Here is a 115,343-nt window from a genome sequence, read left to right on the forward strand (position 1 = left end):
AAAATCTCGTAAACACTAAATCAATCTCTCAATCTTTTCAGTGCCTTACCGATTAGCCAATCTCTCAATCAACCAATCTCAGGGGCGAAGCTCTCTGCCGCTAGCAGCGCCGCCGCCCTCGTTGTTGGCCTCATATAGACCCCACTAACCAAAACTGTCAACACGACAAAACACCTTTTATGGAATTTTTATAACAAAAAACACAAATTCACAGCCAAACACCCAAATTTACACCAACCAGCATACACCCAACCCCACAATTACAACCAAAACACCTCAAAACTCGCACCACATATATCAAAATAACACCCCAACGCCTTGTTCCGACTCGTAAATTCAGAATCAAGCTTTGAAAGCGCGATTCTCTACCTTACTCATTGCGCGAACCCTGATCGTTTTCTCCATATACCCAGCGCAATTGCGCTCTTCTCACCTCCTTTATATGTCACGCAGGAGCAACCGCACTTGTGACCTCTATATAGAGCGTAATTTTCGCAAGATTTTATCCCTTGATCACAAACACGCCCTAATCCGACGATAGGCAGACAAACGGCGAAATGAACAGTTCAGCGGCAAGAGTCTTTTCACAGCGAATAATCGTGGAATGATTTCACATAATTCATTTGTCAGCCGAGTTTACATTGACTAAGCCGACACGGGCAGGCAAAACTTTGCTCTCACCTGAAGCAATGCATATTTTGCAGAGTTTTCCGCCACCATTCAGGCGCGGACATATATAATAAGGAATGGTACTGCACGGCATGAATCAGCAGATCGTGACCAACACCAGTGAACCCGGAGATGAGCCGCCGCTCATCACCGACGGAAGGCGTGGCCCTCCGGACCGGCGTGAGGTTTCTGCACGATGGCTTGCAGGCACCTTCCTGACAGGTATCACTGCTTCCTTATTGATTGGCATTGCGCTATTTGCAGCTCTCGATGGACGTCAGCAATTAGCAACGCCGCCTGAACTTGCCACAAAATCTGAAATGCCCTCGAAAAATGATGCTCAGGACAGCACCAAGGGCAAGCGTGTTATCGCTACGATTACTAAACAAAAGAGCCGCGACCGTCGCCGCATGGATGTATCCACCATGCAAAAAGTCGGTGAGCGCGAGGTAATCCGCACCAAACCTTTTGAATATGTGAGGATGGCTTTGGCTGCCGATCATCCGGCAAGCCGCCAATATCCGGCATTTGATGCTATGGCTGTTTTCTCTGATGGTGCTAAGCCTCAGGTGCAGCCAGCGGATACCGCACAGATCTACGGCGCTAAGGTTGAGAGTGAAATCAGTCTGCGCACCATTGATTTTCCCATGACTGCTACAAATTATGATTCCGAATCTGATCTCAGCAGTGATGAAGTTGAAAAAGTTGTCCGCAGCACAGGTCAGTTACTGACGGATGGTGATGTGCAGATCGCATCGCTGCATTATGTTGATCCGCTGCGTTTTGGTAGCAGTGACTCTTCTTATACACTGACCCAACCGCTTGGCGTGCGTATCACGCAAGAGAATGTCAGTATTAGCAATCGTCTAATGGAAGATGAGACCAATAGCGGCTTTTCTGAAGATATTATCCCGTTCCGCTCCGATTCAAAAATCATCGATGCGCTTAATAAGAGCGGCTATGAAGGGGAAGATGCTGATAATATCGCAGAAGCACTCGCAAAACTGATGAACTCTCCGCGGCTGAAAGCCGGTAGCGTATTACGCGTAGGCGTTATGTCATCTGAAGCCGAAGATCATATTGTTCGCGTTACACTTTATAGCGGTACAACCCATATTGTCACGGTCGCTCTTGATGACCAAAAGCAATATGTCCCGTCTGATGAACCGGAAATGACGCCGCTGTTGCAGACCGCCTTTGACGATTCTGCGCCACCGCCAAGCATTCGCGGTGAGCTGCCGTCCGTTTATGATGCGGTTTATAAAGCAGCTCTTGCTTATGGTATGACCAATGATATGGCGCGTCAGTTGGTAAAAATGCTGGCAAATGATGTTGACCTTCAGTCCAAGATTACGCGTTCTGATACGATTGAAGCCTTTTTCTCCCTGCCGGAAGATTCTGACAGTGCCAATGAAGAATCGCAATTGCTCTATGTCAGCGCCAATATGGGCGGAGCAACACGAAAATTCTATCGCTATCAGTCGCCGGAAGGTGGCATTGAGTTCTATGATGAGAATGGCCGCAGCGCACAACAATTCCTGATCAGAAAACCGGTTCCGAATGGTGTGTTCGGCTCTCCGTTTGGAGGACGCCGCCACCCTATTCTTGGCTATGTTCGTATGCATACCGGTGTTGACTGGCGTGCGCCGCGCGGCTCCCCTATTCTCGCAGCCGGTAATGGTGTTGTTGAAAAAGCCGGTTGGGCGAATGGTTATGGCAATCAAACCATTATCCGTCACGGCAATGGCTATCAAACCAGCTATAACCACCAGAACGCAATTGCTTCCGGCATTACACCCGGCACACGTGTTCGTCAGGGACAGCTGATCGGTTATGTCGGCTCCACCGGTCTCTCGACCGGTCCGCATCTGCATTATGAAGTCATCGTCAATGGCGCAAAAGTAGATCCGATGCGTATCCGTATGCCACAAAGCCAGTCCTTGGGCGGAAAGCAGCTGGAAGTCTTTATGCGAGAGCGTAACCGTATTGATCAGCTTCTTGATGGCAAAGGTGATGTGCCTGCCAAAGTTGCCAATACATCTCAGGCGAAAAGCTAATAAAAAAAGCGGCTATTTTAGCCGCTTTTTTAGAGCATAATTTAAAAGCGTTAGCGCGACTTTGATATGTGCCAAATTTGGCACAAGGCACTCTAATCTGTAAACTCGACGGTTACACCCGCTTTCACCAGTTTGGCCAGTTCTTCCGCATCCCAATTGGCGAGGCGGATACAGCCATGACTGGCGGTTTTACCAATACGGGACGGATCGGGGGTCCCGTGAATACCATAAGTTGGTTTGGACAAAGCAATCCACACAGTACCCACTGGTCCGTTAGGCCCCGGCGGCACAATCAGCACCTTGTCATTATTACCCTGCTTGAAATTGATCTTCGGATTATAGGTATAATTCGGATTGGTTGCGATCCGCTCAACGGTCACAAGACCGGATGGCGAAGGATTATCCGCCGAACCGATGGTCGAAGGATAGGCCACAACCAGTTTGCCGGTTGCATCATAGCCACGCACTTGTTTCCGCGCTTTATCCGCAATAATTTTAGCAACAGGCGACCGTTTCTGCTTACCCAGATTAGGCACACGGATTACCTCGCCCGGCTGACGAAAACTGATACCAGGATTGATTTCCTGCAGATAAGTTTCATCAATATGGAATTTTTCGCCCAACATTTCACGCGGTGAAACATAGGCCATTTCCGGCAGTTTCGCTTTCTCGGCATAATCATTCGGCACCGAGGCCAGATAAAAACGCCCGATGTCCGAGTTGGTAAGCGTATATTCCGTGAAAGCAGGTCCGCCTGTTGATTCCAGCAGCATATTATTTTGCGCTTCGTCCGCAGGATTCAGGGTCGTGCCCGTCATTTCAAGATAGGCAGCGGCAGCTTTATCGACGTTACCACCAGCTTTACCGTCAATCACACCCGGTGATGTGCCGATACGATCCAGCAAAATCTGATAAGATGCCATTTTGGTTTTGGCGCCCTGCCCTTTTGGCATGATAACCGATGGCGTCGGTGTTCCCTGTATGCCGCCGGAACCCGTAGATTGGCCATAAGGGTCTTCGATTGCAGGTCGATAATCATTATTATCCGGTGAAGGTGCAGTGCCGACATCCGGCAATGTTGAGCGATCAATCGCAGCATTGTTCACGCCCGAACCTCGCGGTGCTGCGGGAAAATAATCCACACCTGCATTATCCGGCACATTGGCGAAGCCATCATAGGGCGCACCACCATCGACAGGGCCATTCAATGTCCAGTTGTCATTATTATTCGGCTGCTGTGGCGGGCGTTGCGGATATCCGCCCGGTTGCTCCTGAATACGCAGAATTTTACCCTGATGATCCATAGTCACCTGCCGCCCTGAAGCGTCAATATAGACCCGCACAGTATTATCCTGAAAAATCACTTCTCCCGGATCATAAAGCTGCGCCATCAAAACCGGCTGTTCGTCACCTGATCCGGCAGCATAAGCAGGCGCAATTGTCAGACTTGTCAGCGCTGTGACCGGCAGCCCGAGATAAGTCTTCCAAAACATTCCCCGCATTTTATGCATACCACACCTTTAAAAATCCAAATCACTGTCGCTTCAGCCGGTTCCCCGACCAGACATGCTCTAATCTCAGATCAGGCCATTTTTATGGTTAATAACTTAACTACACATGAAGAAGATACCGTCACAAAGATATTTTTTCATGCAATGAAAAGGCGGCGCTGTCTTTCGACAACGCCGCCTTGTTTCAAATGCGTACGACTGATTTATTTCAGAAATCAGTTATTTAGCATTAGAGCGCCGTGCGCCCTCTTGGGTGAACAAAGCTTGCTCTAACATTTATATTTACAGCATAATTTTACCTTAAACTGGCTCAAGTTTAAGGAATTAAGCTGTAGCTGGAAAATTCAGCTTTATTGCTTTGGCTGAAAGACCAGACGATCTGATCCGGCAGAAATATCCACCACCGAGCCATCAAGGATTTCACCGCCGAGAATTTTCTCAGCAAGCGGATCCTGTACCTGTTTCTGGATCACCCGTTTCAGAGGACGGGCACCATAAGCAGGATCATAGCCCTTATCAGCAAGCCAGTTACGGGCATCGCTTTCAACTTCCAGCGTGATCTTGCGATCAGTCAGCAGATTTTGCAGTCTGCCCAGCTGAATATCGACAATCGCACCCATTTCCGAACGACGCAGACGATGGAACAGAATGATCTCATCCACACGGTTGAGAAATTCCGGACGGAACGATGAACGCACAACGCCCATCACTTCTTCACGAACACTGTCCACATCCTGATCTTCATTCAGTGCAACCAGATATTCCGCACCAAGATTGGACGTCATAATAATCAGCGTATTGCGGAAATCCACAGTACGCCCCTGACCATCGGTCAGACGACCATCATCCAGCACCTGCAACAGCACGTTAAAGACATCCGGATGCGCCTTCTCAATCTCGTCGAACAGGATCACCTGATACGGACGACGACGCACAGCTTCTGTCAGCACACCACCTTCTTCATAACCGACATAGCCCGGAGGGGCACCGATCAGACGGGAAACCGAGTGTTTCTCCATGAATTCGGACATATCAATCCGCACCATGGCTGTTTCATCGGAAAACAGGAATGTGGCCAAAGCTTTGGTCAGTTCTGTTTTACCAACACCAGTCGGGCCTAAGAAGATGAACGAGCCGATCGGACGGTTCGGATCCTGAAGACCGGCACGGGCACGACGCACCGCACGCGATACTGCCTGCACTGCTTCACCCTGACCGATCACCCGTTTACCGAGTTCGTCTTCCATACGAAGCAGTTTTTCCCGTTCGCCTTCCAGCATCCGGTCAACCGGAATACCGGTCCAGCGGGAAATGATCTGCGCAATATGATCCGGCGACACAGTTTCTTCCAGCATTGTGCCGGTATTTTCCTGTGCTTCCGCATCGCTCAGCTGTTTTTCCAGCTGCGGGATCGTACCATAGGCCAGCTCACCGGCTTTCTGGAACTCACCATTACGCTGGGCAGTTGCCAAAGCATTGCGCGCATCTTCAAGCTGCTTTTTCAGATCTGCTGCATGGCCGAGTTTCTGCTTTTCTGCCTGCCATTTGGCAGTCAGCTCAGCGGATTCTTCTTCCAGATCAGTCAGTTCTTTTTCAAGACGCTGCAAGCGATCTTTCGATGCCGTATCAGTTTCCAGCTTCAGTGCTTCACGCTCGATTTTGAGCTGCATCACACGACGATCCATCTCATCCAGCTCTTCCGGTTTGGAATCCACCTGCATACGCAAACGCGCAGCCGCTTCATCCACAAGGTCAATCGCCTTATCCGGCAGGAAACGATCTGTAATGTAACGGTTCGACAAGCTTGCTGCCGAGACCAAAGCCGAGTCCGAAATACGCACTTTATGATGCTGCTCGTATTTTTCCTTCAAACCGCGCAGGATCGAGATTGTATCTTCAATAGTCGGTTCATTGACGAATACCGGCTGGAAACGACGGGCAAGCGCCGCATCTTTTTCAACATATTTACGGTATTCTTCCAATGTTGTTGCGCCAACACAATGCAACTCACCACGCGCAAGCGCAGGCTTGAGCAGGTTGGACGCATCCATCGCACCATCAGATTTACCGGCACCAACCAAGGTGTGCATTTCGTCGATGAACAAGATGATTTCGCCTGCTGCGGATTCCACCTCAGTCAGCACGGATTTCAGCCGTTCTTCAAACTCACCGCGATATTTCGCACCGGCAATCAGCGCACCCATATCAAGCGCCATCAATCGCTTGTCTTTCAGCGATTCAGGCACATCACCATTGATGATGCGCAGTGCCAGACCTTCAGCGATCGCAGTTTTACCCACGCCCGGCTCACCGATCAGCACCGGATTATTTTTGGTACGGCGTGACAGAACCTGAATGGTACGGCGGATTTCATCATCACGGCCGATCACAGGATCCAGCTTGCCGGAGCGTGCATCTTCTGTCAGATCACGGGCATATTTTTTCAACGCTTCGAAATTGGCTTCAGCAGAAGCACTGTCGGCAGTCCGGCCTTTACGCATCTGATTAATCACCTCATTCAGAGCCTTCGGCGTTACCCCCGCCTTGGACAGAATTTCATAAGTTTTGGCGCTTTTTTCCATCGTGAAAGCAGTAAGCAAACGCTCAACCGTGACATAGCTGTCACCGGCTTTGGTCGCCAGTTCTTCTGCAGTGGTCAGAATTTTTGCAAGCGGCTGCGCCAGATAAAGCTGCCCGTTACCACCGGTTACTTTCGGCAGTGCAGCAAGGGCGCTTTGAAGTGCGAGTTTAATATCAGGTATGCGACCGCCAGCCCGTTCGATCAGACCGGAGGCCAGACCTTCTTCATCATCCACCAAGACTTTAAGCAGATGTTCAGGGGCAAATTGCTGATTATCCGAATTTAACGCAAAGCTCTGCGCAGACTGGATAAAACCCTGTACGCGTTCGCTGTATTTCTCAATATTCATAATGTCTCCTTTTCGCCTCCCGACCCGTTATGGCATCGGAAGATCGTGGGTGACGGCTCCCCCTTAAAGGCAGGAACCTTGTAAAACAGATTTTGGATGAAGGAACTGAATGCTCCGGCACCCTGTCTGAAATTGATATGGGGCGATAGCCCTGTACCTGCAAGGGGTTGAAACAAATACCTGAAAATTATTATTTCATACCAAAACCCTTTGAGTATGGCTCATGGGGTTTTGGTTAAGCCCGAGTGGCGATTGAACTGTTTCAAGGCTTGGATAGCGTTAGCATCTTAAGCCGCCTTGGTCTCAGCAGAGACAGGCTACCGCCTGCACATAAAAAAACCGGCGGTAAACCGCCGGTTTTTAAATCAAACAAAGTGCAACAGATTACTCAGTTTCAGCCAAAGCTGTATCCTGATCCTGCGTTTCCGCATCTGCTTTCGGTGCGCGGGTCGTGCGGCGCGGACGCAATACACGACGGGTACGCGGTGCTGCTTCTTCATCAGTCGAAACAGTATCGACAGCTGCATCCTGCTTCACATCCGCTACCGGAGCAGCATCGCTTTCCTTCACAACCGGTGCTGCGGCACGCGGGCGGCGACGCACAACTGGCGCTTCCGCAACTTCGCTCACAGCAGCAACAACAGGCTCCGCATAGGTTGACGTTACAACCGGTTTTGCTGCCGGCTGATTGTCCGGCTGTACTGCAGGCTGTTCATAAGGAACCTGCGGTGCAGCAACAGCAACTTCCTGCCCCTGCTCAGCGCCATATTCAGGGCGCTGATGACGGCGCGGACGCTGCATACGACCCTGCCTGTCATTGTTACGGTCATTATTACGATCGTTGCGGTCGTTACGATCATTACGATCATTACGGTCGCCACGGTCCTGACGATTATTCTGCTGACGGTTATTGCGACCGGAAGAACGGGAATTTTCTTCGCCATACATCACTTCAGCAGGTGTGCCTTCGATAACAGGCTGCGGGCCGCTGCCGTCATAGACTTCCTGATGCGACACGGACTGGCCGGAATGACCCTGCTCCATTGTATCGTCATCATCATAGTCATCATCAAAGCCTTCATCCCGCTGTACCGGCACAGGGTTTTGAGCCTGCGCTGCCAGAATGATACGGTTATAATGCTCTGCGTGCTGCAAATAATTCTCTGCAATAACCCGGTCGCCGGTTGCCTGTGCATCGCGAGCCAGAGTTGTATATTTTTCGGCAATATGCTGCGCATTGCCCCTGATTTTTACATCAGGTCCGTTACTTTCGTAATTACGGGAAAGAGGATTAGGGCCCTTACGGTTATTATTCCCCCGTCCACGCATGCGCCTGTTCTGCTGTGCTGGCCTCATACTCATCTCTTTTCAGATTAGGGGCGAAGAAATCATTTCAGCTGAAAGAGCTGATGGACTTCATAACGACAATAACAAAAAGTGCGCCCCGCACTTTCAGCATATAATTTTGTTTAAGTTTTGTGCTGCCGTGTCAGCAACTCCGCAAAGGAGGTCGGTTAAAAAACCACCGGACAGCAGCTGATTAAGATGTGTGAATCGCTCTTATAATTTCGTACCAACCGATACGTTTTCATCAAGATACAATTTCAAACATATAACTTCAGGCTGACAACTCTGTCCGACATACTAGCGCATAAGTCTTTAAATCGCTACCGGTTCAAAGATTAAATTATGCGTTCGTCCGAATTGTTACTGCATCTTTCATCCATCATCGAGGAGACACGAAGCAGCAGCGGTGACAGGAAATTAGACATGTTTGCCGTAAATTCCAAGTCTTTTTTGATCATATTAAACATTAAAGTCAACGCTGAAATGACAATGCGCGTTTATGACCACCCAAATCTTCTGCATCACCGGTCAGTTTGAAACCATGCTCCGCAAAAATCGTCTCAATATCCGGTGCTTGCCCTGCTCCGATTTCAACCGCAATCATACCATTATCGTGCAGATAATCCGCACCTTTTGCCGCCAGGGAGCGATAAAAATTCAAGCCATCTTCACCGCCATCCAAGGCGCGGCGCGGGTCAAAATCCTTAACACCTTTGTCCAGTTCAAGCACAATTTTGGCCGGAATATAGGGCGGATTTGAGACAATCAGGTCATATTTTCCACGTACAGCATCAAACCAGTCGCTCTGTAAGACAGCGAGACGCGAAGAAACACCTGCGGCTTTTGCATTGACCCGTGCTGCTTGCAGCGCACCTGCCGCAATATCAACGGCCACACCACGCGCCTCATGAACCTCATGCAATAATGTGATAGCAATAGCACCGGTACCCGTGCCCATATCAATAAAATCGGTAAAAGATTTCTGAGCGACTTGCTGCTGCAAAAATGGCAAAACCAGCCCGATCAGCGCTTCCGTATCGGGGCGCGGTTCCAATGTATCGGCATTCAATTTGAAATTAAGGCCATAAAATTCACGCTCACCAATGATTCGATGCACCGGCTCACCGTTCAGTCTGCGCTGAACCGCAGCAAATACATCTTCCAGCACAGAATGCGAAACAGTGGCGTCTGCACGGATTACGATATCCGTCAGTGTAAAACCGGTATAATGCTGCACCAGCAGACGGGCATCGAGTTCAGCACTGTCAATCTCGGCGTGGCGTAATTCAAGCCGCACATGCGCCAGAAGCTGATTGAGCGTGTTAATCGTGTTTTCCTGATTTGTCATGGCAACTCAGTTATCACCCAATTCCGCCAGCAATGCGGACTGATGATCAGAAATCAGCGCATCTACCAATTCGTCCAGCTCACCCATCATCACCCGGTCAAGCTTATAAAGCGTGAGATTGATACGATGATCGGTTACCCGTCCCTGCGGAAAATTATAGGTGCGGATACGCTCGGATCGGTCACCGGACCCCACCTGACTACGGCGTGCCTCGGAGCGTTCACTCTCTGCACGCTGACGCTCCATATCATAAAGACGGGCACGCAAAATCTGCATGGCTCGCGCCCGGTTCTGGTGCTGCGATTTTTCCGCCTGCACCACCATAATCCCTGTCGGAATATGGGTAATACGCACGGCAGAGTCTGTGGTATTCACGTGCTGACCACCGGCACCTGACGCACGCATTGTATCAATGCGGATATCTTCATTACGGATTTCAATATCAATTTCTTCCGCTTCCGGCAGCACAGCAACCGTTGCGGCCGACGTATGAATACGCCCGCTGCCTTCTGTTTCCGGCACACGCTGCACGCGATGCACACCGGATTCAAACTTCAGCTTGGAAAACACGCCTTTGCCGGAAATTGTTGCGATAATTTCCTTGAAGCCGCCCGCATCACCTTCGCTCGTTGAAACAACTTCAACCCGCCAGCCTTTGTCGGCAGCATAGCGCTCATACATACGAAAAAGATCACCACCGAACAAAGCGGCTTCAGAACCACCGGTACCGGCACGAATTTCCAAAATAGCATTTTTCTCGTCGGCAGCATCTTTTGGCAGCAGCAAAATCTGCACTTCTGCTTCGAGCGCTTCAACCTTGTCTTTTATTTCCGGAATTTCCATTTCCGCCAATGCACGCATTTCCGCATCACCGGAGGCGTCATCACGCATCGAGATCAAATCTCTCAGTTCTTGCTGTGCAGCCTGCAATTCACGAATCTTCAACGCCACATCTTCCAGCGATGAATATTCCGAAGCAAGTTTAACATAGGTTTCCGGCGAAGGATTATTGGCCATTTGTGCTTCAAGCATCATAAAATGCTTGAGTAACTGATCCATTCTGTCCTGCGGCAGCGCAACCATGCGGTAATCCTAATTTTTAAAATAAACGAGCCTGAAACCACATACAGGTTTAGCAATACGTATCGGCTTGCACCCATAAAGCATTTCGCAATCAAACGGAAACATTTGATTGCGAAATTTTAGAGCATAATTCCTCAAACTTGAATCAGTTTAAGGAAAAATTATGCTCTAATTTTAAAGTGTTAGAACGCCGTGTGCCAAGTCTGGCACACGGCGTTCTAACGTATAAAAAACGGGGTTTTACAGCGGAATCTGCTGCTCATTGGCAAAGCGCACCAGATTTTCACGGATTGAGCCATTGGCATCCGGCCTGTGCACCAGTTCCGCCAGTATTGCATTGAGTGCAGCGGCATCCAGTGACAACAACATATTCTTCACCGGACCGATAGCTGCCGCAGACATTGAGATCGAGCGGAAGCCCAATCCGATCAGCATCATCGCTGTTAATGGCTTACCGGCCATTTCACCACATAATGTCACCGGTTTATTATGACGTTTTCCGGCTTCTGCAATTTGTAGCAACACCCGCAAAAATGCCGGAGACAACTGGTCAAAACGATCAGCGATCTGTGCATTGCCGCGGTCAACCGCCATGATGAATTGGAACAGATCATTTGATCCGACGGAGGCAAAATCCACTTCATTCATCAATTCATCCAACTGCCAAAGCAGCGACGGCACTTCGATCATCGCGCCGATTTTCAGATTGCATGGCGGCTGGTAATCAAAACGGGTCAGATAATTTACTTCCCGCTCAATGATCTCACGGGTCGCCCGCACCTCGGCGACTTCCGTCACCATCGGCAACATAATCCGTAACTCCCGTCCGCCAGCAGCCTTGAGCAGTGCCCGCAACTGCGTGCGCATCAGGCCTGGCCGGTCAAGCGCTAAGCGGATTGCCCGCCAGCCCATCGCCGGATTTTCCTCATGCGCGTTGGAGCGGAAATAAGGCAGCACCTTATCGCCGCCAATATCCAGCGTACGGAAGGTTACCGGCTTATCACCGGCAGCTTCCAGCACAGCGCGATAGAGTTTTTCCTGCTGGCCGGAGCGCGGGAATGTGGAGGCCACCATGAATTGCAGCTCTGTGCGAAACAGGCCGACACCATCGGCACCGGATTCTTTGAGCTGCGGCAGATCAACAATCAAGCCGCCATTCATCAGCAATGCAATAGACTTACCGTCTTTGGTAACCGCAGGCTTATCGCGCAATTCGCGGTACAGCGCCTGACGTTTGGCACGGAACCGCACCTTTTCCGCGTAAGCCGCTTCAACATCAGTCTGCGGGCGCAGATGAACGCGGCCATCCTCACCATCAATAATGATGGCATCATTATTTTCGGCCAGAGCCACCACGCCTTTGGCCTGCCCTACGACGGGAATACCCATAGCACGCGCGACAATCACCACATGACTGGTCGTCGCGCCGTCTTCCAGCACCAGACCGCGCACTCTTTCGCGCGGATAATCCAGCAATTCCGCAGCGCCCATGGAACGAGCGACAATGATGGAATCCTTGGCCATCATTTCCGCAGCGCTTTTCGGGTCATAGCCCATCAATTGGCGCATCAGACGATTGGCAAGATCATCAAAATCGCTGAGCCGTTCGCGCATATAAGGATCGCTCAGATGCATCATCCGTGCGCGCGTGTCACTCTGGACTTTTTCAACCGCAGCTTCTGCTGTCAGGCCATTGCGGATGGCTTCTTCCAAGCGCCGCATCCACCCACGATCATGGGCAAACATCCGGTAGGCTTCCAGCACATCACGGTGTTCGCCTTCCATCGCCACATCACGGCGCGACAACATATCGTCAATTGACAGACGCAGAAAACCCATCGCCTCATCCAGACGGGAAATCTCATGCTCAATATCTTCGTTGAAGAGATTGGTCACCACAATGCGCGGCTCATGCAGCACCACATGGCCAAGACCAACACCTTCATTATAGGCATGACCGTTGAAGCTGACAGAACGACCGTTAGTCAGCTCCACGCCCGGACGCGCTAAGCGGGTCAGATTGCCGGAGGCCACCATTTCCGCCAGCACCATCGCTGTGGTTTCCAGCGCTTCCAGCTCATCCTCGCGATAGGCACGCTTGGTACGGTTCTGCACAACCAGAACCCCCATTGTGCGTCCTGCGCGCAGCACCGGAACACCGAGGAAGGAATTATACACCTCTTCGCCGGTTTCCGGCAGATAGGTAAAAGCCGGATGGCTCTGTGCATCCGTCAGATTGAGCGGACGTGCTGTTGCAGCAATCGTACCGACAAGCCCCTGCCCCAGACGCAATTGCGCCAGATGCACAGCCTGCGGGTTCAGACCTTCGGTTGCATAGAGTTCAAGAATTTCATCGGAGCGCAGCACATAGAAAGAACAGACCTCCGCCACCATATTTTGCGCGATCTCGCGCACAATATGATCAAGGCGTTCCTGCGGTTCCAGCGCTTCTGCCATTAAGGCGCGAAGACGCTTGAGCAAAATCCGGGGTCCGGCTGTCAGCTCACGCATAGGGTCTCAATGCTCCTCCAGATGCCTCACGCCTAAGATCAAATCACGTCCGGCATTATTTTAGCTTTTATAATACAAGACCAGACAGATCACGAATCACACCGCTGTGTGCATAGCTCACTTTGATTTGCTTGTGAGCATTTTTCTCATAATCGTCTAGGGCGTATTCATCAAATCTTTCTGTTACCGACGCTCATAATGCTGTTTAAGTGTCCAAAATGGGGCGCAAACCAGCTTAATCATATTGATCAACAAAAAATATCTTAAACCATTTCCGGTTTATATTTTTACTACAGCCGGACGGTTTCACGAGTGTCACGCAGAATGAGCTATGCAATCAGTGCATAGCTTGGAGCTGATTTTCCGCGAAAACTCCCCATCGCAGAATTTTTAATCCCCCGACATCCCAGCCTTCATTCCATTCTAAACAAAAAAGGCAGCGCTGCGAAGCACTGCCTTTTCTGAAACTTTATAGATTCAGTTTTTTCAGTGCTTATCCAGCCCGTAAACAGAATGCAGGGTTCGTACCGCGAGTTCTGTGTAAGCGCTGTCAATCAGGATCGAGATCTTAATCTCGGATGTGGTGATTGCACGAATATTGATGCCTTTTTCGGCCAGCGCTTTAAACGCTGTAGCAGCAACACCTGCATGCGAGCGCATACCGGTGCCGATCACAGAGATTTTCGCAAGGCCGGTTTCGGACTGGATCGAGTCGCAGCCGATTTCAGCTTTCACCTTATCCAACGCATGAACCGCTTTATCCATATCACCCGAAGGAACGGTGAATGTCATATCGGTTTTTGAACCGTCTTCAGAAACATTCTGAACGATCATATCAACATTGATATGTTCTTCAGCCAGCGGGACAAAAATCGCCGCAGACACGCCCGGGCGGTCAGCCACGCGGCGTAATGAAATCTGAGCTTCGTCTCGGGCGAAAGCGATACCTGTTACGACCTGTTGTTCCACGATTTCATCCTCATCGCAAATCAGCGTTCCGGGAGGGTTAAGCGGATCACCCATGCCCGGCGCATGCGGATCTTCAAAACTTGAGCGTACAAATGTACGCACTTTATGCACCATAGCCAATTCAACAGAACGAACCTGCAGGACTTTGGCACCAAGAGACGCCATTTCCAGCATCTCTTCAAAAGAAATTTTTGCCATGCGGCGGGCTTTAGGTTCTACACGCGGGTCGGTGGTGTAAACCCCGTCCACATCCGTATAGATATCACAGCGATCCGCTTTAACCGCCGCAGCAATTGCTACTGCCGATGTATCAGAGCCGCCGCGACCCAGTGTCGAAATGCGGTTTTCCGGGCTGATACCCTGAAAACCGGCAATAACCGCGACCTGACCTTCACCGAAACGCTTGATCAGGAAAGAACCGTCAATATCGGTAATACGGGCAGCGCCATGCGTCATGTCGGTCTTGATCGGGATCTGCCAACCCTGCCATGAACGTGCATTCACGCCCATCGACTGCAGCACAATCGCCAGAAGACCGGCTGTAACCTGCTCGCCGGAGGCAACAATCGCATCATATTCGCGTGCATCATGCATCGGAGATGCTTCACGCGTCCAGCCTACCAGTTCATTGGTTTTACCGGCCATAGCCGAAACCACAACTGCAACTTCATTTCCGGAATCGACTTCACGTTTAACGTGACGCGCCACATTCCGGATCCGGTCAATATCGGCCACAGAAGTGCCGCCGAACTTCATCACAATGCGCGCCATTATGTCGACATATCCTGAATGAAAATGAGAACCAACGGGAACCTGCCAACGTACTGAGAGGTACACCCAACAAGTAAGTGATGCTGACATACCGAAATTATGATCACTTCGCAAGCACATCCGGTTAAAAGATGCTTGACTTTCGTCTATGAACAGACAAGTCCATGGATGGCAAATGGAGATAGCTATGTCCGACACGTCCAAACAGACAGATACAAGTGCTCATTCGGGCTCACAGCAGCCACAGGAAGCCGTATCCGGCCGCACGACGATTGATCCTGCTGAAGTTGCGCATTTCTCGCGCATTGCCAGCGAGTGGTGGAATCCGCAGGGCAAATTCCGCCCACTCCATAAATTCAATCCGACTCGTTTAGAATATCTCAAAGAGCAGATTTGCAAACATTACAACCGTGACCCGCTGACGGCCAAACCGCTGGAAGGCCTGCGCATTCTCGATATCGGTTGCGGCGGCGGCCTGCTGTGTGAACCGATGGCACGCCTTGGTGCGACAGTTATCGGCGCCGATGCCTCAACCACCAATATTGAAGTTGCCAAAATCCACGCCACCGAGATGGGCATTGAGATTGATTATCGTGCGACCACCGCAGAAGCGCTGGCTGATGCAGGTGAGCAATTTGATATCGTGCTAAATATGGAAGTGGTTGAGCATGTGTCTGACGTTGACCTGTTCATGTCGGCCACGGCAAAAATGGTTAAGCCTCAGGGACTGATGTTTGTCGCCACCATCAACCGCACGCTTAAAGCATGGGGACTGGCGATTATCGGCGCAGAATATGTGCTGCGCTGGCTGCCAAAAGGCACCCATCAATATGAAAAACTGGTACGTCCTGAAGAGCTGGAAAAACCGTTACAGGCTGCCGGTCTGACCGTGCTGGAAAAAACCGGCGTCAGCTATAATCCGCTGAATGATACATGGAACCGCTCACGCGATCTCGACGTGAATTATATGGTTCTGGCAAAACGACAGTAAGCGTCGTTACTGATCTGCCTTATGCAGATCAGTTATAATCTTCAGGCAAATGCGGAAGCGGCATAATTTCAACGCCGTCTTCCACCAATGACGTAATTTCATCCCGCGTGGCTTCACCATAGATGCCGCGCTCTTGCGTTTCACCGTGATGAATTTTACGCGCCTCCTCGGCAAAGCGATCACCGACATAATCGGCATTTTCCTTCACTTTACGGCTGATCTCGCGCATCTCATCCAGCAATTTACGTTGGGCTTCGCCCATTGTCGCAGCAATCTTCTCTTTAGCACGGCCTGTCGAAACAGAAGGTGCCATCAGCGCCTTGCCAACTTTCGGTGAATGACAAACAGGGCATTGCACCAGACCGCGAGCGGTCTGGTTTTCGAAGTCCTCATTATTGCGAAACCAGCCCTCAAATTCATGGGACTGGTCACAGTGCAGAGAAAACCGCATCATGCCTTGTCTGCTCCGCCTCCGATGGTTTCCAGTTTAAATTCCCGCGCATTTTTCAGGTTCGGGATTTTGTTGCGCGCAGCCGCACTGTCTGCCACATCAATTTCGGCATAAATTACAGCCGGATTATCATGATCGGCTTCTGCCAGAATTTTCCCCCAAGGCGATACGATAATTGTATGGCCATAGGTTTCACGATTACCGTTATGCAAACCGCCCTGCGCCGCAGAGATCAGAAACGCACCATTTTCAATCGCCCGTGCCCGCTGCAAAATATGCCAATGCGCTTCACCGGTCTGACGGGTGAAAGCAGCAGGTGCTGAGATCACATTGGCACCCGCCAGTGCCTGCGCCTGAAACAGCTGCGGGAAACGGATGTCATAGCAGATCGCCAATCCGAGCTTCATAAACGGCAATTCCGCGACCACTGCGCGATCACCGGCAGAAATCGTGTCGGATTCACGCCAGCTCTCGCCATTATCCAGATCCACATCAAACATATGAATCTTGTCATAAGTGGTGATTTTCGAGCCATCCGGCGCGAAAACAAAAGCGCGATTGGCAATCAGTCCATTATCCAGCTTAATCGGCGTTGAACCAATATGGAGATAAATGCCGTGGCGTTTTGCAAGTAGCCCTGCCGCCTTTACCACAGAATCGTCCTGTTCCGCATGAAGGCTGGCACGGTAAAGCGCACGGTCATTCTGAATAATGCCGGTATTTTCAGGTGTCTGCACATATTGCGCACCTTCAGCGGCAGCCTCACCCACCATACGCTCAAGCGCTGTAATATTGGCAGACATATCGCCGTCTGAACGCATCTGCACAGCTGCAACTTTAACCATCGACATTATTCTCCCCTTTATGCCTTATAGATCAGTCTGCTTTACCGGTTTCAAGCAGCGTAACCAGCTTTCCTGCACGTTCCAGCGCATAAAGATCATCACAACCACCGACATGCACATCACCGATAAAAACCTGCGGGAATGTTGTACCACCGGAGCGTGTCATCATTTCTTCGCGATATTTCGGATCAACACTCGCATTGAACTCCGTGTAGCCGGGCGCACGTTCGTCAAGCAGCTTTTTCGCACGAACACAGTAGCCACAGCCGTCACGGGTATAAATTTCAACATTCATCTTCAAGAGTCTCCTGATTTTGTTACCTCTATATAACCATGCCTGCACCATCATCCAAGCACCGGCGTTCGCTTTGTTGTCATAGAGAAAGCATAATTATCTCATCCCATCAGGCAGCACCCGCCCAAAAGTCAGCACATCCACGCTACCAGCCCCTGCTTTGCGCAAAGCCCGGCATGCGGCCTTAACCGTTGCGCCGGTGGTATAAACATCATCAATCAGCAATACAGTGCGCCCACGTACTCTGCTTCGATATTTCTCAGAAACATGAAACGCCCCCGCCACATTGCGCAACCGTTCGGACTGGCTGAGTTCTGCCTGCTGGCGTGTATCTTTAATGCGTTGCAATGCAGACGGATCATAGGTCTTGCCGCTGAGCTTCGCCAAAGCCCGCGCCAGTTCTGCAGCCTGATTATAACGGCGCTTCCACAGGCGTTTGCGATGCAACGGCACCGGAATGATCACATCACAATCGCGCAGCAATTCCTGCCCTGCCCGTTGCATCCAGCCTGCCATCCACGGCGCCAAATCAAGCCGGTCATAATATTTCAGTGAAATACCGGCATGACGTGCCGAGCCGTCATGACAGGCAACTGAACGCAGGCGCCGGAAAGGCGGCGGATCGGCAATCGCCTCGCCAGACAAAAAATGCGCACCAAAATCATGGGTAAAGGGCGTGCCCATCACCGGACAAAGTGGTGCTTCCAAAAAACACACCGCACCCCAGCAAGCTCCGCACAATGTGCCGTTTTGTGAAACAGGACTGTCGCATCCTTCACAAAGGGCTGGAAAGATCCGGTCCGGCAGCGCTTTCAAACCAGCGCCTGCATAGCTCAGCAACCACGCCCAATGTCCCCGCCTCACAACAGTTTCATGAGAAAGCGGTAATTCCCCCATTGCATTCGCCCCCGATTGAACGCATTTACAGCACCATGCCAGATGCATCACTCCAGTCCAGAGAAATCTCTGATTTTGAGCGGTGCCGATAGCGGGATGCGAGAAAATGTCAGCAACAGAGACCTCACCAAACACCATCTTCGACAATGCATTGCTGCAAATGCGCCTGAAGCGGGCAATGCGCCGCAATATCAGTGGTGCGGATTTCTTGCTGGAACGCGCTGTGCAGGATTTGGAAGACCGGCTCTCAACTGTTGAACGCCAATTTACCCGTGCTGTTATCCTCAATCCCTATACATCCTCTCTGAGCCTCTCTTTGCAACAGTCCGGCAAAGCAGAAGTGATTGAGACGGTTGAATATCAATCACAGGACAGCACAGAATATCTGCCGCTTGAACCACAGAGTGCGGATTTGATTATCTCATTGCTGTCGCTGCAATTTACCAATGACACACCGGGTCTGATGATGCAGATCAAACAGGCGCTGAAACCTGACGGCTTGTTTCTCGGTTGTATGGTGGGTGCGGGGACGCTCGGCGAATTGCGTGAATCGCTGTTGCAGGCGGAATCTGAACTCACCGGCGGGGTCAGCCCGCGCGTGGCACCTTTTGCAGATGTGCGCGATGGCGGTGCTCTGTTGCAGCGAGCCGGTTATGCCCTGCCTGTCACCGACATTGAGAATGTCACTGTGCGTTATGACAATATGTTGGCATTGATGGCAGATATTCGCGCTATGGGCATGAGCAACAGCCTGACCGGTCGCTCCCGCAAACCGGTTAGCCGCCGCCTCTTTATGCGGGCTGCGGAAATCTATGCAGAACGCTTCAGCGATCCAGACGGGCGTATCCGTGCGACATTCTCATTCATCTGGATGTCCGGCTGGGCGCCTCATGCCTCACAGCAGCAACCCCTGAAACCAGGATCGGCCAAAGCTTCCCTTGCGGAAGCTCTGCTTGAAACGGAAAAGAAATCAAAAGATTAGAGCGCCGTGTGCCAGACTTGGCACACAAAGGTCGCTCTAACACTTTAAAATTAGAGCATAATTTCACCTTAAACTGATCCAATTTTTAAGAATTATGCTCTAATCAGCAATCACCCTGCTGGGTGCCGTCACGGCCAATCACGCATACTGATTCCGGCGAGGATTGCAGCAGGCTTTTGCGCTCAATATAGGATTTGTCAGTTGCGCCGCGCTGAATAGAGCCGGTAGACATCATATCCACGCCTGCCGGAAATAATGATTGTGCAGTCTGCTTATTGGCTTTTTGACTTAGCACCGGCACGATAACAAGCGTCAGCGCCACAACGGCAGAGCCGAACAGCAGGATGCAGCGAACAAATCCGCTTTTTGCAACCGACTGAAAGCCAGCTTTTGCATCTTCATCATCTTTAAAAAAGTCTGTCAGAAATTCCGACTGATACTCACTGCGGTTACTACTCATCGTCATACTCCGGCGCGATAAAGCTACCATGCGCTATGACGGTGAATCATCCATTAACGTGAACGTAAAAATTGCCCGAAAAATACAAAAACTGCCCGTATCTATAAAGCTTCTGTCCGGATTTTACAGAAGATCCATCAGGAAAGGGATCAGTGGCTCATCGGCAGGCGGCATCGGATAAGAGCGCAGATCTTGAGGGCGCACCCATTTCAGTGCCTGCCCTTCCATCGAGCGGGCAATCCCCTCATAGCGACGACAGATATAAAGCGGCATCAGCAGATGAAATTTTTCATAAGCATAGCTGGCAAAGGTCAGCGGTGCGAGGCAGGCATGTTTGGTGATGATGCCCAGTTCTTCCTGCAATTCACGGATCAGCGCATCTTCCGGCGTTTCGCCGCTTTCAACCTTGCCGCCCGGAAACTCCCAAAGACCGGCCAGATTTTTGCCTTCAGGCCGTTGTGCCAGCAAAATACGGCCATCCGCATCAATCAGCGCACAGGCTGCTACCAGCACAATCTTTTTGCCTTCAGTCATCAAACTCTACCTATCTGCAATAATAAATATAATCATAGACAGTGGAGAAACCTAATCCCTGATACAAAGCCCGTGCTGCATGATTGGCTGTTTCCACCTGCAACCAGAACCAGTGATCTCCGCGGGATAAGGCCTGCGCCATCTCATTCAGTACCAGCGCTTTTGCAAAACCGCGGCGTCTGAACGTTTCACCAATACACAAATCCAGCAAACCGGTATAGCCGTTCTCGCTCACACACAGCAGTGTTGCCGCAGGTTCAGCACCGGAAAATCCGGCAATGACATATTTCTGAGGCTGAATTGAGCTTAATACTTTGGCCAACCCTTCGATCTGCGGTTCAGGCCGGTTATGAAACGCACCAGATATCCGGCTATAGCCGATCTCCTGATCGTCGCGAAAATGCACCAGCAGCAACGGCAGTCGTGGCTGCGGAGCTTTCAAAAAGGCATTATCGCGCAAATCACAGGTCATGACCGATGATCCGCCCGCGGTCGTATAACCGCGCGCGCTCAGATAATCAGCCAAGGCAGGTGGTGCGAGCGGTGTCAGCCGGAAAACCGGCTGTTTGCCTTGCGCTGTAAACAGCGCTTCACAGGCTTCCACCCGCTGCACCAGATCCGCATCATCGGACGAATTCAATAAATTGACGGAATTGCCACGTTTTGAAGGATAATAGGGCGTCAGTTGAACAGCCCAGTCACCGAAATGCGTGACCTGCGCTGCGGGCCATGCGCGAAAACCAAGCTCTTCAAACTGACGAATTTCAGACATCACGACCGGTAATCACCGTTAATAGCCACATATTCCTTGGTCAGGTCACAGGTCCAGACAGTCGCCGTTCCTTCCCCCATCCCAAGTTCAACCGTGATGAGGATATCCTCACCCTTCATATAGTCAGAAGCAGCAGCTTCCGAATAATCAGGATCGCGTTCGCCATCGACCGCTACACGAATACCGCCAAAGCTGATCGCCAGACGATCACGGTCGGCAGGTTCACCCGCCTTACCAACGGCCATCACCACGCGCCCCCAATTGGCATCTTCACCGGCAGCAGCGGTTTTTACCAGCGGAGAATTGGCAATCGACAGGCCAATGCGCTTGGCAGATACATCGGAAACCGCACCTTTAACGGTGATTTCCAGCATTTTGCGCGCGCCTTCACCATCACGCACCACTTGCAGTGCCAGATTCTTCAAAAGCTTGCGCAAACCACGGTCAAATTCCACCAGACGCTCATCATTCAATGCAGTGACTGCAACCGCACCGCGCTCAGCGGCTGTACCGGTGGCAAACAACATCAGCGTATCGGAAGTGGACGTGTCACTGTCTACGGTCACCGCATTGAAGCTGGAATCCACCGCTTTGGACAACATGGCTTGCAGCACATCAGAAGCAATCGGTGCATCCGTCACAACAAAGGACAGCATTGTCGCCATGTCAGGCGCAATCATACCCGCACCTTTGGCAATACCGTTAATCGTGACCGGAACGCTGCCGAGCAACACAGTTTCCGTTGCCACTTTCGGATAAGTATCCGTGGTCATGATCGCTTTGGCTGCTTCCAGCCAGCCATCATTATCAGCACGCGCGTTCATATCGCCGAACAGATGCGAAAACTTACCGGCATCCAGCGGTTCACCGATCACACCAGTTGAAGCGAGAAAGATTTCATGGGATTCACAGCCCAGCGCTTCGCAAGCAGCTTTGGCTGTCGCTTCTGTGGTTTCGCGCCCCTTTTTACCAGTAAAAGCATTGGCATTACCGGAATTCACGATCACAGCTTTGGCTGTGCCGTGCTTCAGACTCTCACGGCAAAAATCCACCGGCGCTGACGGGCATTTAGAGCGGGTAAAAACACCGGCAACCGATGCAGGCTGGTCAAACACCATCATCAGCACATCTGTCCGGTTTTTATATTTAATCCCCGTTTCGGCTGTGGCCATTCGCACACCGGTAATCACCGGCATGGCAGGATAATGTTTTGGTGCGAGCGGAGAAACTGTCGAAGACATGCGTGCCTCAAAAAAATAAAAGCATTTCCGGTAAAACTGGCCGATAAAACCGGGATGAGTTTTACATCAGGAAAATGTGGCTGAATACGAACGGGCTTAACCCGATATAAAACAGCGCATCACAGCGTTTGTTGAAATGCAATCCGCACCACAAATCACCCGCCATTTCACCTCAGGTCGCAGTCAATAAATGATGGTTAGGCTTAAAATGCAATCACCTGCCCGAAATAATCAGGGCAGGTGATCAATTTTATCAATCTATATAGTAAACTAGCCAAATTGGCATTGCTGACTTTACAAAATGAGAAGTCTTATTCCGCTGTTTTTGCGGCTGCATCCTGTGCGTCAGCGGCTTCTTTCATCGCTTTGGCAACAGCTTCGTCTTCATAAGTGATTTTCGAACCGTCACGCAGCTTCTTGACCATTTCGATATATTTTTCGCGAATGAGGATCGAACGAACCTGTTCTTTCACTTCATCAAATGCAGGTGGCTGCTGCTGGCGCTTATCTTCCAGCTTGATGATGTGATAGCCGAACTGCGATTTAACAGGCTCTTTAGTGTATCCGCCGACTTCCAATGCGAAAGCCGCTTTTTCAAATTCAGGCACCATCATGCCTTCGCCGAAATAGCCGAGATCACCGCCCTGCGAAGCAGAACCGTCAGTCGAGCTTTCCTTGGCCAGATCTTCAAACTTAGCGCCGCCTTCAAGCTTTTTGATAATCGCCTTGGCTTCGTCTTCAGTTTTTACGAGAATATGACGCGCACGCACTTCGTTCTTCGCAGGCATTGCTGCGATTTCCTTGTCGTAACGACCACGAACTTCTGCATCCGAAATCTTGTCGACGATTGCAGTCTGGAAATATTCATTATGCAGCGCGCGGTCTTTCAGGAACTCAATGCGCTGTTTGAAATCTGCACTATCGTCCAGCTTGTCGGTTTTAGCGGCTGCAGCCAGAACTTTGATATCAACCAGAGCGGCGAGTGCAGCAAGACGACGCTGATCATCCGGCAAACGGGAGAATTGCGGGTCCAGATCGCTTGACGCCTGATCAACTTCACCCTGTGTCAGCTTAACGCCGTTCACAGTGGCAAGAACTTTTGTCGGGTCAGCTTTTTCCGCCGGTTTCGCTGCTTCAGTCTTTGCAGCGGCGTCCTGTGCATAGGCACCGGTTGCAGCAGTAGACAAAAGCAAGCCGGTTGCCAGTTGAATCAGGACTTTACGGGTACGGGTCATCAGTGATTTCTCCTTCGGGGACGAAGTACCGTCCCAAGAATAAGGCAGAATTTTGCTGCTTCAGTGTATATGTGATAAAGCAGAAGCGTTTTAAGGCGATATGGCAATTTTCTGCACAGTATATCTATCTCAGCAGCAATAACTCTCTTTATTATGCATATATAATCGCATTGCAAAGACCTATCGCTGTCGTCAAATCATTGACATCGCCGCCCTCCCCTCTTATCTGTCCATCGGCTTTGCGTCCATAGAGCTGCCAGAGAGAAATTACGCGAAATGTCTTTTCGACAGCGTGTTTTCTTGCCATAAGTCTCGCATAAACAAATAAAGCCGATGTCAGAGCGCCGCTCAGGCGGCGACAATTGGCTGAAGATTTAAGAAAGGACCAGCAATGGTCAGCTTTGGCGGTCTCGCCCGTATGGTTTTCGGCTCATCCAATGAGCGTCGTATCAAAGGTCTTCGTCCTCGCGCAGCAGCGATCACTGCGCTTGAGAAACAATATGAAGCGCTGAGCGATGCCCAACTGCAGGCGAAAACGGATGAGTTCCGCGCCCTGCTCAAAAACGGCAAGACGCTGGATGACATTCTTCCTGATGCTTTCGCCACTGTGCGTGAAGCCGCAAAACGTGCTCTCGGCATGCGCCCGTTTGATGTGCAGCTGATCGGTGGCATGGTGCTGCATGACCGCTCCATCGCGGAAATGCGCACCGGTGAAGGTAAAACCCTGATGGCAACCCTGCCGGTTTACCTCAACGCGATCGAAGGTAAGGGCGTGCATGTCGTTACCGTCAACGACTATCTCGCCACCCGTGACGCGCAGACCATGGGCGTGTTGTATAACTATCTCGGCCTGACTGTGGGTGTGATTGCGCATGGCCTTGATGACGACCAGCGCCGTGAGGCCTATGCCTGCGATATCACCTACGCAACCAATAACGAACTCGGCTTCGATTATCTGCGCGATAATATGAAATATGAACGCGCCCAGATGGTGCAGCGTGAACATAACTACGCCATCGTCGATGAAGTTGATTCGATCCTTATTGACGAAGCCCGTACACCGCTGATCATTTCCGGCCCGCTGGAAGACCGCTCAGACTTCTATTCGCTGATCGATACCTTCATTCCGCAATTGCTGCCGGAAGACTACGAAGTTGATGAAAAGCAGAAGACCGCGATCTTCACCGAAGTCGGCACTGAAAAAATCGAAAAACTGCTTGAAGCTGCCGGTCATCTGAAAGGTGAAAGCCTTTACGATATTGAGAATGTGGCAGTTGTTCACCACCTCAACAATGCCCTGCGCGCCCATAAGCTGTTCCAGCTCGACAAGGATTACATCGTTCGCAATGATGAACTGGTCATCATCGACGAGTTCACCGGTCGTATGATGCCGGGTCGCCGTTATTCGGAAGGTCTGCATCAGGCACTGGAAGCCAAAGAAAAGGTCACGATCCAGCCTGAAAACCAGACACTGGCCTCGATCACATTCCAGAACTATTTCCGTATGTATAAAAAACTGGCCGGTATGACTGGTACTGCGGCAACGGAAGCGGAAGAATTCGGCAATATTTATGGTCTTGATGTTGCAATCATTCCGACCAACCTGCCGGTTGCCCGTATTGATGCGGATGATGAAGTTTACCGCACCGTTGATGAAAAATATAAAGCGATCATCCGCGATATCCGTGAAGCCCATGAAAAGGGCCAGCCGGTACTGGTTGGTACCACATCGATCGAAAAATCCGAGCTGCTTGCAGAACGTCTGAAAAAAGACGGCGTAAAAGATATTCAGGTTCTGAATGCCCGTTATCACGAGCAGGAAGCCTATATCGTGGCGCAGGCCGGTGTACCGGGTGCAATTACGATTGCGACCAATATGGCCGGTCGCGGTACCGATATTCAGCTCGGCGGTAACTTGGAAATGCGTACACAGGTCGAGCTGGCTGACGTGCCTGCCGGTCCTGAGCGCGATGCCAAAATTAAAGAACTGAAAGCCGATATCGCCAAAAAGAAAGAACAGGCACTGGCTGCCGGTGGTCTTTATGTTCTGGCGACTGAACGTCATGAAAGCCGCCGTATCGACAATCAGCTGCGCGGTCGTTCCGGCCGTCAGGGCGATCCGGGCAAATCGAAGTTCTTCCTGTCTTTGCAGGATGATCTGATGCGCATTTTTGGCTCTGACCGTATGGACAGTATGCTCCAAAAACTCGGTCTCAAAGAAGACGAAGCTATTGTGCATCCGTGGATCAACAAAGCGCTGGAAAAGGCTCAGAAAAAAGTCGAAGCCCGCAACTTTGAAATCCGCAAAAACCTGCTCAAATATGACGATGTGATGAATGATCAGCGTAAGGTGATCTTCGACCAGCGTCTGGAAATGATGGATGCTGAAGATCTGACCGAGACGGTCGATGAAATGCGCCATGAAGTGATCGAGGATATGGTACGTGCCCATATTCCTGAAAATGCCTATGCTGAACAGTGGCGCGTTCCGGAGCTCAAAGAAGAGGTTCTAAAAGTCCTCAATCTTGATCTGCCGGTCGATCTCTGGGCTGCTGAAGAAGGCATTGCTGAAGAACAGATCGAAGAGCGCATCAAGGAAGCAGCAGATAAAGCCGCAGCAGACCGCGCAGAGCGTTTTGGTCCGCAGATCATGGCCTATGTGCAGAAATCCGTTATTCTGCAGTCACTGGACAATCTGTGGCGTGAGCATCTGGTCAACCTCGACCATTTGCGTTCCGTGGTTGGCTTCCGTGGTTATGCCCAGCGCGATCCGCTGAACGAATATAAGACCGAAGGCTTTGAGCTGTTTCAGGCAATGCTTTCCAACCTGCGTGAAGTTGTGACATCGCAGCTGATGCGCGTCGAAATCATGCGTGAAGAACCACAGCCGGAACTGCCGGAAATGCATGCGCATCATATTGATGGCACAACCGGTGAGGATGAGTTCAGCGAAGGCCCTCGTCTGGTAGACAGCGATCGTTTTGTTGATCCTGCCGACCGCAATCCGGCTGATCCGTCCACATGGGGTCGTATTGCCCGTAATGAAGCCTGTCCTTGCGGCTCCGGCAAGAAGTTCAAACATTGCCACGGCGCTTTTGCTTAAGCGATAAGACCAACGAATAGAAAACACCGCCTGTTCATCACAGGCGGTGTTTTCTTTTGTGGCAAGCACATAGACTGACTTTTAAACTATTCTGTGCGACAGTATCTGCATAGTAAAGCATTTCCGGAAAACACATTGCCTGCAAAATTTCAGATCACATCACTGGCTGAAAAAATGCTGCCTGCAAGGCTTGCAGCGCAATTGCGCCCGTTTCTGTTGCGCGCTGAGGGCTTATTCTCCGGTGATGATGAGCAGGCACAAGCCAAACGCTCATCCCTGATTGCCTTTGCAATCCGCATTGCCGGTGCGGCTTTGGCCTTGCTCTCTCAAGTGGTGCTTGCGCGTCTTATGGGCAGCTTTGAGTTTGGTATCTATGTCCTTGTCTGGACGGTTACGCTAATACTGGGTGATCTTGCCTGCTTTGGTTTTCACACCACAATCATCCGCTATGTACCGCAATATCTGCAAAAACATCAGACTGATGACGCGCGTGGTATTCTGCGCACCGGTCCCGTCTTTGCCCTCATCAGTGCCAGTATTATTACGCTGATTGCGATACTGGTGCTTAATAGTCTGAGCACAGAATTCGAACCCTATTACTGGCCGGCCTTCCTGATTGGTGTTCTTTGTATTCCGGCCATTGCGCTGGGCAATATTTCAGACGGCACTGCGCGCTCGCAAGGCTGGATTCTATCGGCTCTCAGCCCCGGCTATGTTTTGCGGCCGCTGATGATGCTGCTGATCTTTGTTCTTCTCCTGCTCACCGGATGGGAAGCACAGGCCACAACGGCACTGATTGCCGCTTTTTCCGGTACAAGCCTCACAGTGATCGGGCAGCAAATCTTTTTGCGCAATCGTATCTCCAGAGTTCTGCCCAAAGGCGCCTCACACTACCATCTTCGGGAATGGATACGGGTTTCCCTGCCGATCTTCCTCATCGAAGGCTTCTTCTTTCTGCTCATCAATATTGATGTGCTAATGGTTGGCCGAATGATGGAACCGGATAGTGTGGCACTGTATTTTGCTGTCACCAAAGTGCTGGCGCTGGCGCATTTCGTTTATTTTGCAGTCAAATCCAGTGTCGCTCAGCGCTATTCTCAATTGCTGCATAGCGGTGATACGCAAGCCTTTCAGGATTTTGCACGCAATTCCGCCCGCTGGACATTCTGGCCAACCCTCTTACTGGGATTGCTGCTGCTTGCAGGTGGCTGGCCGCTGCTGGCGCTGTTCGGCCATGAATTCACGCAAGGCTATCCGCTGTTGTTCATTCTGATTTTCGGCGTGATTGCCCGTGCCAGTGTTGGCCCTTGTGAGAGTTTGCTCTCCATGTCCGGCAATCAGAATATCTGCGCCCTGCTGTATGCCTTGGCTCTGGTTGTAAATGTCAGTCTCAATCTGACGCTGATCCCGCTGCTGGGCTTGAGCGGAGCGGCGATTGCAACGGTATGTGCAATGGCAACGGAAGCCGCCACGCTTTCTTATGCAGTGCGTAAATATTTGGGGATCACAATGTTCGTCTTTTGCCCATCAGCCAAAGCGTCAGGATAAGGATCGTCCATGCTGCATCTTTATCGCAAAGCGGAAGCCATAGACTATCTGAAAACCTTGCAACTTGCCCCACCGGCAGAGCAAAACATCTTCAATCATCCCGATTTCCTGCGCCCTGCACTGGAGCATTTTGCGACAGAGACCTGCGGGCTGATCGTAACAGATAGAGCCTCACCTGACTTCCTGATGCCCTTTCAGATCACTAGAGCGGGTCTGGGCTTGCGTAAAACGATTTATAGCTGGAGCAATCTATATGCCACGCAGGGCACGCCGCTCATTAATGCTCATACCCTGCCGCAAACTCTCGAGACCGTGCTCAGTGAACTATTGAGACACGGATTACCGGATACGCTGCTTTTGCCCGATATCAATCTTGGCGCTCCTTTTGCACAAGCACTGAATGATCTGGCGCAGCGTAAAAAACTGCCCTTACAGATTATCCGTCAACAGGCGCGTCCGGTACTCCTGAATGGAACAGATGCTGAAACCTATCTCACCAATGCGATCGGTAAAAACCATCGACGCGAATATCGCAGGCTCTGGCGCCGTCTGTCTGAGACCGGCAAGTTAGAACATCAAATTGCAACGGACGAGGCTGCGATCATACCGGCGCTTGAAGACTTCCTGACATTAGAGGCCACGGGCTGGAAAGGTGCTGCCGGTACTGCTTTTCTGACCAGACATCAGGATGCAGAATTTGCCCGTCAGACTCTCCATGCTTTCGCACGCAAAAAGCTTGTGCAGATACACACATTGAAACTCGATGATAAAACCATCGCCAGTCTTGTCGTCTTTATCAGTGGTGATCAGGCATGGACATGGAAAACGACCTATGATGAAACGCTGAAGGCCTACTCTCCGGGCGTGCTGCTGATGATTGAAGTCCTAAAAAACCATCTGGATAACCCGTCACTGCGCCTCACAGACTCCTGTGCTATTCCCGATCATCCGGTTATGTCTCGCCTGTTTCATGAGCGCGAGAACTTCGGCACGATCATTCTGGGTCTGACAGAGCAAAGCCAGTCCTCTGTCAATCAGATCATCCGCCAGCTGAACCGCTATGACCGGTTACGTCTCATGATGCATAAACTCAAAAACCGCCTCAAACCGGCAACTCGTTAAAAGCCGTTCAGCGTGCCTGCACCCGTTGCCCGAGCCAGACGCTGATCAGCACGATCAGCATACCCGCCATTTGCAAACCATTGAGTTGCTGGTTGAGCAAAGCCCAGCCAAGAATAACGGCAGTCAGCGGGCTCAGAAAACCAAGAGATGCGGCAACGGAAGGTTCAAGGCGTGCCAGTCCGCGGAACCATAACAGATAGGTCAGCGCACCACCGATCAGGCCGAGATAGATAAAACCGAGCCAGTTTGTCAGGGTCAGCACCGGCAAAGCAGGTTCTGACCAGAAAGCTACCGGCACCAGCAATAACCCACCAGCTGTCAGCTGCCATGCGGTAAAAGTCAGCGGCGCAACCGGCGGCTGCCAGTAGCGGCTCAGCACTGTACCCGCAGCCATTGAAAATGCCCCCGCCAAGGCGGCCAGAATTCCCGTCTGATCCAGCACACCATTCGGCTTGAGAACCAGCAAGGCTACACCGACAATCCCTGTGAGCGCCGCAATCACCGCCATAGCACGCAAACGGGTACGCAGGACTGCACTGGCGAGAAAAACCACGATCAGCGGCTGTACAGCCCCCACAGTGGCAGCAACACCGCCTGGCAACCGGTAAGCGGCGACAAATAACATCGCCCAGAAGAAAGAGAAGTTCAGGGCACCGAGTATAAAGACCCGCAACCACCAGATTCCCTGCGGTAATTGCCGGACAAGGAGTAACAGCAATAATCCTGCAGGCAACGCACGCAGCATCGCCACAGTCATCGGATAGTCTGCAGGCAACATCTGTGTGGTTACAATATAGGTGCTGCCCCAGATCGCCGGTGCCAGCGCTGTCAGCAGCAAATCTGTGCGCATTGATGTCATGTCCTGTCTCCGTTCGCTTCATAATGCCGGTACAGGTCAACATAATTGCAAGAATAACAGATGATAATGCATGATATTTGCGCTAAATTGCCTACTAAAAGTTTATAATAGGATGTCTGTTTATGGATCAGCTCAGTGCATTACGCATGTTTCGCAAGACAGTTGAACTCGGCAGTTTTGCAGAAACCGCCCGCGCGACCGGATTGACAGCAGCGGCTGTCGGCAAAAGTATCAGCGAGCTCGAAGCGCATCTTAAAGTCAGGCTCTTCAACCGTACCACCAGACGCATGAGCCTCACTGAGGCAGGCACGTTATATTTTGAGCAAATCACGCCGGTGCTGAACCAGCTTGAAGATGCTGATCGCTCATTAACACCGCATCATAATCAGCCATCCGGCCTATTGCGCGTCACCGCACCTCTGACCATGACAATCATCAGCCTGTCACGTTTTATTCCGGAATTTCTGGAGCGCTATCCTGAAATTACGCTCGATCTCAATCTTGATGACCGGCAGATCGATATTGTGCGCGACGGTTATGATATCGCCATTAAGGGCAGCGATAGTTTGAAGAACTCAAGCCTTATCAGCCGCAGAGTGAGCGCATTGCATCACGTACTCTGCGCTGCACCGTCTTATTTTGAGGAATATGGCAAACCGCAGAAACCGGCTGATCTGCGTCATCACAACTGTATCCGCTACAGCCTGTCCGACCATGTCCATGAATGGGAGTTTCGCAAAGGGGAGCGAACAGAGCGTGTGTCGGTCACTGGCCGCTATCTCGTTTCGTCAAGCTTAGCTGTCAGAGATGCACTCTGTGCCGGTTTCGGACTGAGCCTGATACCAGTCAGCTATGTGGAACAGGATATTGCTGCAGGCAGGTTAGCGACAGCACTGGATGACTGGCAACAGATGGAAACCGGTGTCTACGCCTTCTACCCTTCCCGCCAATATCTCGCGCCAAAGGTTAGAGTCTTTCTGGATTTTTTAAGCGAGAAATTACAGCCTTAGAGCATTTCACAGTCAAGTTGGATAAACTTGACGTCGGGATAATGCGACAAACTAAAGAACCTAGAGCGAGCACTGCGATTCAACATAAACGTAAACCGCTCTAGATCGCACATGTTGCCAATCTAATTCATTCAACCAACGGCTCGACCGGTCCCCAGCGCTGCGATGTAAACTTGTTAATATACAGCCCCCAAAGTGCTGTTTTCAGCCGCAAGAAAGGCCGGATAATTTCTCTGACAACCTTCTTCCAGACTGGCAGGCTTTGATGCTCTTTTGCCCGCTCACCGCTTAATGTGCTTTCAAGACCGGCCTGATCACAGATCACAGGACTAACCTGATAAAGCTTCATTTCCTTGAAGAAGCCACAAGCCGGTGTGAATAAGAGATGATCCACCGGTGCCGCTGCATCATTCATACGCGCCAACAGCGATGCCGCATATTTTGCAGAAACAATATAACCGGCAGATAAAATATTCTGGCTGCGAAGCCTCGCAATTGAATATTGACCCGCAACAACCGTCACAGGTTTATCCGTTAATACCTTACGGCCATGGGTTTCCAACTTAATCAGATCCGCGTCAGATGGAATCCATGTATCCGATTGAAAGAATTGTTTCGCATTGCCGGAAAATCTCACATCATCTTCAAAAACAGCCGCATATTGCTCACCACTTTGAACAATTTGCTCCAGACATTTGCGATGACTAAGAAAACAACCAAGCTCACTACGCGTTAAAGGCTCTTTCCAACCAGGATTACGCTTAATGCGAGCCACCTCATCATCATTCAATGTTTTACCGTCAACAGCAGCAACACGTTCAAATGCCAAACCAGCCTTCTCAAACTGCTGGTACATACGTTGCAAACGATCTTGTGAACGATCCAGATTAATGAGATAGGCTTTCAATTTTTTACCTGCCCTAAAGAATAATATTTATTCACTAAGTGATGTTTTATACCGTTCAAGAGGGAATATTCGTCCAACATGAACTGGCAACAAAAAAGCATACAACGGCAAGATAAAAGTGGTGCGGGTGGTCGGAATCGAACCGACACTCCTTTCGGAACTGGATTTTGAATCCAGCGCGTCTACCAGTTCCACCACACCCGCACATTTGCAGGCACTTCGTTTCGAAGCGCTGCTCTGGTGCGCCGAAATATAGTGAGAACCACCCTGCCGTCAACTGGGAAATCTCATTTGTTCCAATATTATTTCACCAAAATTCATTCAGACATAAAAACGGGCTGAAGAAGGCATCCGTTTGCACAGCCTCAAACATTGAGAACAATGCCATTGCGCATTGCCCTGCACAGGTTTTCGCTTTACATACGGCAGCAAAATTTCATGTGGCCTACGCCTGCGCTTTCATTACTGATAACCGACAGAGATCCCCATGCTGCGTAAACTCTATGACTGGACCATTTCCCTTGCAGCCCGCAAATCCGCGGCTGCTTGGCTGGCCGTCATCGCTTTTCTTGAAAGCTCGGTCTTTCTGATTCCAGCTGACGTTTTATTCGTGCCAATGGGTATCGCCCGTCCGAAAAAAGTCTGGCATTACGCAATAATTGCCACTGTCATGTCGGTGCTAGGCGGCATTCTCGGCTGGTATATCGGTCATTACGCCTATGAAACCGTTGCAAAACCGGTGCTGCATTTTTACGGCAAGCTCGATACTTTTGAAGCCATGCGCGGCAGCACCAGCGCGGATATGATTCTGCTGCTGCTTATCACGTCCGGCCTGTCTCATCTGCCGCCAATGAAGGTTGTCACAATCTTGTCCGGTGCTGCAGGCGTTAATATCTGGCTGTTTATCCTTTCGGCTATTATCACTCGTGGCGCGCGGTTTTTCCTGCTGGCATGGCTGCTGCAGCGCTTTGGCGAGCCGATCCGCAACTTCATTGAAAAGCGCCTCGGTTTAATCGCGGCGACCGTTGCTGTTATTTTGATTCTGCTATTTATGGTCGTCAAATATCTTCACGCATAAGAAACCACCAAACCAGCCATGTTTATGCCACATGAACATGGCTGTGCTGATTTCAAACTGATTTTTTCAAGCAAGGATTTTCCCGTGTCTCCAGCCGGTATGTCGTCTCAAATCCGCACGCAACACACATTTGTTTCAGCATTTCTCGCGGTTAGCATGGCTGGTGTCGTTGGAACAGCACTGGCATTTCAGTATATTGGCGGTTATCTGCCGTGCAAACTATGCCTTGAAGAACGTATTCCTTATTATATCGGTGTTCCGCTGATGCTCATCAGCGCCCTTTTGGCTGCGCTCGGCAAGTCGGAAAAACTCACCCGTCTTTTCCTGTTTGTCGCCGGATTGCTGATGGCCTATGGCCTTATTCTTTCCGTCTATCATTCAGGCGTGGAATGGAAGTTCTGGGCGGGTCCTGCCGATTGCGCTACAGGCGCTGTTTCCATCACCACCAGCGCAGGCAATCTGCTCGGCGATATGAATGCCGTGAAACCTGCGGCCTGTGATGTGGCTGCCGGTCGTTTTCTCGGCATTTCCTTTGCCGGTTGGAACGGCGTTGCATCGCTGATTTTGGCCATTATCGCTTTTTACGGCGCTTCGCTGAAAACCCGTAAGTAAGACAATAAAAAAGAACCGGAGCTGTTATTTACGGCTCCAGTTCCACATCCCAATACAAATAATCCATCCAGCTTTCATGCAAATGGTTTGGCGGAAACCGCCTGCCATTCTTATGCAGATCAAAAACGCTTGGCATATAAGGTTTTTGTCGCGGCCACATTTGCGCTTTCGCAGGCATCATACCGCCCTTGCGCAAATTACAAGGTGAACAGGCTGCAACCACATTCTCCCATGTCGTCTCCCCGCCACTGCACCGCGGCACCACATGATCGAAGGTCAGCTCATGATGGGCACCACAATACTGACATTCAAAGCGATCACGCAGAAATAAATTAAAGCGGGTGAAGGCCGGATAGGTCGGCGGCGCTATATAGGTTTTCAGGCTGATAACACTTGGCAGCCGCATGGAAAAACTCGGAGAACTGACCTCCGCATCATATTCCGCAACAATATTCACACGGTTGAGAAATACAGCCTTAATCGCGTCCTGCCACGACCACAGTGACAAAGGATAATAGCTGAGCGGACGAAAATCCGCATTCAGTACCAATGCCGGCAATTTGCCGGCAATTGCGGCAATATTCAAGAAACACCTCCTTTGAACACCCTGCAATCACAGTCAATGCGGTTGCAGGATGCAGCTTCAAGAGAAAGAGGATCAGTCCGGTTCACCCTGCCCGGTCCCCTGCATGTATTCTGTTGCGTCTCTGCCAGTGGATAAAATGAGGCGCTTCATTCTTCCATATCCTGACAAATGGATCGGAGCAAACAATGCTTTACCGGTCACAATATGTAAGCAGGACATGTCAGTATTGTGAAGCCAGACTGTTTATCAGTCAATTTCTATTCATGCGCTAAATTGTGAATCCGGCAATAAAATCAGCCTGCCAATTTCGAAACATTAAAATTGCCCGCCGCAAAATGTGAGGAATGCGGATTGTCCGGCATTTTATACAAATAGTCGCTTTAATTATTGTCTACAATTATGTAAACACAAATTGACAGCTTTGACAAAACAAAGCCGTAACTGTGCTTGTCCTTTGCTCCGCGTTCAGATTAAGCTGCAAGGAACAAGCCGGTTGACACCGAAATCAGACAGGGAGCCGAGTGATGAGTGGTCGTATTGAACATGCGGGTTTGCAGGTTGATCAGGAACTGAGCAGTTTTCTTGAAAAAGAAGTCCTGCCGGATACCGGTATTACAGCAGCGAATTTCTGGAACGGCCTCGCCGCTATGGTCAAAGAGCTTGCACCGCGCAACAAGGCTTTGCTTGCCAAGCGTGATGACCTGCAGGCCAAACTCGATGCATGGTACAAAGCTAACCGCAATTACTCGATGGCCGATTATCAGGCTTATTTGCGCGAAATCGGCTATCTGCTGCCGGAAGGGGAAGATTTTCAGATATCAACGGCCAATGTTGATACTGAAATTACCAGCCTTGCAGGCCCGCAGCTCGTTGTTCCGGTGATGAATGCCCGTTATGCCCTGAATGCTGCCAATGCGCGCTGGGGCTCGCTCTATGATGCGCTTTATGGCACCGATGCGATCAGTGAAGACAATGGCGCAGAAAAAGGCAAAGCCTATAATCCGGTTCGCGGTGAAAAAGTCATCGCCTGGGCTAAAGCATTCCTTGATGAGGCAACACCGCTGACAGAAGGTAGCTGGAATGAAGTCACCGGTTTCAAAATTGCCGGTGGCCAGCTCGTGCTCTCCCTCAGCAATGGCAAATCCTTCAGCCTGAAAGACAGCCAGAGCTTTGCAGGCTATCAGGGTGATGCATCTGCCCCTACCCTTATCCTTCTGAAAAACAACGGTCTGCATATCGAAATCCGTTGTGATGCAAGCCATGTTATCGGTAAAACTGATCCGGCACATATTGCCGACATCACTCTGGAATCCGCCCTCAGCACCATTGAGGACTGCGAAGATTCTGTTGCTGCCGTTGACGCAGCCGATAAGGTTCTGGCCTATCGCAATATTCTCGGCCTGTTCAAAGGTACCCTGTCAGAGAGTTTTGACAAGGGGGGCAAAACAGTAACCCGCAAACTCAATGCTGACCGCAGCTATACCGCACCGGATGGCTCTGCCCTCACCCTGCCTGGCCGCTCAATTCTGCTGATCCGCAATGTCGGTCACCTGATGACCAATCCGGCTATTCTGGACAGTAAAGGCAATGAGATTCCGGAAGGTATTCTTGATGCGGCTTTCACCGCTGTTATTGCCCTGCACGATATCGGCACACAGGACGGCACGCTCAAAGGCACACATCTCAACTCGCGCACCGGCTCGGTTTATATTGTTAAGCCGAAAATGCATGGTCCGGAAGAAGTTGCTTTTGCCTCTGATGTTTTCGCCCGCGCTGAAGCATTGGCCGGCTTGAAAACCAATACCCTGAAAATGGGTATTATGGATGAAGAACGCCGTATGACGGTGAACCTCAAAGAAGCCATCCGCGCAGCTAAAGAACGTGTCTTCTTCATCAATACCGGCTTCCTTGATCGCACCGGTGATGAAATTCATACCTCGATGGAAGCAGGCCCTGTTATCCGTAAAGGCGATATGAAACAGGCTGCATGGATTGCTGCCTATGAAAACTGGAACGTGGATACCGGCCTTGCCTGCGGCCTGACCGGCCATGCGCAGATCGGTAAAGGCATGTGGGCAATGCCGGATTTGATGGCGGCAATGCTGGAGCAGAAAATCGCCCATCCGAAAGCCGGTGCCAATACCGCATGGGTGCCTTCACCAACAGCTGCAACACTTCATGCTACCCATTATCACAAGATCGATGTGGCTGCAGTTCAGAACCAGCTCAAGTCGCGCACAAAAGCCAAGCTTGAAGATATTCTGACGGTTCCTGTCGCCCGTGATACCAATTGGGCGCCTTCAGACGTACAGGCAGAGATCGATAATAACGCGCAGGGTATTCTGGGCTATGTGGTGCGCTGGATTGATCAGGGCGTTGGCTGTTCCAAAGTACCGGACATCAACAATGTCGGCCTGATGGAAGATCGCGCAACCCTGCGTATCTCCGCCCAGCATATCGCTAACTGGCTGCATCATGGCATTGTCAGCGAAGCGCAGGTGATGGAAACCATGAAACGCATGGCCGCTGTCGTGGATGCCCAGAATGCGGATGATACAGCCTATTTGCCGATGGCAAAAGACTTCAATGCATCTATCGCATTTCAGGCTGCCTGTGAGCTGGTGTTTAAAGGTCGTGAACAACCAAACGGTTATACCGAGCCGGTACTCCATGCCCGCCGCTTGCAGTTTAAATCTACACAGAAATAAATTCTTGACGCTTTTCATAAGCAGCATAAAAGTGGCGGACAAGATTTTCTTATCCGCCATTTTTATATGAAAGCAGATCATGCTGACCATACAGCACGCCGACACGACCCATCTGCCTGCAATTCTTGATATTTATAATGATGCAATTGCCAATACGACGGCAGTTTTTATCAGCCAGCCAGTTGACCTGCAAAACCGTGCAGATTGGCTGCTGTCGCGCCAAAATTCCGGTTTTCCGGTATTAGTGCTGATCGAAGATGATCAGCTTCTCGGCTATGCCAGCTATGGCGCGTTCCGCGCTTTCGAATGTTATAAACATACGGCAGAATTATCCATCTATATCGCCGGTCATGCCCGCGGCAAAGGTGCCGGTGACCAATTGATGCGGGCTTTGCTGGAGCACGCCGCCGCCAATAATATTCATGTATTGCTTGGTGCGATTGAAGCGCAGAATACCGCATCTCTGCGCCTGCATGAAAAGCACGGTTTCACCCAAACAGGACTGCTCCCGCAGGTTGGGCGCAAGTTTGATCGCTGGCTTGATCTGGTGCTGATGCAACGTATTCTCACAAAATAAGCGGCTACTATATAGGTACAAATCACTTGATTTTAGAATTATTCTAAATTAATCAGTTTAGAGTAATTCTAAAAAGGAACACGCATGTTCTCCTCCCTCTTCTCTTCGTCCCGCCGGTCTTTTGATAGTCTCTCAGAGCAGGAAATGTTAGCGCTTGCCATTTCGTCCGAAGAGGATGATGCCCGCATCTATCTCAGCTATGCAGACGGCTTGCGCGAGGCCTACCCGCAATCGGCAAAAATCTTTGAGGCGATGGCAGAGGAAGAACATAATCACCGTGCACGGCTGATTGAACTGCACCGTCAACGCTTTGGTGAGACCATTCCGCTGATCCGCCGTGAACATGTGCGCGGTTATTACGAGCGCAAGCCTGACTGGCTGGTGCGCCCGCTCGGCATCGACAAAGTGCGCAATATGGCGGCGCAGATGGAAGAACAGGCGGCACGTTTCTATGAGCAAGCCGCCAAACGTGTTTCCGATGCGGCAACACGCAAATTGCTGGGCGATCTGGCGCTGGAAGAAAAACACCATGAGCAGCGTGCCCATAATCTGGAAGAAAAGCTGACACCGGATGACGTGCAGGATCAGGAACGCGCCGGTGAACGCAAACAGATGATCCTGACCTATATCCAGCCCGGTCTTGCAGGTCTGATGGATGGTTCAGTTTCCACACTGGCGCCAATTTTTGCTGCCGCCTTTGCCACACAGGATACCTGGCAGACATTTTTGGTTGGTATGTCGGCTTCTGTTGGTGCCGGTATTTCCATGGGTTTCACTGAGGCCGCACATGACGACGGCCATTTGTCTGGCCGCGGTTCGCCGGTCAAGCGCGGACTTGCCAGCGGTATCATGACCACCATTGGTGGTCTTGGCCACGCATTGCCTTACCTGATTACCGATTTTTGGACTGCGACCACGATCGCCGTAATCGTTGTTTTCATCGAACTCTGGGCGATTGCCTATATTCAGAACCGCTTCATGGAAACGCCGTTCATGCGTGCAGCGTTTCAGGTCGTGCTCGGCGGCGCACTGGTACTCGCAGCCGGTATTCTGATCGGTAATGCCTGATCGGTATCCACTTTTGGGAGATATGCTCTAGCCTGCCACAACCGCCAGCGTTGGGGCAGGTTTAACCACAGACCGATCATCCATAAATGGCTCGATGCAAATATGGTTTGGCTTGTCGATGGTCAAAAAACTATTGCGCGGCACTGCCATCCAGTTTTCAGCCACGCCATCCAATGGCTCGGACACAACACAAATCCCTGAGGCGGATGCCATTTTAGCTGTATAAAGCGTTGGCGCATAAATATCGCTGGCATAGCGCACGGAGAACAGCGATTGACCGTCAGAAAAGGCTGCGGTCAACCGGATAAACGGCGGCACTTTTGCAGCTTCTGCCGCTTCATAAATTGTTTCAACCGTGCGTGTCAGTGCATGACGCGGATCATCATCCAGCCCGAAATGCAGCATCAGCAAAAAGAATAATTCTGAATCCGTTGAACCGGATTTGTGGCTGTAGAGTGTATCCGGCAGCAGGCTTTCTAATGGTCGGCGCAACCGGTCAAAACTGCCGATCTGGCCGTTATGCATAAAGCTCCAGCGCTGATACACAAACGGATGGCAATTGGTGCGGCTGGTTTCCCCGCCTGTAGACGCACGCACATGGGCGAGGAACAGGCGTGAATTAATCTGGCGCGCAAGACTGCGCAAATTCTGGTCAGACCATGCGGGCAACAGATCACGATACAGACCCGGTTCCTGCCGTGTCCCGTACCATGCCACGCCAAAGCCGTCACCATTGGTCGCGGTTTTCGCTTCATGCGCATGATGGCTCTGCGCTATCAGCGAATGACAAGGCGAAGTGATAATATCCTCAAGATACAGATCTGATCCGAAATACGCAGCCCAGCTACACATGAACGACACTCTGACAGGTCAGTGAAAAATCATAACCGGCAGATCACAACTACCGCCCAGAAAGATGATCATCCGCCCGATATGGTTAATAATTAACTACTCTGTGCCGCGCTTATGCGTTTTTGCATAGAGCTTACCGACAATAGTGCTGGCAGTCTTTTCAAACAAAAATGGCAAAATTGCATGGATCAGCGCGGCAAATGCGGCCGCAAAAAGCATGAGTGAAAATTTGCCCGCAAAAGCCATATGCTGAAAATAAGTCTCATCCACCGATGCGGGATGGTCAGTGAACAAGCGAGTTACCTTGGTTTGCACGATATTTCCCCGTTATCATTTTTAAAATGCAGTTATCCGCACCTGATAAAAAGAATAACACCGCTTTTGGGGCACTTTATCTCAAAATATTCTTGATATTGGAAATTTAAGGGACAATTATCCCATTATGAGCCAGAATATAGATGAAATTGACCGCCGTATCCTTCAGGAACTGCAGAAAGATGCCACACTTTCTGTTGATGCACTCTCTTCACGCATAAATTTATCGCGCAATGCCTGCTGGCGGCGGGTAAAACGGCTTGAAGATGACGGTATCCTCAAAGCACGCGTAGCGCTTGTCGATGCCGATAAGCTCGGCCTTGGCCTCACTGTCTTCATGCTGGTGCGCACCAGCAATCACGATCCGAAATGGCTGGAGCAATTCCGTGCAGCGGTCACTTCCCTGACGGAGGTTGTCGGCGTCTATCGTATGAGCGGTGATCTTGATTATATTATCCGCGCCCGTATTGAAGATATGAAGGCCTATGACCGGCTTTATCAGAAGCTCATCACCCGTGTACCGCTTTCCGATGTCTCGGCTTCTTTTGTGATGGAAGAGATTAAAGACAGTACGGAAATTCCGCTATTTTGAGACTTGCATCACTCTAGAGCGTGTTGCGTTTAATCGTACTCACTGCGCTCGCTCTAGATTCTTTTAATTGTCGCATGTTCGCGGTAGCTCAAATGAATACATTTGAGCCAGACATGCTCTAGTGATTTTTCAGAATGATGATCTGAACAATTAAATTCCTTTGACGCAGACTGCTCTCTTTCAAAAAGCGTCCCAATATGTTTAGTGCTCATTTTAAATCATGTATTGCTGAAAAGGGTTTATTATGACTGCCAATTCCTCTTCATCGTCCCGCCGTCCGAAGCTCGGAATTGTGCGTCTTGAACATGCTGAAGGTCTGGATCTGCCAGCCTATGAAACCTCAGGTTCCGCAGGCATGGACTTGCGCGCAGCTGTGCCGGAAGACCGCCAGATCGTTCTGCTGCCAGGTCGCCGCACTCTGGTGCCAACCGGCCTGATTTTCGAACTGGAAGAAGGTTATGAAGCGCAGATTCGTCCGCGTTCCGGCCTTGCGTTTAAAAATGGTATCACCTGTCTCAACACACCGGGTACTATCGACAGCGATTACCGTGGTGAGGTCAAAGTACTGCTGATCAATCTCGGGGATGATGATTTCCGCATTGAGCGCGGCATGCGCATTGCACAGGCCGTTATTGCTCCGGTAACACAGGTTGACGTTGAAGAGCGCGATCAGGTCAGTGAAACGGTGCGCGGCGCCGGTGGCTTTGGTTCAACCGGCCAGAAATAAACACCTTAAAGCGCCGTGCGCCCTCTTGGGCGCATAAAGGTCGCTCTAACATTTTATATTTACAGCATAGAAAAAGCCCCGCATGAGCATCATGCGGGGCTTTTTACGTTCGAGTCATCAGTCGAATTTAATCGGCACCGTAATCGCCTTACGTGCCTCTGCAATAGCCGGTGGCGGTGCAGGAACCGGCGATGCTTTTTTCACCATTTCCACGACAGCCTGATCCATAACCGGATTACCGGAGTTTGCACGGGCAGAAAGCACATTCCCCGCCGGATCGATCACAAAGGTCAGATTAACAATACCCTTGTTATTCCGTCCGATAGCACGCTGGGCGGAGCGCTTCTTCCGATTAAGATGCGCATAGAGCTTCGACTGCCATTTTGCTGAACTTACACCGGCAGATGCCGAGCTCTGGCGATTAGCATTGGCTGCAACACGGGCAGAATTCTGCGCATTGATCTGCGGTGCAGAAGCAGCCTGTGTCTGTTCGGCTTTCTGTGTTTTCTTAGTCTTTTCCTTAGGTTTTGGCTTTTCCTTCGGTTTCTCAGGCTTTGGTTCTTTTTTTTCTACCTTTTTCGGTTGTTCAACCTTCTTTGGCAACACAACTTCAGGCTTTGGTGCTTCAGGCACTTCCGGTGTCACTTCTTCCACCGGCTCAGCTTCAGCCACTTCCTGCGGTTCCTCAACAGGTTCCTCAGGTGTTACTTCTTCGACCTGTTCAACCGGTTGTTCTGGCTCAACTTCAGCTTCATCAGGATTTTGCGAGGCCTCTGCAGAAGGTGCAACGGAATCTTCTTCCACTTCCGGCGCTTGCGGCACCGGATCAAGCTCCATCATAATCGCCGCCGGCGGCTCACCATCCGGTACTATTTCCGGAACAGCTGCATGCAGAGCATAAGCCCCTGCCGCATGTGCCATCAGAACGAACGCACCGGCTCCGAGCCAGCGCGTCATATCTTTCCAGGCACCGCCAGACGGTTCAACAGTTGATCCGTTTTTCATTCCCTTCACCGGCGGGTGATCGATCGGTAATTCCTTCACGTCTCACTCTCCTGTGCTTTGGCCTGCATTTTGATCTGCGGCAGGCGCAGTCACAGGGGTTGCTGTGCCATCAGGCGCACCAAGTGTCTCGAGACCAACAAGCGCAATCTTGAGATACCCTGCTTCACGCAGCAGGTTCATGACATTCATCAGCTCGCCATAACCGACCATCTTGTCAGCGCGCAAGAAAATGCGGGTATCTTTATTACCTTCGGACAGACGATCCAGCGAACCAGCCAATGCATCGCGTGGCACAGCATCATTACCAAGGCTGATGCTGAGATCATCCTTCAGGGTCAGATAAACCGGCTTATCAGGACGTGGCTGCGGTGTTGCACTGGCCGCAGGCAGATCAACATTAATATCAACGGTTGCCAGAGGCGCTGCCACCATGAAGATAATCAGAAGCACCAGCATCACGTCGATAAACGGCGTCACGTTGATTTCATGGCTTTCCTGCAGTTCGTCACCGGCATCTTCACGCAAACGGCTGCCCATATCGCTCACTCCGCTGCTTTCGTCACAGGTGCAGACTGCACCGGATTAACACGGGCGGCCTGTTTCTGCACAATGTCACGGGCTGCACGGATATCCAGATCACGGCTGACCAGTCGTTCAACACCAGCGCCGACATCGGCCAAAAGATGACGATAGGATGTGACCGAACGGGCGAAGATATTATAAATAATCACGGCAGGGATAGCGGCAACCAGACCAATCGCTGTCGCCAGCAGCGCTTCCGCAATACCCGGCGCCACAACAGCCAGATTGGTGGTCTGCGCTTCGGAGATACCGATAAAGGAATTCATAATCCCCCATACAGTACCGAACAAACCCACAAATGGTGCTACAGAACCAATGGTCGCGAGAATACCGGTGCCTTTAGCAAGACGACGACCGGCACCCGCTTCAATACGGCTGAGACGCGATGCAACGCGTTCTTTCAGGCCTTCACCGCCGACAAAAGCCGCAGCCGAGGTAGACTGCGAAACCTCTTCCTGTGCTGCACGAACAAGATGCGCACCAGGACCACGGGTCTTTTCCAGAGCCTGCACAGCAGTCGCCAGATTTTCAGCGTGAGACACTTCTTTCAGGGCGCGACGCGCACGGCTGCGTGCGCCAGCAATTTCAAGAGTTTTGGCCAGCCATACGGTCCATGTCGCCAGAGAGGCAATGGCCAGGCCGATCATTACAGACTTAACCACCCAGTCCGCAGCCATGAACATGCCCCAAGGGGAAAGATCATGCGGGATCTGCAAGCCGTTATCCGCAGTGCGTACCGGTGCCGCAGCTTCAGGCTGAACTGGATTATTCTGAGAGGCAGTACCTGTTGCTGTTGCCTGAGCTTCCGGTGCAGTCTGTACCGGCTGGGTAGCCGGAGTTACCTGCTCGCCCGTGTTCTGGCTCTGTGATACCGGCGCGGTCGCACCGGATGACGGCTGCGTCACTGCAGGTTCATTGCTGGCTGGTGTTGTTGCAGCCGGAGCAGCAGGTGCCGCAGGAGTTGTCGCAACGGGTGCTTGCTGCTGGGCTTGCGGAGCAGTTTGCTGTGGTTGAGCTTCCTGCGCCATAGCAGGTACTGCAGAACTCAGCATATTCCCGCCCGCCAGACAGGCAGTAAGAACAAATACTGACAATCCTGCCTTGAATGATGTTGCTGCCTTGGACACCGTCTTAACCACCGCTTAGACCTCACTGCATTTCATTATCAGGGACAGTCCGGCCTTTAAGATTCTCAGCCTGCGCAGGATTAACCTGCTCCGCGCGTACACGGTATTACTGAAACAACCCGGCAACTGCCTTTTCAGCACCTGCAATACAACCATCAAACATGACGCCGCAAGTCATGTTTTATAAAAACCCGTCATTCTGCTGTTATTTGCCCTAAATCGGGAACTTATTCACCAAAACAAAGGAATTATTTTATACGTAAAAACATTTTCCTGTGCCGGTAAGCCGCTTTTTCCGATCCGCAGCTTTGGTGAGTCGCTGCCTCGCCTCTGATTATAACGGCAATCGCCACTCCATAACATGACAATTTTATACAGGTTTGCATATCCGGCTCTGTATCGTCAAATATTAAGATACGGACAAGGAACAATCATAAACCTGTCGCATTAAAGCCCTATATGATGGTGCATACCATTATACACTTCTGACAATGTCATAATGATTACGGAGACAGTAGATGATGCACAAAGATATGCAGACCATTGAAGCTGCCGCCCGCACTGCAATGGCAGGCTCTTTTGAACCGGAACAGCAGGAAACCGCGGTTTTACGCACCGGTTTTTATGTGACCGCCGCATGCCTGTTTATTGCGGCTCTCATTCTGATGGTTGCCTGACACCCTATTTCACACAACATTGCCTTTTAGCGGCAGCCTGCGCGTAACGTACAGGCTGCCGTTTTAATTTTACCCTCAGTTCTACCTCATGAAAAACGCAATTAACCCTGATTGCCGATTGTAGCCTTGGCGGGCGACTGTTTTCCGGCATACCTCTGGCAATGAAACTGTGGAACCATTAGCTTAAAGACACGTTATATTTCTGAAACTAAACGACACCCGATAATTTGCTCATTCCACTTTCGGAGGCATCAATGGCTCGTGACACTAAAACCGTTAATGACGTTCAGGACGACAATACTGCAGAATTACAGGCGCAAATTGCCCAGCTTAAAGAAGATATTGCTGCCATTGCCGCAACACTGACAGATATGGGTTCGCGTAAGATCAATCAGGTCAGACAAGACGCATCAGATACCTATAATGATGTTTACGAACAGGGCGAAGATGCTCTGAATTCACTCAAAAGCAGTGCCTGCTCGGTTGAACAGCAAGTTACAGATTATGTGCAGGAACGTCCGGTGACATCGCTGGCACTGGCCGCGGCCTTCGGTTACCTCGTCGCCGCTTTGACACGGCGCTGATATGCTGAAACTCTTCACACCGGTCATCTCAGCCATTATTGGTAGCGAAGTGCAGGCCGCAACGCAGCGCGCCAAGCGCAGCGCCATTCTTTATACGATTATGGCGATTGCATTGCTCACAGCGACATTCTTCCTGCTGATGGCATTGTTTTTTGCACTGATGATGAAGTTCGGCCTGATTATCGCAGCTCTGATTATCACCGCCGGTTGCGTGGTCTTGGCTATCATAGCTTATATCATCAACGTCGTGATGGATAATGCAGAAAAGCGCAGACTTGAAGAACGACGCGCTGCCATTGACACCAATGCGGCTCTGACCGCTGCTGCTGTCGCCGCAGTGCCGACACTGCTCAAAAAACCGCTTCTGACTTTAGCATTACCGGTTGCCGGATTGCTTGCAGTTAGCCTGCTGTCAAAGGATAAAAAACCGGGCAGCACCCCGAAGAAGGATCAGGGTAGCTAAACACTGCCCGCCTCCCCTCCGCAGAGTTCAGCTCAGCCAAAACCCTAAGGAGACCATCAATGATCAGTTCAACAAAAGCACAGCTTGAAGACATCCTCAAAAATACGTCCCTGACCAAGCAAGACAAAACCGATGCGATTATGAAACTTCAGGAAGAGGCGCGCGATATTCAGCGTGCAGCCACTGAAGGTGGCATGGATCCCGATGACGGTCTGAATAAAGATTTACGGGAAGTTGAGCTTGCTCTGGAAAAGCTCGGCGCCAGCTCCGATGATACCGGCGCTGCTACATTATAAAGCTAAAAACACCATAAAGTTAAAAACACCGCGCCGATATTTCTGCGCGGTGTTTTTTCATCAGAGATCGATGAGGATCTGCCCCACATCTTCCGGCATCAGCACCTTCAGCGCAGCCGGATGGATTTGTATTTCCAGTGTAGCGGGCAACGGCAACAGTTCTCCGTCGACCGACATAAATTGATGCGTTTTATGCGTCACAGTTTTTAGCTGCACAGAGCGGGCATGGTCTTCCACGATCGCGAGATTACTACGCCATTTGCCCCGCAAAATATCCCAGAACAACCGGATCATTCCGCTCACCGGCAAGGGCTTCGCCAGATAAAACCCCAGCCGCCCTGTCTGTACATCAGGTGCAACCGGCAAAACGCCGTCGCCATAGGGATTATTGGAAATCGCCAGAGCGGAATACACGCCTTTGGTTGTGCGGCCGTCAATAACGGCCTCCGTCTTTACACGGGGCACATGCCTGATCAATTGCACCATAGCGCGAAAATTCGCCCAGATTTTACCGAGGCGGGAAGAATAATTATATTTCTCGCGAATACGGATAAGCAGCGGATGCAGGCCAATCGCCACCTGATGCACAAAAACCTGTCCGTTACAGGTACCGATATCAACCGCCTGAATGGTAGCGCGCGCCAAAGCGTGAATGCTGACACTGATATTCTGCGGCATATTCAGGGAACGTGCGAAGAGGTTCATTGTCCCTGCGGGCAAGACGCCTAATATTTTATCATTGCGCCATGCCAGTGCGGCCGCAGCAGAAATTGTGCCATCGCCGCCGCCAGCCAGCAAAACATCATAATCAGGATTTTGCGCGGCCGCTTCAAGAACACTAAGAATATGCTCGCCGTCAGTGACTTCGCAGTGCAACTCATGGCCTTCTGCGGTAAATGCAGCCTCCGTATCTGCGATAAACGCCGCGATATCCAGCGTGCGCAAAGTACCGCTTTCACCATTCAGCACTGCAATTATTTTCAAATAGCCTGTACTCCGGTTAAAAAGAGCGCATTGTCACCTGTGATGACGCATCGTCCGGGCCGTAATCAGAATTGCCTTTAATATCGAGCAATTCCTGCAAACGCACACGCGCACGGCTGACACGGCTCTTGATTGTCCCGACAGCGCATTCACAAATTTCGGCTGCCTCCTCATAGGAAAAGCCTGAAGCGCCAATCAGAATGATGGCTTCACGCTGATCATCAGGCAATTCATTCAATGCTTTGCGAAAATCCTGTAAATCAAGCGAACCATATTGGGACGGATGAACAGCCAGACGCTCTGTATAAAACCCGTCAGAATCCTGTATCTCACGGCCACGCTTACGCATCTGGCTGTAAAATTCATTACGCAAAATTGTAAACAGCCAGGCTTTGATATTGGTACCCATCTCAAAGCTGTCGCGTTTGCCCCAGGCTTTCATAATTGTATCCTGCACCAGATCATCAGCTTTGTCCTGTTGACCTGACAGCGACACGGCAAAGGCACGCAAACCCGGTAAGGCTGCAAGCATCAGCCGTTTAAATTCGTCTCTCTCCTCCGCCATTCTTCTTAATTCCTTGAATGAGAAGCAGATTTAAGTTCGGCTTGATCAAGTTTCTCTAACAGATCAAGAAAACGGTCAGGGATTGTCTCGTCCTGAATGCTGGAATAAAGCGCACGGAGTTTTGTTCCGATCTCCGAATTCGCTCCCAGTTCATCCCCCTTATTTGAACTGCCCGAATGCTGGCTGTTTTGCGCGTAATCTTCGCGCGAAAATGAGGTCATAGCGTTATCTTGATCCTGAAGAGGTTTATTTTTATTGGTCATCTCAGTCGTATTCCGGTTATTGCCCCTGATTTTCACAGGGGACTCAGATGAAAGCATTTTACCGGTTTGCAAAAATTCAGCCGATTGAGATGCCATATCCAAATCATAATGCGGGGGTGAATAAATAGTTCCCAAACGCAGGAACAATTTTTATAGTCAGCCGTTAAAACCATAAACAAGCTGTCTTACGACAGCCGATATAAATGGAGCACTCAATGTCATTGTCTACGCGTATTGCACCGCATCTGCCTTATCTCCGTCGTTTCTCACGTGCCGTGACCGGCTCGCAATCCGCAGGAGATGCATATGTTGCAGCAATCCTTGAAGCGCTCATTGATGACATTTCAGTCTTTCCCGACAGTTCATCTGATAAGATAGCGCTCTACAGGCTTTATTCCAGTATTTTCGACCGCACATCGATCGAATTACCGGATCATGATATGCAGCATCCGTGGGAAAAGCGTGCATCACAAAATCTGGCCATGCTGACACCACGCTCGCGTCAAGCCTTCCTTCTGGTTTCTGTTGAAGGTTTCAACGATAAAGAAGCAGCCGAAATCCTGCAGGAAGATGAAGCGGGCTTTTCAGCACTGCTTTCGGAGGCTTCAGAGCAGATTTCCCGTCACGTTGCCACCCGTATCATGATTATTGAAGATGAGCCGCTGATCGCCATGGATATTGAGCAGATGGTGGAAACGCTGGGGCATGAGGTTGTCGGTATTGCCCGCACGCATCAGGAAGCTCTGACGCTCTATAATGCAGAAAAACCGGCCATGGTTCTGGCAGACATTCAGCTTGCCGACGGTAGCTCCGGTATTGATGCGGTCAATGACATTCTGAAAACGGATGCTATTCCGGTGATCTTTATCACGGCTTTTCCGGAGCGCCTGCTCACAGGCGAGCGATCAGAGCCGACCTTCCTTGTCACCAAACCGTTTAATCCGGACATGGTCAAGGCGCTGATCAGTCAGGCGCTGTTTTTCGAGGAAAGTGCACCGGCACACGCATAAAAAGCCCAAAAACGAGCAATGACAGGAACTAAACCCGCCACGACACGTTTCTATAACATGCAATAACCTGAATATATCCGGTTTTGTTTATACAAAACATAGTCAGAAAATGAGGAGGTTATCATGTTGTATTATGCAGTTGTCTTTCTGATCGTGGCCATCATCGCCGGTGCACTTGGTTTTGGCGGAATTGCCGGTGCATCGGCTGGTATTGCGCAAATCCTGTTCTATATTTTCCTTGGCTTGCTGCTCTTGTCGCTGATTGCCGGTTTCATCAGGAAAGCGTAAATGAAACAAATTCAACTCAAAAAACCAATCGGGACGCCAGCGTTGCGTCCCGTCTCTGTCTTCTGGTATGCCGCAACAATCTGCAATTCAAGCCAGATATAGTGTACAGAAAGTCTATCTTATGGCTCCCACATCTTCCGTGTCAGGATATAGCAGTACCGGCCAGATCCGCTTACGCTCCCTGTTGCGAGCCATCAGAAACAGCAATGTTTCTGTTTTCTACCAAACCCCAAATCTGAATTACAGCTGGGCAGAAAACCTGCCTGATTTTTGGCATTTGCCATGGCGCCCCGACATCAGTGAAGCTGAGCTAATGCCGAAAGACATTGCCGCCCAACTGATGGCCGCCAAAAACCAGTTACTTGAGACCGGCGATGCCCAGCGGTTGGAAATTTCCTTTCCGGACAAGAAAAACCCGCGCTGGTACGAATTCTTTATCGATAGCGACAGGGATGAAGACGGAAAAATCATCGGCGTGGTCACAACAGCTGTCGAGATTAGCGAGCTGAAACACCGTGAGCAGGTTTTAAAAATTCTGCTACGGGAAGTCAGCCACCGCTCCAAAAACCTTCTCGCAATCATTCAAAGCATTGCCATGCAGACAGCCCGCTTTTCCGGCTCTGTTGACCAGTTTCTGCAAAAATTCCGCGGCCGCCTCCATTCGCTTTCGCATTCTCAGGATCTGGTCACCGATTCAAACTGGCATGGTGCAGATTTTCGCGAATTGTTGTTCTCTCAGCTGGAAAAATATATCCATCCTAAAGACCCGCGCCTCACCATCACCGGTCAGGATGCCTATCTGTTTCCGGGCGCGGCGCTGCATGTCGGGCTTGCTTTCCATGAACTCATCGTCAACTCCGCATCCTATGGTGCACTCGCCTGCGAGCATGGCAGTCTTACCATCTCCGCAGAGCTGGAACCGGATGGTGAAGGTGAGATGGATCTGATTATTCACTGGAAAGAGCAAACCTGCCCGCCGGACAGCCCAGACAGAACAGGCAGAACAGACCATCCGACTGATGTTCCGGCACTACAAAAACCTCAGCCTGATGCTTCGCGCTTCGGCAGCGCGGTTTTGCTACGCATTGTCCCGCAGGCGGTTAGCGGCACGGCCCATTATTCAATTAAGCCAGACAGCGTGGAATATTATCTGCGTATACCGCACCGGAACTTCGATTTTTAAAATATTTTTACTGGCGCTTGCTGTAGCGCATTCAATAAACTCAATCACTTCAGACAAAAAATAGCGCGCTCCGAAAACTGAATTCCAGGAGCGCGCAGACCATGGGATTAGGGGGCATAACCCACAGTATGTGAAAGGCTGAACTGTGAGGGGGCAGATTGTTAGCCTTTCACAATCACTACAACGCCTGTCTTTTGAAATGGTTTCACACAAAATCAGATTATTTAAAAATAAATTCTGATATATGAATTTTGTTATTTTTTAATCTTACGGCCATAAAGCTCAAAGCGGTGATGAATGATTTCATACCCCAGCGAGCGGGCGATTTCTTCTTGTAATTTCTCAATCATTTCAGAGTGAAACTCGATAACATCGCCGGTTTCCATATCAATCAGATGATCATGATGCTGATTGCCGGCCTGTTCGAAACGGGACGGGCCACCGTCAAAAGCGTGACGGTGAATAGCGCCCTGCTCTTCCAGCAATTTCATTGTCCGGTAGACGGTCGATAATGAAATACTGCTATCAACCTCAACTGCATGACGGAAAATTTCCAGAGCATCCGGATGCCCTTCCGTCTGAGACAGGATATCAAGAATGACGCGTCTGGGACGTGTAATCCGCACGCCCGCATCACGAAGCTGTTTTTCATAATCATTTTTCATTATTAAAATCCCCATAGAACCCGTTTTGTGCCTAAAACACAAAGACCAGGCGCAATCGTGGGTGAAACACGCCGGTACATATTACGCGTTTAAACGGTCTCATTTAACACCCGCAAATATGCGACCACTTAAGAACCCAGAGCATTTTCAATATCAATTGAATGCACCTTGGCAAAACTTCTGACACAGGTCAAACCATCGTCTGACTTTAAGAATCTTTGTTTCCGCAATTTATAAATGATTACCGGACAGGCAAAGCCCTGATCCAGCCAGACTCAAACGCTGTCAGAGTTTATCCAGTGCTACAGCATAATTCCTTAAACTTGAATCAATTTCAGGTAAAATTATGCTGTAAATATAAAGTGTTAGAGCGACCTTTGTGCGCCCAAGTGGGCGCACGGCGCTCTAATAGGCTTTAAACAAACAAAAGCTCCGCACCGGCCGCAACCGGATACGGAGCTTTTGATAAGAACGAAGACCTATTCCAGATTGCCGAGGCGCATACGTCCGACAAAGCGGGACTGGCGATAATCATAGATCATGATTTCAGTCCCGCCATCCGGCAGCAAAGTTTCCAGTGACACCAGATTGCCTGACAGGCTCTGCGACAGAAGACGTGTGCCCGGCGCCAGCTCCAGCTGGGATTCAACCATTGGCGGCAGCTGGGCAGCATTCTGTGCCTGCGCATCTGCCTTAGCTGCTTGTCCCGGAACATTCGCCCCAGGGCTTTGGCCCGGAATATTAGCCCCGGGGCTCTGCCCCGGAATATCTGATTGAGCTGTTTCGCTTTCTGCTGTATCCGGTGCCTGATTGATTTTATAAACGACGGCACTCAGCACCGCGATAAGACCTATCACCATAATGCCAATTGATATAATCAGCAGTCGAATCATTTTACGACGCACACGTTCCATAGCCGGATCGAGCGGTGGCTCCTGATAAGCTTGTGCAGCATATTGTTGCTGCTCCGGGTGCTCTTGATAATAATGATCCTGCATTAAGGTCTCCGATTATTGATATCGCGAGGCGTGATAACGAAGGGAAGAGACGATTGAAAGAGCTAATTGCCGACGCAAATGCCGCAGGAAAGCGGCTAGATCAGTGGCTTGCTTCTCAACTCACGCCTGATCTTTCACGAAATCGCATCCAATCACTCATAAGTGCCGGCCATGTACTGGTAGACAACCGGACTGTGAGCGAGCCTAAGCACAAATTGCGCGAAGGTTCAACGATTGTGCTACACATTCCCGAAGCCGAACCAGCTGATCCACAGCCGGAAGATATTCCGCTTGATCTCCTTTATGAAGATAATGACATAATTGTGGTCAACAAGCCTGCCGGACTGGTTGTTCACCCGGGAAATGGCAACTGGACCGGAACTTTGGTTAACGCTTTGATACACCATTGCGGCGACAGCCTCTCCGGTATCGGCGGCGTTAAGCGTCCGGGCATTGTCCATCGTCTGGATAAAGATACATCCGGCGTGCTGGTTATTGCCAAACACGACAAGGCGCACCAGAACCTGAGTGCGCAATTTGCCGATCACGGCCGCACCGGCTCTCTGGAGCGTGCCTATCTGGCTTTGGTCTGGGGCATGCCGGAGCGCCCAAACGCTACGATTGATGCTCATCTTGGCCGCTCACACCGTGATCGTACCAAACAGGCTGTAGTGCGTGAAGATCGCGAAGACGCCCGTTATGCCATCACGCATTATTCAATTGAAGAACGGTTTGGTGAAAACAGTGATGCAACTGCCCTTGCTTCACTGATTGAATGCCGGCTCGAGACCGGCCGCACCCATCAGATTCGTGTGCATATGGCGCATATCGGCCATCCGCTGATCGGCGACAATGATTATGGCGGCGCCTATAAAACCAAAGCCAACCGCCTGACCGATGATTTGAAAACAACTGTACAAAATTTTCAGCGGCAAGCTCTGCATGCCCGTTTGCTGGCTTTTGAGCATCCGATGACCGGTGAATTTATGGAATTCACCGCTGAAATGCCGGAAGATATGCAGAATCTCGTTGAAGCTTTCCGTTACGGCGGTCTGAAGGCAGATTAAAAGCCTGATGACAGCATAGCGCTTCATTAAATTACTGTAATAATCGGGAGCGGGACACATCCTTCTCCCGATTATTTTTTTCTTCTTCATTTTTCGCAAAATATTACATTTATTTTTCAATAAGTTAACATACCAGGCTTTCATTTTTATAATTCTGTAGTCAGATTGATAAAATTCTCGTGTTTTGTCACTTTGACCGTGTTTTCGCCTAAATTCTTACTATATACTCACTTTATGCGACGAACTGTCTGAATTGGTTATCATACAGACGCGGGTTCGCCTCAATGGGAACCTGTCACAAAAAGGAGGGTGCTCTATGGCCCGTGCAACTTTACCAGCTATCACCGCAGGTGATGGTGGTCTGACACGATATCTCGATGAAATCCGCCGTTTCCCGATGCTTCAGCCTCAGGAAGAATATATGCTTGCCAAACGCTATAGCGAGCATGCTGATCCGGAAGCCGCGCATAAACTTGTTACCAGTCACCTGCGTCTCGTGGCCAAAATTGCCATGGGCTATCGCGGCTATGGCCTGCCAATCGGTGAAGTTATCTCTGAGGGCAATGTCGGCCTGATGCAGGCCGTGAAACGCTTTGAACCGGAGCGGGGCTTCCGCCTCGCGACCTATGCAATGTGGTGGATCAAGGCCTCGATTCAGGAATATGTGCTGCGGTCGTGGAGCCTCGTTAAAATGGGCACCACCGCCAACCAGAAACGTTTGTTCTTTAATCTGCGTAAGGCCAAGAACAAGATTCAGGCACTGGATGACGGTGATCTGCGCCCCGATCAGGTCAAGGAAATCGCGACACGTCTGCGCGTATCAGAAGAAGAAGTCGTGTCCATGAACCGCCGCATGAGCGGTGATGCTTCGCTGAATGCGCCGATCCGTGCGTCGGAAGGTGAAAGCGGCGAATGGCAGGACTGGCTGGTTGACGACAGCGCCTCTCAGGAGCAGATGCTGATTGAAGAGGATGAACTCAACAGCCGCCGCACCATGCTTGAAAAGGCTATGTCCCAGCTCAATGACCGTGAGCGCCGTATTTTCGAAGCCCGCCGCTTAAGCGAAGACCCGATTACGCTGGAAGATCTTTCCACTGAATTCGGCATCAGCCGCGAGCGTGTACGCCAGATCGAAGTGCGTGCATTTGAAAAAGTTCAGGAGGCTGTTATGGCCTCTGCACAGGCTGCATAAACAATCCGGTAATCCGATAGAACAAAACCGCCCTGCGCATAATGCACAGGGCGGTTTTTTATTGAAATACAGGCAGGATTAATTTGCTGCCGGCGCTGTGCTGCCCCAGCCTTTGAGCACTTCATCAAAGACCTTATCGCCCGGCACACCTTTTTCAATGCTGAGCAAAGCGCGGCGGCCATTACGATAAGTAATCGGAATATCGATCCATTGCTGACGGCGCATCAATGTCAGGTTCATATCAACCGCTGTGCGGGCATCATTCAGCGCCACAAGGAAGAAGTTATCAGCAATCTTCATCGGAATAGCCGCCAGCGGATTACCGGCAGACTGTTCTGAATCCTTGAAGGTTACACGCTGAACATTCTCGATCACGCCGCCATCAAAATCTTCAGGCACCGTATAAATCATTTCAATCAAGTGACTGGCAGGAATCGACTGATCCGCATTCCGACGCATAGTCATACGCAGATTAATTTTCTTATCAGGGAAGCTGACATCGGCACGGATTGCCGGTTCATCAGGCACACCCTCTCCCGGTGAATCCTGAATGACAGACCAGACAACACTGCCCTTGATTGCAGCTGAAGTTTCTCCGCCACGCTGTTCTTCATAGAAGAAAGCCGGTTGGCCAACAGGAACGGCCTGTCCCTGCGTTGTTGCAGGACCAGAATTTGCACCATTGGTTGCCGGAGCATTTCCCGTAACCGGGGCATTGGATGTGCCCTCACCGATTGTCGGTGCATCAGAGGAGGCACCTTCATCCACTTCACTGCCGTCCGGCAGCAAGCGCTGTGTCAGCTTCTGCTCACCTTCAGGCTTGGGATCAGTGACAGGCGGCGTTGTATTTCCGCTATCACTGGATGCTGCCGGTGGTGTAGTTGCCGGTTGTGTATTTGCTGGCGGTGTCGTCGCTTCCGGTGTCGTTTCGCCGTCGCCGGTATCCTCACCTTCATCGGTGCCTTCACCAGTGTCTGTTGAGCCACCTGTCAGCGAGGAAACATAATCCTTAATCTGACTCTGATAGCTCCAGCCAGCATAACCGGCACCGCCAAGCAGCAATACGGCGATCAAACCAACGATCAGACCTTTCGAGCGACCGCTGCGTGGCTCTTCATCATAATCATGATTTTTGTAAGAGCCGCGCTCATCAAAGTCAGAACTCTCAGTGCGCTCACTTTGCCATTCATCCTGAGAGCCGCCATGCTGTGTCTCATCATAGGGTGCATCCGGCAAGACGGACGAATGCTCGTTTTGCTCTTCAACAACACCGGCTTCCTGCACAGCCTTGAGAAAATCTTCCAGCGGATCAGCAACCTGTTCCGGCTTGGCCGCTTCTTCGGCAGCACGTTCGGCTGCACGATATTCAGCCTCTGTTTCTTCAATCGCCGCTTCAAGAATCTGGCGCTGGCGCTGCGCTACAGCATCCGGCGCACTGGCAGCCGCAAGCTTCTGCTCGATCGTGGAGCGGGCCTTCGCATAGACACGCTGACGAAGCGCCTGATCAGGATTAGCCTGAGCATCAATTGTCTTTTTCAGTACCGCTGCAAAATCTGCCATACTCTTCCAAATCCGTTACTGGCGACTGAATCTGCCTCTCCGGGCGCTTGAGAGCAGCGCCATATCAGCCTATTCATGAGAAAATCAGATGAAATCTGAATGTTTTATTAAACATAACTCTTAACGAATGCAAAGTTTACTGTGGAATTCAACACCTTACAGACGGTAACAAACGATAAAATATCGTTAAAAAGTCCCGCAGCACCCTGAAAACGTCCCCGATCCAAGATGGAGCAGTCTGCCTTAGCAATCAAGGGGCTGTGAATGCAAAAAAGGCGGGATCGAAATCCCGCCTTTTAAAATCACGCTTATTCAGCAGATTTTAGTCCTGAAACGGATCGGTTACCAGAATAGTATCGTCACGCTCAGGGCTGGTGGAGAGCATGGAAACCGGCGTACCGATCAGCTCTTCAATATAACGAACATATTTTACAGCCTGTGCAGGCAGTTCATTCCACGAACGGGCACCGGCAGTTGTGTCTTTCCAGCCTTCCAGTGTTTCATAGATCGGCTTGACGCGTGCCTGTGCATCCATTGAGGCTGGCAGATAATCAATACGTTCGCCGTCCAGCTCGTAAGCCACGCAAACTTTGATCTCGTCCAGACCGTCGAGAACATCCAGCTTAGTCAGCGCAATACCAGTAATACCGGAAGTGCGCACAGTCTGCTTGACCAGAACCGCATCGAACCAGCCGCAACGACGGGAACGGCCGGTGTTAACACCAACTTCACGACCAACGGTCGAGAGGTGTTCACCGATTGCATCATCCAGCTCACAAGGGAACGGGCCTTCACCAACGCGGGTGGTATAAGCCTTGGTAATACCAAGCACATAACCGATTGCTGTCGGACCAAGACCCGAACCGGCAGCAGCCTGACCGGCAACAGTGTTCGACGAGGTCACAAACGGATAAGTACCGTGGTCATTATCGAGCAACGCGCCCTGCGCACCTTCGAACAGAATACGGGCACCGGCTTTGCGCTTGTCGTCGAGAATTTTCCAAACCTGATCCACATAAGGCAGGATCTGGTCGGCAACTTCTGTCAGTTCATTATGAATGCTGTCGACGGAAATTTCAGCCAGTCCCATACCGCGACGCAGCGCATTGTGATGGGTCAGCAGGCGTTCAATTTTCGGACGCAGACTTTCCGGCTCAGCCAAATCAATCACGCGGATGGCACGACGGCCAACCTTGTCTTCGTAAGCAGGGCCGATACCGCGTTTGGTGGTGCCGATCTTCAGACCAGCAGAACCATCTTCACGGATCGCATCCAGTTCACGGTGCAGAGACAGGATCAGAGGAGCATTTTCAGCAATGCGCAGAACTTCAGGGGTGACTTTAACACCCTGCGCGCGCAGCTTTTCTACTTCTGTCACAAAATGATGCGGATCAACGACAACACCATTACCGATAACGGAAAGTTTGCCGCGTACGAGGCCTGAAGGAAGCAGCGCAAGCTTGTAGCTTACACCATCAATCACCAGAGTATGACCGGCATTGTGGCCGCCCTGATAACGCACGATAACATCGGCGCGCTCTGACAACCAGTCAACGATCTTACCTTTACCTTCGTCGCCCCATTGCGAGCCGACGACGATCACATTAGCCATGAAGAAAACTCCTCAGTACAGAATGTACAGTGTGTTTGGAATTTGAATCGAGCCTGTGACACATGCCGCTTTAGGCCCGCTCTTTTTAAAACGCGTGCTTATACAAGCCCGTTTTTTTACAGAACGTGAGTTTCTATACAGCCTCGCTCAGAAAAGTGCGACTCCCGATTGCCGGAAATCGCACCTCATCCTGTAAAAACTGGCTTATTTTATCAGATTACGCATCATAAACCGCGCATCGTCGGAATAGCTGAGCAGTTTCTCACGCAAATGCGGCACATCTTGCACGCAGAATCCCTGCTTTTCCCAATAAGGCTGCGATCCGTTGACCGCGACGAGCGACAGTGAGTCGAAACCATGCGCCTCGGCGGTTGCCACCAAAATAGAAACAAGTTTGCGCGCAGCACCAAAAGCGCGCGCCTGCGGCAGCAGCGCTACGTCATGCATATAGAAAGTGTCAGCGGCTTCCGGTGCCTGCTGCAAAAGCGTATTCAGCGCCGGTGCGGAAAACCGCATCCACGGATGGCTGAAACTATAGCCGAGCAGTTGCTTATCGCCCTGCAGTACCAAAGCACCGGCAGAAAACACTTCAAGACGGTCTTTATAAATAGCTGCATCTTCCGGAAAATCCGGATGCACCACACAACTCATATCATAGACTTCCGCCAGATCTGACGGTTGCATCAAACGCCAGTCGGCGCTCAGCGGTATAATACTCTCAGACATATTCACTGCCTTTATACATTGCCTTTATACATTGGTAATTTACCACGTTGATATTCCGTCCGTTGATAAAGTGCATCCCGAAAAGCACAACACTTTCCGGGATGCATATTCATTTTAAATAAGCAGACGTAGCGACGCAATCAATCCGCAGCGACATCAAAGACCAGCGGGCGAGCCTGCACAATAGCCTCATTGGCACGCAGCACATCCAGAACCGCGTCCGGAATACGCTCATCTAGATAGAGCAGCGCAATCGCATCGCCGCCCATACGTTCGCGACCGAGCGAGAAATTCGCAATATTCACACCATGCTCACCGCAAACCGTACCCAACCAGCCGATCATGCCCGGCGTGTCGTTATTGGTGGTGTAAAGCATATGCTGGCCAACTTCCGCATCCAGATTAATACCCTTGATCTGGATGAAGCGCGGCTTGCCATCGGAGAAGCAGGTACCGGCGATTGAACGGGTGCGGGTCGTAGTACGCACAGTGATCTTGATATAGCCGTCAAAAACGCCGGATTTATCGCGCTTCACTTCCGAGACGATAATACCGCGCTCTTTCACCATCACCGGTGCCGATACCATGTTCACATCGGAGACCTGCGGACGGATCAGACCGGCAAGTGCGGCGCTCATCAATGCGCGGATATTCATGGCAGCAGTGGAACCGTCAAACAGGATTTCAACTTCTTGAATAGGTTCATCCGTCACCTGACCGATAAAGGCACCAAGCACTTCAGCCAGTTTTACAAATGGCTTCAAGCGTGGCGCTTCTTCGGCAGTGATGGATGGCATGTTGATCGCATTGCTCACAGCGCCCTTGATCAGATAATCAGCCATCTGCTCGGCAACCTGAATGGCAACATTTTCCTGCGCTTCCGAGGTCGATGCACCTAGATGCGGCGTGCAAACCACATTCGGCAGATTAAACAGCTCGGATTCTGTCGCTGGCTCAACTTCAAACACGTCAATACCGGCACCGGCAACTTTGCCGGATTTCAGCGCTGCAACCAGATCTTTCTCAACAATCAGACCGCCACGGGCACAATTGATAATGCGCACGCCGTCTTTCATCTTGGCAAGGTTTTCAGCATTGATGATATTGCGGGTCTTATCGGTCATCGGCGTATGCAGGCTAATGAAGTCAGCGCGGGCAAGCAGATCGTCCAGTTCGACTTTCTCAACGCCCAGCTCTTCCGCACGACCTTCCGAGAGGAACGGATCAAAAGCCACGACATGCATTTTCAGACCAATGGCACGGGTCGCAACAATCGAACCGATATTACCGCAACCGATCACGCCGAGTGTCTTGCCGGTGATTTCCACACCCATGAAGCGGTTCTTTTCCCACTTACCGGCGCGTGTTGACTGGTCAGCTTCCGGCAACTGACGGGCAACAGCAAACATCAGAGCAATAGCATGTTCCGCAGTGGTGATCGAATTACCGAAAGGCGTATTCATCACGATGATACCGCGGCGCGAAGCAGCCGGAATATCCACATTGTCCACGCCGATACCGGCACGGCCAATCACTTTAAGATTGGTCGCGGCGGCAATCAGTTTTTCAGTGGCTTTGGTTGCCGAGCGGATCGCCAAACCATCATACTGGCCGATCAATTCAAGCAGTTTGTCTTTGTCTTTGCCGAGGTCCGGCAGATAATCCACTTCAACGCCGCGATCTTTGAAGATCTGCACTGCGGTTGGCGATAATTTATCCGAAACGAGAACGCGAGGTGCCATAACGGCCTCCGTAATTGTGTGACAACAGAATATAAGGGTGGTATGCCGCAACCGTCCCAACACAGTTGCAGCTGGTACTCAGCATGATCCCGAAAAGTGGAAACCGGTTTTCGGATAAGATCATGCTCAAACAAAAAATTAGAGCGGGATTACTATTCAGCTAAAAGCATCACGCTCTAACAATTCTCATAGCCTTGCGGCCGTATAGATGATTTTAGGAAAGCTGCGCTTTTTGTGTCTGAAATGCCCAGTCGAGCCATGGCAGCAATGCCTGCAAGTCTGATGCTTCTACCGTTGCACCGGTCCAGATACGCAGACCCGACGGAGCATCACGATAGGCACCGATATCAAAGGCAACGCCTTCTTTTTCCAGCAAAGCCACAATCGCTTTCGCAAAAGCAGCCTGAGTATCTGCCGGCAAAGCTGCAACCTGTGCATCTTTGATCGACAAGCAAACGGAGGTGTTAGAGCGGGTTTCCGGCACCACGGCCAGATTGGCAAGCCAGTCACTCTTTTCAACGAAATCGTTGAGCACAGCAAAGTTGTTATTCGCACGTGCCATCAAACCCTGAAGACCACCAATTGACTGCGCCCATTTCAGCGCATCCAGATAATCCTCAACGCAGAGCATTGAAGGGGTATTGATGGTTTCGCCGGTGAAGATACCTTCAATCAGCTTGCCGCCTTTGGTCATGCGGAAGATTTTCGGCAGCGGCCATGCAGGCTTATAGCTTTCAAGGCGCTCAACGGCGCGCGGGGAAAGGATCAGCATACCATGTGCGCCCTCACCGCCGAGCACTTTCTGCCATGAGAAAGTAACGACATCGAGTTTGCTGTAATCCATATCCTGCGCAAAAGCAGAAGACGTTGCATCGCAAATGGTCAGACCTTTGCGATCTGCCGGAATGAAATCTGCATTCGGCACACGAACGCCGGATGTGGTGCCGTTCCATGTGAAGATCACATCACGGTCAAAATCCACTTGAGCGAAATCAACGATTTCACCATAAGGCGCATCAAATGTGCGGACATCTTTGATCTGAAGCTGTTTTACAACATCGGTGACCCAACCGGCACCGAAGCTTTCCCACGCGACCATATCAACGCCGCGCTCACCAAGCATGGACCACAAAGCCATTTCAACGGCACCGGTATCCGATGCCGGCACAATGCCGATGCGGTAATCTGCTGGAACTTGTAGAATTTCACGGGTCAGGTCAATCGCTTGTTTAAGCTTTGTCTTGCCAAGTTTAGCGCGGTGCGATCGTCCGAGCGGTGCATCTGCCAGCGCTTCCAATGTCCAACCTGGACGCTTGGTGCAAGGACCTGAAGAAAATTGTGCATTAGCCGGACGGATGCCTGGCTTTGGAAAAGTCGTCATTTTGTATCTACCCTTTCAGATAGCACGCTTCCCGTTGGGGAGAAGTGGCCCACTGACGAAGCTATATAAAAGCCTGCCTCCGCGCAAGTGGCTCAGAATTAAAACCGCCACAGAATTTATCATCTGCGACAAAATTACATCATAAGTATCAATCTTGACATTTAATTAGGCACCATACTATACGCTGCCATATGGATATTTTGGAAATGAAACATCATGCCCTTTTGGGTACCGAAACGCCGGAAAACAGCCATTATCAGAATATGCGCCTGTGCTTTGAACTGCTGAGCGCAGCGAAAATGATTGATCTGAGTTGCGCTCAACGGCTGGCACCTTATCAGCTCTCCGAGAGCCGTTTTGTGATCCTGTTTTTGTTACAAAGCGAGCCCGCGGGTCTGGCGCCGCATGTTTTAGCAGAACGCGCAGGCATTACCCGCGCCACTCTGACAGGTCTGCTCGACGGTTTGGAGCGTGATGGCTTCATCCTGAGGAATCACAGCCAGGCCGATCGCCGATCACTTCTGATCACTCTGACAGACAAAGGTTCGGAAACAGCTGCATCGCTGGTGAGCGATCATACACAATGGATTGCCTCACTCATGGCACCGCTGGATAGCCAAGAAAAAAAACTTCTCAGCACCTTGCTCGCCAAAATCTGGACCACGGCACAGAAAGATATCAATAATGGCAAAAACGCCCGTTAAATCTGTACGACGTATGAGCGACATCACACCGGAGCGGCTGGCCGAGCTGAATAACGGTGCTGCTGAAACCACTGTGCTGACCGAATGTCTGGCCATTGATTTTGCACTGCTGATGCGTATTGCCTTTCCCGATATACCGGTAGAGCTGCATCAACAACTCGATGGTTCCACAGCGGGCATAACTGCGCGCATGGCGCAGGCTGCAGAACTATTGCACATGCATGGCACGATTGGGCTAAGTGATTTGAACAGCCATCTGTCCGACACAATCCGTGGCTGGGCCTGTTATTTTATCGCTCAGCAACAGCATCTCTCCTTGACCGAGAAGCTGGAACTGATCCGCCCGCTTGCTGATGATCACCATTTTGGCGTACGCGAATGGGCGTGGCTGGCCATGCGCAGCGATTTAATTGCTCAACCAGAATTGAGTTTCAGCCTGCTCCTGCCTTGGACAAATGATCCGTCCTATAAAATCCGGCGTTATGCCTGCGAGGCTGTTCGTCCGCGCGGCGTATGGTGCGCTCATTTCAACTTGTTGAAAACGCAGCCTGAATTGGCGCTTCCTATTCTTGAGGCACTACGTAGCGATCCGGAAATCTATGTGCAGGATTCAGTTGCCAACTGGCTCAACGATACGTCCAAAACCACACCGGATTGGGTGCGCACACTTTGCGACCGCTGGCTTCAGGAAAGCCCCTCTCCGGCAACCATCCGCATATGCAAGCGTGCCTTGCGGACAATCAATAAATAATCCTCCCACGACATGAGACTGATATGACCCATTATCTTGCAGAATTATACAGCCCTAAAGCCACATGGATTGCTTTGCCAAAAGAAGAAAAACTGGCCTTCTTCGCCACCATTGGTGCGGGCATGGGTAGCCTGACTGAATTCGGCATTGAACCGCTGGCTTTCGGTGAAACTGATCCTTCACAGCTGCATCCGGCACAGCAACAGTTTTTCGCTATCTGGAAGTTCAGTGACAAAGCAGCCGTTACAATCTTGCTGGAAGCAATTGCGGCCACCGGCTGGCATGATTATTTCGACACGATCAATGCTGCAGGCGAAGCCACCGATATGAACACACATCTGGTTCAGCTGGCCGCTTGCTAAAAACAGAAATGCCGCGCTCGAATGACTGCGGCATTTTTATAATTATAAAAGCTGTTGCGATCACCAGGTTGTCATGCGGATACCGGCGCGAATCTGATGTGATTCCAGACCTTTATCCGAGAATGTGAAGGATGCAGCATCTGCTGCATCACCCGATGAGATACGTGCATAGCGGTAGCCAAGATCAAATTTGATATTCTCGGTCACATCAATCGCCGCACCAGCCATCAAAGCCCATTGCAGACGCGTCGTGTTTCGCCCGCCAAATGCATCATCATTCGTGTCCGGAATTTTATAGCCCACTTTATAGTCGACATTCGCCATACCCAGACCGGCACCGACATAAGGCGTCACACCGGAGAAATTGCCAATATCATAATAAGCATTGGCCATAACTTCCCAGACATCTGCCTCAACCGGCTCACCGCTTGCCTTCAGCTTGCGATAACCAGCTGTGATGTCACCACGGATATTATTGGTAAATTGATAACCGACACCACCGCTATAAGCGGCTGTTGCCTTCACTTCACCGCGCTCTGTACCAAGCCAGTCATAGCCTTTCAGTCGAAGTTTGGCATGACTTGACGGTACATAGGCAATATCACCGCGCAAATACCAACCGGAGCCGATTTCTACAGGCTTAAAGACATCCTGATCTGCAGGCGTCGCATACAAAACCTGATCGAGATCCGCAGCCTGAGCCATACCACCGGCAAATGTGAAAGCCGCAACGGTAAGTGCTGCGCTTTGCAACGACATGAATGAAGATTTTCTCATCATCAGCGTCCTGTAATTATATTCCACGCCCATCGGGCCGAAATCTATCAAGTAAAAATCAGTATGAAGTGTGCTGCACCCTTTCCGGCGCAGCACAGATATTTTATTTATAAACCGGTGTGGTCATATCGTTGTAAGCAACAGGCGCCGAGTAGCCACCAAACTGGTAGCGCAGACCGATACGTGCATCATGGATATCAAAGCTCTTATCGAAACCACGACCGAGATCTTTGGTGCCACCGAACATTTCACCGCTCTCAATACGGCGATAACGATAACCGGCATCCAGTTTCAGGCTCTGAGTCAGATCATAAGAAACACCAGCCATCAATGCCCATGTAAAGCGCCAGCTGGCCGAACCACTGTGAATAGTCGAGCCTGATTGATCAAATCCGGGAGCAATTGTATTGCTCAGATCACCCCATTTAATGCGCGTACCACCGATACCTGCACCGACATATGGCGTGAAACCATTGAAATTGCCGAGATCAACATAGGCATTTGCCAAAATCGACAGAGCTGACATTTTCGCAGTATCATTCGATGTACAAGCAAATGAACTGCCACCAGTTGTACAGTACCCACTTGTCGAACCACTAAATTTCGAGCGAGTCAGATAGTCAACTGTCAAATCAGTACGGAAATAATCCGTCACCTGATAACCGACACCACCACCAAGGAGGAATGAGCCTTTCAGCTTACCATCCAGCGAGTTTTCACCAAATGTCGTTGTCGAGCCACAGTTATTGTCACAGCCCTTATCAATCGTCGCATAATTTGCGCCTTTGAATTTTGCGCCGGAATAACCGACATCGCCGCGCAGATACCAGCCGCCGACAGGTGAAGGTGCAACCACAACCTCAGGAATGATCGGCTCAGGGATATCTACGATATCCGCAGCAAAGACCGAAGAAACAGAACCCGCAATTGCAAGGCCCGCAACACCGGCGATAAGCAAATTTTTGAATGTATTCATAGCATGTCCTATCGCAATTCCACGGCCTGTATCACCGGGACGACTATTCTGGATCACACCATAAATGCGAAAGGTTAAATGCTGCTTAACCTTGTTTATTCACGATATTTATTAACATTTACGCAGGTAATTATATAAAAAAGGGCGCTAAATTGCGCCCTGTTAAATTTCGCTTTTTTTAAATATTACCGGTCACTTAGCGGCAATTTTAATAGCCGTAATAATATCATCAACCGCAGTTTCAACCAGACGATCATCGTCACCTTCGGCCATCACGCGGATCAGCGGCTCTGTGCCGGACGGCCGGATCACAATGCGACCGCTGGCGCCGAGAGAGTTTTTGCCTTCTTCAATAGCCTGAATAACAGACTTATTCTCGAGCAGCTTTCCACCTGAAACACGCACATTTTTGAGAATCTGCGGCACTGGTTTGAATTTACGGCAAACCTCGCTCAGCGGACGTTGCTGTTCCTGCATCACCGCAAGAATTTGCAGTGCTGAAATCAAACCATCACCAGTTGTGCCGAATTCCGACAGAACGATATGACCAGACTGTTCGCCGCCAACATTGAAGCCGTTCTCACGCATATGCTCAACAACATAGCGATCGCCCACTTTTGTGCGTGCGAGCGTCAGCCCCTGATCGCTAAGAAAACGCTCAAGGCCGAGATTGGACATGATAGTGGCAACAATACCGCCGCCAATCAGGCGACCGCTCTTTGACCAACTTTCCGCAATCACCGCCATCAGCTGATCACCGTCAATGATCGTGCCGTTTTCATCCACCATCAGCACACGATCTGCATCACCATCAAGCGCAATACCCACATCGGCACGGGTTTCATGCACTTTACGGATCAGACCTTCCGGATGGGTCGAGCCACAATCCTCATTAATATTGGTGCCGTTCGGTGTATTATTAATGGTGATTACTTCCGCGCCCAGTTCCCACAGAGCAGCAGGCGCCACTTTATAGCCTGCACCATTGGCACAATCGACCACAATACGCAGACCATTAAGCGACAAATGACGCGGCATCGTACGCTTGGCAAATTCAATATAGCGGTAAATATCACCGTCAACGCGCTTGGCACGCCCGATTTCGCCATGGCTGCTCATATGCGCGCTCATGTCATCATCGATCAGTTTTTCGATCTGCAATTCCAGCGCATCTGACAATTTATAACCGTCAGGGCCAAAGAGCTTAATACCGTTATCATAGTAAGGATTATGCGAGGCGGAGATCATCACACCAATATCCGCACGCAAAGAGCGGCACAGCATGGCAACAGCCGGTGTAGGGATTGGCCCCAGCAGAAATACTTCCATTCCCATAGCGGTAAAACCGGCAACCAGCGCATTTTCCAGCATATAACCTGAACGGCGCGTATCTTTACCGATCACCACGCGCTGCCCCTGACCGCCGTCACGGAAAGACAAGCCGACAGCCATACCAACACGCATCGCAATATCCGGCGTCATCGGAAAAGAATTGGCCTTACCACGGATACCATCAGTACCAAAATATTTACGGGACATGTTCAAGCCTTTTCTTTACAGAACGCCTTTGCTCGCTGCTCTGAGTGTTACAAGCACAAACCGGCGTAAATTTGAAATTAGCAATGCAGCTTTTTAATATCTGTTGTCAAATATTCAGATAATGAAACTGATCGACTGGTAAACAAAACCGGTCTGAAAATTCAGAATTGTCATAAAAAAAACCGGACATCAAGTCCGGTTCTTTTCATTCATCAAGAGCAGAATAATTATGCCTGCGGTTCAGGTTTCATATCCTGACCGGCTTCCGGCTCAGCATCAGGCTTTTTGCGTGATGCACCGGCTTTTGGCACGCCCGATCCGCGCGAGGATGATGAATCATCACCTGTGTCACGGTTCGGTTTCTGACCATTGATCAATTGCTTGATCTCTTCACCGCTCAGCGTTTCATATTCCAGCAGGCCTTCTGCGATAGCGACCCATGCATCGTGCTTATCAGTCAAGATCTGACGCGCTTCCACATAGGCACGATCAATCAACTCACGAACTTCCGCATCAATCAGCTGTGCTGTTGCTTCAGACACGTTCTGCGTGCGCGAAACGGAATGACCAAGGAACACTTCTTCCTGATTTTCGCCATAGGCCACATAGCCGAGTTTTTCAGAGAAGCCCCAGCGGGTCACCATTGCGCGGGCAAGCTTTGTTGCCTGTTCAATATCGGAAGACGCGCCGGAAGTAATGTTTTCCTTACCGAATTTCAGTTCTTCGGCAATACGGCCACCCATCATGATTGCAAGGCGCGACACCATCCACTTATAGCTCATGGAATATTTGTCGCCTTCCGGCAGCTGCATCACCATACCCAGCGCACGACCACGCGGAATGATTGTTGCTTTATGCACCGGATCAGCAGCGGCAACATTCATCGCCACAATCGCATGACCGGATTCATGATAAGCGGTCAGTTCTTTTTCTGCCTGCGTCATCGCCGAAGAACGGCGTTCCGCACCCATCATGATCTTATCTTTAGCGTCTTCAAATTCCTGCATAGTAACAAGGCGCTTGTTACGACGGGCAGTCATCAGAGCTGCTTCATTGACGAGGTTCATCAGATCAGCACCAGAGAAACCAGGCGTACCACGAGCCAGAACTTTAAGATCCACATTGGGTGCAAGTGGTACATTACGCACATGCACTTTCAGAATCTGTTCACGGCCGCTTACATCCGGATTTGGCACAACGACCTGACGGTCGAAACGACCCGGACGCAGCAGAGCAGGATCAAGCACATCCGGACGGTTGGTTGCAGCAATCAGAATGATATTCTCATTGGCTTCAAAACCATCCATCTCAACCAGCAACTGGTTCAGCGTCTGTTCGCGCTCATCATTACCGCCGCCAAGACCGGCACCACGATGACGACCCACCGCATCAATTTCATCGATGAAGATAATGCAAGGTGCGTTTTTCTTAGCCTGTTCAAACATATCGCGAACGCGGCTGGCACCAACACCGACAAACATTTCAACGAAGTCAGAACCGGAGATCGTAAAGAACGGTACATTCGCTTCACCGGCAACAGAGCGCGCCAGAAGCGTTTTACCGGTTCCCGGAGGGCCAACGAGCAGAACACCACGCGGAATTTTACCGCCAAGACGCTGGAATTTCTGCGGATCACGCAGAAATTCTACGATTTCTTCCAGATCTTCTTTGGCTTCATCAACACCGGCTACGTCCTGAAAGGTCACACGGCCATGTGCTTCAGTCAGGAGCTTGGCCTTGGACTTGCCGAACCCCATCGCGCCACGCGAACCACCTTGCATCTGACGCATGAAGAAAATCCACACACCGAGAATCAGGATCATAGGCAGCCAGGACAGAAGAATACCGAACAGCGATCCCGAGCCATCGCTTTCAGGCTTTGCGGTAATCGCAACATTTTTTTCTTCAAGACGGCTAATCAGACTGGAATCTGAAGGGGAATAGGTCTGGAATGTCGCATTATTATCCGCGTAGTTACCAACAATGCGCGGACCGGTAATGGTGACGGATTTCACCCGACCGCCCGATACATCTTCGATAAACTGCGAATAAGGTATTTCACGAGACGACGCACGCTGCGCCGGACTCTGAAACAGGTTAAATAGTGCAACCAGCAGGAGAGCAATGATCGCCCAGAGGGCGAAGTTGCGATAATTTGGATTCATCTCGGGTCCAATCGATTACCATCGTCCTTCCGGTTCATGCGCCGTTTGGTGCGTTCCGGAAAAATATTCAAACCTAACATAGGTTCGATGCACGGCCTTGCCAAGGCAATGTAAAGCCTCATAAGTGATTCTTCTGCATTCTTTGCAGAATTTACCTGTAATTATGGTTGAAAGGCATGGTTAAAAGCGCTTTTACAACCGCCGCCACCTCAAAATCATAACCGGAAAGCACCCTGTCAAAGCAAGCCAGAGTACGTTTAACAGTTACAAGAGGCGCTTGTGGTACAAGATGTGATAAAACCGGCAGACCGATCACATCGCTATTGTGTAAAACCGCCGGTGCAGACAGCAAAGCAACCTTATCAAACAACAACTGATGCCCCCCGCCTGTCTCAACCGACCATTCGCGCAAATAAGCCGATAATTGCTTTTCACTCAAAGCAGCAATGGTGACAGGCTCAGCCCCTTCATTATGAATGTTGTAACGCCCGTCCCACAAAACCTGCTCCCCCTTTTGCAGGGTGATTACGGGCAAATTACGTCGTTCGCGCCGGATCATGATTCCTTTGCGAGATTTTTCAATCACACAATGATGCAGTGTTTTCCGTTGTTTACCCGTGAGCAGAGGTTGCGACAGCCAGAGTTTCAGAACGGCACAGTCTTTAATGGCAGGTAGAAAAACCTGCCCGCCAATCGCTGTCAGCAAATAACTCAGAGCTAAAGGGGCGATTGCCTGATCCTGATCACACCATCCGGCCGGCAAAAACAGACTATCTCCGGCAAATAGCCGGATGGTCTCAGCCTTATTATTGAGCAAAGCTGCCACACGCTGATTATCTGCACAGCGTTGAAACCCCGCTTGATGTGCAACAGCAAACAATGGTGCTTTGTCCAGTGATTTTGCCAATTGCCGGATGCGCGGGCGCTCATAAGCCTGATTATCATTGCTCGGATCATCGACCCAGCCGATTTTATTATCGCGTAAAAACTCGCGCAGCTCTTCCCGCCAGACGGATAAGAGCGGACGACACAACATAATGCTTTTGTGCAATAAAGTCCGGCGAGCCATAGCGGCAAGTCCCCGCCCCTCACCGGCAATGCCGGTAAACGCCCCTTCCCGCTCGCGCCGCATCAGATAGGTCTCAACCTGATCGTCAGCTGTATGGCCTGTCAGAATAATCGTAGCATTTGCTTGCTTCGCGGCTTGCACTAACAAATCATACCGCGCATTGCGTGCTGCCGATGCAATCCCGCTGGAAGGCTTGTCACCTGTCCAGCATAAAATCTGATGCGTAATACCCAATTGTTTGCAAAGTGCTGCAACATCTAGCGCTTCTGTCGCGGATTCAGCGCGCAGCTGATGATCCACTGTGACCGCGATCAGGTGGCAGGCGGGATAGTTTTTTTCCAGATAATTTTTGGCGAGTAATAACAGCGCCAGAGAATCGCTGCCACCAGATACGGCGACAATAATGGAGGCATTTTCCTGCCCCGCAAACACCTCATCAAAACCTGAAAATATCCGTGACCAGACATCAGCAGGCAAAGCATAGGCTGGTTCCAGCATTTGGGTGTCTATTGTACTCACATCCCTGCCCGGTATTACGCCCTCAGTAACACCCTGTTAAATTGACAATCAGCACAATCAGAGTGCCGTGCATCCTCTTTGGTGTACGGCGCTCTAACAATGATTCAGCTTGCGCTCTTCATCGGCGCGTTTCAAGATCGCCGGAGCAGCTGAGGGAAAACGACTGTTAATTTTTGCAAATGTCGCGCAGGCAACTTCACGGTCATTCAGCTTAGCCATTGCCATGCCGAGTTTCAGCATATTTTCAGCGCCGCGCTTAGAATCCGGATAGTCACGCTGCATATCAATGAAAACCGTGGCTGATTCCGCATAGCGTTCCTGACCGTAAAGAGCTTCACCCAGCCAGTAGCGTGCATCCGATGTCATCGGATCTGCCGGATAGCGATCGATATGCGCGCGGAACCCTGCCTCTGCAGAACGATAATCACCGGCCAGAATATACTGATAAGCCGCATTATACAGCTCATTCGGATTATCCGTCTGCGGCAGTGCCACCGGCTGTGCAGGCTCTTCAGTCAGACTACCGCCGATTACATTGCCACTGGCATCAAAACGGATCGAGCCGAGCGCACGCGGAGCCTGCGATGCGACAGTAATCTGTGTTTGCTGATCAGTAGCAACGGAATCGGCGTTGTCATTAGCAGCGGTTGCCTGCGAAGGCTGGCTACCAGCAACATCCTGCGCACGATTATCATTGTCAGCAGGCGCAGATGCGTTATGGCGCGGTTCTTTACCGGCACCATCGTCAGAAGCTACAGCGGCAGAATCTGCCGCTGCTGTATTGATTGATGCATCAGAACCGGCATCAGCTTTTTTCTTTTTTTCCAGCTCTTCAAAGCGGAAATCATTATCTTCCTGAACTTTGCGCATCTGCTCCTGCATCTGCAAAATCTGGAAGTTCATTTCTTCCAGCTTACCGGTCAGGTCACGAACCTGTTCCTGCAACTGGATCACCCGCTGATCATTGGCCTGCGCAAAAGCGGTCGTCCCGCCAAACACCATGCCAAAGAGCGGCAGCAAACTGACAGTCAGAGCCAGCCTCTTTATCGCTTTTTTCATTCGTAATACCTCATGCGCCCGAATTTTAATTCCCCGAAGCTTAATTTTAAGGGTCATCAGCACTCTCACAGATGCAGCTGAATATTGCACCGATTCAATCTTTATAATCTCAGTTGAAATGGTGCAATTGAGTGCGGCCAAATTTTGGCTTTTATGTTCAAACTGAAAAAAGCGACCCTAAGGCCGCTTTTCCCATAACTCTGTGTCTTTTTTATCGCGCAATTACTGCAATCACGCGAAACGACTGCTTTATTAGCTGCCAGCACCGTTCAGAACAGTCACAGCACGACGGTTCTGCGACCAGCAGGAAATATTGTCGCAAACTGCAACCGGACGTTCTTTACCATAGGAAACAGTACGCATCCGGTTAACCGGCACGCCGCGTGAAGCCAGATAATCACGGGCAGCAGCAGCACGACGCTGACCAAGTGCCAGGTTGTATTCGCGTGTACCGCGTTCATCCGAGTGGCCTTCAACGGTGATTGCGTAGTTCGGGTAACGAGCGAGCCACTGAGCCTGACGGGACAGGGTCTGCTGCGCATCAGCGCGGATCACGGAACTGTCGAGATCGAAGAATACGCGGTCACCGACATTCACGGTGAAATCCTGAGCTGAACCGGCAACAGCGCCGTTAGCGCCCATGCCGCCATTCAAACCAAGATCACCTGCATTGTTCGGCAGGTTTTTCTTGTTGGCGCAACCGGCAACGGCAAGCGACAGGAACAGGGCAACAGCAAACGGGCTGCGGGCAATCGACTGGGAACGGCGCATGGCCCGTACTCCTTAAGAATAATGCGTTTACATGATGTATGACTAACCAGATGATTAATCATATTGAGGTTAAAAACCACTCAAACAACATGGTTAATTGTTACTTAAACGGCGAAAAAACTCAAGTTTTCTCTGTCAAAAATTCATCTCGGCACGAACAGGTCAAAGGCAGAAATTATCTCAGACAAGAGCATTTACCGGCAAATGAGAAAGCATTGCGGCAGAAACACGGCTTTAATCACAAAAAGCTTATTTGACACTACCACATGCCCTTAGAAAATAAGCTCTGTGTCTTATTCAGCACACAGAGCTTATATGAACCTTAATTCAGCAATGGCGACCATGCCGGATCAGAAGCCGAGTTCGGCGTCTGAATCTGACGTTCATTACGACCGGTCAGATCAATCGTAAACAAACGGGCACCGGCAGAGCTTTCACGGAAGAACATCAAGACACGGCCGTTTGGTGCCCATGTCGGACCTTCATTATGGAAGCCGCTTGTCAGCAGACGCTCACCAGAACCATCGGTCTTCATCACACCGATCGAGAACTGACCGCCGGACTGTTTGGTGAAGGCAATCAGATCACCGCGCGGTGACCAGACCGGTGTGGAATAGCTGCCGTTACCGAAAGAAATACGCTGCGGATTGGAACCATCGGCACCCATCACATAAATCTGCTGACGACCACCACGATCGGATTCAAATACGATCTTGGAACCATCCGGCGAATAGGAGGCCGAGGTATCAATCGCCTGACTGCTGGTCAGACGGGTTGTGGTACGCGAACGCAAATCCATGGTGTAAATATTGGCGCTACCGTCATCCTGCAGCAGGCTCATCACCACTTTCTGACCATCCGGTGAGAAGCGCGGCGCAATTGTCATGCCCGGGAAGTTACCGACCAGTTCCTGCTGGCCTGTTTCCAGCTGCAGCAGATAAACGCGCGGACGGTCACCGGCAAAAGACATATAGGTGATTTCCTGACGGCTTGGTGAGAAGCGTGGTGTCAGCACCAGATCTTTACCATTCGACAGATAACGCACATTCGCGCCGTCCTGATCCATAATGGCCAGACGCTTAACGCGTTTCTGCGCACTGCCGGATTCATCAACAAACACGATACGGGTATCGAAATAACCTTTTTCACCGGTCAGGCGCTCATAAATCGCATCAGCGATAATATGGGCAACGCGGCGTTTGTTTTCCGGTGTTGTGAAAAACTGCTGACCGGCAAGCTGCTGACCGGCAAATGTATCCCACAGACGGAATTCCGCTTTGAGGCGACCATCCGGCTGCTTGGTAATACGACCGGTAACCAGTGCCTGCGCATTGATGACTTTCCAGTCTTCAAAACGTGGCGCTACATCCGGATTGCTGATTTTCTCAATGAATGCTTTTTTGTCGATCGGCGCAAAAAGGCCGGAACGCTCAAGATCCGCAGCGATGATTGAAGTAATTTCCGCACCCAGCTGATCACCGGACAGGAAGTCCGTCAAAGCAATCGGCAGCGGGTCAACATTACCCTTGTTAATATTTACTTCCACGACGGCGCGGGCAGGCAGCACCGCAACTGTGCTTACGACTGCAACGGTCGCAAGTACTGAAAATAAGGTTTTAAACAGTGTCTTCATGATGGCGTGGACCTCGTTTGTCCTGATCATTTTTTGGTTCTGTGAGTCATCTCACATGTTTTCGTTTCGTGAGAAAACACTCACGGTATTTTCTGAAAACCGGCACTTTTTAGCGCCGGCTCTAGAGCGGTTCCCGTTAATAATTAAACGCTGGAACCACTTTATCTCTTTGTTTTTACCCACATCTTACTGCGAAAACCGTTTCACACTTTTCGGGATGCGCTCTCGTCAGTTTAGAACATTTCACTCGGGTCAAAATTCACAATGACCGTCGACCATGTATCGTATTTATCACGTGGCAGATTGTAAGGTGCTGCGCGCATCACCGCACGTCGCGCACTGTCTGCTGCTGCACGGCCAATCACAGAATCGCCGCCCGTATAAGTAACTTCCGGCGCACCGTTGATCGAACCGTCTTCATTGAGCTGCATCTTAACAACAATCCGCAGATCTGAGGCATCAGCCACACCGGAAGGAATACTCCATTTGTCACTGATCTGACCCTTGAGCGCATCCATTTCCGTCTGGCTGAGCTTAGTTCCGCCGGTGGTTTTCTTCGCGCCAAAGGCTTCTTTGTCGGTTGAGCGCTTGGCACCACCACCCGCAGCTTTCTCACGGTTCAAAAGCGCTGCAACCTCATCGGCCTTCGCATCTTTATCTTTCGAAGTGTTCTGCGCGGCTGTGCTCGGCTTATCCGGCTTCTTCTCGTCTTTTTTCTTATCCTCAGCCTTCGCTGTTTCCACAGGCTTTGGTTTCGGCTTGGCTTCAGGCGCCGGTACACGATCCGGCAGCTTCACTTCCTGCTCAGGCTGCTGCTCAATGGCTTCGGCAACCGGATCAGGCTTCACTTCAGCCTTCGGCTCCGGCGTTGGCTCCACTTTTGGCTCCGGTGGTTTCACTGGCTCCGGCGGCTTGACCGGCTCAGGCTTTGGCTCCGGTTTGCTTTCCTGTACCGGCTCCGGCTTTTCTGCCGGTTTTTCCGCAGGCTTTGCCGCTTCAGCTGTCTCAACCGGCTTCGGTTTTTCATTCGGCATCGGCGGTGTCTTCAGATCAAGTTCGCTGTCGCCGGCATTTTCAGCCTGTTCAACCGTTTTCGGTTTCGTGGTTGGTTTCGGTGCGGCTTTCTCAGCCTTAGGTGCTTTCTTATCGCCCTGCTGTGCCTGTGCAATATCTTCGATCGGCACAATATCAACAGGGAAAGATTCTGTATCGGTCATGTCAAAGGGTTTCGGCGAGGAAAAGGACACCAGTCCCCAGCCGATAATAACCACATGGATGAGTGTTGAGGTAGTCAGACCTGCCTTCATGATGGCGTCAGCTATCCTGCTCCTGGAGGGTCACAAGACCGATATTCTTAAAACCGGCAGCAGAAATACGTGACATGACTTTCATCACAGTGCCGTAATCCGCATTTTTATCGCCACGCACAAAGACGCGCTCTTCATAACCGGTTTTAGCAATGGCTTCGAGTTTCGGCACCACTTCCGCAATATCAATTTCGGTTTCCTGCAGATAGACCTGCCCCTTATCATTCACAGAAACAGTGATCGGTTGGGTATCGGCATTGAGTGCTTTGGCCTGCGTATCCGGCAGATCAATCGGCACACCGGAGGTGAGCAATGGTGCGGAGACCATGAAGATAATCAGCAGAACCAGCATCACGTCCACGAAAGGCGTGATGTTGATTTCACTCATCGGAGCTTTTTTGCCGCCGCGTCTGCGACGACCGCCTCCGCCCTGACTTCCTAATGACATACCCATCTTTAGAACCTTCCGGCCTTCATCTTATGACCTGATAACCGGCCTGAATTGTTAACGCCTGCTGTGAACGAAACCGGATAAATTATCCGCGCGGCGTCAGCTTCTCATCAATTTGTCGCGACAGTATGGCCGAAAACTCGTCGGCAAAACCTTCCATGCGCGAAGTGATTTTTCCGGCATCAGAGGTCAGCTTGTTATAGGCAATAACAGCCGGAATAGCGGCCAGAAGACCAATCGCAGTGGCCAGCAGCGCTTCCGCAATACCCGGCGCCACAACGGCAAGACTGGTATTTTTGGAAGCCGCAATCGCCATAAAGGAGGTCATAATACCGACAACCGTACCAAACAGACCGATAAATGGTGCCGAAGTACCAATCGTCGCCAAAAAGCCGAGGCGGGATTCCAGCTTGTCGTTTTCACGTGCCAGAGCCACATCCATGGCTTTTTCAATACGCATCTGCAACGCAATCGGAGAACGTGCGCCTTTTTCAAAAGACTTTTTCCACTCGCGCATGGCTGCCATAAAAATAGCGCTCATGCCGGTAGTACGGCGTTCACCAAGATTGCGATAGAGTTCTTCCAGAGACTGGCCGGACCAGAACACCTGCTCAAAACGATCAATGGCACTTGTCGCACGGCGATAGGCCAGTGTTTTGTCTACGATGATTGCCCATGTCCAGATTGAGGCTGCCAGCAAACCCAGCATGACCAGTTTGACAACCCAGTTAGCCTGCATGAACAGTCCCCAGAGACTGACATCACTTGTGTGTGCTGCAATGGGTAGAGCTTCCATTTGTCACCTGTCCTCGAATCCAAACGCCCGGCTCATGACCGGGCGGCAAAAGCAAAACGGAACCTTGCGCTTCCCGCGCAGCCGTTTTGATCTGTTGTTACCTTGAGCGGTCCGGATGCATTGTTGCGTGCACGGCCCGCCGAATTGCTTTGTGCCGTATCTGCTGCTGCCGGACACATTAACTGTGCATGACCGGTCACAATGCTTTTTACGGTTAATTTTGGTGAAAGGAAGGCGACAGGCAGATTCATGCCGTCACCACTCCATCTTGCCCTAAAGATGAACTATTATGGTTAAAGATAAGTTAGGATTCGCCGTAATTGCCCGTAAATTCTTAGTGCGTCAATCATATTTATGGACGCAAAAGGCACTATTTCAGGCGGATCGCGTCTAAACGGGTATCCCCGTTATCATGAACACTGTTCAGGCAACAAACAGGTCTTTCCACTCTCTGGGCATCCGTCTGGGACGCCCCTGCTTATTGATCAGGGCAGCTTCGACCCGCGCTTCAATCAGCACATCACCATTTTGTCGTTTCATACGCTGTTTCATGGTCACCCGCGCACCGGAGGCTTCTGTGACTGAAGTTTCAATCACCAGCATATCGTCGATACGAGCAGGCAAACGAAAATCGATCTCCATGCGCCGCACGATCCAGACAATCGGCTCGCCCAGTTGTCCGTCTTCCAGCGCGGTGTGATGCACCCCTTTCAAGCGCAGGAAATCGGTGCGGCCACGCTCCAGAAATTCCAGATAACGGGCGTGATACACCACACCGGAAAAATCGGTATCGGCATAATAAACCCGTGCCAGCAAGCGATGGCCTTCTGTCGTCAAAGTGCCATTGATTACCTCAGCCTCATTTGCGCTCAACACATCGGACATCAGACTTCATCCTCAAACAGCGTGATCTGGCGTGCAGCCAGATCTGTCGGCGCGGCCAGCCCCAGATGCTGCCATGCAATAGATGTCAGAACACGTCCGCGTGGTGTTCGCTGCAAAAAGCCCTGCTGAATGAGATAAGGCTCAATAATATCTTCAATCGCATCGCGCGGTTCTGATAGTCCGGCCGCAATGGTTTCAATGCCAACAGGCCCGCCGCCAAAATTACGGGCAATCATATTGAGATAACGACGATCCAACTGATCAAGTCCGATCGTATCCACTTCTAAGCGGATCAGCGCTTCGTCAGCGATTTTCGCATCAACAACATCCGCTTTTGCCACCAGCGCGAAGTCGCGCACACGGCGCAGCAAGCGTCCGGCAATACGTGGCGTACCACGGGCACGGCGCGCAACCTCGCGGGCACCATCTTCCGAAATATTCAACTGCATCAATCGTGCACCACGACGCACAATATATTCCAGCTCATCGACCGTATAAAAATTCAGCCGCACCGGAATACCAAAACGGTCACGCAAAGGAGTCGTCAAAAGACCAAGGCGTGTGGTGGCCGCAACCAGCGTAAACCGTGCAAGATCAATTTTAACGGAACGTGCTGCAGGCCCCTCACCGATAATCAGATCAAGCTGAAAATCTTCCATCGCCGGATAGAGGATTTCTTCCACAGCAGGACTCAGACGATGAATTTCATCGATAAACAGCACATCACGGTCTTCAAGATTGGTGAGCAATGCGGCCAGATCACCGGCTTTGGCAATCACCGGCCCTGAGGTCGAGCGAAAATTGACGCCGAGCTCCTTGGACATAATCTGTGCGAGGGTGGTTTTACCCAGCCCTGGAGGGCCGACAAACAACACATGATCCAGCGCTTCCCCACGGGTTTTCGCCGCTTCAATAAAGACCTTCAGATTGGCGCGTGCCGCCGCCTGACCGACAAAGTCATCCAGACTTTGCGGACGCAAAGCCACGTCCGCATCTTCCCCGCGCTTTTGCGCAGAAATCAGACGATCTTCATCACTCATCGCTCACACCCGCATTTCAATTATTTCAGGGCGCGATCTTATCGCGCCAGTTCTTTCAGACCAAGCCGGATCAGTTTGGCAGAATCCGCATCCTCACCAGCCTCACGCAATGCACTTGCCACCGCATTAGCCGCCTGATCGCGTGAATAGCCAAGATTGCTCAAAGCGGAAACCGCATCACTGACAGCGGTAGAGGCAACGCCCTCACCGATTTCCTGTTTCAGCCCGATATTAGCGCCCGCATCACCCGCAAAGGCAGGCGCTTTATTCTTCAGCTCGGTAACAATACGTTCCGCAACTTTTTTGCCAACCCCGGGTGCGCGTGACACCATCGCAATATCGCGCAATGCAATGGCATTTGCGAGTTCTGACGGTGTTAATGTTCCCAGCACCGCCAGTGCCACTTTGGCGCCCACACCCTGTACATTCTGCAACAGGCGAAACCATTCACGTTCCAGCGCGGTGCCGAAACCATAGAGCCGCAGCACATCCTCACGGACATAGGTTTCAATCAGCAAAATTGCCGCTTCACCCTGTGACGGCAAATTGCCCAGAGTTCGTGCAGAACAAAAAGCCACATAGCCGACACCATGCACGTCAAGAATGACATGATCGTCAGCGATTTCATCGACAACACCTTTCAGCTTCCCGATCATGATATGGCTGCAATCCTTCCGCTCTTTTTCAATTCTGCCAGATTATACAGGCTGTGCCGGTTATGGGCATGACAAATCGCGATGGCCAAAGCATCTGCCGCATCGCTGGTGTCAAAACTCGCACGCGGCATCAGCACTTTAACCATCATATGAATCTGCTGTTTTTCGCCATGACCAACGCCGATGACCGATTTCTTCACCGCATTTGGCGCATATTCAGCGACACGCAATCCGGCCTGCGCCGGTACCAGCAGCGCAATACCACGCGCCTGCCCCAGTTTCAGGGTCGCTGTCGCATCTTTATTGACGAAGGTATGTTCGACCGCGGCTTCATCCGGCATCATCTGATGCAGAACGGCGGTTAACCCCTCATGCAATTGACATAAACGGGAAGCCAGATCCAGCTTATCATTAGATGTCACAGTACCTGCACCGACAAAATGCAGGGAGTTGCCGACAGACTCAATCACGCCCCAACCAGTGCGGCGTAATCCCGGATCAATACCAATAATGCGAATCGTCTGTTTCATGTGCTGACCTTACCTTGTGTAAGGTGCACTCAACAATCAAAATGTGAACAAAATGGAAACATTGAGAAAAAAGGCGGTCTTATCCGCCTTAATAATTTAGTTGCCGCCAAAAGCTGTGCGCAGCAGAACAATCTGGTCGGAGACCGCATTGCCTTTGCATTCCATCAATTCGCGGATTTGCTTGTGATAGCTGTCGCCATCCATGCAGCGCACGCGATCCTGCAAATGCAAGGAGCGGGCAATCATATCGCGGAAAGCTTCCGGCAGTTCCTGCCAGCCATTGGCGCTTTCACCGGCAGACAGGGTTTCCAGACTAACTTTGGCTTTTTCACGCGCGACCATATCCCGTGACATATCGCCGGAACGGCTGGCACGCAGCAGCAGCAACCAGGATGCAATATGCATCAGCCTTGAAGTCAGACGCATGGATTCCGCCGCATAAAGTGTTGCAGCCTGATGCGACAGCGAACGCGCAGCGTCTTTACCCTCTTCATCCAGATAGGCAGCGGCTTCTTCAACCAAAGCCATACCTTCACTGTAGAGCGGTTTGAAGCTGTCTGAAAAGACCATACGCTCCGACAGGCGGATCATATTATCTCTGCCCGTATTTTCGCTACGATGTGTCTGTTCCATCATCTTGTTCTGCTCACTGGCAAATGCGGTTTTGAAACCGGCATCTGAAATTTCTGACAAGCATTCCCTATTGCAGTGGTTCCGCTGTTTCTTACGCTTTTTTCACGAAAAACCGGCGAATCCCTTACCATTCAGGCTGCACTTGACTTGTTTGCATCACAAAGCGTGACCGGAAAACACCGTCAGGCCATAGCCTATCCAAGCAAAATGCACGCTCATACACGCTCGCGCAACAATATGGTTAAAGAAAGATGAATTATGATTTTGTGCTTGCCAGCACGAATAATGCCTTAAATCCAAATAAATACAGCATCTTCAATGCGTTAAACAGAATCGACCTGTATCTCGCGCAATCCCTTTGAAATATCCGCAATTACACAACAACCGTTTTATCCACAAAGCGCAGATGCCTCATCCAGCATAATTCCTTAAACTTGAATCAATTTCAGGTAAAATTATGCTATAAATATAAAGTGTTCGAGCGACCTTTGTGCGCCAAAGTAGGCGCACGGCGCTCTAGCCCTAAACATAAAAAAAGAGCCGCAAAAGCGGCTCTCAGAAGTTTAACAGGGAGGCGTCATACAGAGGGACCAAGTCCACTCGGTAAGAGTCCGGCAAAACCGGATATGCTTATATTCTTTCGTTAACTTTAATATTTGGTTAATGCGCAGTCACTGAATAGGGTTTAACCGGTATCGGACGCGATTTACCGCGCCCTTCCAACGGGCGCATATCCGGCGGCGTAACATCCGGCACAGAGGTCTTCGCCGCCACTTTGCCTTTCCAGCCGATGCGCGGCAGCCACTCCAGATAATAAACCAGTGCAAACTGAGCCATAAGACCACCGGCAATCAGCAGCGTGTCGAAGGACAGGCTCACCGGATAGACATGACGCAATGCCTGACCAATCATTGCCAGAATGGTACCGGCAATAAACACCGGCAGCGAATGTTTACCCAAGATTGCCAGCGGATGGCTCATATCCAGACGGGCTTTTGCCGATAGTGCGGGAATACCCGCAATCACATAAGCAATTGCCAGAACATGCAGTAAACGCGTGGCTGAGAGATAGGTTTTGTCAAAGCCGGTCAGCACCGCTGGCAGACCGAAGGAAATATCCCAGTTCGGATGCGGCACACGCAGCCACAGCAGCGAGAACACCAGATAGGAAATCGCCGCAATCATCAGCGGACGGTTCTGGTCAAAACGACCGCCCTGTTTCACATAGGTCATCGCACCGATACCGATGGCAAACAGAAACTGCCATGACAGCGGGTTCAAAAACCATACGCCCTGCGTCGGATAATTCATCGGCGCAATGTGATAATAGCCGGACAGGAACCAGATCGAACCGGAGATCGTCAGCATCAGTGAAATACTGATCCGCGACAGATAAAGCATCAGCGGCGCAACCAGCATCAAAACCAGATAAAGTGACAGAATATTATTATAGCCGAGCTGATGACCAAGCGTAACCAGACCGACAAAGGCCTGCGCCGGTTGTTCCATCACGGTTTTAATGTTGATCATTTCCAGCATTTCCGGCCGCTTCATATAAATGGCCGTAAAACCAAAAATCGCCAGCGTGATGAGTGTTGTCATCATCTGCGCCATATAAAGCGTCATCGACCGGCGTGCCATTTTCAACGACAACAGCAGGCGATTGCCTTCAATGAATTTCGAACTATAGGCAAGCGCAACAGCCAGACCGGAAATCAACACAAATGCTTCCGCCGAATCGGAAAAACCGAATTCGCGATGCGTGAATTTCTCATAGATTGTTCCTGGAACGTGATTGATAAAAATGCTCAGCAACGCCAGCGCCCTGAAAACATCAAGACGTGTATCGCGCATTTTCACCATTGGTCCCATGTTCTGTCCTGTCATCTGTCAGCCTGCCTTCTGTCTGACTTGCTTGCGTATTCTCAGCTTTTATTCTGGGAACACGTCCCGCAGACATTTTCCGTCTGCTATCAACAACCGCAGACGTTTTTGTCTGCTATCAACAATAAGACTCAAATGGGACACGAAAGCGGCTGGACGACCGCTTACCCCCATCACATTATTTTCCAGGATTAAACTAACCGGCAGTTACAATATGTTACCGGCATGTTGGGAACTGGCCGCTCCGGCGGAAAAACACAAAAATGACAGTCTCGCGGAGGTTTTGTCCTGTCGTTTGCAAAAACCCTGTTATCTTTTAGCAATTATGCTCTAAACAGAAGGCAATGACCGGTATATTGCACGATAAATAAATGCAGTTCCCGAAGTTTGCCACTTTTATGGGCTATTGGCGCCCCCTCAACGAGGCTTTATCTAATGAAATTTCCTGCAAACCGTCCGCGTCTGGTTCTGGTGGTTCCATCCCCTGCATCCGAAGGCCATACATCTGAAACACTGCTTGCCACGCTGGATAAAGCGCTGACAGCGGGCGATATTGCCAGTGTTATCCTTGATAATGCCAAAGCGGATGAAGCATCTTTTCAGGCTTTCGCAGCCCTTGCCGTTGCCAAAATTCAGAGTTCCGGTGCAGCTGCCATTGTTCTGAACGACACCCGCACAGCCGGTCGCGTCAGCGCCGATGGTGTGCATATAGAAGGCTCACGGGCAGATATTGCCGATGCCGTTGAGCGCTATACACCTAAAATGATTGTCGGAACCGGCAATGTTAAAGAACGCCACACCGCTCTCGAAGTCGGTGAATTACAGCCGGATTATATGTTCTTCGGCAAAATCGGTGCAGACAGCAAAGCTGAAGCCCATCCGCGCAATCTGTCGCTTGCTGAATGGTGGGCAGCCATGGTGGAAATTCCGGCCATTGTGCAAGCTGGCTCCAAGATCGACGATCTGGCAGCCTGTTTTGCGACAAGAGCAGAATTTATTGCATTGGGTGCTGCCGTCTTCTCCGCAGACAAGCCGGAACAAGTTGTTGCGGATGCCAATCGCCAGCTTGATGAAATGAGCGCTGCAGACACTGAAGAATAACATTGCCGGAGAGCCTCCCGCATCTCCGTCGTTATTAAGAGTAAAATGATGTTGAAAAAATCCGTCCTGTTAAACAGCACCTGTGCAGTCTGGTTCATGCTTGCAGCTTTATCGGGCACGCTGCCTGCGATGGCTCAGGACAAGGCAAAGCCAGTGCCTGAGGCAAGCGCTGGCAAAGCAGAGACGGATAAGCAACCGCAGCATGATGACAAACCGCTGGATGTACCCTCTGTCTCTACCGGCTTTACGATTCCTGAACTGGCCGGTTCATGGGCAAAAGGCAAAAATGACGGCTCGGATATGCTGCAACAGCCGGCATCGACCGATGCGATGCCTGCTTTCAACGAAAACCGGTTCGGCGGCAAAGTCGCTGATCCCGCCTTCGGTGCTTTTCAGCGCGGTCTTTACCTGACAGCCTTTAACCTTGGGATGGAGCGTGCCAAAGCGGGTGATCCCGCAGCTCAAACATTGGTGGCCGAGATTTATGCCCGTGGCCTTGGTGTGAAAGCCGACCAGAAACAGGCTGCCCACTGGTATGGACTGGCTGCAGAAAAAGGCGAAAATGAAGCCCAGTTCCGCTATGCGGCCATGCTGCTTCAGGGCATTTACGTGGCCAAAGACGCCAAAAAGGCTGAGGCGCTGATGAAAAAAGCCGCCGAGGCAGGCAATGCCATGGCGCAATTCAACTATGGCCAGATGCTGATGATGCGCTCTCCCGGCATGAAAGGTGTTGATGAAGCTGCACCATGGTTTCAAAAGGCCGCTGATGCCGGTTTAGCCGATGGTCAATATGCGGTCAGCCAGATTCTGGCCAATGGCACAACAGATGTGAAACGTGATGAAGTCAAAGCGCGGGAATATTTGTTGCTGGCTGCGCGTAAGAACTATGACACCGCACAGCTCGATCTCGCCACATGGCTGGTGGAAGGGCGCGGCGGAGAGCGTAACTATGATGCCGGTTTCCGCTGGATGCTGACCGCAGCGCGCGGTGGCAATGTTGCGGCGATGGCGCGCACGGCACGTTTGTATCGTGACGGCATCGGTACAGACGGTAATTCCGTTGAGGCTGCCGCATGGTATATTCTGGCGCGGCGCTCAAAACTCTATGCCAAAGATCTCGATTCTTTCATGGACGGGCTGACGGATGAAGAAATTCAACAGGCCATTTCTCGTGCCAATAATTTGCGCTGACCGGTAAAAATCAGTGTTTCGCTAACATAGTGCAGGCTGAAACCTGTATCAGACTTGCCAAAATAGCAGATTTATGGTCTTGGAAAGCCCGATTGATATGGCTTGAAAGCCCTCTGATACCGCCTGCGGCATCATTTGCCAAACCGGCACCGGTTTTGAGCGAGACGACGCAGAATTTCACAGGGCCGTTCAGAGAAAATTTCACACTAATTCCGGATTTAGCGAATATGAAGATCAACGGTAACGAAATCCGTCCCGGCAACGTCATTGAACACAATGGCGGCCTGTGGGCAGCAGTTAAATGTAATGCGGTAAAGCCTGGTAAAGGCGGCGCCTATAATCAGGTTGAGCTGAAGAACCTCATCGACGGCACCAAGCTGAATGAGCGTTTCCGTTCGGCTGAAACTGTTGAGCGTATCCGCCTTGAGCAGAAGGACTTCTCCTTCCTTTACGAACAGGGCGAAGCGCTGATCTTCATGGATACAGAAACCTACGAACAGCTTGAACTGCACAAGGATTTTGTTGGCGAACGCGCTGCATTCCTGCAGGACGGCATGATGGTCACTGTGGAAATGCACGAAGAACGCCCGATCGGTATCCGCCTGCCGGATCAGGTAACACTGTCGATCACAGAAGCTGATCCGGTTGTTAAAGGCCAGACAGCGGCTTCTTCCTACAAGCCTGCAATTCTGGAAAACGGTATCCGCGTTCTGGTTCCGCCATTCATCTCGACCGGAGAACGCATTATCGTTGACACCAACGAACTGACCTACGTATCCCGCGCTTAAATAACCGCGTATAAAAACAGAGCGCCGGTCTCCGCTGCCGGCTGACCGGCGCTTTTAATAATATGGTATTTTATTCATTCGTAGACTTCGCTCTGCGGATGATACCAGAGCGCCATGCGTCCATTTGGACGCACAAAGGACGCTCTGATATTATATAAGTGAGCATCGAATAATCCGAAAACCATATGCACTTTTCGGATTATTCGATGCTCTATTGTTTCAATTCCAACGCATAGAGCCTCAGTTCGCGGTGAAGATGCATCCCCGCCCGCTCTCATGCACAAACAGGACGTAAAATATGGCGCGCTCAGCAATTCTCAATGTTATGGTTCAGGCCGCGATGAAGGCCGGACGTTCACTGGCGCGTGATTTCGGCGAAGTACAGAACCTGCAGGTTTCGCTCAAAGGCCCTGGCGATTATGTCAGCCAGGCTGATAAAAAAGCAGAAGACATTATTTTCAGCGAATTGCGCCGTGCGCGTCCTGATTATAGCTTTCTGATGGAAGAACGCGGCGCCGTTGAAGGCGCAGACAGCCAGCATCGCTGGGTCGTTGACCCGCTTGATGGCACCACCAATTTTCTGCACGGTATTCCGACCTTTGCGGTTTCTATCGCTCTTGAGCGTCAGGGACAGGTTGTCGCCGGTGTGATCTACAATCCGGCAACGGATGAGCTATTCACAGCGGAGCGCGGTGGCGGCGCATTCCTCAATGACCGTCGTCTGCGCGTTGCAGCCCGCAGCAAACTTTCCGATGCTGTTATTACCCATGGTATGCCGCATCTGGGTCGCGGCAAGCATGGTCACTATCTCATTGAACTGCGCAATGTGATGGGTGAAGCTGCCGGTATTCGCGCCTTTGGTGCAGCATCTCTGGAACTGGCTTATGTCGCCGCTGGCCGCGTTGACGGCTATTGGGACGAACCGCTGGCTCCGTGGGACATGGCAGCCGGTATTCTGATGGTACGTGAAGCCGGTGGTTTTGTTTCCGACAAAAACGGCCAGCAGGACATGTATGAGCAGAAGAACATTGTTGCCGGTAATGAAGTGATTCAGGCTCAGTTGCTGCGTACGCTCAAAAAACCGGTTTGAGTAATATCAGCAAACTAAAATGATCAATCCCCCGCCTGTCACAGACAAGCGGGGGATTTTTTTATTGGCTGTTCTCGTTTTCACCGCAATAGCTATCAACAATGAGAAGAGGCAGGAATAAAAGTTTCCGTTTTGAAATTTTTGCAGTAGCGTCCTGTATCACAAAGCAGTTTCTGACAGCGTAATGCTCTGTCAGAACAGCGAACACATCAGGCTCAGGCGAGAGAACAGTATGGCAAAGCGGGATATTAGCATGGGAACTGAATACGATCCGAACCGGCTTTCCAGCCCGCGGATGGTCATGATGATCATGATCATATTTCTGGCTCTGGTCGCATTTCTGGCTCTGGTTCTGATGCGCCAGATCCAAACATTCTTCGTTACCAATCCAGGTCTCAACGGCTTGATTCTCGGTGTTTTGCTGGTGGGCATCCTGCTGACTTTCACGCAAGTTTTGCGGCTTGTACCGGAAATCCGCTGGGTCAATTCTTTCCGTGACGGTGACGACAGTGCGTCTGATCCGGTTCTGCTGGCACCAATGCGTGCAATGATCGGCCGCCGTCAGTCTATGGCGCTGTCAGCCACATCGATGCGTTCCATTCTTGATTCCATTGCCACCCGCCTTGATGAAAGCCGTGACATCTCCCGCTATCTGATCGGGTTGCTGGTGTTTCTCGGACTGCTCGGCACATTTTGGGGGTTGCTGGAAACCATCGGCTCGATCGGCCAGACCATTCAGTCTCTTGATCCGAAATCCAATGATACCGGCACCGTACTGGATTCCCTCAAAACCGGCCTGCAAGCTCCGTTAAGCGGTATGGGCACAGCCTTTTCTTCCTCGCTGTTCGGTCTTTCCGGTTCGCTAATTCTCGGTTTTCTCGATCTGCAATCCGGCCGGGCGCAAAACCGTTTTTATACGGAACTGGAAAACTGGCTGTCATCGGTCACTGATCTTAATTCCGACCTGCCGGTGACCGCTGAAAACGGCAATGCAACACTGGAAGAAATTCGCCAGTTCTCAGACCGTCTGCAAAATATGCAGGATGGCAGCGGCACCAGCCAGCGCACCACGGCGGCTCTGGCCAATCTGGCTGAAGGTGTGCAGGCACTGGTAAAAACCATGCGCCACGACCAACAAAGCATGAATGACTGGGTTGAACGCCAAGCAGAAGAACAGAAAGCCCTGCGCCAAGCTGTCGAAAAGCTGAACGGCATTCTCTCTGCCTCAAAACGCGAACAGTAAGGCGAAAAACATGGCCTTATCCCGTAACCGTCGCAGTGAACGCCACGTGGATTACTGGCCGGGCTTTGTGGATGCTTTATCCACATTGCTGCTGGCGATTATGTTCCTGCTCTCTGTTTTTGTACTGATGCAGTTTTTGCTCTCCCAAGAGGTCAACAACAAGGATTCTGTGCTGAACCGGCTCAATAGCCAGATCAGCGAACTGACTGAACTGTTGTCGCTGGAGCGCGGCAAAGGACAGGATCTCGAAGATACGCTTGCCAATCTTCAGGCTTCGCTCAATGCTGCGGAAAATGAAAAATCACGTCTGCAAAGCTTACTCTCCTCCGGTGGCTCGGGAGCGGCGGCAGAGCAACGTGCCGGTGAACTCTCCGCCTCGCTGGATACTGAAAAACAGGTCAGTGCCCGTGCATTATCACAAGTGGAGCTGCTCAATCAGCAGATCGCAGCTCTGCGCCGTCAAATCGGTGCGCTGGAAGATGCTCTCAACGCCTCGGAAACGCGTGACCGCGAATCCAATACCAAGATTGCTGATCTCGGCAAAAGGCTGAATGTGGCACTTGCCCAGCGTGTACAGGAACTGAACCGCTATCGTTCCGACTTCTTCGGACGTCTGCGTGAAATTCTCTCGGATCGTGAAAATATTCGCATTGTCGGTGACCGTTTCGTGTTCCAGTCGGAAGTCCTGTTCCCCACCGGTTCAGCAGATATCAACCCTCAAGGTTTGGTTGAAATGAAAAAACTGGCCGATGCCGTGGTTGAACTCAACAAGGAAATACCGGACGATATCAACTGGGTGCTGCGCGTCGATGGGCACACAGATAATGCGCCTCTGTCCGGCACAGGGCGTTACCGCGACAACTGGGAACTGTCTTCTGCACGCGCAACCGCAGTGGTTAAATTCCTGATTGCCAATGGCGTACCGGCCAACCGATTGGTCGCGGCAGGTTTTGGTGAGTATCAACCACTGGAAGCCGATAATAGCTCCGATGCCCGCAGCCGCAACCGGCGCATCGAGTTGAAGCTCACAGAGAGATAACAAAAAGCCCCGCTCAGGCGGGGCTTTTCATTTCTGTAAATTGCTGAAATTGCAGACTTCTTTAGTTTGCCGCCTGCTGAAGTTGCAGGCTGGGTTAGTTTACCGCCTGCTGAAACTGCAGGCTGGCTAAACGGGCATAAATCCCACCGGACTGGCTAAGGCTGCTATGTGTGCCCTGCTCAACAATGCGCCCCTGATCCATTACCAGAATATGGTCTGCCTTCAGCACGGTCGCCAATCGATGCGCAATCACTAAGGTCGTGCGCCCCTGCATCAAATGCTCCAGTGCTTTCTGCACCAGCATTTCACTCTGGGCATCCAATGCCGAGGTCGCTTCATCCAGCAACAGCACCGGCGCGTCACGCAGGATTGCACGGGCAATGGCAATACGCTGACGTTGCCCGCCGGAGAGCATCACGCCACGCTCACCGACCGGCGCATCATAACCGCCCTCAAGTGCCATGATAAACTCATGCGCCTGTGCAGCCGTCGCTGCCGCCTCAATATCCTGCGCGCTGGCATCCGGGCGTCCGAAGGCAATATTCTCACGGATACTGGCAGCAAAAATCGTCACATCTTGCGAAACAAGAGCAATATTTCCGCGCAGATCATCCAGTGATAGTTGGCGCAAATCTGTGCCATCCAGCAAAATTTTACCTTCAAGCGGATCATAATAACGCAACAGCAAAGCAATCAGCGTTGATTTCCCCGCACCAGACGCACCGACAATCGCAACAGTCTTGCCGCTCTCAATGACAAAGCTCACATCATGAAGCGCCTGACTATCCGGTCGCGTCGGATAGGCGAATTCCACATGGGAAAATTCAACGCGTCCTTCAGCCCGTGCAAGCGCTACAGGTTTAAGCGGCGATACCACCGCTGATTCTTCATTCAGCAATTCCACCAGCCGCTCAGCCGCACCCGCAGCTTGAGCCAGTTCCGCCCAGACCTCCGACAGCGCACCAAGGGAGCCGGCAGCCACCACGGCATAAATCAGAAACTGTCCCAAAGTGCCTGCAGACATCCGCCCGCTCATCACATCATGTGAGCCGAACCACAGCACTGCCACCACACTAGAGAAAACGATGAAAATCGCAAAAGCAGTCAGGATGGAGCGGGAGAGAATCGATTGCTGCGCGGCATCATAGGCATGATCAACCGCAGCGGAATAATGGGCAATGGCTGGTGCCTCATGGGTAAAAGCCTGCACAGTGCGCACTGCGGCAATTTTTTCACCGGCATAGGCCGTTGCCAGTGCCAGTTCATCCTGCGCACGACGTGAACGACGACGCACAGAACGGCCAAACGCCATCAGCGGCAAAACCACCAGCGGAATAGCCGCCAAGACCAGCGCTGATAATTTAGGACTGGTGAACACCATCATCACAACTGCACCAATCACCAGAATCAGATTGCGCAAGGCGATTGAGGCCGTGGCACCGACTGCCGATTTGACCTGCGTTGTATCCGCTGTGAGGCGCGAGACAATCTCACCGGATTGCACTTCATCAAAAAAGGCCGGCGACAAGCGGGTTACATGGGCAAAAACATCGCGTCGCAGATCAGCAACAATGCGCTCCCCGAGCGTAATCACAAAATAATAGCGTGCAGCCGAAGCCACAGCCAGCACACCAGCCAGCAGCATTAAAGCTGCAAAGGACGTATCGATAAAACCACTGTCAGCAATGCTCAAACCGTTGTCCAGCAGGCTGCGAACGGCTACCGGCAGGATCAGAGTCGTCACAGCTGCGGTGACCAGTGCAAGCAATGCGCAAGCAACCGAACGGGGGTAACGACGGATATAGGGAAAGATTCGCGCCAGTGGTTTCAGGGACCGCCGTGCTTTTTTACCGTTTTCCGCGCCAAAATCTGCTTTGTTTTGTGAAATCGTCGCTGTCATTCTGCTTGCTTGCTATATTGCGCCCTTGTTATTAGCTGCCGCCTGATGTATAGGCTCCCCAACCCTTTTGGAAGCCGTAGCCGTATTGTCTGCAGCTTCAATGAGACAAGTGGGCGTATCTGCCGCAGTTCCGGTGGTGACCGTAACGTGGCCGCATGCCATAAACCTTTCAGGAAGCTGACTATGAAAGCAGACATTCATCCAGACTACCACACCATCAAAGTTGTAATGACTGATGGTACCGAATATTCGACACGCTCCACATGGGGCAAAGAAGGCGATACGATGAACCTCGATATCGATCCTTTGAGCCATCCGGCATGGACCGGCGGCAACCAGCAGCTGATGGATCGCGGTGGCCGCGTTTCCAAGTTCAAGAACCGTTTCGGCAATCTGGGTCTTTAATTCCAGTCTTCTTGATAGAATTGAAAAAGCTCCGCAATGCGGAGCTTTTTTATGCACTGTGCCAAGCTCTAATAAGGGCGTACCGGCTCCAGCGGAATATCCACGCCGATGGCACTCAGCATCTTACGGAACGTCGCCAGATCGTAGCGCTCGTCTTCCGTTACTAAGGCACGGATTTTCCCCTTACCCTTTGTTCCCTGTCCGATTCTTGAAACCATATCTTTTGCCGGATCAAGGAAATGACAATGCGGGCGGGCAGCTTCAAAAAACCGGCGTAACCACGGCAGGTGTGTACTGGACAGGGTCAATACATCGACGTCAGGATATTTGGTAAAAACCTCATTCAGAAAAGCGTTTACTGCTTCCTGCGTCTTCTCCGGCGCAAACAGAAACTCTCCTGATTCCACCAGCTCAACCATTGGTGAGGCATTAATCAGGGCAACACGCTCGCTATAAGCACTGTTCTCCGCCACATACTCGCCGATCATCGGGCTTTCCACCAGCGACTGTACTCCCATAATTCCGATGCGCCCGCTTCTGGACAGCCCCCATGCCTCGCGTAAGGGCGGATAGACACCGAACAAAGGCAAATGAATATCCTGACTGAGCTCCTCCAGCACCATGATCGACGGCGCATTCGAGGCGATCACAATGGCCGACGGATTAAAGCCTGCCAGATAGTCAATGGTGCGCCGCATAACCGCTATCAGCTCAGCACGTTTTTTTCCGCCATAAGGAAAGCTGGCGCGGTCGGCAAAATAAATAATATCCTGATGGGGTAAACGACTGCGGATTTCCGCAACCACGGCATAACTGCCAATACCGGCATCAAATACAGCAATCGGTCTGTGCATGGATCACTCTCCCGTATCCGTGTTGCAGAATGGCTTCCGCTTGCGGCCGTTTCAAATTTCAACCTGTCCGTAGCAAGAGGGGCAAGTATGAGATTTAAGGTCAGCGAATTCCGACATGCTTTAACAAGTTAGTGTCCGGATTTTACCTGCCAAGGTCAACAGGCAGGTATTATAGCACAAAAAGAAAAACCTCCGGCAACGTCGGCTGCCGGAGGTTTTAAAACATTCAATGATGCTGAATTATACGCTCAGCTTCGCCAGCACTTCTTCACTGACTTCAAAATTGGCGTAGACGTTCTGCACATCGTCATCATCTTCCAGTGTCGAAATCAGGCGCAGAACGGACTGTGCCTTTTCTTCATCCACGGGTGCAGAGGTCTGCGGCTTCCAGACAGCTTTGATGGAATCAGCTTCGCCAAGTGCTGCTTCCAGCGCCTTGGCGACTTCACCGAGGTCTTCGAAAGCACAAATGATTACGTGGCCTTCTTCATCAGACTGTACGTCTTCCGCACCAGCTTCAATTGCTGCTTCCATAACAGTGTCAGCATCACCGACAGTCGGCTTATAGACGATCTCGCCAACGCGGGAGAACATGAAGCCCACAGAACCGGTTTCACCCAGCGCTCCACCGGATTTGGTGAAAGCGGCGCGTACATTGGATGCAGTCCGGTTGCGGTTATCTGTCAGCGCTTCCACGATAACAGCCACACCAGCCGGACCGTAGCCTTCGTAGCGGACTTCATCATAATTCTCGGAATCAGCGCCGGCAGCTTTTTTAATCGCGCGCTCAATATTGTCCTTCGGCATGGACTGCGCTTTAGCGTTCTGAATTGCCAGACGCAGACGCGCATTCATCGTCGGGTCAGGCAATCCCTGCTTGGCCGCAACGGTAATTTCGCGTCCGAGCTTGGAGAACATTTTCGACCGCACGGCATCCTGTCTGCCTTTGCGGTGCATAATATTTTTAAACTGTGAATGGCCGGCCATAGCACCCCTGTTCAGGTTCTAAAAATTGGGCACGGGATTGAATATGCGGCGCAGCAAGAGCGAGGCATCCGCATTCATCCCTGCGGAATGTGCGCTTTATAAGGAAAATGGCGCGCCACGTCCAGCCACACCACAACGCACTTCTTTGCATATGGCTATAATATCGTCTTTTCGCGGCTGATGATAGTTTTTTGCACCGGTTCTGAGCGCTGCAACTGGACACAGTCTGATATGCACCTTATCAATGCAAACAGGTGCATTGCGTTTGTCGGCAGTGCTTAAACCTGTTTCAAATGATCGATTTGAATGTCAAAATGCTCTATCCACGGGCAAGTTCTGAAACCGCCCGTTAAAACGGATATTGATTGACGTGACCGAACAGCCAGCCACCCATAAAAAAAAGAACGATACGATTGCCGCACAGATCAGCAAGATTCTGTCGCAACGCATCATTGCGGGTGAGTTGGAGCCTGGTGCAAAGCTGCGTCAGGATCACATTGCTGATGAGTTTGGCACGAGCCATGTGCCGGTGCGCGAAGCCTTCCGCCGTTTGGAAGCGCAAGGTCTTGCCGTCTCCGAGCCACGCCGTGGTGTGCGTGTCGCCTCTTTCTCTCTCGCAGAAATCCGTGAAGTAGCGGAAATGCGTGCGGCCTTAGAAGTGCTTGCATTGCGCCATGCAGCACCACACCTGACCCGCGCCATTCTGGATGAAGCAGAAGAAGCCACCCATGCCGGTGATAATTCGCGCGATGTGCGCTCATGGGAAGCCGCTAACCGTAAATTTCACCGCTTGCTGATCACGCCTTGCGCCATGCCGCGCCTGCTGGCGACAATTGATGACCTGCATGATGCCAGCGCACGGTTTCTGTTTGTCTCATGGCGTGCAGAATGGGAAGCGCGGACCGATCACGACCATTTGGCTATTCTCGCAGCATTGCGTGACGGTGACATTGAGCAGGCGGCGAATATTCTGACCCGCCATGTGCAATGGATCGGCCGTAAGCCGGTGACCAGCCCTTCCGGCAAAGTGCGCGATGCCTTTGCCATTGTCGGTTAAAATCATCCTATTTTAAAATTATCTATAAAAATACCAAAACTTCTGAGCATTTATGCCTGCAGGATTATCTATCTGCCACCTAGCAGATATAATTCATTCTGCCAGCTGTCAGACTATAAACAATTTTCCCATCATTCTGTCTGGCCAAGCCGCTAAAATTCACTTAATGCTTTTCGTGATAGATGCCGTGCGCAAACTATCTATAATTTCACCAGAGTGCGTTGCATGTCCTCATTCCCCGCGGCACGCACTCTCATTTTATTTTGCCGCATTATCGTGGCCGTCAAATATCATCATTTGACACCGAAATGCTTTAAGGAGCTTCTCATGTCTCTCGCACATGCAGTTCGCAAACCGGCTTTCAGCCCGCTCAACCTCAACAACAGCAGCGTGGCCATGAAATTGTTTGCCGTAATTTCCGGCACCATGATTCTCGCGCTTACTTCCCAGATCACTGTACCAATGCTGCCGGTGCCAATCACCTTGCAGACATTGGTTGTGCCGCTGATCGGCGCACTCTATGGCTGGCGCCTTGGCGCACTGACCGTGCTTGCATGGCTTGGTGAAGCAGCAATGGGCATGCCGGTTCTGGCAGGCGGCAACGGCACTCTGGCAGCCTTCGCAGGCCCTACAGCCGGCTACTTGTTTGCATTCCCGGTTATCGCAGCCCTCACAGGCTATCTGGCGGAACGCGGCTGGAACGGCAGCAGCCTGCCAAAAGCTTTTGTAACTTTCCTGACAGCCAATATTCTGGCTCTGGGTCTGGGCGCTGCATGGCTGAGCCTGACAATCGGCGCTGAAAAAGCTCTGATGGTTGGCGTTGCACCATTCCTCATCGGTGCACTGATCAAATCCGCTCTCGGCGCTTCGATCCTGAAAGCTTCTTTCCGCAAATAAAAATTGCCCCATAATACCAAGGCGCTAAGATGCTGACGCATCACGCCTTGAAAAAGTTCAATCGCCACTCTGGCTTAACCAAAACTCAATGAGTCATACTCATGGAGTTTTGGTATAAGGCAAAATAAAAGCCCCGCTGCAGAAAACTGCAGCGGGGCTTTTTCATACTCAATAATTGTGCTGATTATTCAGCAGATTTCTTGCGACGACGTGCCAGCATATTCAGGATTTCGACCAGCGCCGAGAAGCCCATAGCTGCATAGATATAACCCTTTGGTACGTGGAAGCCGAAACCATCAGCGATCAATGTCATACCGATCATCAGCAAGAAGCCCAGCGCCAGCATAACGATTGTCGGGTTCTTACCAATAAAGCGCGACAGCGGATCAGCAGCCAGCAACATCACTGTTACAGCACCAACCACCGCAATCACCATAATGACGATCTCATCGGTCATACCAACCGCAGTAATGATACTGTCGACCGAGAATACCAGATCAAGCAACAGAATCTGTGTAATCGCAGCGCTCATGCTCAACATAACAACTTTACCGGCGCCGGCCTCAAGGCCATCATTCGGGTCAACTGTATGGTGAATTTCTTTGGTCGCTTTCCAGACAAGGAACAAACCACCGGCAATCAGAATAATATCGCGCCATGAGAAAGCATGACCGAAGGCTTCAATCACAGGATCTTTCATCTGCACGATAATAGAAATTGTGAAAAGCAGTCCGAGACGCAGGATCAAAGCAGCACCAATACCAATGCGGCGCGCTTTAGCCTGCTGATGTTCAGGCAATTTATTGGTGAGAATGGAAATAAAAATCAGATTATCAATACCGAGAACAATTTCCATGATCAACAATGTGATCAAGGCAGCCCATCCCGCAGGGCTGTTTAAAAAACCAAAATACTCAGCGAAAAATTCCATTCAGGCGCCCTTTGCGTCGAAGAATTATTGATAGATCTGTAAAACAAAAACACTGCATTTCGCAAACTCACGAAATCATGAGAACAGCACATGGGAAAAGAATGTCTGTTTTTCAATAAAACAGAAGCCCAACATTTTATTTCTTACTGAAATATTTCGCTGCCTCAGCATAAAAAAACCCGCATACCTTTAAGGATATGCGGGTCTGATAAATGCATTACCTAAAGCATGTCGCGCTCAAATGTATTCATTTGAGCTACCGCGAACATGCGACAATTAAAAGAATTGAGACGCGAGCGCAGTGGGTACGATTAAACGCAACACGCTCTAGAGCATAATTCCTTAAACTTGGATCAGTTTAAGGTAAAATTATGCTCTAATTTTAAGTGTTAGAGCGACCTTTGTGTGCCAACTCTGGCACACGGCGCTCTAGTGTCTGAAAATCAGCGCCAGAAGGACGGAATGGTTTCTTCCAGCCGCGGTCCGATGCGCAGCGGGGCAGCTTTTTCGGCCAAACCTGTGCGATCAGAAATTTCCACACCAATACCACTAATGGTTGCTGGTCCGCTTGCTGCTTCAAAACGGCCTTTCGGCACCTTCGACAAGAAACGGTTTAGCGGCTCTTCTTTATCCATACCTAGTGATGAATCATAATCACCGCACATACCGGCATCAGACATATAGGCGGTGCCGTTGGTCAGGATCTGGCAATCGGCAGTCGGCACATGGGTATGGGTTCCCACCACAAGACTTGCACGACCATCGACGAAATGACCAAAGCACTGCTTTTCACTGGTGGCTTCCGCATGGAAATCAAAGATCACCGCATCGGCCTGCTCACCCAGCGGGCAAGCCCCGAGAATTTCCTCACCGGCTTTAAACGGATCATCCAGATCGGGATGCATGAAAACACGTCCCATAATATTGGCAACCAAAACGCGCGCACCATTTTTGGCAATATAGAGACCGGAGCCTTTACCCGCAGTCCCTTTAGGGAAATTGGCAGGACGCAGAAAGCGATCTTCTCGGCGGGAGAAATCCAGAGCCTCGCGCTGATCCCAGACATGATTGCCCGTGGTCATAACATCGGCACCCGCGCGGATGGTCTCATGAAAAATATCTTCGGTAACACCAAAGCCACCGGCAGCATTCTCGCCATTGACGACAACGAAATCCAGCTTCAGATCGGAAATCAAACCCGGTAATTTTTCAAAAACTGCTGTGCGACCGGAACGGCCAACCATATCACCTAAGAAAAGAAAACGCATATAGCCTTCAAACCTGCTTCTTTGTTTGTCGCATTTCCTAACGCAAAGCCGGTTTCAGCTTCTGGCTCGAAAATGCTCTGATCTGCCGCAAATATCACGTCAATATCACACTGGCGATGCCGCAATAAGTCCGGTTTCTGTCAGAATATAATTCAATGCCACATCATGTGGCTCATGGGCTATGTGATCTACCCGTTGTGCATCAAACGCAACACCTATCAGCAACGGATGTTTATTTTTCTGGTGTAAAGCGGCAATTGCGCGGTCATAATAGCCTGCACCATAGCCGATCCGGTTGCCTGCGCAATCAAAAGCCGCCAGCGGTATCAGCATAATATCAGGATCAACAACCGGCGCATCCGCAGGCGGCCCCATTGTGCCGAAGCCGGTTTCAACCAGCGCATCACCAAAAGACATGGCTCGAAATTCAATCGTCTGTGCATCCAGAATTGCAGGAACACAGAGCGTCATCCCCTGCACTTCCAGCTGCTGCATCAGCGGACGCGGATCAATTTCTGAGCGGATCGGCCAGAAACCGGAGACACAAGATTTTTTAGGCAGAGTTATTCCGCTTGAGAAGTTCCGGATAATAGATTGAGCAGCAGCATTGCGCAAAGCTTCAGGAAGCGCATTGCGTGCCTGCAATACAGATTTACGTATTTCTGCTTTGCTTGTTTTCAGATCATCAATATGCACATCTGCCCCCTGTCATTATCCTGCCTGATAAAACAGAATAAGCGGGCAAATTGCAAATTTTAGAATAAAGAGAAAAAGCGGCGACCACGACAAACGATGAAGAGGTTGATCCTCTGGGTGCCTACAACGTAGGTGGGCGCCGTGTGAAGAAGCCCAGGAGCCTCTCCAGGGACAGCTCCCTAAAGATCAGTAAGGCCCCGAGGTATAAGTGTCTTCTGTCGGGATGTGCAGTTCGCCTGTTCCCAATATAGAGATTTACAAGGCGTTGCGCCAGAGGGCATTCGTGCGCACAGAGATTTTTTTCTGACCCCAGATTTCGTCCGCAAGCGGACCAGCTTTCAAATAAGTATAATGAAATCAGTACTAGAACGCCGTGTGCCATACCTGGCACACAAAGGTCGCTCTAGCTCTAACAGCTCAATTGCCGCGCGGGGCGATCTTTCTGGCCAGTCCTTCAATCTGCTGGGCAGCACGCGCCACGGCCTCAGTCAGCGCACTGTCGCTTTTATCGGCACGTGATAATGCATCATCACGGGAGCGGCGCAGCGTTTCCGCTTCATTTTCCAGCCCCTGCATACGCTTTTGCAACTCAACCAGCTCATCCATCACCATGATACCGGCCATTACTGTCAGACGCTGATCACCGATTTCACCGAACGAACCTTTGAGATGCATGACATATTGGTCAAGACGATCCGCCAGACCGGAGAGATGATCTTCCTGTCCTTCGTCACAGGCCATACGATAGGCTTTGCCATCGATCGTCACTGTTACTGTCGCCATGGAACCTCCGTATCGCCGTTTCTTGTTATTTTGCCTCACACAACCTGTAAAACAATAAATAGCCGCTAAATTTTGTCAGACAAGCGTCTCAACGATCCAAAACCGTGCGGATTGTTTCCATTGCCGTTACCAGCCGCCGCGATACTTCACGGTTGGCCGTCTCCAGCCGTTCTGCACGCGCTTCAGACAAATCAAGTTCCTGTGCCAGTTTGGAACGGTCAGCATTCATACGCTGCACTTCTTCTTCTGCTTCCACAAAGTCGCCCTCTTTCTCAAGCCGTAATTCAACAGCCTGCTCGAGGGTCGTCATTGCTTTTTCCAGTTGTTCGATAGCCTGTCTGAGCGTAGTTTCCGAAGCCATATTGTTTCCCTTTGCCGATATCGGCTTTTGAAAATCAGGCCGAATCGTCATGCCGGAAGCGGCAGATTTTGCATCACTTTAATAAGCACAATGCTGTGAAGCAACAAATGTCACACAAAGGCACTAACTCATACACGATTATCGGTATAGGCTTTGAGAGGTGTTTGCAGCAACTTAACCGTTTTAAGAGCGCACACTGTGTCGCATGCAGGGCGGAAATCCTTTGATATGCGTGCAGAATGCCAGCCGTTTGTTGACTCTCTACATGCAAATGTTATGTGTCGCCCACCCTTGCAGAAGAAGGGTTTTTACCCTTTTACTGCAAGTTATGTCCTAATGCTCACAAATCTGCCCCACAAACCTGCTGATGTCTAAAGGCAATCCCCTTTTGAACATTTTCAGGTCACCACAGGAAAGACAGCCGAAACCATGAGTAATTCCGATAAACAGAACCAGATGGCCAACGCGATCCGCTTCCTGTCTGTGGACGCTGTAGAAAAAGCCAATTCGGGCCATCCGGGCCTGCCAATGGGCGCAGCTGATATTGCGACCACGCTTTACACCCGTTTCATGTCTCATGATCCGCAGAACACCACATGGCCTGACCGCGACCGTTTCGTGCTGTCCGCAGGTCACGGATCGATGCTGCTTTATTCGCTGATGTATCTGACCGGCTATGAAGACATCTCCCTTGATGAAATCAAAAACTTCCGTCAGCTCGGTGCCCGTACTGCCGGTCATCCGGAATATGGTCATGCCGCCGGTATTGAAACCACAACCGGCCCGCTCGGTCAGGGTATTGCCAACGGCGTTGGTATGGCGCTGGCAGAACGTATTCTGAACGCAGAATTCGGCAATGACCTCGTCAACCACCACACTTATGTGCTGGTCGGTGACGGTTGCCTGATGGAAGGTATCAGTCAGGAAGCGATTTCGCTGGCCGGTCACCTCAAGCTGAACCGCCTGATCGTTCTCTGGGATGATAACAACATCTCCATCGACGGCCCGATCTCGCTGACAGATTCCACCAACCAGTGCGCACGTTTTGAAGCCTCCGGCTGGAACACAGTCAAAGTCGACGGCCACGATCAGGATGCGATTGCAAAAGCAATTGAATTCGCCAAAGCCTCTGACAAGCCAACCATGATCGCTTGCAAAACCACCATTGGTTTTGGTTCGCCAAACAAAGCTGGTAGCAGCAAAGCACACGGCTCACCGCTCGGTGCAGAAGAAATTGCGGCAACCCGCAAGGCACTCGGTTGGGAGTTTGAACCTTTTGTTGTCCCGCAGGATGTGCTTGATGCATGGCGTCTGGCCGGTCTGAACGCTGCTAAAAAGCGCATTGAGTGGGAAAAACGTCTGGCCGCAACGGACGCATCCGTGCGTGCAGAATTTGAACGCCGTATGCGCGGCGATCTGCCAGGCAACTTCGATCAGACGATCATCGACTACAAGAAGAAGCTCTCGGAAGACAAGCCAAAGGTTGCGACCCGTAAATCCTCGGAAATGGCTCTGGAAGTTATCAACGGCGTTGTACCGGAAACCATTGGCGGCTCCGCCGATCTTACCGGTTCCAACAACACGCTGACCTCGCAGACGAAGCCTGTTACGCCGGATAACTATAATGGCCGTTTCATCCATTACGGTATTCGTGAGCTCGGCATGTCCGCAGCCATGAACGGTATGGCACTGCATGGCGGCGTTATTCCTTATTCCGGTACATTCCTGTGCTTTGCTGACTATGCACGTCCGGCTATGCGCCTGTCCTCGCTGATGGGCATCCGCGTTGCTTTTGTTATGACCCATGATTCCATCGGTCTTGGCGAAGACGGCCCGACCCACCAGCCGGTTGAGCATCTGGCATCCCTGCGTGCAATTCCTAACCATTTCGTGTTCCGTCCGGCCGATGCTGTTGAAACTGCGGAATGCTGGCAGCTTGCACTGAACTCCACCAAAACACCGTCAACACTGGCTCTGACCCGTCAGAACCTGCCGACCGTGCGCACCCAGCATGATGACGACAATCTCTGCGCTTATGGTGCCTATGAGCTGGCGACTGCATCGGATGATGCAAAGGTCACCATCTTCGCCACCGGTTCGGAAGTTGAAATCGCGATGAACGCCCGCACCACGCTGGAAGCCAAAGGCATTCCGACCCGTGTTGTATCCGTTCCTTGCTTTGAACTGTTTGAAAACCAGACAGCAGCCTATCAGAAAGCTCTGATCGGTACTGCACCGGTTCGCATTGCAGTTGAAGCTGCGATTTCCATGGGCTGGGAACGCTTCATCGGCGAAAACGGCACATTCATCGGCATGAAGGGCTTCGGCGCTTCCGGTCCGATCAATGATCTGTACAAGCATTTCGGCATCACCGCAGAGGCTGTTGTTGCTGCTGCAAAAGCCAAGCTGGCTTAATAATTCAGGAGTGAGCGGGCTGGGGCATTTCCGAGCCAAAAGTGTGAAGCGGTTTTGCGTAGGATAATGCGTAAAACAAAAAGCAGAGCATTTTAAATATTCTAATCAGAGTTGAAAATGCTCTGGTCTGTTCACTCCTTTTTTCTCTCAGCTTGCAGGGGCAGGCTGAAAAACATCGAACAGTTTCGGGAGTCATAACATGGCAGTTCGCGTCGCTATTAACGGTTTTGGTCGTATCGGCCGTAACGTCCTGCGCGCCATCATCGAATCGGGTCGCACCGATATCGAAGTTGTAGCAATCAACGATCTGGGTCCGGTTGAAACCAATGCGCATCTGCTGCGCTATGACAGCGTTCACGGTCGTTTTCCGGCTGAAGTAACCGTCAAAGGCGACAGCATTGATGTTGGCCGTGGTGCAATGAAAGTTCACGCTGTGCGCAATCCTGCCGAACTGCCTTGGGCAGCAGAAGGCGTGGACATTGCTCTGGAATGCACAGGCATCTTCACTGCACGTGATAAAGCCGCCCTGCATCTGGAAGCTGGTGCCAAGCGTGTTATTGTTTCAGCACCTGGCGACAATGCTGATCTGACTGTTGTTTATGGTGTAAACCATGACAAGCTGACTAAAGATCATCTGGTTGTTTCCAACGCATCCTGCACCACCAACTGCCTTGCACCGGTCGCTCAGGTTCTCAATGACGCAATCGGCATTCAAAAAGGCTTCATGACCACGATCCACTCCTATACCGGTGACCAGCCGACGCTGGATACCATGCATAAGGATCTGTATCGTGCGCGCGCCGCTGCCCTGTCGATGATCCCAACTTCAACCGGCGCTGCAAAAGCTGTTGGTCTGGTTCTGCCGGAACTTAAAGGCAAACTCGACGGCGTTGCAATCCGCGTACCAACCCCGAATGTTTCCGTGGTTGACCTGACATTTGAAGCCAAGCGTGCGACAACTGTTGAAGAAATCAACAATGCAATCCGCGAAGCTGCCAATGGCCGCCTCAAAGGCATTCTGGGTTATACCGATGAGCCGCTGGTTTCGATCGACTTCAACCACAACCCGCATTCATCCGTTTTCCACATGGATCAGACCAAAGTTATGGAAGGCACCATGGTGCGTATCCTGACTTGGTACGACAATGAATGGGGCTTCTCAAACCGCATGAGCGATACTGCTGTTGCGCTTGGCAAGCTGATCTAATCTGTTCTTCGTAAAACAGAATTTTAGGCCGCGTGACCACATCGGACGCGCGGCCTTTCTGTTAACAACGTATCCCGAAAATCGGAGAATTTTCATGAATTTTCGCACTCTCAAAGATGCTGATGTCAAATCCAAACGCGTGCTCGTTCGCGTTGACCTGAACGTACCGATGCAGGATGGCAAAGTCTCGGACACTACCCGTATCGACCGCATCATCCCGACTATCAATAATTTACGCGAACGTGGCGCGAAGGTTATTCTGCTCGCCCATTTCGGCCGTCCGAAGGGCGAAGTTAAAGCGGAGTTCTCGCTGGAACAAGTTGTGCCTGCATTGGCGCATGCTGTTAAGCATCATGTCGCTTTCGCTAAAGATTGCATCGGTGATGCCGCAGCAGAAGCCGTCAATGCCATGAATGATGGCGATGTTCTGTTGCTGGAAAACACCCGCTTTCATAAAGGCGAAGAAAAGAACGATGCGGATTTCGTCAAAGCGCTTGCAGCCAACGGCGATATCTATGTCAATGATGCTTTCTCGGCTGCACACCGCGCCCATGCTTCAACCGAAGGTCTTGCACATATTCTGCCAGCCTATGCCGGTCTGACGATGGAAGCAGAACTGACAGCACTGGAACAAGGCCTCGGCCAGCCGGTGCGTCCGGTTATCGCACTTGTCGGCGGTGCCAAAGTCTCCTCCAAAATCGACCTGCTCTCCAACCTCGTTGAAAAGGTTGATGCTCTGGTGATCGGCGGCGGCATGGCGAATACATTCCTTGCAGCACAAGGACATGATGTCGGTAAATCGCTCTGCGAACATGATCTGGCTGATACAGCCCGCGCGATCATGGCAAAGGCTGAAAGCGCCAATTGTGCGATCATCCTGCCGGTTGATGCGGTTGTAGCATGGCATTTCGCAGCAGACGCACCGCATCAGACCTATGGCGTGGATGCAATCCCGCATGACGGCATGATGCTGGATGTCGGCCCGCTCTCAGTTGACCGTATCAATGCAGCGATCAGCGATGCCTCCACTCTGGTGTGGAACGGCCCGCTCGGTGCTTTTGAATTGCATCCTTTTGATGCGGCAACCGTATCCGCTGCCAAACATGCAGCTGAGCGTACCAAACAGGGCAAGCTGATTTCCGTTGCCGGTGGCGGCGATACAGTTGCAGCACTCAACCACGCTAAAGTCAGCGATGATTTCAGCTACATTTCCACCGCTGGCGGCGCTTTCCTTGAATGGATGGAAGGCAAACCGCTTCCAGGTGTCGATGTGCTGAAAAAGCACTAATTATACCTTACAATGAAAAAGCCCGTTGAGTTTCAGCGGGCTTTTTCAATTTCACTCCTATTTCGGCGTCAAACGTAACAACCGTCCCGGAATATCGTCTTCGATCACATAGACAGAACCGTCTTTGGCAACGGCCACATCGCGGATACGATTGCCCATATCATAGCGCTCGGCCTCATCCGCATCTCCATTCTCTTTGAATGCTACGCGGATCAACGCCATCGAACTAAGCCCCCCGATCAGAGCCGAGCCTTTCCAGTCTTTAAACAGCTCGCTTTCGTAAAAAGCCAGACCGGCAGGCGCGATTACCGGTGTCCAATAGACCACCGGCGGTTCAAATTCCGGTCGTGTTTCATGACGTGGGATCGGCTCGCCGCTATATTGATCGCCATTTGACACGACCGGCCAGCCATAATTTAAGCCCTGTTTAATCAGGTTCAGCTCGTCGCCGCCCTTAGGGCCCATTTCATGCAGCCATAATTTACCGTTCGCAGCAAAAGCCAATCCGTACGGATTGCGATGTCCGGTTGTCCATGTCAGCGCCCGTGCATTATCGGCATCCTGCCCCGCGAGGTCTGAACGCGGATTATCTTTCGGCACAGAGCCATCCCGATTGAAGCGTAAAACCTTACCCAGTGCCAGTTTCGGGTCTTGTGCGGTTTTCGGGTTCATGCGGTCGCCCGATGTCAGGAACAGGTATTTTCCGTCTGGAGAAAAGGCGATAATGCCACCCGGTTGTCCCCATTTGCTTTTCGGCATTTGCCGCCACAGCACGGTCAGATCATCGAGTGAGGCTTTACCATCTTTTTCGCTCAATTTTGCCCGTGCCAATGTGAGTGAGCTAATAACATCCTTGCCACTGCGTTCCGGCTCCGCATAGGTAAAATAGACCAATTTGTCAGCGGAAAAATCCGGCGAGACGGCAATATCCAGCAAGCCGTTCTGACCTTCAAAAGACACGGGCGGCACATTTGCCACCTCGGTCTTCTTACCCTTCTGATCGACCAGGAAAATATGACCGGCTTTTTCTGTTACCAGTAAGCGCTGATCGGGCAGAAAAGCAATCGCCCATGGCGTGTTGAAGGCAGCAATTTCCTGCACTTTAAACGGATTTTTAGCCACAGCTTCACGGCCACCCGCATTAATACTTTGTGCTTGCGAAATGGTCGGGTTCAAAATTCCACCTGCTATTCCAAGCGCCAGAAAACCATACAAAATCGCCTGTTTTATAGCTGTCATTTCCACCTGTCTGTTCAGCACGCTCTTGCCCCTTTGCCTGCTTTCAACCGATACTTGTATCAAACGCAATCTGACCACTGTTGACAAGCCTTGAAGATGCTCAAATTTATCCGGCAATTTTAACCAGCTTTAAGAAAACTTGTCCGCTCTAAATCGTTTAAAATTATTTCAATCGGTTCAAGTGCTTGGCACAGTATTTGTTTTATCAGGTACATCTGCTATCGGCAGGGTACCAATTTCCAACGCCCTTCTTACAGGAGTTTTGTATGAGCGAACGTCTCGAAGATATTGCAGTTGCCCTCGTAGCAAAAGGCAAAGGCATTCTTGCCGCCGATGAAAGCTCAGGCACAATTAAGAAGCGCTTTGACAGCATCAATCTGACCTCGACAGAAGATGCGCGCCGTGACTACCGCGAAATGCTGTTCCGCGCTGATGATGCGATGAAGAACTACATTTCCGGCGTTATCCTCTATGATGAAACCCTGCGCCAAAACGCCCGTGACGGTAGCCGTCTTGCGGACATCATCAAAGCAGCCGGCTCGATCCCGGGTATCAAGGTTGATGCCGGCGCACAGGCATTGGCTGGCTTTGCCGGTGAAACCATGACTGATGGTCTCGACGGCCTGCGTGGACGCCTGAGAGAATATTACGAACTCGGTGCCCGTTTCGCCAAATGGCGCGGCGTTATCGCAATTTCCGATACCCTGCCAACATGGGGCGCAGTCCGCCAGAACGCACAGGCGCTGGCTCGCTATGCAGCTCTGTGTCAGGAAGCTGGTATTGTGCCAATCGTTGAGCCGGAAATCCTGATGGATGGCGTACCGGGCGACCACTCTGTTGAGCGTTGCTATGAAGTAACCGATCTGGTTCTGAAAACTGTATTCAATGAACTCTACGATGCCCGCGTTAAGCTCGAAGGTATTATCCTCAAGCCAAACATGGTGATCGACGGCAAGAACGCCCGCAAGGCTTCTGTGGATCAGGTTGCTGAACTGACAGTTCGTGTTCTCAAGGCGAATGTTCCTTCAGCTGTTCCGGGTATTGCATTCCTCTCCGGCGGCCAGTCGGATGTTGAAGCAACTGCACATCTCTCCGCAATGAATGCCGGTTACGATATGCCTTGGAACCTGACCTTCTCCTACGGCCGCGCTCTGCAGGCCGCTGCCATCAAGGCATGGGGCGGTAAAGACGAAAACGTTGCTGCTGCGCAGGCTGCCTTCACCCACCGCGCTCGTATGAACGGCCTTGCCGCTACCGGTGCATGGACTGAAGCACAGGAAAAGAATGCCTAATCAGCTTTCTTGATGAATTTAAAAAGCCCGCTGAGATCAGCGGGCTTTTTTATGTCTATTTAATAACCGGTATGCGCCTGTAACAGCACAGTCAGCATCATCACGGCAATCGCCGCAACAGCGATTTTCCAAAAGTCACTGCGCCGTTTTAAACCCGGTAATCCCAACGGCTTAAGCAGATGCAATCCCATCAGGATCAGCAATAATACCGGTGCTATTTTTGCCATTACGCAGCCCCTGATCTGTTATTCACCTTTATTGAGCAATCTCATTCCTCAACATCTGCCCCCTCTTTAGTCGAATGGACGCAGCCTGAACAGTATGGATTAATACCTCCTGAGGAGACCGCGCAGTCAGCCTTTTTCTATAACGAGCAAAAAAGCCGGAGAAAACTGCCCTGCGCCGAGGAAATACAGGTGTGCTTTCAACCAAGCATGTCTTGTATAAAATGGGAGGAATACATGACTTCGGCTTATCCCGAAATTTATCAGGCATGGAAAAATGATCCCCAAACTTTCTGGGGCAAGGCATCCGCACACATCGACTGGTATAAACCGGCAGAGAAGATTTTTGATCCCGCACAAGGCCCTTACGGGCGGTGGTTTGCAGGTGCTGAATGCAATACCTGCTACAACATGCTCGACCGCCATGTTGAGGCCGGTCGCGGGGATGTTCCGGCTATTCTCTATGACAGCCCTGTCAGCGGTCAAAAAGCCCGTTTCACCTATACTGAGACCCTTGAACAGGTTATGCGTCTCAGCGCCGTTATGCAGGATTTCGGCATCCAGAAAGGTGACCGCGTTCTGATTTATATGCCGATGGTGCCGCAGGCGCTGTTTGCAATGATGGCCTGCGCCCGCCTTGGCGCGATTCACTCCGTGGTTTTTGGCGGCTTTTCTGCTGATGAGTTGGCAGCACGCATTGATGATGCCACTCCTGCCCTGATTATTGCCAGTTCCTGTGGTTTGGAAGCCAATAAGATCATCAATTACAAACCGCTGCTTGATAAGGCCATCGCGACCGCGAAACATCAGGTACAGCATTGCCTGATCCACCAGCGCGCGCAATGTGCTTGCGAATTAACCACAGGTCGCGATTATGATTTTGCAGAGCTTTGTGAAAAGGCGACAGGCCGTGACGTGCCTTGCACACCGGTAAAAGCCACCGATCCGCTTTATATTCTCTACACCTCCGGCACCACCGGAAAACCCAAAGGCGTGGTGCGCGATAATGGCGGCTATATGGTTGCGCTCGCCTGGTCGATGGGAGCGCTTTATGATATCCATCCCGGCGATATTTTCTGGACAGCCTCCGATATCGGCTGGGTCGTCGGCCATTCCTATATTGTCTATGCGCCGTTGCTGATCGGCGCGACAACAGTTCTGTTTGAGGGCAAGCCGGTCGGCACACCCGATGCCGGTACATTCTGGCGTGTGGTTGCCGATCACAAAGTAAAAGTGCTGTTCACCGCCCCGACTGCGCTACGCGCAATCAAGCGCGAAGATCCCGAAGGCAAACTGCTGCATCAATATGATCTCTCCAGCCTTGAGGCACTCTATCTCGCCGGAGAGCGCGCAGACCCGAGCACGCTGGAATGGGCAGAGCAGATGCTCAATCGTCCGGTCATTGACCATTGGTGGCAGACGGAAACCGGCTGGCCGATTGCCGGTAATCCGCGTGGTCTTGGCACATTACCGGTCAAACACGGCTCTACTTGCGTGCCGATGCCAGGCTATGATGTGCAGGTGCTGGATGATGCAGGACATCCGGCAAAAACCGGTGAGCTTGGCAATATCGTTATCAGACTGCCGATGCCGCCCGGCTGTCTGCCGACATTATGGCAGGCAGACCAGCGCTTCCACGAATCCTATCTCAATGAATTCAAAGGCTATTATAAATCCGCTGATGCCGGTTACATGGACGAGGACGGCTATATTTTTATCATGAGCCGTACGGATGACATCATCAATGTAGCAGGACATCGCTTATCCACCGGCTCGATGGAAGAGGTCATTGCCGGTCACAACCAAGTGGCAGAATGTGCGGTTATAGGTATTGCTGATAAGCTGAAAGGGCAAATCCCCTGCGGCTTTATTGTCCTCAAGGCTGGTGTGTCTCAGCCGCATAGTGAAATTGAAGCAGAATGTGTGGAGCGGGTGCGCGATCAGATCGGCCCTGTGGCAGCACTGCGTACTGTTCTGACCGTTCACAAATTGCCCAAAACCCGCTCGGGAAAGATTTTGCGTTCAACAATGCAGAAGATAGCCGATCATGAACCGTGGAAAATGCCTGCAACGATTGAAGACCCGCTGACATTGGATGAAATCCGCGACTGCCTTCATCAGCGTGGTATCGGCACCTGCTCTGAGGCGACAAAACCCGCGGCTTGATAAAAAAAGCCGCCGGATGTTCTCCGGCGGCTTTTTTTAAATTATCAGTGTGAAGAAATCTTACAGATCGTCTTCTTCGTCTTCCGGTGCGCTCTTCATGGAAGAGAGCTTGGCAAAAACTTTATCCGCATCCAGCTCATCCGAATCATCATTCTGGTTGAAGTCCAGATTTTCAGTTGCCGATGCCGGCAGCAATGTATCACCGGATTCCGGTTCAATCGGACGGTTACGCGCTGCACGATCAACTTCGATGTCCAGATCAATCTGCGAGCAGAGACCCAGAGTTACAGGATCCATTGGCTGAAGGTTAGCCGAGTTCCAATGCGTACGGTCACGAATCTGTTCAATGGTCGACTTGGTTGTGCCGACAAGACGCGAAATCTGCGCATCTTTCAGTTCCGGATGATTACGCACCATCCAGAGAATCGCATTCGGGCGATCCTGACGTTTGGACAAAGGTGTATAACGTGCACCCTTACGCTTGGCTTCCGGAACATGAACTTTTGGTTCCGAGAGCTTGATGCGGTAATTGATGTCTTTTTCCGCACGGGCAATTTCTTCACGCGAAAGCTGACCGGTATTGATCGGATCAAGACCTTTAATACCCTGTGCGGCTTCACCATCAGCAATTGCTTTAATTTCAAGCGGATGCATTTTGCAAAAAGTTGCAATCTGGTCAAAAGACAGAGCTGTATTATCGACAAGCCATACGGCTGTTGCCTTAGGCATAAGAAGCTGAGTGGCCATAAGATATAATCCTCTCGTTCGCCCGCTCCGGTAGCGCGGGACGTGGGGTAAACCACAATTTCCGGGAATTCGTTCCCTCTATAACCAAATTTTGCACGATGAGCAAGAAAACCCTGCACAGGAATTCAGCGCATTTGTAGCTCACGCCCCCTGTTTACCGAGAGATTTCGGTTATGGTGTGCTGAAAATGGTGTTTTCCGAGAAACGGAGCGGAGTGTACATTTAAAGTACATAAGCACCGGACTCACAGAAAAACGCCATTTGCAGGCCGCCAGAGGCGAAATATCAACCGACATCGAGCACGATTTTCCCGATGTGATTACCCTCTTCCATCCGTTCATGGGCGCGCCAGGCATCTTTAAGCGGATAAATCATATCCATCACTGGCGTGATGGTACGGCTGGCGAGCAACGGCCAGACCTTTGATTCTAATTCCGCTGCAATCTGCGCCTTGAAGGCAATATCGCGTGCGCGCAGGGTTGAACCTGTATGGGTCAGACGCTTGGTCATCAGCTTGGCAAAATTGGCTTTTGCCTTGGCGCCACCAAGAAATGCGATCTGAACAATCCGGCCCTCAATCGCCGCGGCATCATAATTACGGTCGACATAATCACCACCAACCATGTCGAGAATAACATCCGCGCCCTTATTGTTAGTCGCGGCCTTTACCTGCTCGACAAAATCCTGCTCGCGGTAATTAATGGCAACATCGGCACCGATTTTGAGACAGGCTGAGCATTTTTCAGCAGAACCGGCAGTGATAATCACTTTAGCGCCCAGTGCCTTGCCAAGCTGGATCGCCGTTGTGCCGATGCCGGAACTACCGCCATGGATCAGCAATGTCTCACCGGCCTGCAATTGGCCGCGCTGCACCACATTATGCCAGACAGTGAAAAATGTTTCCGGTAGCGCGGCTGCTTCCACATAGCCATAGCCCGATGGCAGCGGCAGTGCATTGCCTTCATAGACCGTGACATATTCAGCATAGCCACCGCCAGCCAGCAATGCGGTAACCGCATCACCGACCTTATAACGCTCGACGCCCTCACCGATTGCTGCCACATCACCCGCCACTTCCAGCCCCGGCAAATCAGAGGCACCGGCAGGCGGTGGATAATGTCCCTGTCTTTGCAAGACATCCGGACGGTTTACACCCGCAGCCTTAACGCGGATCAGAATTTCACCTTTCGCCGGATGCGGTACTGAGCGTTTTACAGGTTTCAGCACTGATGGCGCACCGGCCTGTTCAATCGCAATTGCCATCATCTGGGAAGCAAGTTCTGTGGTCATATCCGCTCCTTAAATTCTCTGATCCGCGATCTAGCCATATTATGCTGAAAAGATGCAATGTATAAAAATCTATATCGCTAATAATGCAGCTTTATGAGATGCTGAAGACGTATGTGACATATCCGGCCTTACTTTAAAGGCTGATATCTCACGAATGTTGCGAACCATATTGAAAGCTGCCCTGAACCGGCTGCAGCAGGAAGTGAGGAAAACGCCATGTTCTTTGATAATGACGCGCAGGACAGCACAACTGTCCGTCACCATATTGGTGAGGACGTCGCTCTGCTTTCAGCCACGGAAATCGAGAATCGCATTGCTTTGCTCAAAGCGGAAATCCGCCGGTTAGAAACAGACCGCCACGACAGAAACCGCAGCCGCGAGGCCGCAGAGGCTCTGTTCAGGCTGTAAGCCTTAGCTATTGCACCATCGTTTCAGAACCTCTGCCCTTAAACAGGCAGAGGTTCTTTTTATTTTACCTGACACAATATCTCATCAATACAAAGCCTTGCACTCTTATAAACGATAGGTCAGCATAGCTGCACTCAATCTGCCCGAAGCGATAATTTCATGTTGCAGTTTCAGGCGAACAGGTTTCAAGATCAGAAACGATCAAATTACCTGCGATGAAATAAAGGATTTTGCGTGTTCCGTTCCTATGTCCAGATTTTCGCATTGCTCTGTGGTACAGCCTTTCTGCTAATCGGTTCCGGTTTGCACGGGCTTCTGCTGCCGCTGCGCGGTAATGCAGAAGGTTTCTCAGTCACAGCACTGGGTTTGATCGGTACAACATGGGCAGGCGGTTTTGTTGCAGGCTGTATTTTCGCACCCCGTCTGGTGCGCCGTGCCGGTCATGTGCGGGCTTTCGGCTTTTTTGCATCCACGGCAGCCATTGTCGTATTGCTCACCGGCCTGATGGTTGATGCCACAATCTGGGTATTTCTACGCGCCATTACCGGCTTTGCGATGGCCGGTATTTTCATGGTCATTGAAAGCTGGCTCAATGAAAAAGCCACCAATGAAACACGCGGTAAAATTTTCGGCCTCTATATGATGGTCAACTACGGTGCGGTGATGTCCGGCCAGATGCTGGTGATTACCGGTGATATCGAAGGCCACTCGCTGTTTATGATTGCTGCAATTTTCTTTTGTCTTGCGCTGCTGCCAACCGCTGCTTCCAAAGCATCTTCGCCGCGCCCATTGACCGAAGTACAGCTTGACCTCAAAAAACTTTATGCCAATTCACCGGTTGCCTTTGTCAGTGTTATTCTGATTGGCATTGCCAATGGTGCATGGGGTACGCTCGGTGCGGTTTTCGGCTCGATGAGCGGTATTGATAAAACCACAATTGCGCTGATGGTCAGCTTTACGATTGCCGCCGGTGCACTGATGCAAATCCCTGTCGGGCGGTTTTCTGACCGTATCGACCGCCGCTATGTCATGGCCAGCGTCGCCGGTTCCGCTGCTTTGATCGGGTTTCTGATTTTCGCCATCGCACCAAGCAATGGCACTCTTATTCTGGTGATGACCGCGCTTTACGGCTCGCTCGCCTATGCGATCTATCCGGTTGCCGTTGCTCACGCCAATGACCATGCGACACCTGAAACTTTCGTCAAGGTTTCCGGCGGCTTGCTGCTGCTTTACGGTTTCGGCACCATGCTCGGACCGCTGATCGCAGCGGAAACGATGAAAACTTTATGGCCTTCCGCTTTGTTTCTGGTCACGGCCTTATCACATCTGACTATTGCCGGTTACGCCATGTTGCGCTCACGCAAACGTGCATCGCCATTGCCATCGGAGAAAGAACAATTCCAGAGCATGGCTGCAGAACGTCCGGCAACACAGGAAAGTGTGCTGCTTGATCCGCGCTCGGAAGTCGCACAGGAAGAAAAAGCAAGCGAAGATGCTGCTGCCGTTACAGTTAAAGCTGAGGACTAATCCGACCTCACTCTAACAAGCTTATGCCTTGCGTGCGTTTAAGGCGGCCTTCATCAGCCTGCGGAATTTCGGACATTGCATATGGGATTCCGCATCGCATTCCGCGACATGACGCAACGCTTTGCTGAGGGTTGCCAGTTGGCGGATTTGTATATCGAGCTGATCTGCCCGCTGATGCAGTGCATGACGCGGTAAATCGGCAGTGCCATCCTTGCCGAACATGCCTTTCATCTCACTCAGCGGAAAACCTGCCATTTTCCCCAATGAAATCAGCGCCAGTTGCTGCAGCACCTCCGGCGCATATTGGCGCCGTAATCCGTGGCGTGAGAAAGAGTCAATCAGGCCGATTTCCTCATAATAACGCAAGGTTGACGGAGGCACACCGCTTCGCTCAGCGAGAACTCCGATATCAAGAAGTTTCATACTTGACCTCAAGTTGACTTGAAGTGGCAATGTAACAGCGACTCAAACTTGCCACAAGAGGACCGCTGTGCGTTTCGACCCTCAAACCAAACCACCCCGTCTTGCAATCATTGCTTTATCGGGCGCAGTACTGCTCGCCTCTATGGCCGTCAGCATCACCGCAATCGCATTGCCCGCCTTGAGCAGAGCAATGGATGCGCCGGTTGCCGCCGTGCAATGGGTTGTGTTGATCTATCTGCTCTCCGTCACCATCACCATTGTGCTGGCAGGCCGCTGCGCTGATCTGTTCGGCCATCGCTTCATCCTGCTGTCCGGATTAACCATTTTTACCGGCAGCTCGCTGTTGTGTGCCATAGCCCCAAATCTCACAACACTCATCATAGCCCGTGCAATACAAGGCATTGGCGGCGCCGTCCTGATGGCACTGCCGGTCTCAATATTAAGAGGAATGGTCTCCGGTGAACGCACAGGCTCAGCCATGGGATTGCTTGCATCAATGTCCGCAATTGGCACCGCCCTTGGCCCTGCCCTTGGTGGTCTGCTGATCGCCGGTTTTGGCTGGCGCTCGGCCTTCATTCTGCTGACTGTTTGCGGCTTCATCCTATTGGCTCTGGCTATCCGCGCGATACCGGCATCAGAACAGACACAGAAAACCCGCCACGGGCTGGATTTATCCGGCGCATTTTTACTCGCTGTCGTACTGCTTCTCTATGCATTGATGGCCAGCGGACAACAAAGCACCATAGGTTTGGGACTATCAATCACAATCCCTGCCGCACTAGTGGCTCTCGTGTTTTTTATTATCGTTGAGGTCAAATCACCGTCGCCGCTCGTTCCCTTATCGGTTTTACGCAATCCTGCAATCAGCGCCTCGCTGCTCACCAATTGGCTGATCAGTTCAGTGATGATGGCTATGCTGGTCGTCGGCCCGCTGTTTTTGTCATTCGGCTTACTGCTGGGCGAAGCACAAACAGGACTGGTTGTCGCTGTAGGGCCGGTGGTGGCCGCTTTGGCAGGTGTTCCTGCTGGTCGCCTCACAGACCGTTTCGGTACAAAACGCATTCTGACAACCGGACTGGGCGTCATGAGCATCGCGCTCATCTCTATGGCCTATCTGCCGGTGCAGATCGGTATTACCGGTTATATCGTATCGCTTATCATGCTGACCCCATGTTTTCAGTTATTTCTGGCAGGAAATAACACAGCCATCATGAATGCTGCACCGGAGGATCAGCGCGGTATCATATCGAGTTTGATGGGACTATCGCGCAACTTAGGTTTTATGACCGGCGCGTCTGTTATGGCGACAATATTTATTTCAGCGCTCGGGCAGGAAGATCTGCTTCATGCCACAGTCAATTCTGTCGGCTCTGCCTTTACAATCACACTGCTGACGGCTGCGGGACTGGCATTCACTTCGCTGATTATTTCATTATTCAGCCTCAAAGAGTAGCTGTTCCTGAAATATTGCAATACTCCGGTGCGGGCCTGCTATCCGGCCTGCACCTCATCGCTCAGAGCCTGCCCTACCGGCGGTTCTGTAGTGAACTGATGTCACAGTTTTAGTGTTTAATGTCGGGTGACCTGCGTTTTAAGCTTTTCAATCTGTTCCTTCAGATGAAGCTTTTTTCGTTTGAGATCGGCGATCGTCAGCGTATCGGTAGCTGGCAATGCTGCGGCGTCGGAAATTTCTTTTTCCAGTGCATCATGCTTCTTTTCCAGCGAGGCAAGATGGGATTCAAGTGCCATTATTGCTTCTCCTATATATTTTACGCGTCACTATCATCTTGTCAGCAAATCCGGCGTCCTGATGGTTCCGGCTGTGCTTACTACCCCCTCAACGTTCAACCAGACTGTGACAAAACAATGACAGTTTTGCATGAGATTTCATTAATGTCGAATTCATAATTGGCACATTTCAACTTTGCCAAATTTGTGCTAGGGCAAAGCTGAAAAAGAGGCGGATTATACTAACTTGCAGTACTCTGATAAAAACCATGTGCTGTATCAGCACATGCAGACAGAGGATTTTGCAGTTATGATCTTCCGCGCAGACAAGATCAGATGGAATATGCCATGGCCGATCAGGAACAAGCCGAAATTCGCCTCTCCGTTGCACGGTTGCGTCAGGAGCACACGGATTTTGACCTTGCCATCAATGCCATGATGCAGACCGGCTGTAATCAGCTCAGCATCCAGCGCATGAAAAAGAAAAAGCTCGCGATCAAAGATCAGCTGAGCAAGCTGGAAGATAAGATCATTCCGGATATCATTGCCTGACAAGGCTTATAGCATTTCCATTGCCAAAAGCACGAAGCGGTTTTGGCAATGAAACCGCTCTAAAACCGGCATTCCTGATATCATCGCAAATACATATCGCAGACTTTTCACAAAGCCTGCCCGCCTTCTGTTTTTCAACCCTCGCAGCTGACAGGACATTTCATGGCAGATAACACTCCAACTTCCCCGAAAGTCGCCATCATCAT

General features: G+C 51.0%; 111 protein-coding genes and 1 tRNA gene (1 of these 112 running past the window's edge). 45 read left to right on the forward strand and 67 right to left on the reverse strand.

Annotated features, from left to right (window positions below; all coding sequences use genetic code 11):
- The first annotated feature begins 761 nt into the window (after positions 1-761).
- A complete protein-coding gene (locus QUF18_RS12725) occupies positions 762-2,726 on the forward strand; it encodes a M23 family metallopeptidase (protein WP_289387551.1) in 1,965 nt (654 codons plus the stop codon).
- Between the two features lie 92 nt (positions 2,727-2,818).
- Here QUF18_RS12725 and QUF18_RS12730 read toward each other — a convergent pair whose 3' ends face one another.
- The 7 genes from QUF18_RS12730 to QUF18_RS12760 form a co-directional block, all read right to left on the reverse strand.
- A complete protein-coding gene (locus tag QUF18_RS12730; RefSeq protein WP_434547422.1) occupies positions 2,819-4,117 on the reverse strand; it encodes a L,D-transpeptidase in 1,299 nt (432 codons plus the stop codon).
- Positions 4,118-4,587: 470 nt separating this feature from the next.
- Positions 4,588-7,167 (reverse strand): ATP-dependent chaperone ClpB, encoded by a 2,580-nt coding sequence (clpB, locus tag QUF18_RS12735; protein WP_289387554.1) that lies wholly within the window; start codon positions 7,165-7,167, stop codon positions 4,588-4,590.
- 384 nt (positions 7,168-7,551) lie between these two features.
- On the reverse strand, positions 7,552-8,523 hold the full coding sequence (locus QUF18_RS12740; protein WP_374807063.1) for a DUF4167 domain-containing protein: 972 nt from the start codon (positions 8,521-8,523) through the stop codon (positions 7,552-7,554).
- Between the two features lie 463 nt (positions 8,524-8,986).
- Positions 8,987-9,862, reverse strand: a complete 876-nt coding sequence (gene prmC / locus QUF18_RS12745) for a peptide chain release factor N(5)-glutamine methyltransferase (RefSeq protein ID WP_289387559.1) — start codon at positions 9,860-9,862, stop codon at positions 8,987-8,989.
- A 6-nt stretch (positions 9,863-9,868) separates the two neighbouring features.
- Positions 9,869-10,945, reverse strand: a complete 1,077-nt coding sequence (gene prfA, locus QUF18_RS12750; protein WP_289387560.1) for a peptide chain release factor 1 — start codon at positions 10,943-10,945, stop codon at positions 9,869-9,871.
- Between the two features lie 240 nt (positions 10,946-11,185).
- On the reverse strand, positions 11,186-13,456 hold the full coding sequence (ptsP, locus tag QUF18_RS12755; protein ID WP_289387562.1) for a phosphoenolpyruvate--protein phosphotransferase: 2,271 nt from the start codon (positions 13,454-13,456) through the stop codon (positions 11,186-11,188).
- A gap of 486 nt (positions 13,457-13,942) precedes the next feature.
- Positions 13,943-15,196, reverse strand: a complete 1,254-nt coding sequence (locus tag QUF18_RS12760) for an aspartate kinase (RefSeq protein ID WP_122006312.1) — start codon at positions 15,194-15,196, stop codon at positions 13,943-13,945.
- A gap of 187 nt (positions 15,197-15,383) precedes the next feature.
- On the opposite strand from QUF18_RS12760, the gene ubiG reads away from it, so the two are divergent.
- Positions 15,384-16,187 (forward strand): bifunctional 2-polyprenyl-6-hydroxyphenol methylase/3-demethylubiquinol 3-O-methyltransferase UbiG, encoded by an 804-nt coding sequence (ubiG, locus tag QUF18_RS12765; RefSeq protein ID WP_289387563.1) that lies wholly within the window; start codon positions 15,384-15,386, stop codon positions 16,185-16,187.
- Positions 16,188-16,215: 28 nt separating this feature from the next.
- Here ubiG and QUF18_RS12770 read toward each other — a convergent pair whose 3' ends face one another.
- The 4 genes from QUF18_RS12770 to QUF18_RS12785 form a co-directional block, all read right to left on the reverse strand.
- Positions 16,216-16,641, reverse strand: coding sequence for a DUF1178 family protein (locus QUF18_RS12770; RefSeq protein ID WP_289387565.1), 426 nt, complete (start codon positions 16,639-16,641; stop codon positions 16,216-16,218).
- On the reverse strand, positions 16,638-17,489 hold the full coding sequence (locus tag QUF18_RS12775) for a carbon-nitrogen hydrolase family protein (RefSeq protein ID WP_289387566.1): 852 nt from the start codon (positions 17,487-17,489) through the stop codon (positions 16,638-16,640). Before QUF18_RS12775 ends, QUF18_RS12770 begins: the two co-directional genes overlap by 4 nt.
- Positions 17,490-17,514: 25 nt before the next feature.
- Positions 17,515-17,778 (reverse strand): glutaredoxin 3, encoded by a 264-nt coding sequence (grxC, locus tag QUF18_RS12780; protein WP_289387568.1) that lies wholly within the window; start codon positions 17,776-17,778, stop codon positions 17,515-17,517.
- A 96-nt stretch (positions 17,779-17,874) separates the two neighbouring features.
- Positions 17,875-18,675, reverse strand: coding sequence for a ComF family protein (locus QUF18_RS12785; protein ID WP_289387570.1), 801 nt, complete (start codon positions 18,673-18,675; stop codon positions 17,875-17,877).
- Positions 18,676-18,781: 106 nt separating this feature from the next.
- On the opposite strand from QUF18_RS12785, the gene QUF18_RS12790 reads away from it, so the two are divergent.
- Positions 18,782-19,657: a methyltransferase domain-containing protein gene (locus tag QUF18_RS12790; RefSeq protein WP_289387571.1), complete on the forward strand. Its 876-nt coding sequence runs from the start codon at positions 18,782-18,784 to the stop codon at positions 19,655-19,657.
- Positions 19,658-19,760: 103 nt separating this feature from the next.
- On the opposite strand, the gene QUF18_RS12795 is transcribed toward QUF18_RS12790, so the two are convergent.
- From QUF18_RS12795 to QUF18_RS12815, 5 genes are all read right to left on the reverse strand, one after another.
- Positions 19,761-20,117 (reverse strand): hypothetical protein, encoded by a 357-nt coding sequence (locus QUF18_RS12795; protein ID WP_289387572.1) that lies wholly within the window; start codon positions 20,115-20,117, stop codon positions 19,761-19,763.
- Positions 20,118-20,240: 123 nt separating this feature from the next.
- Entirely contained in the window at positions 20,241-20,651 is a 411-nt protein-coding gene (mutT, locus tag QUF18_RS12800) for an 8-oxo-dGTP diphosphatase MutT (RefSeq protein ID WP_289387573.1), read from the reverse strand.
- Positions 20,652-20,661: 10 nt separating this feature from the next.
- Entirely contained in the window at positions 20,662-21,423 is a 762-nt protein-coding gene (locus QUF18_RS12805; protein WP_289387574.1) for a GNAT family N-acetyltransferase, read from the reverse strand.
- The gene (gene argJ / locus QUF18_RS12810) at positions 21,423-22,664 is read right to left on the reverse strand and encodes a bifunctional glutamate N-acetyltransferase/amino-acid acetyltransferase ArgJ (protein WP_289387576.1); all 1,242 of its coding nucleotides are present in this window, start codon (positions 22,662-22,664) and stop codon (positions 21,423-21,425) included. The genes QUF18_RS12805 and argJ overlap by 1 nt, the downstream gene beginning before the upstream one ends.
- Before the next feature lie 311 nt (positions 22,665-22,975).
- Positions 22,976-23,899: a peptidylprolyl isomerase gene (locus QUF18_RS12815; RefSeq protein ID WP_289387578.1), complete on the reverse strand. Its 924-nt coding sequence runs from the start codon at positions 23,897-23,899 to the stop codon at positions 22,976-22,978.
- Positions 23,900-24,290: 391 nt separating this feature from the next.
- On the opposite strand from QUF18_RS12815, the gene secA reads away from it, so the two are divergent.
- The 3 genes from secA to QUF18_RS12830 all read left to right on the forward strand — a co-directional run bounded on the left by secA (position 24,291) and on the right by QUF18_RS12830 (position 29,672).
- Entirely contained in the window at positions 24,291-27,002 is a 2,712-nt protein-coding gene (gene secA, locus QUF18_RS12820; protein ID WP_289387580.1) for a preprotein translocase subunit SecA, read from the forward strand.
- A gap of 135 nt (positions 27,003-27,137) precedes the next feature.
- Positions 27,138-28,550, forward strand: coding sequence for a lipopolysaccharide biosynthesis protein (locus tag QUF18_RS12825; RefSeq protein WP_289387582.1), 1,413 nt, complete (start codon positions 27,138-27,140; stop codon positions 28,548-28,550).
- A 9-nt stretch (positions 28,551-28,559) separates the two neighbouring features.
- The gene (locus QUF18_RS12830; protein WP_289387584.1) at positions 28,560-29,672 is read left to right on the forward strand and encodes a GNAT family N-acetyltransferase; all 1,113 of its coding nucleotides are present in this window, start codon (positions 28,560-28,562) and stop codon (positions 29,670-29,672) included.
- A 7-nt stretch (positions 29,673-29,679) separates the two neighbouring features.
- Here QUF18_RS12830 and QUF18_RS12835 read toward each other — a convergent pair whose 3' ends face one another.
- Positions 29,680-30,531: an EamA family transporter gene (locus QUF18_RS12835; RefSeq protein WP_289387586.1), complete on the reverse strand. Its 852-nt coding sequence runs from the start codon at positions 30,529-30,531 to the stop codon at positions 29,680-29,682.
- 122 nt (positions 30,532-30,653) lie between these two features.
- Between QUF18_RS12835 and QUF18_RS12840 the strand changes: the two genes are divergently transcribed.
- Positions 30,654-31,541 carry a LysR family transcriptional regulator gene (locus QUF18_RS12840; RefSeq protein ID WP_289387587.1) on the forward strand — a complete coding sequence of 296 codons (888 nt, stop codon included), beginning with the start codon at positions 30,654-30,656 and terminating at the stop codon, positions 31,539-31,541.
- 127 nt (positions 31,542-31,668) lie between these two features.
- Here the strand turns inward: QUF18_RS12840 and QUF18_RS12845 are convergent, their stop codons facing one another.
- Both QUF18_RS12845 and QUF18_RS12850 read right to left on the reverse strand, forming a co-directional pair.
- Positions 31,669-32,448, reverse strand: a complete 780-nt coding sequence (locus QUF18_RS12845; protein WP_289387589.1) for a glycosyltransferase family 25 protein — start codon at positions 32,446-32,448, stop codon at positions 31,669-31,671.
- A 119-nt stretch (positions 32,449-32,567) separates the two neighbouring features.
- Positions 32,568-32,652, reverse strand: a tRNA-Leu gene (locus QUF18_RS12850).
- 283 nt (positions 32,653-32,935) lie between these two features.
- Between QUF18_RS12850 and QUF18_RS12855 the strand changes: the two genes are divergently transcribed.
- Together QUF18_RS12855 and QUF18_RS12860 are read left to right on the forward strand one after the other, a co-directional pair.
- Positions 32,936-33,526, forward strand: coding sequence for a YqaA family protein (locus tag QUF18_RS12855; RefSeq protein WP_289387590.1), 591 nt, complete (start codon positions 32,936-32,938; stop codon positions 33,524-33,526).
- An 84-nt stretch (positions 33,527-33,610) separates the two neighbouring features.
- The gene (locus QUF18_RS12860; protein WP_353074516.1) at positions 33,611-34,138 is read left to right on the forward strand and encodes a disulfide bond formation protein B; all 528 of its coding nucleotides are present in this window, start codon (positions 33,611-33,613) and stop codon (positions 34,136-34,138) included.
- A 28-nt stretch (positions 34,139-34,166) separates the two neighbouring features.
- Here the strand turns inward: QUF18_RS12860 and QUF18_RS12865 are convergent, their stop codons facing one another.
- Positions 34,167-34,724 (reverse strand): HNH endonuclease, encoded by a 558-nt coding sequence (locus QUF18_RS12865; RefSeq protein WP_289387592.1) that lies wholly within the window; start codon positions 34,722-34,724, stop codon positions 34,167-34,169.
- Positions 34,725-35,248: 524 nt separating this feature from the next.
- Between QUF18_RS12865 and QUF18_RS12870 the strand changes: the two genes are divergently transcribed.
- From QUF18_RS12870 to mbfA, 3 genes are all read left to right on the forward strand, one after another.
- Positions 35,249-37,432, forward strand: a complete 2,184-nt coding sequence (locus QUF18_RS12870) for a malate synthase G (RefSeq protein ID WP_289387594.1) — start codon at positions 35,249-35,251, stop codon at positions 37,430-37,432.
- A 79-nt stretch (positions 37,433-37,511) separates the two neighbouring features.
- Positions 37,512-38,009 carry a GNAT family N-acetyltransferase gene (locus QUF18_RS12875; protein WP_374807073.1) on the forward strand — a complete coding sequence of 166 codons (498 nt, stop codon included), beginning with the start codon at positions 37,512-37,514 and terminating at the stop codon, positions 38,007-38,009.
- An 84-nt stretch (positions 38,010-38,093) separates the two neighbouring features.
- Positions 38,094-39,077: an iron exporter MbfA gene (gene mbfA, locus QUF18_RS12880; RefSeq protein ID WP_289387596.1), complete on the forward strand. Its 984-nt coding sequence runs from the start codon at positions 38,094-38,096 to the stop codon at positions 39,075-39,077.
- Positions 39,078-39,104: 27 nt separating this feature from the next.
- Here mbfA and QUF18_RS12885 read toward each other — a convergent pair whose 3' ends face one another.
- A complete protein-coding gene (locus tag QUF18_RS12885; protein ID WP_289387597.1) occupies positions 39,105-39,929 on the reverse strand; it encodes a class II glutamine amidotransferase in 825 nt (274 codons plus the stop codon).
- Positions 39,930-40,025: 96 nt separating this feature from the next.
- Complete coding sequence (locus QUF18_RS12890) at positions 40,026-40,244, reverse strand: DUF6356 family protein (protein WP_289387599.1); 219 nt, start codon at positions 40,242-40,244, stop codon at positions 40,026-40,028.
- Positions 40,245-40,371: 127 nt separating this feature from the next.
- On the opposite strand from QUF18_RS12890, the gene QUF18_RS12895 reads away from it, so the two are divergent.
- Positions 40,372-40,836 (forward strand): Lrp/AsnC family transcriptional regulator, encoded by a 465-nt coding sequence (locus tag QUF18_RS12895; protein WP_289387601.1) that lies wholly within the window; start codon positions 40,372-40,374, stop codon positions 40,834-40,836.
- Positions 40,837-41,080: 244 nt separating this feature from the next.
- Positions 41,081-41,563 (forward strand): dUTP diphosphatase, encoded by a 483-nt coding sequence (dut, locus tag QUF18_RS12900; RefSeq protein ID WP_289387602.1) that lies wholly within the window; start codon positions 41,081-41,083, stop codon positions 41,561-41,563.
- 117 nt (positions 41,564-41,680) lie between these two features.
- Here the strand turns inward: dut and QUF18_RS12905 are convergent, their stop codons facing one another.
- The 3 genes from QUF18_RS12905 to exbB are packed head-to-tail and all read right to left on the reverse strand — an operon-like array spanning position 41,681 to position 44,202.
- Complete coding sequence (locus QUF18_RS12905; RefSeq protein ID WP_374807146.1) at positions 41,681-42,568, reverse strand: energy transducer TonB; 888 nt, start codon at positions 42,566-42,568, stop codon at positions 41,681-41,683.
- 42 nt (positions 42,569-42,610) lie between these two features.
- Complete coding sequence (gene exbD / locus QUF18_RS12910; RefSeq protein ID WP_289387614.1) at positions 42,611-43,105, reverse strand: TonB system transport protein ExbD; 495 nt, start codon at positions 43,103-43,105, stop codon at positions 42,611-42,613.
- Positions 43,106-43,110: 5 nt separating this feature from the next.
- Positions 43,111-44,202 carry a tonB-system energizer ExbB gene (gene exbB, locus QUF18_RS12915; protein WP_289387616.1) on the reverse strand — a complete coding sequence of 364 codons (1,092 nt, stop codon included), beginning with the start codon at positions 44,200-44,202 and terminating at the stop codon, positions 43,111-43,113.
- A gap of 593 nt (positions 44,203-44,795) precedes the next feature.
- On the opposite strand from exbB, the gene QUF18_RS12920 reads away from it, so the two are divergent.
- The 4 genes from QUF18_RS12920 (at position 44,796) to QUF18_RS12935 (ending at position 46,297) form a co-directional block, all read left to right on the forward strand.
- Positions 44,796-44,954: a hypothetical protein gene (locus tag QUF18_RS12920; protein ID WP_289387617.1), complete on the forward strand. Its 159-nt coding sequence runs from the start codon at positions 44,796-44,798 to the stop codon at positions 44,952-44,954.
- Positions 44,955-45,208: 254 nt separating this feature from the next.
- The gene (locus QUF18_RS12925; protein WP_289387618.1) at positions 45,209-45,538 is read left to right on the forward strand and encodes an ElaB/YgaM/YqjD family protein; all 330 of its coding nucleotides are present in this window, start codon (positions 45,209-45,211) and stop codon (positions 45,536-45,538) included.
- Position 45,539: 1 nt separating this feature from the next.
- Complete coding sequence (locus QUF18_RS12930) at positions 45,540-46,001, forward strand: hypothetical protein (RefSeq protein WP_289387619.1); 462 nt, start codon at positions 45,540-45,542, stop codon at positions 45,999-46,001.
- Between the two features lie 59 nt (positions 46,002-46,060).
- Positions 46,061-46,297, forward strand: coding sequence for an ANIS5 family metal-binding protein (locus QUF18_RS12935; RefSeq protein ID WP_289387621.1), 237 nt, complete (start codon positions 46,061-46,063; stop codon positions 46,295-46,297).
- 60 nt (positions 46,298-46,357) lie between these two features.
- On the opposite strand, the gene QUF18_RS12940 is transcribed toward QUF18_RS12935, so the two are convergent.
- From QUF18_RS12940 to QUF18_RS12950, 3 genes are read right to left on the reverse strand one after another with little or no spacing between them, the layout of a single operon-like run.
- Positions 46,358-47,281 (reverse strand): diacylglycerol/lipid kinase family protein, encoded by a 924-nt coding sequence (locus QUF18_RS12940; protein WP_289387622.1) that lies wholly within the window; start codon positions 47,279-47,281, stop codon positions 46,358-46,360.
- 16 nt (positions 47,282-47,297) lie between these two features.
- Positions 47,298-47,846 (reverse strand): RNA polymerase sigma factor, encoded by a 549-nt coding sequence (locus tag QUF18_RS12945; RefSeq protein WP_289387624.1) that lies wholly within the window; start codon positions 47,844-47,846, stop codon positions 47,298-47,300.
- Between the two features lie 5 nt (positions 47,847-47,851).
- Positions 47,852-48,067 (reverse strand): NepR family anti-sigma factor, encoded by a 216-nt coding sequence (locus QUF18_RS12950; protein WP_353074520.1) that lies wholly within the window; start codon positions 48,065-48,067, stop codon positions 47,852-47,854.
- Between the two features lie 257 nt (positions 48,068-48,324).
- Here QUF18_RS12950 and QUF18_RS12955 point away from each other — a divergent pair, with 257 nt between their 5' ends.
- The 3 genes from QUF18_RS12955 to QUF18_RS12965 all read left to right on the forward strand — a co-directional run bounded on the left by QUF18_RS12955 (position 48,325) and on the right by QUF18_RS12965 (position 50,590).
- The gene (locus QUF18_RS12955; protein WP_289387626.1) at positions 48,325-49,119 is read left to right on the forward strand and encodes a response regulator; all 795 of its coding nucleotides are present in this window, start codon (positions 48,325-48,327) and stop codon (positions 49,117-49,119) included.
- Between the two features lie 123 nt (positions 49,120-49,242).
- Positions 49,243-49,407, forward strand: coding sequence for a DUF1328 domain-containing protein (locus tag QUF18_RS12960; RefSeq protein WP_113945367.1), 165 nt, complete (start codon positions 49,243-49,245; stop codon positions 49,405-49,407).
- 121 nt (positions 49,408-49,528) lie between these two features.
- Positions 49,529-50,590 (forward strand): sensor histidine kinase, encoded by a 1,062-nt coding sequence (locus QUF18_RS12965; RefSeq protein WP_289387630.1) that lies wholly within the window; start codon positions 49,529-49,531, stop codon positions 50,588-50,590.
- Between the two features lie 254 nt (positions 50,591-50,844).
- Here the strand turns inward: QUF18_RS12965 and QUF18_RS12970 are convergent, their stop codons facing one another.
- Positions 50,845-51,270 (reverse strand): Fur family transcriptional regulator, encoded by a 426-nt coding sequence (locus QUF18_RS12970; RefSeq protein WP_289387632.1) that lies wholly within the window; start codon positions 51,268-51,270, stop codon positions 50,845-50,847.
- Positions 51,271-51,734: 464 nt separating this feature from the next.
- On the reverse strand, positions 51,735-52,253 hold the full coding sequence (locus QUF18_RS12975; protein WP_374807079.1) for a hypothetical protein: 519 nt from the start codon (positions 52,251-52,253) through the stop codon (positions 51,735-51,737).
- Positions 52,254-52,306: 53 nt separating this feature from the next.
- On the opposite strand from QUF18_RS12975, the gene QUF18_RS12980 reads away from it, so the two are divergent.
- Positions 52,307-53,320: an RluA family pseudouridine synthase gene (locus QUF18_RS12980; RefSeq protein WP_374807081.1), complete on the forward strand. Its 1,014-nt coding sequence runs from the start codon at positions 52,307-52,309 to the stop codon at positions 53,318-53,320.
- A gap of 316 nt (positions 53,321-53,636) precedes the next feature.
- Positions 53,637-54,512, forward strand: a complete 876-nt coding sequence (rpoH, locus tag QUF18_RS12985; protein WP_289387633.1) for an RNA polymerase sigma factor RpoH — start codon at positions 53,637-53,639, stop codon at positions 54,510-54,512.
- A 78-nt stretch (positions 54,513-54,590) separates the two neighbouring features.
- Here rpoH and QUF18_RS12990 read toward each other — a convergent pair whose 3' ends face one another.
- The 5 genes from QUF18_RS12990 to QUF18_RS13010 all read right to left on the reverse strand — a co-directional run bounded on the left by QUF18_RS12990 (position 54,591) and on the right by QUF18_RS13010 (position 61,533).
- On the reverse strand, positions 54,591-56,072 hold the full coding sequence (locus QUF18_RS12990; protein WP_289387634.1) for a transcriptional regulator: 1,482 nt from the start codon (positions 56,070-56,072) through the stop codon (positions 54,591-54,593).
- Between the two features lie 322 nt (positions 56,073-56,394).
- On the reverse strand, positions 56,395-57,684 hold the full coding sequence (locus QUF18_RS12995) for an adenylosuccinate synthase (protein ID WP_289387636.1): 1,290 nt from the start codon (positions 57,682-57,684) through the stop codon (positions 56,395-56,397).
- A 204-nt stretch (positions 57,685-57,888) separates the two neighbouring features.
- A complete protein-coding gene (locus QUF18_RS13000) occupies positions 57,889-58,410 on the reverse strand; it encodes a GNAT family N-acetyltransferase (RefSeq protein WP_289387639.1) in 522 nt (173 codons plus the stop codon).
- Between the two features lie 140 nt (positions 58,411-58,550).
- Positions 58,551-60,152, reverse strand: a complete 1,602-nt coding sequence (serA, locus tag QUF18_RS13005) for a phosphoglycerate dehydrogenase (protein ID WP_289387641.1) — start codon at positions 60,150-60,152, stop codon at positions 58,551-58,553.
- A gap of 214 nt (positions 60,153-60,366) precedes the next feature.
- On the reverse strand, positions 60,367-61,533 hold the full coding sequence (locus tag QUF18_RS13010; protein ID WP_289387643.1) for a phosphoserine transaminase: 1,167 nt from the start codon (positions 61,531-61,533) through the stop codon (positions 60,367-60,369).
- A gap of 206 nt (positions 61,534-61,739) precedes the next feature.
- On the opposite strand from QUF18_RS13010, the gene QUF18_RS13015 reads away from it, so the two are divergent.
- Genes QUF18_RS13015 through QUF18_RS13025 form a run of 3 tightly spaced genes read left to right on the forward strand, consistent with a single transcriptional unit; the run spans position 61,740 to position 63,350 of the window.
- Complete coding sequence (locus tag QUF18_RS13015) at positions 61,740-62,237, forward strand: MarR family winged helix-turn-helix transcriptional regulator (RefSeq protein ID WP_289387645.1); 498 nt, start codon at positions 61,740-61,742, stop codon at positions 62,235-62,237.
- Complete coding sequence (locus QUF18_RS13020) at positions 62,218-62,988, forward strand: DNA alkylation repair protein (RefSeq protein WP_289387647.1); 771 nt, start codon at positions 62,218-62,220, stop codon at positions 62,986-62,988. Before QUF18_RS13015 ends, QUF18_RS13020 begins: the two co-directional genes overlap by 20 nt.
- 23 nt (positions 62,989-63,011) lie before the next feature.
- The gene (locus QUF18_RS13025) at positions 63,012-63,350 is read left to right on the forward strand and encodes a DUF6616 family protein (protein WP_289387649.1); all 339 of its coding nucleotides are present in this window, start codon (positions 63,012-63,014) and stop codon (positions 63,348-63,350) included.
- A 60-nt stretch (positions 63,351-63,410) separates the two neighbouring features.
- On the opposite strand, the gene QUF18_RS13030 is transcribed toward QUF18_RS13025, so the two are convergent.
- From QUF18_RS13030 to QUF18_RS13115, 18 genes are all read right to left on the reverse strand, one after another.
- On the reverse strand, positions 63,411-64,130 hold the full coding sequence (locus QUF18_RS13030) for an outer membrane protein (RefSeq protein WP_289387651.1): 720 nt from the start codon (positions 64,128-64,130) through the stop codon (positions 63,411-63,413).
- Between the two features lie 100 nt (positions 64,131-64,230).
- Positions 64,231-65,103 (reverse strand): outer membrane protein, encoded by an 873-nt coding sequence (locus QUF18_RS13035; RefSeq protein WP_289387653.1) that lies wholly within the window; start codon positions 65,101-65,103, stop codon positions 64,231-64,233.
- 192 nt (positions 65,104-65,295) lie between these two features.
- Positions 65,296-66,642, reverse strand: coding sequence for a phosphoglucosamine mutase (gene glmM / locus QUF18_RS13040; protein WP_289387656.1), 1,347 nt, complete (start codon positions 66,640-66,642; stop codon positions 65,296-65,298).
- 227 nt (positions 66,643-66,869) lie between these two features.
- Positions 66,870-68,807, reverse strand: coding sequence for an ATP-dependent zinc metalloprotease FtsH (ftsH, locus tag QUF18_RS13045; RefSeq protein WP_289387658.1), 1,938 nt, complete (start codon positions 68,805-68,807; stop codon positions 66,870-66,872).
- Between the two features lie 151 nt (positions 68,808-68,958).
- Positions 68,959-70,395, reverse strand: coding sequence for a tRNA lysidine(34) synthetase TilS (gene tilS / locus QUF18_RS13050; protein WP_289387660.1), 1,437 nt, complete (start codon positions 70,393-70,395; stop codon positions 68,959-68,961).
- Between the two features lie 93 nt (positions 70,396-70,488).
- Complete coding sequence (gene ybgF, locus QUF18_RS13055) at positions 70,489-71,454, reverse strand: tol-pal system protein YbgF (RefSeq protein WP_289387661.1); 966 nt, start codon at positions 71,452-71,454, stop codon at positions 70,489-70,491.
- Positions 71,455-71,706: 252 nt separating this feature from the next.
- Positions 71,707-72,225 carry a peptidoglycan-associated lipoprotein Pal gene (pal, locus tag QUF18_RS13060; protein ID WP_289387662.1) on the reverse strand — a complete coding sequence of 173 codons (519 nt, stop codon included), beginning with the start codon at positions 72,223-72,225 and terminating at the stop codon, positions 71,707-71,709.
- A 322-nt stretch (positions 72,226-72,547) separates the two neighbouring features.
- Complete coding sequence (gene tolB / locus QUF18_RS13065) at positions 72,548-73,858, reverse strand: Tol-Pal system beta propeller repeat protein TolB (protein WP_374807088.1); 1,311 nt, start codon at positions 73,856-73,858, stop codon at positions 72,548-72,550.
- Positions 73,859-74,091: 233 nt separating this feature from the next.
- A complete protein-coding gene (locus QUF18_RS13070) occupies positions 74,092-75,165 on the reverse strand; it encodes a cell envelope integrity TolA family protein (protein ID WP_289387664.1) in 1,074 nt (357 codons plus the stop codon).
- A gap of 7 nt (positions 75,166-75,172) precedes the next feature.
- Positions 75,173-75,619: a protein TolR gene (tolR, locus tag QUF18_RS13075; protein WP_220160308.1), complete on the reverse strand. Its 447-nt coding sequence runs from the start codon at positions 75,617-75,619 to the stop codon at positions 75,173-75,175.
- An 82-nt stretch (positions 75,620-75,701) separates the two neighbouring features.
- Positions 75,702-76,412 (reverse strand): protein TolQ, encoded by a 711-nt coding sequence (gene tolQ / locus QUF18_RS13080; protein WP_289387668.1) that lies wholly within the window; start codon positions 76,410-76,412, stop codon positions 75,702-75,704.
- A 32-nt stretch (positions 76,413-76,444) separates the two neighbouring features.
- Positions 76,445-76,663, reverse strand: a complete 219-nt coding sequence (locus QUF18_RS13085) for a hypothetical protein (RefSeq protein ID WP_289387670.1) — start codon at positions 76,661-76,663, stop codon at positions 76,445-76,447.
- Positions 76,664-76,835: 172 nt separating this feature from the next.
- On the reverse strand, positions 76,836-77,297 hold the full coding sequence (ybgC, locus tag QUF18_RS13090; RefSeq protein ID WP_289387672.1) for a tol-pal system-associated acyl-CoA thioesterase: 462 nt from the start codon (positions 77,295-77,297) through the stop codon (positions 76,836-76,838).
- Positions 77,297-78,337, reverse strand: coding sequence for a Holliday junction branch migration DNA helicase RuvB (ruvB, locus tag QUF18_RS13095; protein ID WP_289387674.1), 1,041 nt, complete (start codon positions 78,335-78,337; stop codon positions 77,297-77,299). Before ruvB ends, ybgC begins: the two co-directional genes overlap by 1 nt.
- 38 nt (positions 78,338-78,375) lie before the next feature.
- Positions 78,376-78,993, reverse strand: a complete 618-nt coding sequence (gene ruvA / locus QUF18_RS13100) for a Holliday junction branch migration protein RuvA (protein WP_113945340.1) — start codon at positions 78,991-78,993, stop codon at positions 78,376-78,378.
- A complete protein-coding gene (gene ruvC, locus QUF18_RS13105) occupies positions 78,990-79,523 on the reverse strand; it encodes a crossover junction endodeoxyribonuclease RuvC (RefSeq protein WP_113945339.1) in 534 nt (177 codons plus the stop codon). The genes ruvA and ruvC overlap by 4 nt, the downstream gene beginning before the upstream one ends.
- A 96-nt stretch (positions 79,524-79,619) precedes the next feature.
- Entirely contained in the window at positions 79,620-80,156 is a 537-nt protein-coding gene (gene rcdA / locus QUF18_RS13110; RefSeq protein WP_289387814.1) for a protease adaptor protein RcdA, read from the reverse strand.
- A gap of 660 nt (positions 80,157-80,816) precedes the next feature.
- On the reverse strand, positions 80,817-82,043 hold the full coding sequence (locus tag QUF18_RS13115; protein WP_289387677.1) for an OpgC family protein: 1,227 nt from the start codon (positions 82,041-82,043) through the stop codon (positions 80,817-80,819).
- A 432-nt stretch (positions 82,044-82,475) separates the two neighbouring features.
- Between QUF18_RS13115 and QUF18_RS13120 the strand changes: the two genes are divergently transcribed.
- The 6 genes from QUF18_RS13120 to QUF18_RS13145 all read left to right on the forward strand — a co-directional run bounded on the left by QUF18_RS13120 (position 82,476) and on the right by QUF18_RS13145 (position 88,492).
- The gene (locus QUF18_RS13120) at positions 82,476-83,141 is read left to right on the forward strand and encodes a thiamine phosphate synthase (RefSeq protein WP_289387678.1); all 666 of its coding nucleotides are present in this window, start codon (positions 82,476-82,478) and stop codon (positions 83,139-83,141) included.
- 48 nt (positions 83,142-83,189) lie between these two features.
- Positions 83,190-84,332, forward strand: a complete 1,143-nt coding sequence (locus QUF18_RS13125; RefSeq protein ID WP_374807149.1) for a tetratricopeptide repeat protein — start codon at positions 83,190-83,192, stop codon at positions 84,330-84,332.
- A 227-nt stretch (positions 84,333-84,559) separates the two neighbouring features.
- A complete protein-coding gene (gene efp, locus QUF18_RS13130) occupies positions 84,560-85,120 on the forward strand; it encodes an elongation factor P (RefSeq protein ID WP_289387815.1) in 561 nt (186 codons plus the stop codon).
- A gap of 298 nt (positions 85,121-85,418) precedes the next feature.
- Positions 85,419-86,210 carry an inositol monophosphatase family protein gene (locus tag QUF18_RS13135; protein ID WP_289387679.1) on the forward strand — a complete coding sequence of 264 codons (792 nt, stop codon included), beginning with the start codon at positions 85,419-85,421 and terminating at the stop codon, positions 86,208-86,210.
- Positions 86,211-86,442: 232 nt separating this feature from the next.
- Positions 86,443-87,453: a MotA/TolQ/ExbB proton channel family protein gene (locus QUF18_RS13140; RefSeq protein WP_289387681.1), complete on the forward strand. Its 1,011-nt coding sequence runs from the start codon at positions 86,443-86,445 to the stop codon at positions 87,451-87,453.
- A 10-nt stretch (positions 87,454-87,463) separates the two neighbouring features.
- The gene (locus QUF18_RS13145; protein ID WP_289387683.1) at positions 87,464-88,492 is read left to right on the forward strand and encodes a peptidoglycan -binding protein; all 1,029 of its coding nucleotides are present in this window, start codon (positions 87,464-87,466) and stop codon (positions 88,490-88,492) included.
- A gap of 94 nt (positions 88,493-88,586) precedes the next feature.
- On the opposite strand, the gene QUF18_RS13150 is transcribed toward QUF18_RS13145, so the two are convergent.
- Positions 88,587-90,392 (reverse strand): ABC transporter transmembrane domain-containing protein, encoded by a 1,806-nt coding sequence (locus QUF18_RS13150; protein WP_289387685.1) that lies wholly within the window; start codon positions 90,390-90,392, stop codon positions 88,587-88,589.
- 183 nt (positions 90,393-90,575) lie between these two features.
- Between QUF18_RS13150 and rpmE the strand changes: the two genes are divergently transcribed.
- Positions 90,576-90,797, forward strand: coding sequence for a 50S ribosomal protein L31 (gene rpmE, locus QUF18_RS13155; RefSeq protein ID WP_289387687.1), 222 nt, complete (start codon positions 90,576-90,578; stop codon positions 90,795-90,797).
- A gap of 68 nt (positions 90,798-90,865) precedes the next feature.
- Here the strand turns inward: rpmE and QUF18_RS13160 are convergent, their stop codons facing one another.
- Both QUF18_RS13160 and QUF18_RS13165 read right to left on the reverse strand, forming a co-directional pair.
- Positions 90,866-91,651 (reverse strand): glutamate racemase, encoded by a 786-nt coding sequence (locus QUF18_RS13160; protein ID WP_289387689.1) that lies wholly within the window; start codon positions 91,649-91,651, stop codon positions 90,866-90,868.
- Between the two features lie 240 nt (positions 91,652-91,891).
- On the reverse strand, positions 91,892-92,638 hold the full coding sequence (locus QUF18_RS13165; protein WP_289387692.1) for a YebC/PmpR family DNA-binding transcriptional regulator: 747 nt from the start codon (positions 92,636-92,638) through the stop codon (positions 91,892-91,894).
- A 370-nt stretch (positions 92,639-93,008) separates the two neighbouring features.
- Here QUF18_RS13165 and QUF18_RS13170 point away from each other — a divergent pair, with 370 nt between their 5' ends.
- Positions 93,009-93,695, forward strand: coding sequence for a GntR family transcriptional regulator (locus QUF18_RS13170; protein ID WP_289387694.1), 687 nt, complete (start codon positions 93,009-93,011; stop codon positions 93,693-93,695).
- A 327-nt stretch (positions 93,696-94,022) separates the two neighbouring features.
- Entirely contained in the window at positions 94,023-94,592 is a 570-nt protein-coding gene (locus tag QUF18_RS13175) for a biotin transporter BioY (protein ID WP_289387696.1), read from the forward strand.
- Between the two features lie 184 nt (positions 94,593-94,776).
- On the opposite strand, the gene QUF18_RS13180 is transcribed toward QUF18_RS13175, so the two are convergent.
- The 5 genes from QUF18_RS13180 to QUF18_RS13200 all read right to left on the reverse strand — a co-directional run bounded on the left by QUF18_RS13180 (position 94,777) and on the right by QUF18_RS13200 (position 98,631).
- Positions 94,777-95,523 carry a TerC family protein gene (locus tag QUF18_RS13180; RefSeq protein ID WP_289387697.1) on the reverse strand — a complete coding sequence of 249 codons (747 nt, stop codon included), beginning with the start codon at positions 95,521-95,523 and terminating at the stop codon, positions 94,777-94,779.
- A 443-nt stretch (positions 95,524-95,966) separates the two neighbouring features.
- On the reverse strand, positions 95,967-96,791 hold the full coding sequence (locus tag QUF18_RS13185) for a TIGR00282 family metallophosphoesterase (RefSeq protein WP_289387699.1): 825 nt from the start codon (positions 96,789-96,791) through the stop codon (positions 95,967-95,969).
- Between the two features lie 105 nt (positions 96,792-96,896).
- A complete protein-coding gene (locus QUF18_RS13190; protein ID WP_289387700.1) occupies positions 96,897-97,487 on the reverse strand; it encodes a 5-formyltetrahydrofolate cyclo-ligase in 591 nt (196 codons plus the stop codon).
- Positions 97,488-97,904: 417 nt separating this feature from the next.
- The gene (locus tag QUF18_RS13195; protein ID WP_289387702.1) at positions 97,905-98,270 is read right to left on the reverse strand and encodes a cell division protein ZapA; all 366 of its coding nucleotides are present in this window, start codon (positions 98,268-98,270) and stop codon (positions 97,905-97,907) included.
- An 88-nt stretch (positions 98,271-98,358) separates the two neighbouring features.
- Entirely contained in the window at positions 98,359-98,631 is a 273-nt protein-coding gene (locus QUF18_RS13200; protein WP_289387704.1) for a DUF4164 domain-containing protein, read from the reverse strand.
- Positions 98,632-99,060: 429 nt separating this feature from the next.
- Between QUF18_RS13200 and tkt the strand changes: the two genes are divergently transcribed.
- The 3 genes from tkt (at position 99,061) to QUF18_RS13215 (ending at position 103,541) form a co-directional block, all read left to right on the forward strand.
- Positions 99,061-101,046, forward strand: coding sequence for a transketolase (gene tkt, locus QUF18_RS13205; RefSeq protein WP_289387705.1), 1,986 nt, complete (start codon positions 99,061-99,063; stop codon positions 101,044-101,046).
- A 199-nt stretch (positions 101,047-101,245) separates the two neighbouring features.
- A complete protein-coding gene (gene gap, locus QUF18_RS13210) occupies positions 101,246-102,253 on the forward strand; it encodes a type I glyceraldehyde-3-phosphate dehydrogenase (protein ID WP_289387707.1) in 1,008 nt (335 codons plus the stop codon).
- 94 nt (positions 102,254-102,347) lie between these two features.
- The gene (locus QUF18_RS13215; protein ID WP_289387708.1) at positions 102,348-103,541 is read left to right on the forward strand and encodes a phosphoglycerate kinase; all 1,194 of its coding nucleotides are present in this window, start codon (positions 102,348-102,350) and stop codon (positions 103,539-103,541) included.
- 57 nt (positions 103,542-103,598) lie between these two features.
- Here QUF18_RS13215 and QUF18_RS13220 read toward each other — a convergent pair whose 3' ends face one another.
- Entirely contained in the window at positions 103,599-104,780 is a 1,182-nt protein-coding gene (locus tag QUF18_RS13220) for a PQQ-dependent sugar dehydrogenase (protein WP_289387709.1), read from the reverse strand.
- A gap of 266 nt (positions 104,781-105,046) precedes the next feature.
- On the opposite strand from QUF18_RS13220, the gene QUF18_RS13225 reads away from it, so the two are divergent.
- On the forward strand, positions 105,047-106,072 hold the full coding sequence (locus tag QUF18_RS13225; RefSeq protein ID WP_289387710.1) for a class I fructose-bisphosphate aldolase: 1,026 nt from the start codon (positions 105,047-105,049) through the stop codon (positions 106,070-106,072).
- 59 nt (positions 106,073-106,131) lie between these two features.
- Here QUF18_RS13225 and QUF18_RS13230 read toward each other — a convergent pair whose 3' ends face one another.
- Positions 106,132-106,299, reverse strand: coding sequence for a hypothetical protein (locus QUF18_RS13230; RefSeq protein ID WP_162930450.1), 168 nt, complete (start codon positions 106,297-106,299; stop codon positions 106,132-106,134).
- 234 nt (positions 106,300-106,533) lie between these two features.
- On the opposite strand from QUF18_RS13230, the gene QUF18_RS13235 reads away from it, so the two are divergent.
- Entirely contained in the window at positions 106,534-108,462 is a 1,929-nt protein-coding gene (locus QUF18_RS13235) for a propionyl-CoA synthetase (RefSeq protein WP_289387711.1), read from the forward strand.
- 60 nt (positions 108,463-108,522) lie between these two features.
- Here the strand turns inward: QUF18_RS13235 and QUF18_RS13240 are convergent, their stop codons facing one another.
- Both QUF18_RS13240 and QUF18_RS13245 read right to left on the reverse strand, forming a co-directional pair.
- Positions 108,523-109,209, reverse strand: a complete 687-nt coding sequence (locus QUF18_RS13240) for a DUF1013 domain-containing protein (protein ID WP_289387712.1) — start codon at positions 109,207-109,209, stop codon at positions 108,523-108,525.
- A gap of 285 nt (positions 109,210-109,494) precedes the next feature.
- On the reverse strand, positions 109,495-110,499 hold the full coding sequence (locus tag QUF18_RS13245; protein WP_289387713.1) for an NAD(P)H-quinone oxidoreductase: 1,005 nt from the start codon (positions 110,497-110,499) through the stop codon (positions 109,495-109,497).
- Between the two features lie 216 nt (positions 110,500-110,715).
- Between QUF18_RS13245 and QUF18_RS13250 the strand changes: the two genes are divergently transcribed.
- Both QUF18_RS13250 and QUF18_RS13255 read left to right on the forward strand, forming a co-directional pair.
- Complete coding sequence (locus tag QUF18_RS13250) at positions 110,716-110,907, forward strand: DUF1192 domain-containing protein (protein ID WP_289387714.1); 192 nt, start codon at positions 110,716-110,718, stop codon at positions 110,905-110,907.
- Positions 110,908-111,141: 234 nt separating this feature from the next.
- The gene (locus QUF18_RS13255) at positions 111,142-112,434 is read left to right on the forward strand and encodes an MFS transporter (protein WP_289387715.1); all 1,293 of its coding nucleotides are present in this window, start codon (positions 111,142-111,144) and stop codon (positions 112,432-112,434) included.
- Positions 112,435-112,455: 21 nt separating this feature from the next.
- On the opposite strand, the gene QUF18_RS13260 is transcribed toward QUF18_RS13255, so the two are convergent.
- Entirely contained in the window at positions 112,456-112,857 is a 402-nt protein-coding gene (locus tag QUF18_RS13260; protein WP_289387716.1) for a helix-turn-helix domain-containing protein, read from the reverse strand.
- A 67-nt stretch (positions 112,858-112,924) separates the two neighbouring features.
- Here QUF18_RS13260 and QUF18_RS13265 point away from each other — a divergent pair, with 67 nt between their 5' ends.
- Positions 112,925-114,310 (forward strand): MFS transporter, encoded by a 1,386-nt coding sequence (locus QUF18_RS13265; RefSeq protein WP_289387717.1) that lies wholly within the window; start codon positions 112,925-112,927, stop codon positions 114,308-114,310.
- A gap of 116 nt (positions 114,311-114,426) precedes the next feature.
- Here the strand turns inward: QUF18_RS13265 and QUF18_RS13270 are convergent, their stop codons facing one another.
- The gene (locus QUF18_RS13270) at positions 114,427-114,609 is read right to left on the reverse strand and encodes a YdcH family protein (protein WP_210207324.1); all 183 of its coding nucleotides are present in this window, start codon (positions 114,607-114,609) and stop codon (positions 114,427-114,429) included.
- Between the two features lie 324 nt (positions 114,610-114,933).
- Here QUF18_RS13270 and QUF18_RS13275 point away from each other — a divergent pair, with 324 nt between their 5' ends.
- Positions 114,934-115,137 (forward strand): YdcH family protein, encoded by a 204-nt coding sequence (locus QUF18_RS13275; RefSeq protein WP_033315775.1) that lies wholly within the window; start codon positions 114,934-114,936, stop codon positions 115,135-115,137.
- Positions 115,138-115,299: 162 nt separating this feature from the next.
- Positions 115,300-115,343: the start of a 5-(carboxyamino)imidazole ribonucleotide mutase gene (gene purE / locus QUF18_RS13280; RefSeq protein ID WP_289387718.1), read on the forward strand. Its footprint extends 463 nt past the window's final position; 44 of the gene's 507 nt are visible here — the first part of the coding sequence; its start codon is at positions 115,300-115,302; the stop codon falls past the right edge of the window.

The sequence above is a fragment of the Pseudochrobactrum kiredjianiae genome, from assembly GCF_030362795.1.
Taxonomy (GTDB): domain Bacteria; phylum Pseudomonadota; class Alphaproteobacteria; order Rhizobiales; family Rhizobiaceae; genus Pseudochrobactrum; species Pseudochrobactrum kiredjianiae.

Coding starts and splice junctions, on each gene's coding strand:
- QUF18_RS13015 (WP_289387645.1), top strand. CDS start 61,740: ATGAAACATCATGCCCTTTTGGGTACCGAAACGCCGGAAAACAGCCAT.
- ftsH (WP_289387658.1), bottom strand. CDS start 68,807: ATGAATCCAAATTATCGCAACTTCGCCCTCTGGGCGATCATTGCTCTC.
- QUF18_RS13160 (WP_289387689.1), bottom strand. CDS start 91,651: ATGCACAGACCGATTGCTGTATTTGATGCCGGTATTGGCAGTTATGCC.
- QUF18_RS12895 (WP_289387601.1), top strand. CDS start 40,372: ATGAGCCAGAATATAGATGAAATTGACCGCCGTATCCTTCAGGAACTG.
- QUF18_RS12855 (WP_289387590.1), top strand. CDS start 32,936: ATGCTGCGTAAACTCTATGACTGGACCATTTCCCTTGCAGCCCGCAAA.
- rpmE (WP_289387687.1), top strand. CDS start 90,576: ATGAAAGCAGACATTCATCCAGACTACCACACCATCAAAGTTGTAATG.
- QUF18_RS12835 (WP_289387586.1), bottom strand. CDS start 30,531: ATGACATCAATGCGCACAGATTTGCTGCTGACAGCGCTGGCACCGGCG.
- QUF18_RS12770 (WP_289387565.1), bottom strand. CDS start 16,641: ATGATGCGGTTTTCTCTGCACTGTGACCAGTCCCATGAATTTGAGGGC.
- QUF18_RS12725 (WP_289387551.1), top strand. CDS start 762: ATGAATCAGCAGATCGTGACCAACACCAGTGAACCCGGAGATGAGCCG.
- QUF18_RS13070 (WP_289387664.1), bottom strand. CDS start 75,165: ATGAAGGCAGGTCTGACTACCTCAACACTCATCCATGTGGTTATTATC.
- ybgF (WP_289387661.1), bottom strand. CDS start 71,454: ATGAAAAAAGCGATAAAGAGGCTGGCTCTGACTGTCAGTTTGCTGCCG.
- QUF18_RS13250 (WP_289387714.1), top strand. CDS start 110,716: ATGTTCTTTGATAATGACGCGCAGGACAGCACAACTGTCCGTCACCAT.
- QUF18_RS13010 (WP_289387643.1), bottom strand. CDS start 61,533: ATGACGACTTTTCCAAAGCCAGGCATCCGTCCGGCTAATGCACAATTT.
- QUF18_RS12785 (WP_289387570.1), bottom strand. CDS start 18,675: ATGGGGGAATTACCGCTTTCTCATGAAACTGTTGTGAGGCGGGGACAT.
- QUF18_RS13135 (WP_289387679.1), top strand. CDS start 85,419: ATGGCGCGCTCAGCAATTCTCAATGTTATGGTTCAGGCCGCGATGAAG.
- mutT (WP_289387573.1), bottom strand. CDS start 20,651: ATGACTGAAGGCAAAAAGATTGTGCTGGTAGCAGCCTGTGCGCTGATT.
- QUF18_RS12885 (WP_289387597.1), bottom strand. CDS start 39,929: ATGTGTAGCTGGGCTGCGTATTTCGGATCAGATCTGTATCTTGAGGAT.
- tolQ (WP_289387668.1), bottom strand. CDS start 76,412: ATGGAAGCTCTACCCATTGCAGCACACACAAGTGATGTCAGTCTCTGG.
- QUF18_RS13220 (WP_289387709.1), bottom strand. CDS start 104,780: ATGACAGCTATAAAACAGGCGATTTTGTATGGTTTTCTGGCGCTTGGA.
- QUF18_RS13195 (WP_289387702.1), bottom strand. CDS start 98,270: ATGGCGACAGTAACAGTGACGATCGATGGCAAAGCCTATCGTATGGCC.
- tolR (WP_220160308.1), bottom strand. CDS start 75,619: ATGGGTATGTCATTAGGAAGTCAGGGCGGAGGCGGTCGTCGCAGACGC.
- QUF18_RS13165 (WP_289387692.1), bottom strand. CDS start 92,638: ATGGCCGGCCATTCACAGTTTAAAAATATTATGCACCGCAAAGGCAGA.
- QUF18_RS13125 (WP_374807149.1), top strand. CDS start 83,190: ATGTTGAAAAAATCCGTCCTGTTAAACAGCACCTGTGCAGTCTGGTTC.
- QUF18_RS13230 (WP_162930450.1), bottom strand. CDS start 106,299: ATGGCAAAAATAGCACCGGTATTATTGCTGATCCTGATGGGATTGCAT.
- pal (WP_289387662.1), bottom strand. CDS start 72,225: ATGCGCCGTTCCCAGTCGATTGCCCGCAGCCCGTTTGCTGTTGCCCTG.
- QUF18_RS12930 (WP_289387619.1), top strand. CDS start 45,540: ATGCTGAAACTCTTCACACCGGTCATCTCAGCCATTATTGGTAGCGAA.
- prfA (WP_289387560.1), bottom strand. CDS start 10,945: ATGGTTGCGCTGCCGCAGGACAGAATGGATCAGTTACTCAAGCATTTT.
- ruvB (WP_289387674.1), bottom strand. CDS start 78,337: ATGAGTGATGAAGATCGTCTGATTTCTGCGCAAAAGCGCGGGGAAGAT.
- QUF18_RS13240 (WP_289387712.1), bottom strand. CDS start 109,209: ATGGCCACTCAGCTTCTTATGCCTAAGGCAACAGCCGTATGGCTTGTC.
- QUF18_RS12960 (WP_113945367.1), top strand. CDS start 49,243: ATGTTGTATTATGCAGTTGTCTTTCTGATCGTGGCCATCATCGCCGGT.
- QUF18_RS12925 (WP_289387618.1), top strand. CDS start 45,209: ATGGCTCGTGACACTAAAACCGTTAATGACGTTCAGGACGACAATACT.
- QUF18_RS12730 (WP_434547422.1), bottom strand. CDS start 4,117: ATGGCGCAGCTTTATGATCCGGGAGAAGTGATTTTTCAGGATAATACT.
- QUF18_RS12920 (WP_289387617.1), top strand. CDS start 44,796: ATGATGCACAAAGATATGCAGACCATTGAAGCTGCCGCCCGCACTGCA.
- rcdA (WP_289387814.1), bottom strand. CDS start 80,156: ATGGAACAGACACATCGTAGCGAAAATACGGGCAGAGATAATATGATC.
- QUF18_RS12805 (WP_289387574.1), bottom strand. CDS start 21,423: ATGTCTGAAATTCGTCAGTTTGAAGAGCTTGGTTTTCGCGCATGGCCC.
- QUF18_RS13140 (WP_289387681.1), top strand. CDS start 86,443: ATGGCAAAGCGGGATATTAGCATGGGAACTGAATACGATCCGAACCGG.
- glmM (WP_289387656.1), bottom strand. CDS start 66,642: ATGTCCCGTAAATATTTTGGTACTGATGGTATCCGTGGTAAGGCCAAT.
- QUF18_RS12990 (WP_289387634.1), bottom strand. CDS start 56,072: ATGGCAGATTTTGCAGCGGTACTGAAAAAGACAATTGATGCTCAGGCT.
- QUF18_RS12905 (WP_374807146.1), bottom strand. CDS start 42,568: ATGAAAAACGGATCAACTGTTGAACCGTCTGGCGGTGCCTGGAAAGAT.
- QUF18_RS13025 (WP_289387649.1), top strand. CDS start 63,012: ATGACCCATTATCTTGCAGAATTATACAGCCCTAAAGCCACATGGATT.
- QUF18_RS12875 (WP_374807073.1), top strand. CDS start 37,512: ATGCTGACCATACAGCACGCCGACACGACCCATCTGCCTGCAATTCTT.
- QUF18_RS12830 (WP_289387584.1), top strand. CDS start 28,560: ATGCTGCATCTTTATCGCAAAGCGGAAGCCATAGACTATCTGAAAACC.
- tkt (WP_289387705.1), top strand. CDS start 99,061: ATGAGTAATTCCGATAAACAGAACCAGATGGCCAACGCGATCCGCTTC.
- QUF18_RS13145 (WP_289387683.1), top strand. CDS start 87,464: ATGGCCTTATCCCGTAACCGTCGCAGTGAACGCCACGTGGATTACTGG.
- QUF18_RS13030 (WP_289387651.1), bottom strand. CDS start 64,130: ATGATGAGAAAATCTTCATTCATGTCGTTGCAAAGCGCAGCACTTACC.
- exbB (WP_289387616.1), bottom strand. CDS start 44,202: ATGCTGAGTTCTGCAGTACCTGCTATGGCGCAGGAAGCTCAACCACAG.
- QUF18_RS13115 (WP_289387677.1), bottom strand. CDS start 82,043: ATGACAGGACAGAACATGGGACCAATGGTGAAAATGCGCGATACACGT.
- ruvC (WP_113945339.1), bottom strand. CDS start 79,523: ATGAAACAGACGATTCGCATTATTGGTATTGATCCGGGATTACGCCGC.
- QUF18_RS12975 (WP_374807079.1), bottom strand. CDS start 52,253: ATGCAGGATCATTATTATCAAGAGCACCCGGAGCAGCAACAATATGCT.
- QUF18_RS12775 (WP_289387566.1), bottom strand. CDS start 17,489: ATGTCGATGGTTAAAGTTGCAGCTGTGCAGATGCGTTCAGACGGCGAT.
- QUF18_RS12935 (WP_289387621.1), top strand. CDS start 46,061: ATGATCAGTTCAACAAAAGCACAGCTTGAAGACATCCTCAAAAATACG.
- QUF18_RS13260 (WP_289387716.1), bottom strand. CDS start 112,857: ATGAAACTTCTTGATATCGGAGTTCTCGCTGAGCGAAGCGGTGTGCCT.
- QUF18_RS12945 (WP_289387624.1), bottom strand. CDS start 47,846: ATGGCGGAGGAGAGAGACGAATTTAAACGGCTGATGCTTGCAGCCTTA.
- QUF18_RS13180 (WP_289387697.1), bottom strand. CDS start 95,523: ATGGAATTTTTCGCTGAGTATTTTGGTTTTTTAAACAGCCCTGCGGGA.
- QUF18_RS13225 (WP_289387710.1), top strand. CDS start 105,047: ATGAGCGAACGTCTCGAAGATATTGCAGTTGCCCTCGTAGCAAAAGGC.
- QUF18_RS12950 (WP_353074520.1), bottom strand. CDS start 48,067: ATGACCTCATTTTCGCGCGAAGATTACGCGCAAAACAGCCAGCATTCG.
- QUF18_RS13200 (WP_289387704.1), bottom strand. CDS start 98,631: ATGGCTTCGGAAACTACGCTCAGACAGGCTATCGAACAACTGGAAAAA.
- QUF18_RS12740 (WP_374807063.1), bottom strand. CDS start 8,523: ATGAGGCCAGCACAGCAGAACAGGCGCATGCGTGGACGGGGGAATAAT.
- tolB (WP_374807088.1), bottom strand. CDS start 73,858: ATGAAGACACTGTTTAAAACCTTATTTTCAGTACTTGCGACCGTTGCA.
- ubiG (WP_289387563.1), top strand. CDS start 15,384: ATGTCCGACACGTCCAAACAGACAGATACAAGTGCTCATTCGGGCTCA.
- QUF18_RS12840 (WP_289387587.1), top strand. CDS start 30,654: ATGGATCAGCTCAGTGCATTACGCATGTTTCGCAAGACAGTTGAACTC.
- QUF18_RS13235 (WP_289387711.1), top strand. CDS start 106,534: ATGACTTCGGCTTATCCCGAAATTTATCAGGCATGGAAAAATGATCCC.
- rpoH (WP_289387633.1), top strand. CDS start 53,637: ATGGCCCGTGCAACTTTACCAGCTATCACCGCAGGTGATGGTGGTCTG.
- QUF18_RS12965 (WP_289387630.1), top strand. CDS start 49,529: ATGGCTCCCACATCTTCCGTGTCAGGATATAGCAGTACCGGCCAGATC.
- QUF18_RS13035 (WP_289387653.1), bottom strand. CDS start 65,103: ATGAATACATTCAAAAATTTGCTTATCGCCGGTGTTGCGGGCCTTGCA.
- QUF18_RS13275 (WP_033315775.1), top strand. CDS start 114,934: ATGGCCGATCAGGAACAAGCCGAAATTCGCCTCTCCGTTGCACGGTTG.
- clpB (WP_289387554.1), bottom strand. CDS start 7,167: ATGAATATTGAGAAATACAGCGAACGCGTACAGGGTTTTATCCAGTCT.
- secA (WP_289387580.1), top strand. CDS start 24,291: ATGGTCAGCTTTGGCGGTCTCGCCCGTATGGTTTTCGGCTCATCCAAT.
- QUF18_RS12955 (WP_289387626.1), top strand. CDS start 48,325: ATGTCATTGTCTACGCGTATTGCACCGCATCTGCCTTATCTCCGTCGT.
- QUF18_RS12790 (WP_289387571.1), top strand. CDS start 18,782: ATGTCAGCAACAGAGACCTCACCAAACACCATCTTCGACAATGCATTG.
- QUF18_RS12815 (WP_289387578.1), bottom strand. CDS start 23,899: ATGACCCGTACCCGTAAAGTCCTGATTCAACTGGCAACCGGCTTGCTT.
- QUF18_RS13175 (WP_289387696.1), top strand. CDS start 94,023: ATGTCTCTCGCACATGCAGTTCGCAAACCGGCTTTCAGCCCGCTCAAC.
- QUF18_RS13150 (WP_289387685.1), bottom strand. CDS start 90,392: ATGACAGCGACGATTTCACAAAACAAAGCAGATTTTGGCGCGGAAAAC.
- argJ (WP_289387576.1), bottom strand. CDS start 22,664: ATGTCTTCGACAGTTTCTCCGCTCGCACCAAAACATTATCCTGCCATG.
- QUF18_RS12760 (WP_122006312.1), bottom strand. CDS start 15,196: ATGGCGCGCATTGTGATGAAGTTCGGCGGCACTTCTGTGGCCGATATT.
- gap (WP_289387707.1), top strand. CDS start 101,246: ATGGCAGTTCGCGTCGCTATTAACGGTTTTGGTCGTATCGGCCGTAAC.
- QUF18_RS12995 (WP_289387636.1), bottom strand. CDS start 57,684: ATGGCTAATGTGATCGTCGTCGGCTCGCAATGGGGCGACGAAGGTAAA.
- QUF18_RS13085 (WP_289387670.1), bottom strand. CDS start 76,663: ATGAATCTGCCTGTCGCCTTCCTTTCACCAAAATTAACCGTAAAAAGC.
- dut (WP_289387602.1), top strand. CDS start 41,081: ATGACTGCCAATTCCTCTTCATCGTCCCGCCGTCCGAAGCTCGGAATT.
- ruvA (WP_113945340.1), bottom strand. CDS start 78,993: ATGATCGGGAAGCTGAAAGGTGTTGTCGATGAAATCGCTGACGATCAT.
- exbD (WP_289387614.1), bottom strand. CDS start 43,105: ATGGGCAGCCGTTTGCGTGAAGATGCCGGTGACGAACTGCAGGAAAGC.
- ptsP (WP_289387562.1), bottom strand. CDS start 13,456: ATGCGTGAGCTGACAGCCGGACCCCGGATTTTGCTCAAGCGTCTTCGC.
- prmC (WP_289387559.1), bottom strand. CDS start 9,862: ATGACAAATCAGGAAAACACGATTAACACGCTCAATCAGCTTCTGGCG.
- QUF18_RS12970 (WP_289387632.1), bottom strand. CDS start 51,270: ATGGGGATTTTAATAATGAAAAATGATTATGAAAAACAGCTTCGTGAT.
- QUF18_RS13185 (WP_289387699.1), bottom strand. CDS start 96,791: ATGCGTTTTCTTTTCTTAGGTGATATGGTTGGCCGTTCCGGTCGCACA.
- mbfA (WP_289387596.1), top strand. CDS start 38,094: ATGTTCTCCTCCCTCTTCTCTTCGTCCCGCCGGTCTTTTGATAGTCTC.
- ybgC (WP_289387672.1), bottom strand. CDS start 77,297: ATGTCCGATGTGTTGAGCGCAAATGAGGCTGAGGTAATCAATGGCACT.
- QUF18_RS12795 (WP_289387572.1), bottom strand. CDS start 20,117: ATGAGTAGTAACCGCAGTGAGTATCAGTCGGAATTTCTGACAGACTTT.
- QUF18_RS13020 (WP_289387647.1), top strand. CDS start 62,218: ATGGCAAAAACGCCCGTTAAATCTGTACGACGTATGAGCGACATCACA.
- efp (WP_289387815.1), top strand. CDS start 84,560: ATGAAGATCAACGGTAACGAAATCCGTCCCGGCAACGTCATTGAACAC.
- QUF18_RS13215 (WP_289387708.1), top strand. CDS start 102,348: ATGAATTTTCGCACTCTCAAAGATGCTGATGTCAAATCCAAACGCGTG.
- QUF18_RS13120 (WP_289387678.1), top strand. CDS start 82,476: ATGAAATTTCCTGCAAACCGTCCGCGTCTGGTTCTGGTGGTTCCATCC.
- QUF18_RS12870 (WP_289387594.1), top strand. CDS start 35,249: ATGAGTGGTCGTATTGAACATGCGGGTTTGCAGGTTGATCAGGAACTG.
- QUF18_RS13000 (WP_289387639.1), bottom strand. CDS start 58,410: ATGTCTGAGAGTATTATACCGCTGAGCGCCGACTGGCGTTTGATGCAA.
- QUF18_RS13245 (WP_289387713.1), bottom strand. CDS start 110,499: ATGACCACAGAACTTGCTTCCCAGATGATGGCAATTGCGATTGAACAG.
- grxC (WP_289387568.1), bottom strand. CDS start 17,778: ATGAATGTTGAAATTTATACCCGTGACGGCTGTGGCTACTGTGTTCGT.
- serA (WP_289387641.1), bottom strand. CDS start 60,152: ATGGCACCTCGCGTTCTCGTTTCGGATAAATTATCGCCAACCGCAGTG.